We start from the raw sequence: 110,723 nt of genomic DNA on the forward strand, positions 1-110,723 counted from the left end.
GACGCATCTTCTTCTCCACCAGCGCCTTTTGCGCCGGCGTTTTCACCATGGACATAGCGAGATCGCCCTGGTGGTCGAACGGCAAACCGTCCTGTTCGAAGGCATGGGTCAAGCCTTCGCCGTGACAGGTCGCGAAGGCTCGCGACCTGTCGAGTTTGAGTTTCGGTCCAGTCAATGCCGGCTCCCTACTTGACGTCCTGAACGGCGGACGCGCCGGAAAGGGAGTGCGCGAGGTTGTTCACGCCGCCCTTCGCTTCCTTGGCCTTGGGGACGCTCATGCTCGAGTCGTCCCGGCCGTGGCCGGTAACGATCGTGCCGCGCGCCACCTTCGACCGCTCGATGGTGGAGTTGCTTTCGTTCTTCATCGTCGGATCAGTCCTCGACGTAGCGGGGCCAGGCGGTGGCCTGCTCCCCAACGGGTGGGCGATAGCCGGTCTCGCGATCGGCGGTGGAAAGCCGCGTAAAGCCGTCGATGCCGGCATTGCCGGTCGTGTCGTCCTTGACGCGGTCGACGGGACGCAGCGGTTTAAGCTGCGTCGGGTACTTGTTGCCGTACATGCGGTCCTCCTGTGAAAAGGGCCCCGAGCGATCGGGGCCCTTTCTGGCTAGAACCAGTCGATCTCGACCGCGACCATGCCCGCACCGGTCTCAGACCCGCCGGAGCCGGGGACGAGGCTGATGAAGAACGCGGTGTCGGCCGGGATGAACGCCTTCTCCAGGGCAACGTGCTCGGAGTAGCGGGTGCTCTGCTTGCCGGGGTTGGTGGCAGCACCAACCTCGTTGACGCTCTGCACCAGCGAAGAGGCGCGGATGATCGGCGTGCCAGTTGCGGTGTAGCCGGTGCCGACGGCCGAACCGAGCCGGAAGCGGCCGTACTCGTTGTCGAGCGAACCGAGATCGCTCGCAGCGTCACCGACGCCGACCTCCGGGACGGTGGTGGTGCCCACCATGTCCTCGGTGATGCGGACCTCGATGTCGCGGACGAGGCCCTTCTTACCCTTCGGACCGATGAAGGTGTAGGACTTGGCCTCGCCGTCGGCGCCGAACTGGATCGCCGTGTCGTTGCCGACCACGTAGCGGATGCGCTCCGCGTTATCGTAGGCTTTGTGCATGTGTCCCTCCGTTAAGCCGCCGAGTCCCACATGACGATGCGCGAGTTGGTCGCGTCGTCATGCACGATCCCGAAGCCGCCGAGGTAGTACCAGGCGATCGCCTTCGAACGACCGAAGTCGCTCGGGATGCTCGCGCGGATTTCCTCGGGGATGCACTGCGCTTCCGCGACGCGATCGGCGCCGAAGAAGAACGCCCAGCTCGACAGGCCGTTGTTCCAGGCGTCAGCGGTGCTGCTCCACGGATCGAAGGTCGTCGAGTCGGCAGCACCACCCTTCGGGATGAAGTTCTGCTCGATGAACCGGGTGCCTTCATAGCGCCCGACCTCGCCGGAGTAGATGTGGCTCAAGCCAGTCTCGGTGTACTGGTTGATCGACTCCAGCGAGTTCTTGAAGGTGCGCAGCGTGGTGACGTGGGTGATGCACCCGTAGTCATCGCCCCGAGCGGTGGGGATGTTGCGCTCCTTCATGGTGTCCACGATCGCCTTCACGTGGCCGGTACCGAGCGCGACGTTGTTGGTCGTCGAGCAGGTGCCGTTGGTGTCCAGCGTGATCGCGGTGGTGGAGTTGCCGCTCTGCGGGCCGGCGCGGAGCATGGTGTTCTTGAACTGCAAGAACGCCTCGATGTCGAAATACTTCTTCGCATCGTCCTTCAGCGTCTTGTCGATGATCGACACGACGTCGTGCTTGGCCATCGCCTTCAGGAGGCCGGTGTACGGGACGGAGTTCAGTGTCCCTCTAACGATTTCTCGCTAGGCTGGACTGTCACTTGCATTCCATCCGCAAAGATGCGGCGGCGAATGCCGTGGTCTTCAGTCTCTGACGTTCCTCTGAGGTTGAGTGCGCGAATCCGTTCTAGGAGAGACAATTCGTACTCTCCGTATGGCTTTCCTTTAGCCTGCTGCGGATCGCCGCGAACTTCGATGAAGTCCAGCAGTATCCGAGCCTGCTCCGCCTTCCCGATCAGATGCGGGAACACAGGGGCCAAAATTCGCTTCGATTTCGCAAGGCCGGCACAGACCGCCCAATACATCGTCCTTCGTCGCGTCACTGCCCGCGAACCGTCAGCAAGCTTCCGGCTGTAACCAGCGGCCTGCGTCTTGATGTGCGGATTAACGCCAAGGAGCTGCATCAGATTTACTGTGCGCTGGATGATCGCCTCGTTTGAGTTGGCGACGATGACCTTCGGGGATAGCCCCATAATTCCGGCCATTCGTCTTGTACCATTTCTTTCGAGTGTGATCGTCCCCTCGCCGTCAATGATGCCGGCGAGCCAAGCTAACTCAACTTCTCGAACATGCGGGTTGCCCATTGTACATCCTTGCTGCTGTTCCAACTGTCGGGGAACAAGGCTTTAGGGTTTTCCTGCAACTACCACGTTATTGGGCAGAGCGCTGTCAATGAAGAATAGCGCTACCCGCTTCCGTGACCGTGAGGCTCTTCTGCGAGACGGTGAACCCGGTCTGCGGGATCGGACCGGTTTCAGAGAGTCGGCGGCCCTGAGTGGAGACGTTCGAGAACACGTCCCAATAGAACCGGGAACCGCGATGCAGTCCCTTGTCGACCGCGTCCTGTGCGTCGCACAGTTGGCGGAATTTGCAGAGCGGCTGAAGCTGCTGGCGGATCGTGTCCGACAATTCGTCGGAGTACAGATAGCCACCTTCAGCAGCAACGCTCCAAAGCTGACCAGCCATGGTCTTGCGTCCTTCTAAGAGGGCGCGCGTTCAGTGTTCCTTTGCTTCAGCGGGTTGCGGAAAGGGGAGGTGGATAAGGTCACACTTGCCCGCGTGCCGCTTTGGCACGCTCGACCGCGGCCTTCCGGCTGTCCATCTGGGACGCCGGAGCGGAGTTGGTCTGAGCAGGCTGCACGTTGGCGCGCTGGGGTTGTTGAGGAATTGCCCGCCGCCGATCGTCACGGTTCAGGTTGACCTGAACGCGCTCCGGGTTGGTGGGCTTTTGGGGTGCGGTCTCCTGGCGAGGAGCCCCGATCTTGGCGAACTCGCGCACGCTGTTGCCGGCGTCTTCCAGCAACTTCGAGACCGAGCGAACCTGTGCGCCGCGCAGCTTGTGCCCCCGATGAAGGTTGGCGAGCTGGGTGGCATCGGTGGGGATCTTGTCGTCAGGCACTCCGATCTTGCGAAGGTCCTCGGCGTAGCCGTCGAGGAGCTCGGCTCGGATGAGCTTCGCTGCACGAGGGTCTTTGGCAAGATCCTCGTTTTTCTTCACAAAGTCGTCGTGGGCTCGCAGGTCAGATGCAACGTCCGCTTGGACGCGATCCTCCCAGCTCACCTGTTTGACTGCAGCCGTGGCTACCTCGGCGATGGTTTTGCCGAGAACTTCCTTGGCCTTGTCGGGGTCGCCATACTGAATCTGCTCGATGGCTTCCTTGAGCGGATCAGCGGGGTTTTGCTGTCCGTCGGTGCCGTCGTCGGCATCAGTGGCGGTGGGTGCGGGGTTGTCGGCGGGGTTTTGCCGGGAGACGTGGACCCGCGTCGTCTCCAAAACTCGTTTGCTCTCCGCGAGGCGTTCCTTCGCCTGCTCGAGGATGTCGTTGGCGGCGGCAGCCTTCTGCGCCAGCGCGATCACTTCCTCTTCGGTGTATTCCTGCTCCTGGCCGTTCACCTTCAGCTTGCGCTTGGACGGTTGGGCCGGGGGCGGCTCGGGAGCTGGCGCCGGCGGCTCCTCTTCGACCTTGCCGGCCTGGCCGTAGACTTGCGAGGGATCGACGAAGTCGCCCGTGGTCTCGACCGGCGGCTCTTTGTCCTCGCGCAGTTTCTTGAACCGCGCCGCGATCGCCGCGCGCGGATCCTGATCGAGGATTTCGGGCTTTGGCGGCTCGGACGGGCGGGGATTGTCGTCGACGGGCGCCGGGTTGAGCGAATGATCAGCGCCGGTCGCTTCGGTGTCCTGATTGATGACCTCGATCTGATCTTCGGGCTTCGAGGTCTGTCCTTGCGTCTCAGTCGTCATCGGTTGCACCGTTGGTTGGGAGTCCAAGTTGGGCAGCGGTCTGTTCGTCGATCACGAGACCGCGGGCTTCCTGCATCTGCAGGTCGTTCAACTGCCGCTCGGCCTCGGGGCCGGCGATCAGCAATTCGTGGAGCCACTTCACGAGATCGTCGAAGCGACGGACCTCGTTCTGCAGCCGGCGGACCTCAGCATGGTCGGCAGCGTCCACCCAGACGAGGGCCGCGAGCGCTTCAGCTGCGCTCTCCTTGGCGGCGTTCAGCACCACCAGAAGCGGCTCGCTGCGCAGCCTCGACGTCAGCTCGACCTCGACCTTCGCGGAAAGCTCGACGTCCCGCCGCAGACCGAGCTTGTAGATGGCGGTCTGATCCATCAGCGGACCTCGACGCGGGCGATACCACCCATGCCCAGCGCGCGGGCGGCGCCCTGGGCGAGATCGATGCACCGGCCCTTGATGAACGGGCCGCGATCGTTGATCCGGCACTGGATTGAGCGTCCGGTCCCGAGATGCGTCACCGTCACCACCTGGCCGAAGGGGCGGCTCTTGTGCGCGCAGGTCATGCCATCGGGGTTGAAGCGCTCGCCGGAGGCGGTGCGCGGCCCGCTCTCGCGGCCGTACCACGAGGCGATGCAGGTCTCGGCATAGGCGGTCGAAACGGAGGCGCAGAGCAGCGCCGCCGCCAGAAGCAGGCGATACATGTAGGTCCTTGGATTACGGGTTAGTGAGAAGCCGCAGCGCGCGCGCTGGCTTCGAGAAATCGATCGAGGCGCTCGCCGAGCCGGTCTATCGCCGCGGTCAAGCGGTCCTCAACCTCGCGCATGGCCTCGCGATGGATGTATTCCTTCGCGATCTGCTCCCGGTAGAGACCGAACGATGCCGACAGGATTGCGACCTTGTCGGACGCATCTTTGGCCGCCAGTTCGGCGTTGGCGGCTTTGCTCTCGGCGGTGGCGATCCTGCTGCCGAAGGTAAGCCAGAATGTTGCGAAGGCGAGACCGAAGCCGGCGACGCCGGCCACGGCGCTGATTGCGGCGAACTCGATATTCACTTCGCCGATCCCTTGCCGACGCGCACGCGCTGTCCCTGCTGGCAAGTGCGGGTCGCCGTGAGATTGTCGTTGGCGGTGCCGAGCGCGACGCGGTACTCGCCGACGGCGAGCTTCGGGTCGGTGCGTTGCGTGATCCTGCCCTCGTCGAGCGGATCAGCCACGTTCGCGGCCAAGTGCTCGCACTCCCGCGACAATTGGAACCCGTTGCTCTTAGCGGGTGGGGCTGCGAAGTGCCCGCAGCCACTCAAGATCATCAGGAGTAAAGGCGCAGATAGCAGCCGGATTCTCCCCATACTTGCCGCGGAATTCATCGAGCTTCCCCTTCGCCTCTGCTGCCTTTTGCTCTGCCTCGGCCTTGAGCCGCTGTGCGTGCTCTGCGGTGGCCTCGGCCGTTTCGATTTGCGAGTTCTTCCAGGCGAGTTCGTTCTTCATCGCCTCGCGCTCGGCGCGCTCGTCGGCGACGCGGAAGCCAATCAGGAAGAAGAGGAGACCGGCGGCGATCGCCTGCACCAGCGCAGCCGCCTTGGCATAGGCGTAAGCCTGGGGCCAGATGCGCTCGATGAACTTCAACGGCCGCGAGACCACGAACGCTGAGACCGCAATCCACGCGATCACGCCGAGCGCCGGGCCCGACGTGGCGATGTCCCAGAAGAGGTCTGTCACGCGATATTCCTCGCGACCCAATCGGCGACGTTCTGCTTGCCGAACAGCCACAGCGCCACACAGAAGGCGACGCCAACGCAGAGCAGGGCGAAGCCGAGCAACAGGGCGGCGAACTGCCAATCTGTCAGCATACCGAGACCGCCAAGCCCAAAGGTGGAGGCAGCGCCCGTCACCCAATTGCGCACGCGACGAAAGAAGCCGGGGCTCGCCGGGGCGGTCGCGGGCGGCGAGACCGGCTCCTCCGCTGGAGGCGGCTCCTGCTCGCCGCCGGCGTGCGGCGGATCAATCGGCTCGGCCTTTGGCGGCTGCTGCTTGGGCTTCACGGGCGGCGGCACCGGCTGCGCGGCGCCGTCGCGTGAGCAGAACTCGAAATGCATCGGATCGGTGCGGCCCTTGTAGTCGCCACCCCAGAGCGCGCCCTGGCGCTTGAAGGCATCGATCACGGACTGAGGCATCGTGCCACGGCCGGTGCCGAAACCATTGTGCGCAGCATCGAAGTCGATCGCCGCGCCATAGGCATGGTTCGACCAACGCGGCGTGCGGCCCTGCGGGTTGCCCGGCTCATAGCCGCGGACGTAGCGCGGGTTGTAGGCGCCTGAATAGTGCGAGATGCGCAGGCGGTCGACCGTGGCTTGGTCTCGGCCGCAAGCCTCCCAGATCTCGTCGAGAGCGGCCTTCAGGGCGTCTGCGGCCTTCCGATGGAACCGGATCGATTTGATGGGCTTGCCGGCATAGTACATCTGGAACGGCGGGACGACGGGCACGAGCTGATTGCCAGGTTCACCCTTTTCCGGATCGCCATAGAACGCGGCGAGCGAGGCCGGATCATCGTGCGGCCATCGAGCCATTGTTCGCTCCGTAGCGCTGAAGCAGCGCGGTCAATTCAGAGATGAGATCGCCGGACGGCTTCTCGGCGGGCTTGTTCTTGAGCTCGGTTTCCCGCTGGCGCATCTCGCGGTCGGCCTCGGTGTTGTGCTGCTGTCGATCGTCGTTGACGCGGTCGCGCTGCATGTTCTCGCGCTCGCTGCGGACCTGATGGACGAGTTGGGCGCGGTCCATCTGCTGCCCATGCACCAGCTCGGCGAAGTCCATCTTCAGGCGCGTGTCGATTTCCTGCGCCTTGGCCTGGTTGACTACAGCCGTGGATCGGTTCTTCTCCGCCTCCGACTTCAGCTTGTCGGCCTGCGCGGCTACGGCAGGGTTCGGCTGCTGCGGCGCGCCGTCCTTGATGAAGCGCTTGCCGCCATCGCGGTAGCCGGACAGGCTGAACGCCTCGTTTGTCAGCTCCTCGAGGTTCGGCACCTTGCGGCCCGCGACCACGTCGGGGTGGTTCTGCCACACCGGGGCAATGACCTTGAGCGCGGTCGCGAAGTTGCCGAGCTTGGTCTGAGGGTTCGAGGCGCCCATGCCGGCGTCGATGCGCAGCGTGACCTGCTCCATCAGAAGCTCGTCGGTGATCTCGGTGATCCCGTGCTTCTGGAACAGCTGGGCCTTGTCGGCGCACAGGCCGAGAATGGTCTTGTCGGACTCGTAATACTGTTCGAGCCGCACGAGCTGGCCCATGACGGGCTCCACCCACGTCTCCACCCAGGTCCGCAGGTCGAACTCCTGCACCGAGTTGGCCGAGGCGGAGATCAGGTTCATGCCGCCGACGGTTTCGTTCAGGCTGCGGTTGGTCTGCACCGTACCCGAATTGAACTGCCCCGCCTGGTCGTCGAAGTCGACGTTCAGCCGCTCCATCTCCGCATAGGCGGAGGAGGGCACCTCCGGGGTCTGTGCGAACTCGATGTCGTCGGCGTCGGTGCGCAGGATGACGCTGTTGGGCCCGCGCCGCTGCAGCGCGCTCAGATCGACCTGCCGGCCGCGCTTGACGAACGTGATCGGCGAGACGTTCTGCTTGACCTGATCGAGGCGCAGGTTGGCGAGGTCGTTGATCTCCTGCTGCAGGGGCTGCCAAGCCTCCACATGCGACATCGGGAAGATGCGATGGGATTTGGACAGGCACGCCGACATGATGAGCGTGTCCTGATGCGCGCCGATCGCAATCCGGAACCACGGGATCGCCGCCTTGCCGGACGTGCGGTCGGTCCGGTAGTTGATCAGCTGCTGCATCAGGTCCGCGTTGGCCTTCTGCACCGGATCGTTCTCGTTGCCCGCCGAGCAGTTGATCGTGTTGACGGTCGAGAACAGCGCGGCCGCGGCGGCAGCGTTGGCCTTGCGGACGGCACCGCGCGTCTTGGGCCGGAACAGCTTCGAGCGGCCCTTGTAGCTGGCCGAGAGGTATTTCGAACCGCTGAAGTGCTGGTTGTGGAACGCCTTGTAGGAGCGGTCCCACGCATCCTTGATCTGGTTGAGCATGAACTGGCCGCCCTGCGTCTCGGCCTGCGAGACGAGATTGAGCCAGTCGATGTCCTTATTCTGCTCCTCCTGAGCGGCGGGAGCGCCGCCGGCCGGTGACAGGGCCGCCTTCTCCGCGCGCGCGAACAGGTTGTCCGGCTTCTCGAAGCCGTCTTCGCCTGGCGGCGTCTCGATGACAGTGGTCATGCCGGCGGCGTGCCCCCATTCTTTACCGCCATCTTCCGCGCTGCGATGAAGGAGGCGACGTCGAGGTTGGAGCGGGGGAGGTTGAACCGCTCAAGGATCTCGCCGCCGGCGCGGATGATCATGGCCGGCGTGATGTCCTCTGAAAGATGGAAGACGTACTTCCATTGGCCGAGCAGCACCGGGATCGAAATCCACGCAATGCCCTGGGCGCTGTCGCATTCGACCACCCAGAAGTGGCCCCGATATTGCGAGAGCAGGACGCGCGTGATCGCCTTGGCCACCATCATGTCCCACTGCGCGCGGGTGTCCTCCTCCTCCGGGAGCAGGCCCTTGCGCTCGTAGCGCGCCTGCAGCTCGACATTGTGCTGTCCGTGAGTGCGATCGGCGATCTCACGGCGAAGGAGGATGTTGTCGGTGTCCATGGTCCTGTTCAGGCCGCCAGCTTCAGGCAGACGCAAGCGATCATGCCCCACATCGCGAGGCTGATTTCGAGATTGAGGCGGTTCACGGGCTCAGTAACCGGCAACGATGTCGGTCGCGGTGGTGCCGGACTTGATGATCTTCTGGACCTGAATCGGGTGCCAGACGCCCGCCACGAGGTTCTTCAGCGTCACTGTGGCGCTGTCGGCATCGTCGGAGAACTGAACCACGACGTTGCCGGAGACGCCGACATAGAGCCCGCGCGTGATGTTCGTGAGCGTCGCATCGGTGGAGGAAATGTCGACGGCAGCTGCGGAGCGGATGCCGGTCGTATCGCCGCGGAGCGCAGCGCCGGGACGGGGTGCCATGGGGTTCTCCTTACAGCGTGGTCGGGATCGTGCGGTAATAGACCCGCAGCTTCAGGTCGGAATCGCCGGTGGCGATCTCGCCCGAGAGGAGGTGCATCACCAAAGGGGTGTTGGACGGGGTGAACGAGTTGACGCCGGAGGCGGCCCGGTACGCCTCGACCGCGCGCGTCTGGGCGGTCGTCTGATCGAGGAAGCCGGTCGTCTCGATGGTGGCGAGGGTGGTGCCGGAGGAATCCGTGTACTTGATCGCCAGATCCTCTCCGGAGGCGATGCCGTCATAGGCGGTTCCGGCTGCCTTGTAGGCGACGGCACCGACCAGCACCAGGGCGAGCCCAGCGCCGGGAGCCGCCACGATGGTCTTGGGCGTCGCGTTGAGCGCAAGTAGTTCGGCCGAGCTGATCGTGACGTCCACGAACTTGATCTGCGATTCAACCGCCTCGACCGCGACGCGCGCGGTTTCGTAGCCGTAGAGCTCGGTGAACATCTCGTTGATGGAGTCCACGATGCGCTTGAAGCTCCAGCCGGCTTCGGCGTTCTCGTCCCGGGTGGTCGGCAGCTTGGTGTGGCTGTCGGGCGTGATCAGAGTGGTCTGCGACATGGTGTGCTCCTCAGCCCTGATCGCCGGCGCGCTCGTTGCCGAGCACGGCGTTCAATTCGTCCATCGCCTCCTGATGAATCGCGTCCATCTTCCGGAGCGCGAGGGCGCCGTTGGTCTCGATGTCGGCGCGCATCTGCTCGGCCTTGGCGAGCGCCTGGCTGCGCACGGTGTCGGCCGCGGCCGTGATGGCCTGCATCGCCTCGCGGAGGCTGGTCGGTTTGCCGTCGGGCATCTTCTTCGCTCCAAGATCGTCGATCGCCTCGGTGAGGAAGCGGTCGAGCTTTTGACCGGCCGCGGCGGGCGGCCTGTAGGGATAGGGGCGTCCGGATCGCGGGGCGCCGGCGGTCATGGTTCAGTCCTCGGCGTAGGGGCCGCGGTTCGCCGGGTTATGGCAAAACTCACGGCCGTTCGAGAACCGGAACTCAACCTGATCGCGCGCCTCGCGCTCGTAGTCGGGATCGCGCTTCAGGATCGCGACCTTCCACGGCACGTTGATGTTGGTCGGCGGAGAGTAGCGGGTCATGGTCAAGCGTCCGGGTAAGCCACTGGCTCAAGCGAAGCGGTCTCGTATTGAATCGCAGGCTTGGGCGAGAGGTCGTAGATGCGCGACGCCGCGTCGATCAGGTCGTCCTTCGGCGAGAACGGGAAGAACATCGCCTCTTCCATGAAGGCGCGCGTCAGGTCGTAGATGTTGCGGTCCTCATCGATCAGCTTGATCGGTTGCACGATGCGGTAGTTCTGGCCCGTCGCTTCCATGGCGCGGTGCTCGCGGAGCGCGCCGAGCAGGGGCCGGTAGACGATCTGGCCGATGTTGTAGCCGGGCGTCTCGCCCTTGGCCTCGGCCTTCTTGGCGTCCTCCTCGGTCCACACGGACCAGAGGGCCTTGCCGTCGATGCCGCCGATCTCCGGGTGGTAGACGATCCCCGGAAGATAGAAGCGGCCGATACGCATGTCGGGCTCGAGCCGCTCGACGCGATCGCGCTTGGAGTGGCCGCCTTCGCGGGGCCAGTTCAGTTCGACGAGCTCGAACGCGACGCCGTCACGCTCCTGCCAATCCTTGATCACCTCGTCCTCGGTCTGGGCGCCGTAGCGCTCATAGCCGACGATGATCACCTGGGTGCCGATGGCGTCGCGCCATTTCGTGTAGAGCTTCTTCAGCGTCGCCCAGCGCTCGGACAGGTTCATGCGGTGCCGCACGCCGTCGAGCAGATATTTGTTGCCGGCGACGTCCACGCCGATCACCGCCATAGCGGTGCGGTCCGATGTCTTGGTCCGCCCCTTCGAGGGGTCCACCATGATGTAGATGTTCATGATGGTCGGCCGGACAGTGTAGGGCCGGAACATCTCGGACTTGAACATCGCTTCGTTGCCCGCGACCGGGTTCTGAAGCATCTGCGCCGACACGGTCGAGCGCTGGGTGTTCTTGATCTCCTCCCAGCGGGCCTGGGAGAGGAACACCGGCTGCCCCTTCAGCGTGCCGTCGATCGTGGCCGGATGCTTGCGGGCCTTGAGCACGCGGCGCTCGAGCACGACGCCATAGGTGTCGGCGAACGAATAGCGCGTGCCTGGCATCCATTTCCGGACGCCTTCGTGGCTGCCCAGATTGTCCGCCAGTTCCCACGCCTCGGTGGTCTTGCGGATCATCTCCGGGTTCGTCACGCTCTCGCGCGTCACCATGTCGTCGTAGATGTGCAGGTCGTAGTGGCGCGAGGTCGGCTGGCCGTCCACGAGGCCATGCGCCTCGATGGTCGACTCCTTCGGGTTTGACCGGCGCTTGACGACGATGCCGCGGTCGAGACCCCAGATCGGGGCTTCCTTGCGCGGCTCGTCCCAGAGCACGTCCGGATAGACCTGCTTCAGGTAGTCGTTGCGCTCGAACTCCTGCATGACCTGCGAGAGAAAGGCCCGCGCGATCGGCTTGGAGTGCGAGAAGATCGCAATCTTGATGTTCGGGTCGGTCAGGATCTCCTGAATTGACCCGGCAAAGGTGATGATCGTGGACTTGTAGTGGAAGCGAGCCCACAGATCGATATGGCCATCCGGCTCTGCCTCGACCTCACGGCAGCGCTCGAACAGCCACGGGTGCAAGCTATCCACCCGTCGACACAATCCGGTGAGAAGAAAATAGCGATCATTAATGCCGAGTAGTGCTCGGCCCTTTAGATCGAGCCCCGGTACGACCTCGCTATAGAATGCGAGGGTCTGATCGTAGTCCATGAACGGAAGGTCGTTGACGATGAAGCGCGCGAGCGCATCATTCGCAGCGGTGAGATACCGCGTTCCCCTCAGTTCCCTTTTCTTCATCACGCCGCACGCGAGAACTCGCCGAAATATGTCTGCGCTGCCTTGCAGTAAGCTGCATGCGCGTCTTCCGCAGTCGCGAAATGGCCTAAGAAAATGCGCTTACGCTTCACCTTAATCTGGGCCACGAATGGCCTAGCGTGGTGAGCCCTCCGTCGCATGAACGTAACGCCCTTAAAGCCCGTACTGTTATTCCGGTTTTCCTTCCGGTTCGCGCCGTTCTGAGAGTCGTCAGCCAGCCGAAAGTTGTTCCAGCGATTTTGCCTTCGGTCTGTGTCGCGATGGTCTATGTGCGCCGATGGCCACTTGCCATTCATGTAGAACCACGCGAGGCGGTGCCCGAGATAGCGCTTCCCATCGACATTGATGCGGACGTAGTCGTCGTTCGACTTCGTGCCAGCGATCGAGCCGGCCTGGACACGATTACTCAGTGTGATGCGCCAGCGGAACACGCCAGTCTCTTGATCGTAGGAGAGAACCTCCTTCAGGCGCTCAAGCGTCAGGCTCATGCAGCGTTCCGCCTCTTGAACGCTGCCAGCGCGTCGGCCAGCGGATCGGCGCTGCCCTGCGGCGAGATCACCTCAGCCTGCCGTCCGTCCGGGCTGATCGTCTTCATGGCGAGCTCGCGCGCGCGACCGATGCGGTCATAGGGCTCGCCGGCGGCCGCAAGGCTCTCAGCGACGGCGAGCTGCAGCTTGCCGACGGCTTCGGGGGCCTGCGCGATCAGCGCCGGCGCCATCTCTCCCAGGACCGCCTCGATGATGATCGCGGTCTTGAGCGTCTGCTTGGCCGCCATCGAAAGCAGCATCTCGTCGGTCGGATCGCCTTCGATCGCATCGCGGATCGCCTTCAGACGCGCGCGGGCGGCATTCGCTTCAGGGTCCGGCTGCTCTCCCTCGGCGCGCGGCGCCTCCTGCTCGGGCGGCGGCAGGGCCTTGAACGCGGCGTTGACCACATCCTCGGCTTTGGAGCGCGGATCACCGGTCAGGGCCGGCGTGGCGTCATCGAGCGCTTTGCGGACCCTCTTCAGATTGTCCTTGGCGGAGCCGGCGGCCTTCTGCGTCTTCCACGGCGCGCCTTTCGCCTGGGCCTCCTGCTGCCACTTGTTGATAGTGCGATAGCTCGGCGTGGCGTAGCCCGCCGCCTTCAGCTTCTGCTCGACCCTCCGAACGGAGGGGTCAACCATCTCCTCCCAGGTCGCTCGCGCGATCTCCGGGGTCGCGATCTTCTTCTCGGTCACGTCAGCGGCCCCGGCATAAAACAGTACGTCACTCGGCCGTATGCCGTGTCGACGTACCACCAGACGGCGGAGCCGACGGGGTTGGGGCCTTTGAGAACCTTGTAGCTCTCGATGGTGTGCCCCTCGACGACAACCGATCCGTCTTCCTTGATCACGTAGTCGCCGTAGAAGCGGTGCCCGTCGGACTCGTCGCAGCAAGACATGCCGACGGAATTGCGCTGCTGCGAGAACCATTCCTTGTGGGGCGAATTGGCGTAGCGGCCATCAAGATCGCGGGCGGGTGCAGGTCCGACCGTGATCGCGAGTAGCAGCAAGACGGCGGAGGCAACACCCATGAAAATCATCACGGCTTTGCCGAATGGGCTCATGGTCGTCTCCAAAAGGATTGGGCCCGCAAGGCCGATCCGGGGGCGGATGTTGATGCCTTGCGGGCCCGGGACAGCGTGGGGACGCTGAACTAAAGGGCGTTGCTGATGCGGGCGAGCTCGCGGCCGAACCCGTTATTGATCTCGCTCAGTTGATCCAGGCGCACGCGCAGTTTGCCCAGCAAGCCATCTGGATCGCTTTGCACGGCCGTCAGCCCGAGAGCATTGGCGGGAGCTGGCGGAGGTGCACCGTGCAGGCGGTCGGCAATGCCGCTGGCCCGCTCGAGATGCTGGTCGAGGACTTTCAGTTCGTTGCTGATCTGCTCGATCAACTCCGGCAAGCTGTCGCTCAGACGCGCGTTGTTGATGCTCGCGTCGGCGTTGGCGAATTTGCTCACTTCAAGGCTCCTAGCACCTGCGGCGGGGGCGGCCTCAGAGAGACCTTGATCTCACCGGCGCAAACCCGCAGGCCAACCTTGCGCGAGATGAGGGTGTTGGCGGTGTCCATGTCGCCGGCGCGCAGCGCAGCCTTGATGCCGACGTTCGCCACCGCGATCTCGCGGGCGATGCGCTCCGGCGTCCAGGCGCGGATCAACACGCCGCCGGCCGGGAAGGGGAACGGCTTGCGCAGCATCAAGCGTCGCGGGTCTGCGGCGCGGTGGCAGCGCGGGCAGCAGCCTCGGCGGCTTCCGTCTTCGCGGCTTGTCCGAGCTGGTAGGGCATCCAGTGCCACTGGCCTTCGCCGTCGCCACGATTGCGCGACGTCGCCCAGAGCGTGTCCTCGCCGTCGAGCATGACCTTCAGGTTCACGCAGGCGTCGGGCGTGGAGCCCCATACAGCAACGATCATTGCCGGCAACACGGCGCCAGCCCTGGGTTCGTTCCCCGCGAAGGCGCGGCCGCGCTGCTTGTGGATGCTGATGACGTCGTTGTCACACAGGCGATACAGGACGATGCGACCGATCGTTGGCACGATCTCGGACATGGTAGGCTCCGGGTTGGTGGTGAAAATGGTGCCGGGCCCTGGAATCGAACCAAGACCCTCAGCTTACAAAGCCGCCGCTCGACCTTCGAGCTAGCCCGGCTATTCGAACTCGAACGGCTCGCCCTCTCGACCGCCAGCGCGGGAGAAGGCGAGCAGGAACAGGCCGAAGCCCATCAGGATCAACGCGACGCCGACGATCTCCTCGAGGGTCGGCATGGTGCTACTCGCCCACCGGGCGAAGCTCGATCTCCTCCCACTCGGTCACGTGGTAGGGTCGCATCGTAACCGTCTGCCCGTTGACGGCAGACATGGACTGCGGCGCACCGGCCTTCCAAGCCTTCGGGAAGAGCGCGACGATGCGCGTCTTGCCGTCCTCGCTGGTGATCCGGTGGATCTTGCCCTCGGTCAGATCGAAGGTGGCATGGCCGGTGTAATTGTGGGTCGGCTTCATGCCGCTTGCTCGACGGCCACGTGCAGCTCTTCGAACGCGAGCTGGGGCTGCGCCGCCTGCAGCGTGTTCAGCATGCTGGAAACCGCCATCAGCACGGCCGCGTAGTCAGCGCCCTGCGGAACGGTCTGGGTGGTCGTGTGCTCCTGGCCGCCAGCCTTCGCAACGATCGTGAGCTTCTTCATGTTGACCTCTGGTGGTCGGACCGGCCGCGTTGCCGCTGCAGCCGGCCCTGAGTGTCGCGCCTGTCGGCAACCGCGCTCGGGTATTGGTGGGCCCGCTCCCTACCGGGCAGGTGGATGAGCGGGCCCTGGCGATCCCGACTCCAGCCCCCCAGGGCGTTCGGGACCAATGAAAAACCCGGCGCGCTGGTGCGGCCGGGTTTCCAATTTCGGGCGAATCGCGCCGCCCTGACAAAATCGACTATCTGCATTTTACGAAAATCTACAATCCCCATGATCTGCAAGGGGTTAGTTCTTCACAGCCGATTTCACAAAATCGCGGCACTCGGAATCAGTCCGCGAACAAAATCCCGAACCTTTCGTAGGCCCACAAGAACCCGAACCACACGACCAGCGCGATCGCGATCATGCCGATGAACTCCCTCCGCATCCCTCGTCTCCGCCCCTGCAGCAGTCCGCTCAACCAGTGCGAATAAATTGTCACTGGAATACTAAGCAGATAGAACCAGATCACCCACTGAGAATTCGCCATCTCGCCCCCAAGTTGTCAAGCTATTCGAACATTCTTGGACGGCGGCGTCAATTGATCCGGACGCAATCCCTACCCTACCCAGAGCCACGCCTTGCCGCTCCATCGGTACTCGCCGAACTCGATCTCCGGGTCGTCGGTGTCGACGAGGGCCGGCAGCGGGCGGCCGCTGTTCGTGTAGAACGCGATGCGCCGAACATCGCCGTGGTGGGCGATGTTCCTCTTGTCGTAGGGGCCGCCGTGGCATGGGCCGTAGCGCAGGCTCATCCCCGCTTCCATCCTTTCGGGATGGTGATGAACGGACGGCGCTGGTGCTCGCCGCAGCCGGGCTTGTCGAGCCCGATGATCGGGTACGTCGAGCGCAGCGTATCGCCCTCCGATCTATCGACCGGAGGGACGCGGTGACACCAGCCGCTTGCGGGGTCGCCCTCATAGGGCAAGGCGAAGCGGCAGGTCCTGCAGGTCGGCAGCGTCATGCGATCTCTCCCGTCTCTGCGTCCGCGATCTCAAGCATTCCCGCCACGGCGCAGGCAAGGCGGAGCTTGGCATCCATCTGCTCGGCGGTGAGGCCGCGCAGCGGGACGACGATGGTGTGGTGATAGCGGCCGTCCGAGCCGGTGATGCCGCGCGATGCCTTCCAGTCCGGGTTGTTGACCAGGCTGAAATGCGTCGGCTTCGACACCACGTTGACGGTGAACCAGTTGACCAGCGCCTCGACCGCGGCCTCGGCGAGCAGCGCGCCGTCGTCCTTGGTCGGCGCCTTCGGCTTCGGCGCGGCTTTGGTCTCGCTGATTAGGCCCATCTGGATCGCGACGTTGTGCAGCACGGCCGCCAGCATACCCTTGTGGATCGGGCCCGGCTCCTCGTTGAGCACGCACACGCGCTCGATCAGAGCCTGCTGGTTGCCGATCCAGTTCTGGACCTGATCGAACGCCTTCTCCGCACGGCGCACGGACTTGTTGTGCCGCTTGAGCTCGTCCGGTGAGAGCCGATCGAGCAGGATGTCCTTGGCGCCAAAGCCGCGCTCGTATGACGGCGAGGCCGCGGTGCGGCGAGGAATCCCCTTCAGGCCCTCGTAGCGGCCGTAGACCTCGGCGATGCGGAAACCCGCATCCACCTCGGCCTCGGACAGCTCCTTGAACATGCCCATGCGGCCGATCACGGTTGCGAGCCGTGGATCGACACCCAGGCGAACGCCATGTTCGCGGATACGGTAGAACACTGCCGGCGCCACGCCCTGCGGCTTGGCCCCGTTAGCCTTGCGCTCCTCCGTACGGCGCGCGCTCGGGTCGTGTGGTTTCTTCAGTCGTGCCAACATTCCCTGTCCCTTTAATCCGCCCCCGGATCGTTGGGTTGGTCGCTTGTGATGCTTACTCGCGTACGATCCGATAGCCTCCGAGAATGAGGGCATGGATCGCGATATTTGCGAGTTCTGCTTCCTCAAGCCGATGGTGGTTATCCGCATCGTGCAAGAGATGCGATTTCCCATCATCGATCGGGACAGCGCTCCCAATCTGACGGTGTTTCGCGACACGATGTGGCCCCTTCCCAACGTCTGGCTCGGCGTCTCGACCGAGCGGCAGAAGGAAGCCGACGCGCGCATTCCAGATCTGCTGGCGACGCCGGCAGCGGTGCGGTTTGTCTCGTTGGAGCCGCTACTGGGCCCGATCGATCTGAAATACGTCGATGAGGGCATCAACGCGCTTTCGAGCAGCACGGGGCCCAATTTGGATTGGGTGATCGCCGGAGGCGAGAGCGGCGACGGCGCGCGCCCGATGCACCCGGATTGGGCGCGCTCGCTGCGCGACCAGTGCGCTGCGGCCGGCGTTCCGTTCTTCTTCAAGCAATGGGGTGCGTGGAGCGAGTTCTACGATCGCGACCGCGATGATCCAGATTGGCGCAACGTCCCGCAGGTCGACCACCAGATGGGCCGCGGAGCCACCCGCTGGCACAATCTCGCTGGCGGCATCGGATTCCACGGTGAGCGCCTGGTTGCCATGCGCAACGTCGGCAAGGGCGCCGCTGGGCGTCTCCTCGACGGCCTCGAGCACAACGGCATGCCGGAGCGTGCCTGATGGCTGTGGAGCTGCTCGTCCGTCCCGACTATCTCAGGCTCGTGCCGGTGACTGCCGGCGACGAAGAGCTGATCGGCACGCTCTCGCAAAAGACGTTCCTGGCGAAGCTGACGCGCACCAGCCCGCGCTCAGTGCTGCAGAACAAATTTTATTGGAAGGTGCTCGCCGAGGTGATCGAGCACCAAGAGGTCTACCACAACCCGATGGAGCTGCACATCGCGCTCAAGGCGCGGCTCGGCTACGTCGAAGAGATCCACCTGATCGGCGGCCGGATGATGACGGTGGTGAAGTCCACCTCGTTCGACCGCATGGATGCCGACGACTTCCGCCAATTCATGGACTCCGCGCTGGCGGTTCTGTGTGAGGAGGTCATCCCTGGCACGCATCAATCCGCGCTCCTCCGCCGTGTCGAGGAGACGTCCGGCATTTCCTACAACGCGCTGTGGCAGGGGGCTAAGGCAGCATGACCTTCGTCGTTCAGTTCATCGACTCCGGCCGCGAACCGACCGTGGCACCCAACCCCGCCTATCCGAACGGGATGGATGTCGATCTGCGGCCTGAGGACAAGCGGACCGTCCTGCACGCGAAGTGCTGCTACGGCGTTCCGTATCCGGCGCCGCGCTGCGGTGCCTACGTCGTGACGTGTGAATCCTGCGGCCTCCGCGTCGCGCTCACGGTCGCCGGTCGGCCGGACGATCCGCGCACCGTCACGTTGCCGTGCAAGGGGAATTGACGGATGGGCGAGAGGGCTCCGGACCGGCTGTTGACGCCAAAGGAGGCTGCGGAGCGCCTCCGCATCACCGTTGAGCAGCTGTCCGGGCTGGTTCACGACGGGGAGATTTCGTACATTTTTGTGGGGCGCGGCTCGAAGCGCCCCCGGCGTCGGTTCACCGATGCTGACATTGACACCTTCATCGAGCGACGCCGAAGGCGAGAAGCATGTCCGTCTATAAGCCCAAAAAGTCGCCGTTCTACCACTACGACTTCCAGCTCGGCGGTCGTCGGTTTTGCGGCTCTACAGAAAGCACGACTCGAAAAGAAGCAAAGGAATTTGAGGCCGCCGAGCGTGAGAGAGCCAAGGGTCTGATCAAGGCAACGAAGCGCGCGCAGACGTCGCTTCTAATCGGGGATGTGGTCGTGCGGCTGTGGAACGATGAGGCTCAATACGATGCCGATCCGGACGCGACGTGGAAGAACCTCGAGCGGCTTGTCGGCTATTTCGGAGAGGCGATGCCGCTGACTGACATCGATCATCCTGCCGCTAAGAAGCTGGTGGCGTGGCGGCGAGGCCATCGCGTTTCGCGCCGTGGCAAGCGCACGAAGGAGCAAGAGCAGGCGTTGCCGCTGGTCTCCAACGGGACGGTCAATCGCTCGACGATCGCTGTGCTGCAGCGTCTTTTCACCTTCGCCAAGGCGGAGCGAGCCACCTTCGAGCACGAGCCGAATTGGGGCGAGCTCTACCTGCCGGAACCCGTGGAGCGCGTGCGCGAATTGATGGACGAGGAAGCGGCCTCGATCGACGCCGCGATGCGCGATGACTATGAACCGTTCTTCGCCCTGGTGCGGGCCAGCGGCATGCGCCTGAAGGAATGCGTGACGCTTCGCTGGTCCGAGGTGAACTTCGGGACGAAGCAGATTGTCCGAACGGGGAAGGGCGGCCGGCGCGTCGTGTTTCCGATCACGGAGGCTATTCGGGAGATCCTGTGGCCCTTGCAGGGCCATCATGCCGAGTTCGTGTTCACCTATGTTGCGATCTACGGCAACAGGCGAATGGGGATCGTGCGGGGCCAGCGCTACCCGATCACTTACAGCGGCACCAAGGCGGCCTGGCAGACGCTGCGCCGCCGCGCCAAGCTCTCAGATTTCCGCTTCCACGACTATCGCCATGACTTCGGCACGAAGCTCCTGCGGGACAGCGGCAACCTCAAGCTGGTGCAGAAGGCGCTCAATCACCGCGACATCAAATCGACGCTGCGCTACGCGCACGTGCTCGACGAAGACGTCGCGGATGCGGTCGAACGGCTTGCAAAAGCCAGATCAATCAGGGTGGATTCGCCCCAAAAGAAGGTCGTTCAGAAGTGACCGTCTACAAGTCGAAAAATTCGCCCTATTATCAGTTTGATTTTCAGCGCGGCGGTCGCCGATATAACGGCTCCACGAAGCGCACCGATCGGACTGAAGCGGAAGCCGTGGAGCGCGCGCTGATAGAAAGGGCTGAACGCGAAGCCGAGGTTGCTTTCAGAGCAGCAACATCGCCTGAGTTGATCGCCGTGTTGCCGCGCCACGTAACTCGATCTCCGTTCAAAACTGGATGGAGATACTCGTTCTCCGTCCCGGCCAAGGCGCAACGGGCTGGATGTCCGCTGCGGAGCGAGGTTCTAGGAACTGACTACGATACTGCTGTTGCTCGCGCCGAAGGTGTTCTTTTGCCGGCGCTGGATAAGTGGTGGTCGGACTACCATGAGCGTGAGCTCATGTCGGAGATTCCTGGAAAGCCTCCGATCGACCTGAAGTCATCACCGCCATGGGTTGGCGTCTATCTTCTAATGCTAAAAGGGAAGGTTGTTTACGTGGGGTCGAGCCGACGGATGCCTAGGCGAGTAGAGACCCATCGCCTGAACGGACGTCCATTCGATGATGTGTTTTATATTGCAACTGATGAACATCAACGCCTTAAGCTCGAGGCTACCCTGATCAAATCTCTAAACCCAATTCAGAATAGGCAATGGACGAATGTCAATTCTGACGACGTCCGCTCCCGAACAGACTCCCGAGCAGCCCAGCGCAAGGCAAGCTAAGGCACGGCACACATTATGGATTTCGCAACAGCTATCCGAGCTTCCAGATGTCGTTTGCTGCAACGCTCGGGCTGGTGGCGCTGGTGCAGATCGGCATGCCGAACCTGCTGGCCGCGCCCGATCATTCGGCGACCGCACGCGTGGCGCTGTGGGGCGGCCGCGAGATCGCGATGCTGTTCCTGGCCTCGCTGATCGCGGGGCTTGCGACCACGCCCTATGCCGCCTTCCACTTCCATCGCGTCACGCCCTATGGCGTGCTCGCCAATCTCGGGGCGATGCCGGTGGTCTCAGTGCTGGTGATGCCGGCGGGGCTGTTGGGATTGCTCGCAGCGCCGTTCGGGCTCGATGGCGTGTTCTGGTGGTTGATGGGACTGGGTATCGACTGGATGGTCGCGGTCTCGCGCTGGGTGGCGGCGCTGCCGGGCGCGGTCGGCCGCATTCCGGCGTTCGGCATCGCGCCGCTGATCGCCGCGAGCCTCGGCATCATCCTGATGGGCCTGTTGCGCACGCCCCTGCGCTGGTGCGGTGCCGTGGTGCTGCTGGCTTCCATCGCCTGGGGCCTGTCCGCGCGGCAGCCTGATGTCCTGATTGCCGGGGACGGCGCCAGCGTCGCGGTGCGGGGCAGGGATGGGCGTCTGCACCTGATCAGGGCGGGCAAGGACGGTTTCCTGCTGAAGGAGTGGCTGGCGGCCGACGCCGATCCGCGCGATGCCGGCAGCAGCGCGTTGGCCGAGGGAGTGTCGTGCGACGAATCCGGCTGCGTGACACCGCTCGCCGACGGACGCCTGGTCGCGCTGGCCTCGCGGATCGATGCGCTGGCGGACGATTGCAGCCGCGCCGCGCTGGTGGTGACGGCGCGGCCCGCGCCGCCCGATTGCGCGGCGATGGTGGTGGATCGGCAGCGGCTCGCGCGCCAGGGCGCGCTGGCGCTGACACGGCATGGCGACGGATTTGCGGTTCAGGCGGTCAAGGCGAGAGGTGCAGACCGCCCCTGGTCGCCGGCGGCCGCCGGCGAGGGAGATTTCGAAGGAGCCCTCATGCCGAGGCCGGCTCCGCGCGTCCGCGACGCTACGCCGTCGGAGGCCGATCTTCAGGCCGAGGACTGAGCTTTGATCAGCCGATCGGTTGGCGCGTGACCGCCGCTCGACTGTCGGCGATGATCTCAGGCTTGTGCTCGCGCTCGCCGACCGGCTGCGTCACCGGCAGCTGCAGCACGGTTGCGCGCTGGCCTTCGACCAGCTGCGTCACCAGCACGTATTTGCCGTCAGGAAATTCGATCGCGTCGTGATGGCGATCGGGAATGTGCGGATCGATCTTGCCGAACTTGCCGACGCGGGAGTTGACGGTGCGCGTCCAGATCCAGCGGTTGTCGTAACGGACGTTGTCGGCGAAGGCGAGCTCCGTCCCCGGCAGCAGGCAGACCGCAACGGACAGATCGGCTTCGGAGGCGAAGCCGCGCGTCGAGGTGCCGCGGAAGGTTGTCGTGACGATCGTCTCTCCGACCTCAGCGGGACGCGTCGCGACGGCATGCAGGCTGTAGTCACACATCGGGTGCTCCTCATGCGAAGATGGCGACCCGCGTCTCGTCGAGGCGCAGGCCTCAATCAGAGTGGAAGCCTGCAACGCTCTGCTTGGTTATGGGCAAATCTGCGGCTCGCGTCCGCAGCGCGCGATCACATTATCTTTCCCGGATTCGATAGGAACAAACATCGCATCCTTGCATTTGGCCGGCGTATCAGCACTGCCGGCACGCGCAGGGCTATCGCATGTGGCGATGGTCACCAGCTGCCTCCGCAGCGTCATGGCCGGGCTTGTCCCGGCCATCCACGCCTTCCACGCAGCACAATGAACGTGGATGCCCGGGACAAGCCCGGGCATGACGACCTCTGCAAAATTCAAATGCGATTGCCCTGCACTCTGGCGGCGGAGCGAAATGGCCGCGCGCCTGCGCTTGCGAACCGGATGTCGCGCGGAAGAGGAGCCGGACGGTCAGCGCAGAACCAGAGGGACCATCCAGCCGGAGCGGACCAAGCGTTCGCTCCAATCTTGGATCGACGGTGCCGATCGAAAGCGCGCGCGGCGCTTGAAGCTCCGGGTATCAGTACTTCCGGTAAAGCCCGATCAGCTTGCCCTGAATCTTCACGCGGTTCGGCGGCAGGATGCGCACCTCATAAGCGGCATTGGCCGGCTCGAGTGCGATCGAGGCCCCGCGGCGGCGGAAACGCTTGAGCGTGGCCTCCTCGTCGTCGATCAGCGCCACCACGATGTCGCCGGTATCGGCGCTCTCGTTGCGCTGGATCAGCGCCATGTCGCCGTCGAGGATACCGGCCTCCACCATGGAATCGCCGCGCACTTCGAGCGCATAGTGCTCGCCCGTGCCGAGCATGTCGGGCGGGACGCTGATGGTGTGGCTGCGGGTCTGCAACGCCTCGATCGGCGTGCCGGCCGCGATACGGCCCATCACGGGCACCGCAACGGGCCGCTCGCCCTCGTCCATGGAGGGGCTGGAGCTGGCGCGGACCTTGCCGAGATTGCCCTCGATGACGCTCGGCGTGAAGCCGCGACGGGCGCCGGCGGCAGCCTGGAGCTCCGGCAGCTTAATCACTTCGATGGCGCGTGCGCGGTTGGGCAGGCGGCGGATGAAGCCGCGCTCCTCGAGCGCGGTGATCAGGCGGTGGATGCCCGACTTCGAGCGCAGGTCGAGCGCATCCTTCATCTCGTCGAAGGAGGGCGGCACACCGCTTTCCTTCAAACGTTCGCTGATGAACCTCAGAAGCTCGTATTGTTTGCGCGTTAACATCTCGACCAAAGTCCCCCGGTTGATGTCGTTCGATTCCGAGACGATGAGTTCAGCGATAAGCCGCTACATGCTCGAAACAAATCATGAACGGACACTATATGTTCGATACATGTTCCGCAACTGCTTAATTTACCGTGAACGGCGGCGAGCTCGCGGAATGTGTGTGGCCGTGCACTCAGACGGGGAGCCGCAGCACCTCGCAAGGGCTGCCGGCCTCGGCCTTCGGCGCGAACGGTGCGCGCACGAGAAGTACCTGTGCCGCAGCAAGATTCGCAAGCAGAGAGGAATCCTGATGGCTGACGGGAACGGCGACTTGCGCACCGTCGTCGCGCAGTTCCAGGCGCGCGCGCAGGTAATCCTCGCGCTGGTCGTTGGCGCCGAGATCCTTGCCCAGCACGGCGCGCTCGCGGCGATGATGAATCACTGAACGGCCCGACAAGGCGCGAATCAACGGCACCATGAACAGGAACGCGCACACGTAGGACGACACGGGATTGCCGGGCAGGCCGATCACGCGCATTGCGCCGAGCCGTCCGTGCATCATCGGCTTGCCGGGCCGGATCGCGATCTTCCAGAACGCCATCGAGATGCCTTCGCCCCGCAGCGCCTGCTGGACCAGATCATGGTCGCCGACCGACGCGCCGCCGGTCGTGACCAGGATGTCAGCACCGCTCTCGCGGGCGCGGCGGATTCCGGCGGAGGTGGCCTCCAGCGTGTCGGCGGCGACACCGAGGTCGATGGTCTCGGCGCCCTCGCTGCGGGCGAGCGCATGCAGGGCGTAGCCGTTGGAATAGACGATCTGGCCGTGCCCGGGCGTGGTGCCCGGCCTCACCAGTTCGTCGCCGGTGGCGAGGATCGCAACCTTGGGACGGCGGCAGACGGCGAGATCCGGGTGATTCATCGCCGCGGCAAGCGCGAGATCGCGCTCCGTCAGGCGGGTTCCCTTGCGCAGGAGCACGTCACCCTCGCGGAAATCGACCCCGGCCGGGCGGACGTGCCGTCCGGCGATCGCGGCTTCCTTGATGGTGACGCTGTTGCCGTCCGCGACAGTGTCCTCCTGGATCACGACCGCGTCCGCTCCGTCCGGGATGACGCCGCCGGTAAAGATCCGCACGGCTTCGCCGGCGCCAACTGCTCTCGCGAAAGGACGGCCGGCTGCGATCTCGCCAATCACCGTCAGCCGGGAATCGACCGTTGCCGCATCGGCCGCGCGCACGGCGTAGCCGTCCATCGCCGACATCGCCTGCGGCGGCTGCGTGCGGCGCGCCGCGACGTCATGCGCGAGCACGCGGTGATAGGCCTCGTCGAGCGAAACCATCTGTTCAGGCAGCGGCTCTGCACCTGCCAGCACCGCAGCAAGGGCGTCGGAAACCGGCATCAGGGCCACGGGCGAAACTCCTGCTCGCACATCGTTCAATAGGGCGGCGAGAGTTCTAGCTGACTGCAGACGCGAGGCAAAGCAGCACGCAGGATGATCTATCCTGCGTGCTCTCCGTGATCGAGCAAGTGCAAGTCCGCACACGTGATTCTAAAGGCGAAACGCCGGCATGAGCCTGGCCGACACTGAGCTGGCCAGCGCCACCCGGTGATGTGATCAAGGTGCCGTCGGATCGTCCGGACTGACGTCCCATGCGACGTCGGGAGGTTTGGGGCCCTGGTCCCTGTCGGGGAGCGGATCGGCCTGCGATTTCAGGTCCGCAGCCTTGCTGATCAGCTTGGCGGAAAGCTCGGAATCCGAGGTGTTTTTTGCGAATTCAAGCAGCAGAGAAGCTTGCTTGGTGAGATAGGTTTTGCCCAGCACGTCGATCAGTCCGATGTAGAAGTCCCAACAGACTCATGAGTCCGAAGGGTGGTATTCCGTTCCGGGAACTCCGTATAAAAATGCACAAAGGGATCAGGTTCCACAGTTTTTGTAAATTTGGTTCCGAACGCGGCTTGCAATTGGGCTGCTTCTAGCGACGGGCCGGGGTCAAATGCCCAACGCCTTCAATGCGTTCCCGACGTCGCGCGGCGATGTCACGTGCACGGCCGTCAATCCGCGCGCCCGCGCGCCCTCGATGTTCTCTTCGAGATCGTCGAAGAACACGATGCGCTCGGCCGGCACGCCGATCGCCGCGACGACATGGTCGAAAGCGTCTGCGTCCGGTTTGCGCAGGCCGATGCTGGATGACAGGTACAGCTCGCGGAAATGGCCGAGCAGACCGGCATATTCCTTCGAGAAGTAATCGACATGCGGCCGATTGGTGTTGGAGAAGGCGTAGAGCGGCACCTGCTTTGCCGCACGCGGCAACAGCTCGGCGATCTCAGGCATCTCGCCGGCGAAGATCGCGTTCCAGCCCTCCAGGAACTGGGCGTCCGAGATGCCGATCCCCAGTGAAGCGCGTAACGAGGCGAAATAGTCGGCGTCGCTGATCTTGCCGACCTCGTGCAGCCGGTAGGCCTCGTCGCGCACATAGCGCGCGAGGATGCTTTCGGGTTGGCAGCCGGCGTGCCCCGCCCAGCAGGCGATCGCCTTGGAGAAGTCGATGTCGAGGACCACGCGCCCGAGATCGAACAGAAGCGCATCCGCGCTGCCGGGAGAGAGCGATGTCATGGCGTCCTTTTCACCTCAGCGTCGGAGTCCGCAGGTCAGTACCGATAAGGCTCGTGGTCGAACAGCGGGAACGCGCTGACCACGCTCGGCGCGTTGGTGGCGGTCGCCGGATGCAGGCAGGATTTGTCGATCTCGGCAAACGATGTGGCGCCCAACAGGCCGAGGCAGCGCAGCACCTCGTCTTCCAACAGCTCCAGCATCCGCGTGATGCCGGCTTCGCCTGAGGCCGCCAGCGCCCAGCATTGCAGCCGGCCGATGCCGACGAGATCTGCGCCTGCCGCAATCGCCTTGACGATGTCGGTGCCGCGACAGATGCCGCCGTCGACCATGATCTTGGCGCGGCCCTTCACGGCCTCGACGATCTCGGGCAGCACGTGCATGGCACCGCGGCCGTGGTCGAGCTGGCGGCCGCCATGGTTGGAGACGTAGATCCATTCGACGCCGTGATCGACCGCGATCAGGGCGTCCTCGGCGGTGGCGATGCCCTTCAGGATCAGCGGGATCTTGTACCTGTCCTTGATCATCTTCACGGTCCGCCACTCCAGCCCCTTCTGGTAATCGCCACCGGTGGCGCGCAGGCGGCTCTCGCGAACATAGCGCTTGGCGATGTCACGTTCGCGACGGCTGTAATGGGCGGTGTCCACGGTCAGGCAGAACGCGGCGTAGCCGTTCTTCTCGCTCCGGCTGACGACATCGGCGACGAAAGCATCGTCGCCGCGGACATAAAGCTGGTACAGCCGGAGCGCATCGGGCGCCGCCTCGGCGGTCTTCTCCAGGCCGGGCTCGGACACCGAGCTCAGCATGTGCGCCGCACCGAAGGTGCCGGCACCGCGCGCGACGCTCGCCGCACCATTCGGATCGAAGATTTCGAGCGCTCCGACGGGCGCGAGCACCACCGGCAGGCGCATCCTGCGGCCGAACTGCTGAACCGAGCCATCCACCTTGCGGACGTCGCGCAGCACGCGGGGGCGAAAGGCGATCTCGTCCAGCGCCATGCGGTTGCGGCGCATCGTGGTCTCGGTCTCGGCGGCGCCGACGATGTAATCCCAGGCGTTCTGGTTGAGGTTGGCCCGCGCTTTCCGGATGAATTCGTGCAGGTTCTGGAACGGCTCGTTGCTGGCGCCGAGTTCGACGTTCCGTTCTGCCCGGATGCCGGGTGCTTCGTTCATTGTTATCCTCCCGAGAATTTGAACCCTTATCTCATCGCCTAACCCGTCCAGCCCTGCAAAACTATCCTAGATTTGCATGGCTGCGAGGCGCGGACCGGCCTACGATTCCGCTTGCAGGTAGGCCAGTCCCGCAACGTTGCCAAAAGTTTAGGTCCGGGCGAAGCGATTTCTGCGGCGTACCCGTCGGCGTGGTATCCCGGCCTTGAAGAAACCAGAATGGTATTGTGAGAAGCGGGCTGGATCGCCAATTGCATGGCGTCTCCCATGTCTCACGAGACAAGTTCGAAGCGAACCGCCAAGCAAGAAGGCAAGCCCATCCATGCGGAAATCCCTGCTGTTCCCTCTGGGCGCGCTCACCGGAGCGTGTCTCACCCTTCTTGTGGCCAGTCCGCACGGCGGTGTCTGGGCGGCACGGGCGGCGGCGAGCGCGGACGACGCCTATTCCCAGCTCAATTTGTTCGGCTCGGTGTTCGAGCGCGTGAAGGCGAGCTATGTCGAGAAGCCCGACAATGCCAAGCTGATCGAGGGCGCGATCACCGGCATGGTGACCTCGCTCGATCCGCATTCGCGCTACATGAATGCAAAGGCCTGGACCGAGATGCAGGAGACCACCTCCGGCGAGTTCGGCGGCCTCGGCATCGAGGTCACGATGGAAGACGGCCTCGTCAAGGTGGTCTCGCCGATCGACGATACGCCCGCCTCGAAGGCCGGCCTGATGTCCGGTGACCTCATCAGCAAGATCGACGGCGAGGCGGTGCAGGGCATGACGCTCGAGCAGGCCGTCAACAAGATGAAGGGCCCGGTCGATACCAAGACCAAGCTCACCATCATGCGCAAGGGCGCGGACGCGCCGCTCGAAGTGGCGATCACGCGCGAGATCATCCATGTGCGCCCGGTGCGCTTCCGGGTCGAGAACGGCGACATCGGTTATATCCGCATCACCTCGTTCAACGAGCAGACCACCGACGGCCTGAAGAAGGCGATCGCGTCGATCTCCAAGCAGGTGTCGCCGGAGAAGCTCACTGGCTACGTCGTGGACCTGCGCAACAATCCGGGCGGTCTGCTCGACCAGGCGGTGTCGGTGTCGAGCGCGTTCCTGCAACGCGGCGAGGTCGTTTCGACCCGCGGCCGCAGTCCGGAGGAGACGCAGCGCTTCACCGCCCATGGCGGCGACCTCACCAAGGGCAAGCCGCTGGTGGTGCTGATCAATGGCGGCTCGGCCTCGGCCTCGGAGATCGTGGCCGGCGCCCTGCATGACCACAAGCGCGCCACGATCATCGGCACGCGCTCGTTCGGAAAGGGCTCGGTGCAGACGATCATTCCGCTCGGGTCCGGCAATGGCGCGCTGGCGCTGACGACGGCGCGCTATTACACGCCGTCGGGCCGCTCGATCCAGGCCCAGGGTATCGCCCCCGACATCGAGATTCTGCAGGACGTGCCGCCCGAGCTGAAGGGCCGCATGGACACCATGGCGGAGTCCCAGATGCGCGGACATCTGTCGGCCGGCGAGGGTGGCGAGCAGACGGGGTCACAGTCTTACGTTCCGCCGGAAGAGAAGGACGACAAGGCGCTGCACGCGGCCTACGACTTCCTGCACGGCGTCACCGCGAACGCGGTTGCGGCGAAACGCGCATCGAAGGGCGCGGTGCCGAACTAGGTTTTGCGACTTTCAGAGCTTGATATCGCCCGGGAGTGCATCGGCACTTCCGGGCGATTTCGTTTGGGCGGTCTCGGTGACCGGTAGGCTGCAGGGCTGCATCGGCGCTAACCCGTCCCGCGGCGGCGGCTGCCGCTGCCTTCGCGCTGGGCCAGCCGGCTGCGATGCAGCGCGAACAGCTCCAGCATCTTGTCGGCGGGCCTGGCGGCGCTGAACAGATAGCCCTGCATCTCGGAGCAGCCGAGCGCACGCAGCAGGCGCTGCTGCTCCTCGGTCTCGACGCCCTCGGCCGTGGTGGTCATGCGGCGCGCGGCCGCCAGGTTGACGACGGCCTGGACGATGCTGGCGGAGCCATCGGGGCGGGCGATGTCCTCGACGAAGCAGCGGTCGATCTTGATCTTGTCGAACGGGAAGCGGTGCAGGTAGCTCAGCGACGAGTAACCGGTGCCGAAATCGTCGAGCGCGATGCGGACGCCGATGGCGCGGAGCTGGTGCAGGATCGCGAGCGCGGCATCGTCGTCGCGGATCAGGACCGCCTCGGTGATCTCGAGCTCGAGCCGGCTCGCCGGCAGGTTCGAGGCGGCGAGCGCCGCCATGATCTTCAGGGCCAGGGTGCCGCTCTTGAATTGCACCGGCGAGACGTTGACCGCGAGGCGGATGTCGTCGGGCCAGCTCACGGCGTCCCGGCAGGCCGTCGCCAGCACCCATTCGCCGATCTCGTTGATCAGGCCGGTATCTTCGGCGATCGGGATGAACTCCGCCGGCGAGACCATGCCGCGCTCGGGATGGCGCCAGCGCACCAGGGCCTCGCAGCCGGTGATGCGGTCGTCCTTCAGGCTGAGGCAGGGCTGGTAATAGACTTCGAGGCCTCCTTCGCGGCCTCCTTGGGCGATGGCGTGGCGCAGGTCGCCTTCGAGCTGCCGGCGCTCGCGCACCTTGGCATCCATCTCCGGCTCGAAGAAGCGATAGGTGCGGCGTCCGGCGGACTTGGCGGCGTACATCGCCATGTCCGCATTCTTGAGGATCTGGTCGAGCACCGTGCCGTGTTCCGGCGCGAGCGCGATGCCGATGCTGGCGTCGGTGGTGAGATGATGGCCCATGCAGTCGAACGGCGTGCGGATGGCCGCGAACACCCGCGCGACGAGTTCGTCGACCTGGTCTCGTGAGGCCACCGCGCTCTGGACCACGGCGAATTCGTCGCCGCCGAGCCGCGCCACGAAATCCGCCGGGCCCGCACAGCGGCGCAGGCTTGCGGCAACCGATTTCAACAATTCGTCGCCGACGAGGTGGCCGAGTGCGTCGTTGACGCCCTTGAACTCGTCGATGTCGATATAGTGCACCGCGATCTCTTCGCCATTGCCGGCCGCGGCCAGCTCGTTGCGCAGATGCTCGTGGAACATGGCGCGGTTGGGCAAATCGGTCAGCGCGTCGTAAAGGGCGAGGTGCGTGATGCGCTCCTCGATGCGGCGGCGCTCGGTGATGTCCTCATGGGTCGCCACCCAGCCGCCGTCCGCGAGCGGCTCGTTGAGGATGTGGATCGAGCGGCCGTCGGAGGTCTCGACCACCATGGAGTTGCGCGTGTGGATGTCCTTCAGCACGCGTGCGACGTAGGCGCCGACGTCGCCCGTGAACGAGCCGGTTGCCTTGCGATGGGCGATGATGTCGTGAAAACTGCAGCCGGGCTTCACGATCTTGCGCGACAATCCGTACATTTCGATGTAGCGCTGGTTGCAGACCACCAGCCGTTGCTCGGCGTCGAACAGCAGCAGACCCTGCGTCATGTTGTTGACGGCGCGGTCGAGCCGCTGCTTCTCCAGAGTCAGCCGCTCGCGCGAGGCGCGATGCTGCTCCAGCAGCTTGCGCACGACCGCGATCAGCACGCCTGCGATGGCGAGTGCGGAGGCGGCGGCGACCGAGACCAGCATGCCGATCTGCTCGCGCCAGTCGGTCAGGGCCGCGGCACGCGTCGTGGTGGCCATCATCAGGATCGGGAAATTGGGCAATGCGCGCGAGGAGATCAGTCGATCTTCGCCGTCGATGGGGCTGGTGAAACGGCCGGCGAAATGATCGAGCCCGAAAACCCGCTGCTGTTCGAACTCACCGGTCTTGAAGTTTCGTCCCATCAATTCGCTGGAATGGGGATAACGGGCGAGCAGCGTGCCGTCCCGATGCAGCATCGAGATCGTCGCGCCTTCGCCGAGCGCGACGGAAGCGAAGAACCTTTCGAAATTGGCGGGCTCGATACCGCGTCCGACGACACCTAGGAATTCGCCGTTGGGCCCGACGATCCTCCGTGCCACCAAGACGGTCCAGGCACCGGAGATGCGGCTGTGCAATGGCTCGATCAAGACGTCGGGCGAATTGGGGTCGTACCTGAAGGTGCGAAAATAGGCGCGGTCGGCCACGTTGACCTTGGGAGCCGGCCACGTCGTCGATGAATTGATCAGGTTGCCTTCGGCATCGATGATGTTGACGCCGCCGATATAGGGCAGCGCCTCGATCTTCGAACGCAGCATCCGGTGCACGTCCTGACCGGAGAGGCGCGCACGGAAGTCCGCGACGCTCGATACGCCGATCGAACGCGCGTGATCGACGAAGTCTTTCTGGATGACCGCGAAATCCTGCAATTGCTGGTCGAAGTGATGCGCAAGCATCAGCACGGTGTTTTCCAGCTCGCGGCTGGAGTTGCGCAGCGCCCGGTCGCGGAAATTCTGCGCCATCAGGACGGAGCCTATGGCGATGGCCGCGATCAGCAGCGTGCCGCCCACCACCAGCCAGCGGATCGGTCCGCTGCGCACGAAGGCCTGGTCAAAGAAGCGACTGCCGAATCCTGTCTTCATGCCGATCATTGCCGCGCACACCTCAGGATCAACTTCTGGCCCTGAGAACACCCGTCGGTTTACGGGGACGGTATGGAGGCGAAGTTAGGAAGCGAGGTTAACGAAGCATGAATTGTCGCAGGCAAAAGCAAGCGATGCGCGTCGCGCGAGCCGGGTCGCTGAAACGAGCGCGGTTCAGGCGCGGTAATGGCCGGACTTGCCGCCGAGCTTCTCGACCAGATGGATGCCTTCGATGCGCACCCCGCGGTCGACCGCCTTGATCATGTCGTAGATGGTGAGGCAGGCGACCGACACCGCGGTGAGCGCCTCCATCTCCACGCCGGTCGGTCCGGTCACCTTGACGCTGGCGCGGACGAGGCAGCCCGGCAGCTTTGCGTCGGGCTCGACGTCGACGATGACCTTCGACAGCGCGAGCGGATGGCACAGCGGGATCAGCTCCGAGGTGCGCTTGGCGGCCATGATCCCCGCGATGCGCGCGGTGCCGAGCACGTCGCCCTTCTTGGCGTTGCCTGACACGATCAGGTCGAGCGTCGCCTTGGTCATGACGACGCGGCCTTCCGCGACCGCGAGCCGCTCGGTGGCCGGCTTGTCCGACACGTCGACCATGCGCGCCTCGCCGGAGGCGCCGATATGGGTGAGGGCGGGGCCGGTCTTGGTCCGTTGGGTCTTGGCCGGTTTGGCCTTCGAAGCCTTGCGCGCCATCTCAGCGCGTGCCCGTCGCGCGGGCCGCACTCTCGCGCGCCAGCAGCGTGCGCGTCGCCGCGGTGACGTCGGCCTGCCGCATCAGGCTCTCCCCGACCAGGAAGGTCGTCATGCCGACGCGCTCGAGCCGGGCGAGATCGGCGGGCGTGAAGATGCCGCTCTCGCCGACCATCAGACGGTCCGCCGGGATCAGCGGCGCCAAGGCCTCGCTGGTCGCGAGCGTGGTCTCGAAGGTGCGAAGATTGCGGTTGTTGACCCCGATCATCGGCGAACGAAGTTTCAGCGCCCGGTCGAGCTCGGCGCGGTCGTGGATCTCGATCAGCACGTCCATGCCATAGGCAATCGCTGCATCCTCGAGATCGCGGGCGGCGGCATCGTCGAGCGCCGCCATGATGATCAGGATGCAATCGGCGCCGTGCGCGCGAGCCTCGACCACCTGATAGGTGTCGAACATGAAATCCTTGCGCAGCACCGGCAGGGCGGTCGCGGCACGCGCAGCGACCATGAAGTCGAGATGGCCCTGGAACGAGGGCGTGTCGGTCAGCACCGACAGGCAGGCCGCGCCGCCCGCTTCATAGGCCCTGGCGAGCTGCGGCGGATCGAAATCGGCGCGGATCAGGCCTTTCGAGGGCGAAGCCTTCTTCACCTCCGCGATCAGCGCGTAATCGCCGCTCGCGTGCTTGGCCTTGATCGCGCGCACGAAGCCGCGCGGCGCCTCTTGCGCCTTGGCCTTTGCCTCGACCGAAGACAGCGGCTGCGCGCGCTTGGCGGCGGCGATCTCCTCGCGCTTGTAGGCTTCGATCTTGGTCAGGATATCCGACATGTCAGGCTCAGCCGTTCGAGACCGCGATCAGGTGCTTCAGGCGCATGTTCGCCGCGCCGCTGTCGAGTGACTTGGTGCCGATCGCAACGCCCTCCTTGAGGTCCTTGGCGCGCCCGGCCACGATCAGCGCGGCGGCGGCATTCATCAAGGCTACGTCGCGGTAGGCACTCGGCTTGCCATTGAGCACGCTTTGCAGCGCGATCGCATTGGCGTCGGCATCGCCACCCCTGAGCGCGCCGGGCTCGCAGCGCGGCAGGCCGGCGTCTTCCGGCGTCACCTCGAAACTCCGGATCTCGCCGTTGTGGAGCGCGGAGACGAAGGTCGGGCCGGTGAGGGTGATCTCGTCGAGACCATCGGAGCCGTGCACCACCCAGACGGATTCGGAGCCGAGGTTCTTCAGCACCTGCGCCAGCGGCTGCACCCACTGCCTGGAGAAGACCCCGACCATCTGCCGCTTCACGCCAGCCGGATTGGACAGGGGGCCGAGCAGATTGAAGATCGTGCGCGTCGCGAGCTCGACCCGGGTCGGGCCGACGTTCTTCATGGCGGGATGGTGGGCGGGCGCGAACATGAAGCCGATGCCGCATTCGCGCACGCAGCGGCCGACTTGTTCCGGCTTCAGATCGATCTTGACCCCGAGCGAGGCCAGCACGTCGGCGGCGCCCGAGCGCGACGACAGCGCGCGGTTGCCGTGCTTGGCCACCGGCACGCCGGCGCCCGCGACGATGAAGGAGGCGCAGGTCGAGACGTTGACCGAGCCGGAGCCATCGCCGCCGGTGCCGACGATGTCGACGGCGTCCGGCGGTGCCGCGACGGTCAGCATCTTGGAGCGCATCGCCGCGACCGCGCCGGTGATCTCGTCCACGGTTTCGCCGCGCACCCTGAGCGCCATCAACAGACCGCCCATCTGCGAGGGCGTGGCCTCGCCGCTCATCATGGCGTCGAAGGCGGCTGCGGCTTCGTCACGCGACAGGCTGGCGCCGGTCGCCACTTTTCCAATGATCGATTTCAGGTCGTCCATCGCGTGCTTTCAACTCACTGGTTCGCGCCGGTCACCTGCGCGAAGGCGGCCTGATTAATGGTGGTCCCGATGTCGGTTTCAAGCTTGTTGACGTAGGAGGCGACCTGCTCCTCGGTCTGGGCCCGGTCGAGGGTCTCCTTCAGCTTCTTGACCGCGTCGGAGGCAGCGTCGACCGCGGGATCGACGATATCGGTGACGCGGAAGACGATGACCTCGGTGCCGCCGGTCACCGGCGTCTGGCCGACGCCATCCTTGGCGGCGCGGAAGGCGGCCGCCACCACTGCTGCAGGCACGCTGGCGGGCGTATCGTCGCGCTTGAAGCCGGTCGCGGTCTCGACCTTGGCGCCGATGGCGGCGGCTTCGTCGGCCAGCTTGCCGCCCGCTTCGAGCTTCTTCACCATCTCGCTCGCCTTGGCCTTGAGCTTGGTCGCGATCTGGTCCTGGCGCCAGCGCGCCTCGACCTGGTCGCGGACCTCGTCGAGATTGCGGTCGCGCGAGGGCGTGATGGCGAGCACGTCGTACCAGACATATCCGCCCTTGTACGAGATCGAGTCGTTGTCGACGCCGACATCGGTGCTGAAGGCCTGCGACACCACGTCGAGGCCCTGCGGGATGTTGGCGACCGGCTGGCCGTTCGGGGCGCGGCCGGAGCGGTCGACGGCGTCGATGGTGACGGCGCTGAGCCCGAGCTTCTGCGCCGCCTCGATCACGCTGGCGCCGCCGCCGCGCTCGTCTTCCATCTTGTCGCGGAGATCATTGACCTTGACGCGCGCGCGCTCGATCGCGATCTCGCGCTTGATGTCGCCGCCCGCGCTGGCGTAGTCGGCCTCCTTGCCCGGCTCGATCTTGTCGACCTTGACGATGGACGTGCCGAGCGCGCCCTGGATCGGCTGGCTGATCTCGCCGGCGGGAAGCGCGAAGGCGGCTTCGCCGACCGCCGTATCCAGCGAAGATTTGCTGACGAGGCCAAGGTCGATATCGGAGGCGCTCAGCCCGCGTTCCTTGCCGAGGTCCTCGAACGACATGCCGCCGACGAGGCGCTCCCGGGCCGCCTGCGCTTCCGCGGCGTTGGGGAAGACGATCTGCTGGATCTGGCGCTTCTCCGGCGTGCCGAGCCGGTCCTTGCGCTGCTCGAACACCTTCCTGGCGTCCTCGTCCGATACCTCGCTCCACTTGCCGATCTCTTCCGGCGAGACCACCACGAAGGCGATCTTGCGATATTCGGGCGCGCGGAACTGGACCTTGTGATCCTCGAAATAGGCCGCGAGCGCCTCGGGCGAGGGCGCGTCGATCTGGCCTGCCTGGGCGGCATCGAGCCTGACGAATTCAATGGCGCGCTGCTCGTTCTGGTATCGCGTCAGCACGTCGATCATGGCCTTCGGCGGCTCGAGGCCGGCCCCGATCGTGCCGGTGATCTGCCGGCGCAGCGACACCTTGCGCTGCTCGGACACGTAGCGCTGCTCGGTATAGCCGAAATTGCGGATCAGGGCCTGGAAGCGGCTCGCATCGAAATTGCCGCCGACACCCTTGAAGTTGGGGTCGTTCATGATGAGCTGGCGGATCTGGTCATCGGACTGACCGAGCCCGAGCCGGCGCGCCTCCTCGTCGAGGGCAGCTTCCGCGATGGTCTGCTGCAGCACCTGGCGGTCGAGGCCGAAGGCGCGGGCCTGGTCGGGCGTCAGCGGCCGGCCGACCTGGCGGCCGATCTGCTGCAGGCGGTCGGTGTAGATCTGGCGGAACTCGTTGAGCGAAATCTCGGTGCCGCCGACCTTGGCCACCGTGGACTGCCCGAAGCCCTTGAAGATGTCGGCAATGCCCCAAACGCCGAAACTGATGATCAACACGCCCATCACCACGGCCATAATGATCTTGCCGAGCCAGTTTGATGAGGCCTTGCGCATTCCTCGAAGCATTTGGTCCAACTTGTCTGAGCAGGAGGGGAACGGGAGCGCGTCTTAATGCAGATTCCGCAAAAGCGCGTCACCAAATTGATCCATCATCATAAAGTGGCGGCTTTCCCCCCGCAACCTCGGGTCCTCGGACTGCTTGCGGCTGCGGTGAAAAGCCCCAAAGCGTTTTCGAGCGAAGTGGACCCGGTTCGGGTCTGGAAAACGCGTCAAAACAAGAATCTGGAACTGCGGCAGGTCCTCTGCTAGCGCATGCACAAACCTCATTTTGCTGGGAATTGACATGACCGACGCCATCCGCCCCCTGATCGCCGGCAATTGGAAAATGAACGGCCTGAAGCCACAGGCCGCCGAGTTCGAGGCCATGCTCGACGGCGCGGCCGGGGTGACCGGCAAGGCCGATCTGCTGGTCTGCCCGCCCGCGACCCTGATTGCGGCCTTCGCCGAGAAGGCGCGCGGCAAGAACGTCGCGGTGGGGGCCCAGGATTGCCATCCCAAGGCCTCCGGCGCGCATACCGGCGATATTGCCGCGGAAATGCTGGTGGATGCGGGGGCGAGCGCCATCATCGTCGGCCATTCCGAGCGCCGCGCCGATCACGGCGAGGGTGATGCCCTGATCCGCCAAAAGGCCGAGGCGGCCTGGCGCGCCGGCGCGACAGCGATCGTCTGCGTCGGCGAGACGCAGGGGCAGCGCGACGCCGGCCAGACCCTGGAGATTCTGCGCGGGCAGCTCGGGGGCTCGCTTCCCGATGGCTCGACCGCCGCGAATCTCGTCGTGGCCTATGAGCCGGTCTGGGCCATCGGCACCGGCCTGACCCCCACGGCCAAGGATGTCGAGCAGATTCATGAGTTTATCCGGGAACTCCTGACCACCAGGTTCAAGGCCGAAGGTAGCGGGATGCGCATCCTCTACGGCGGCTCGGTGAAGCCCTCGAATGCGGCCGAGCTGATGGCGGTGAGCAACGTCAACGGAGCTCTGGTCGGCGGTGCCAGCCTGAAGGCGGCCGATTTCCTTGCGATTGCCAAGGGCTGCCCCTAGCTAAATCCAAAGCGCTAATCCGGACCCGATCGGGGGTGGCAATGCCCCCTCCGATCGTGTAACACCGCGCAACTTCAGGAAAACCCGCGAAGCGCGATCGGCCGACGTCAGGCGCCGCCCGCTTGTGACGGAAGGGCACTATGCAGACCGTTGTCATCGTCATCCATCTCATGATCGTCGCCGTGATGATCGGCGCCGTCCTGCTCCAGAAGTCGGAAGGCGGCGGCCTTGGCATGGGCGGCGGCGCGGGCTTCATGTCGAGCCGCGGCACTGCGAACCTGTTGACGCGAACCACCGCGATTCTGGCCGCCGGGTTCTTCCTCACCAGCATGTTCCTGTCCTGGCACGCCGGCTACAGCCGCGCTCCGTCGTCGATCATCGGCACGCCGGCGTCGCAGGGCCAGCCGGCCGGCGGATCGCCGATCGCGCCGCCGACCTCCGGGGGCATCCTGGATTCGCTTAAGAAGGCGGACGAGCAGCAGCAGGCGCCGGCTCCGACCGGCCCACAGGTGCCGCGCTCGCAATAAAGCAGGGGGGCCATGCAGGGCGGCTGCTACCGTCCTGCATCAACAATCCCCATCAAGGCACTGTCACCACTCTTAGTTTTGGCTCACCCACAGGCCCGCAGAATCTTTGGGGCGGAATACGAATCGCTTTGGCGAATCGAATGTAGGGGATTAGAGGTTAAGTCCCATGGCGCGGTACATATTCATCACCGGCGGCGTGGTTTCTTCGCTCGGCAAGGGTCTGGCTTCGGCGGCACTCGGTGCGCTGTTGCAGGCCCGGGGCTACAAGGTCCGCCTCCGCAAGCTCGATCCCTATCTCAATCTCGATCCCGGAACGATGTCGCCGTACCAGCACGGCGAAGTGTTCGTGACCGATGACGGCGCGGAGACCGATCTCGATCTCGGTCACTACGAGCGCTTCACCGGGCGGCCGGCGACCAAGGCCGACAACATCACGACCGGGCGCATCTACCAGGACATCATCTCCAAGGAGCGTCGCGGCGATTATCTCGGCGCGACCATCCAGGTGGTTCCGCACGTCACCAACGCGATCAAGGAATTCGTCCTCGACGGCAACGACGACTACGACTTCGTCCTAGTCGAGATTGGCGGCACGGTCGGCGACATCGAGGGCCTGCCGTTCTTCGAGGCGATCCGCCAGCTCAAGAACGAGCTGCCGCGCGATCACGCCGTCTATATCCATCTGACGCTGCTGCCCTACATTCCGAGCGCCGGCGAATTGAAGACCAAGCCGACGCAGCACTCGGTGAAGGAGCTGCGCTCGATCGGCATCCAGCCGGACATCCTGCTCTGCCGCACCGACCGCGAGATTCCGAAGGAGGAGCGGCGCAAGCTCGGGCTGTTCTGCAACGTGCGCGAAAGCGCCGTGATCGAGGCGCGCGACGTCGACAACATCTATGCGGTGCCCGAGGCCTATCACAATGCGGGCCTCGATGACGAGGTGCTCGCCGCCTTCGGCATCGCCTCGCGGATTCCGCCGGAGCTGCGCAGCTGGCAGGAGATCAACGAGCGCGTGCGCAACCCCGAGGGCAACGTCACCATCGCCATCGTCGGCAAATACACCGGCATGAAGGATGCGTATAAGTCGCTGATCGAGGCGCTCTCGCATGGCGGCATCGCCAACAAGGTCAAAGTCAATCTGGACTGGATCGAGAGCGAGATCTTCGAGAAGGAAGATCCCGCGCCGTTCCTCGAGCACGTCAACGGCATCCTCGTCCCTGGTGGATTCGGCCAGCGCGGCGCGGAAGGCAAGATCAAGGCGGCGCAGTTCGCGCGCGAGCGCGACGTGCCGTATTTCGGCATCTGCTTCGGCATGCAGATGGCGGTGATCGAGGCGGCGCGAAACCTGGTCGGCATCGAGGACGCCAATTCCACCGAGTTCGGCCCGACCAAGGAGCCGCTGGTCGGCCTGATGACGGAATGGCTGCGCGGCAACGAGCTCGAGAAACGCTCACAGGCCGGCGATCTCGGCGGCACGATGCGGCTTGGCGCATACCCTGCGGCGCTGAGCCGTGGCAGCCGCGTCTCGCAGGTCTATGGCGGCGCCACCGAGATCTCCGAGCGCCACCGCCATCGCTACGAGGTCAACACCGCCTACAAGGACCGCCTCGAGCAGCACGGCCTGAAATTCTCAGGCCTGTCGCCCGACGGGGTGCTGCCTGAAATCGTCGAGTACGAGGACCATCCCTGGTTCATCGGCGTTCAGTTCCATCCCGAGCTGAAGTCGCGCCCGTTCGAGCCGCATCCGCTGTTCGCCTCGTTCATTCAGGCGGCGATGGTGCAGAGCCGATTGGTGTAGCCGGCTCGCCCGTCTTTGACGCGCATGCAATTTGTTGCGACAACTCCGCCCCGCAAGAACAACAAGGGGAGTGAACTGCAATGATCTACGAAATGCGCGTCTATCGCTGCGTGCCCGGCCGGCTGCCGGCGCTCTTGAAGCGGTTCGAGACCGCCACGCTGAAGATCTGGGAGAAGCACGGCATCAAGCAGGCCGGATTCTTCACGACGCTGATTGGTGAATCGAACCAGGAGCTGACCTATTTCCTGGCCTGGGACTCGCTCGCCGAGCGCGAGAAGAAGTGGGGCGCGTTCATGACCGATCCGGACTGGATGAAAGCCCGCGCCGAGAGCGAAGCCGACGGCCAGATCGTCGGCAACATCGTCAGCCAGATCCTGACGCCGACCGCATTCTCGGCGGTGAAGTAGCGATCCTTGCCGCGCTCAGGGCTGTCGCAATTGGACCGTCACAATCGGTCGTCATGCCCGGGCTTGTCCCGCCTGCGCGGCCGAAGCCGCTTCGGCGCGGCGAGGGCCCGGGCATCCACGTTCTTAGTGCTGTGTCGCGAGGCGTGGATGGCCGGGACGAGCCCGGCCATGACGAAGGGGAGGCTCTCTCGCTCCGTTGCGATAGTTCTGGCCGCGGCGCGGAACTCTGGCGCAACCCTGATATTCGAACGGTCCGGGCCGAATAGGGTTGATCCGACCCTCATCGCGGCTATGGTCGCGCCGAAACGAGGGATTTGCCTTGAGCTCTTCGCATTCAGCGGCGCCGGTCGTCAGCATCGGAAAGGTCAAATTCGGCAATGATCTGCCGATCTCGATCATTGCCGGACCCTGCCAGCTCGAAAGCCGTCAGCATGCGCTGGAGGTCGCCTCCGCGCTGAAGGAGATCGCTGCGCGGCTGAACATCGGCCTCGTCTACAAGACCTCGTTCGACAAGGCCAACCGCACCAGCGCCTCGGCTGCGCGCGGCCTCGGCCTTTCGCAGTCGCTGCCGATCTTCGCCGAAATCCGCGCCTCGCTCGGCCTGCCGGTCCTGACCGACGTGCATGAGGCCACGCAATGCGCCGAGGTGGCGCAGGCCGTGGACATCCTGCAGATCCCCGCCTTCCTGTGCCGGCAGACCGATCTGCTGCTGGCTGCGGCCGCGACCGGCAAGGTCGTGAACGTCAAGAAGGGCCAGTTCCTGGCGCCGTGGGACATGGCGAACGTCGTCACCAAGATCACGAGTGCTGATAATCCCAACGTGCTCGTCACCGAGCGCGGGGTGTCGTTCGGCTACAACACTCTGGTCTCCGACATGCGCGCGCTGCCGATCCTCGCGCGCACCACCGGCGCGCCCGTGATCTTCGATGCCACCCATTCGGTGCAGCAGCCGGGCGGGAAGGGGACCTCGTCAGGCGGCGAGCGCGAATTCGTGCCGGTGCTCGCCCGTGCTGCGGTCGCGGTCGGCGTTGCCGGCGTCTTCATCGAGACCCATCCCGATCCTGATCGCGCGCCCTCCGACGGGCCCAACATGGTACCGCTGCGCGAGTTCGAGGGGCTGATCGCCAGACTGATGGCGTTCGACGCGCTGGCAAAGAACCCGCGCTGATGCAGCAAGGCGAGGCGCGGGCGCAGGATCACGGCTTGCCGGCAGCGCTCTACGTCATCTCGGGCGCTAGCTTCGCCGCGGCCTTGTCGGCGCGCGCGCTCGATCCGGTGCTGCCGCACGTCGCCGAGGATTTCAACGTCAGTATCGCCACCGCCGCGGGCTTTGCCGCGGTGTTCGCCTTCACCTTCTCGATCATCCAGCCGATCATCGGCGCTGCCGCCGACCTGTTCGGCAAGACGCGGCTGATGATCTTCTGCCTCGCGCTGCTCGGCCTCGCCAACATCCTGGGCGCATTCGCGACCTCGTTCTCGGTTCTGTTCGCGACTCGCATCCTCGCCGGCATCGGCTCGGGCGGCGTGTTTCCGGTCGCACTCAGCCTGACCAGCGATCTCGTCGGGCCCGAAAAGCGCCAGGTTGCGATCAGCCGCACGCTCGCCGGCGCCATGACCGGCAATCTGCTCGGCGCCTCGGCCTCCGGCCTGATCGGTGATTTCCTCGGCTGGCGCGGCGTGCTCGCGGTGCTCGGCGGGCTCGTGATCGTGGCGTCGATCGCGGTCGCGGCCGGCTTTCGCGGCGCCAAGGTCCAGCCTCCGCCGCAGACGAGCCTGTCGGCGCTGAAGGCCGGCTATCGCACCATCTTCACCAACCCGAATGCCTATGTCTGCTATTCGGCGGTGTTCATCGAAGGCTGCTGCGTGCTCGGCCTGTTTCCCTACATCGCCTCGTTCCTGTTCGAGCTCGGCCAGACCTCGCTGTCGATCGCCGGCATCGTCATCGCCGGCTTTGCGGTCGGCGGCCTTTTCTACACACTGACGGTGTCGCGCCTGCTGCCGTGGCTGGGGGTGAAGGGCATGATGATATCAGGCATGGCGCTGGTGGCCTCGCAGCTCGTCGCCGTCGCGTTCGGTCCGCGCTGGGAAGTGCAGGCACTGAATCTCATCGTGATGGGATGGGGCTTCTACATCGCCCATGGCTGTCTGCAGGTCTTCGCCAGCGAGCTCTCGGTCGAGGCGCGCGCCACCGCGCTGTCGCTGCATTCGTTCTTCTTCTTCATGGGGCAGACCGTGGGCCCGCTCGCCTATGGTTTCGGGCTGCAGCACGCCGGCAAGGTCCCGACCCTGTTCGCGAGCGCAGGGATCATGGTGGTGCTGGGCGTTGTCTGTGCCCGGCTGCTCAAGCCGCGGGCGCCGTCGGATGCGCGCACCTGACGAAAGGGTACCGGAACCCAACTAAATCGGACGTCGCGCCGCCGGCGTGCTACAGCCGGGCATGACAAAGTTCCTGATCGCCGCGCTGCTCGCCATGGCTCCGGTCGCCGCGCAGACGTCTCAAGCCCAGCCCAAGCCGCCGGTGACCGATCGCGAGCAGGTGCAGGCTGACCGCGCGAAAGCGGCTGCCGAGGAAAAGAACGCCCCGACCACGCGTCCTTGGGACAGAGATGCCAACGGCAAACGTCCCTGGGAAAGGTCATCCGTCTCCAAGTAGCATGCACGACGGCAGTTTCGGGAAGCGCGATATTCGGACCGGAAAAGGTCGAGCGAACGAAGTCTGTTACATCCTCGACCGGATCACGCCAGACAGCACAGGTCGGCGCTTCGTCGTCGGCAAATTGCTGTTTCAGACATTCCTCGGCCTTTTCGACCAGAGGGTCATCGCCAAGCAGCGGCTTCTGGCAAACGCTTTCACTGAGCGAGATAAGGCGCATCATCGCCAGTACGTCGAGCGCGAATCTGGTCGTGCGTTTTGTCGTCTGTCTCGGCCTTCTGGAAGACGTTCGCCTCGGATCAACGTGGCTGAAATCTTGAGTTGTTGCATGGGCTTATGGGCTCGGAAAGCCGGCCAGTGCGCTGCAACTTAGTGGATTTTCAGGGCTCGGCATACTATATTGGAGGCAGGGAGAATCCATGTCCGCCCAACGTTCCGCGACCAAGCCCCACTACACTGCTGGCGTCATCCAGCGGTTGGCGACCGCCAACAACGTAGCAGTGGTCGTGACGCCGAACGATGTCTTTGCCCATCACGTTACACGGCTCTCCGGCGACGACGTGAATTTCGATCCCATCGAGAATACCATCGTGGCGCTTCAGCGCGCCGGGATTTTGGATCGTGTCCAGGCCGTGCGCCTTCAGGCGCGCTATCTTCGCGAAAGGCGTCCGTGACGTTTGATCCATTCGGGGATTTCGCGACGCGCGGCTATTTGCGCAACGTTGCAAAGGCCAAGGACCCCGAAATCGTTCAACGTCTTCTGCACAATTCTTTCCTGACCGGCATCGATGCGGCCTTGGATCACCTCGAGGCGCGGCCTTCTTTGAACTATGACGACGTTCTAAGAACGCACGAAACGCTCTTCGGGGCCGTATTTCCATGGGCTGGAGAAGATCGACACACCAACGCGCCCCACATCCACGTGAAGAAGGGTGCAATCTTCTTCGCTCATCCCGACGACATTCGCAGATCGATCGACTACGCGCTGGATAAGGGACAAGACAAAGCCTTCATGGCGGAGAAGCCTGGCGAAGTGATGGGTTATCTCGCCTACGGTCATCCTTTCCTCGATGGTAATGGCCGCACCATCATGCTGATCCATGCCGAGCTTGCGCGCCGCGCGGGGATCGGCATCGACTGGTCGGCGACGGATAAGGACGAATACCTCGCCGCTTTGACGGAAGAACTCGAAGAGCCCGGTAAAGGCAAGCTGGATGCGTATCTGAAGTCATTCATCCGCAAGGGTTCGCAAATGAAAGACATTGCGGGTGCGATCAAGTCCGCGCCGGGTTTGGATGGCGATGAAGCCGATACCGTCGCGGGCGACACAACAGATCCTACGGTCAAGGCGCAATACGAAGAGCAGGAAGTCAAGCGCAAGGGCGGTCAAGGCTCGGCACAGAAAAGCTAAGCCTTGACGAATGGTCGGCGGACATTCCGTGCGGCTGCAAGATCTGAGCGTCGCTTACATCGCGGGCGCCTAAAATGCCCAAGTCTACGGAGGAATTGGTCTACGGTGCTCTGACGAGAGGGGCGCTTAGCCGCTCACCTCGTTCTCAACCCCGTCCGCGATAGGGCGCGACGCCTTGCTCGGGCACCCACAGGCCCCTGGGCACGCGGCCGGTCTGCCAGAACACGTCGATCGGAATGCCGCCGCGCGGATACCAATAGCCGCCGATGCGCAAGAATTTCGGCTTGATCTCGCTCGCGATGCGCTTGCCGATCATCACGGTGCAGTCCTCGTGAAAGGCGCCGTGGTTGCGGAAGCTTGCGATGTAGAGCTTGAGCGATTTCGACTCCAGCAGCCAGGCACCCGGCGCGTAGTCGATCATCAGATGCGCGAAATCCGGCTGGCCCGTGACCGGACAGAGCGAGGTGAATTCCGGCACGGTGAAGCGCACCAGATAGTCGGTGCCCTTTTGCGGATTGGGCACGCGGTCGAGCTTTGCCCTTTCGGGCGCATCCGGCCATTCCACGGCGTGGCCAAGCTGCAAGGCAGCCGGGTCAAGGCTTGAGTACTTCGATTTGCTGGGCTTTTTCGACATCAGTCCGCCTCCGAGCGGCCCTCTTACCCAATCATCCGGCGGCCGTCACCCGGCCTTTTCCACGTCGATGCATTGCGGTAGAAGCACCGCCAACTGCCACCCTTTGTTTCTCGAAATGAGGCTCTCATGACCGCCATCATCGACATCATCGGCCGCGAAATCCTGGACAGCCGGGGCAATCCCACCGTCGAGGTCGATGTCGTGCTGGAGGATGGCGCGCTCGGCCGCGCTGCCGTGCCCTCCGGCGCCTCGACGGGCGCCCATGAGGCGGTGGAACTGCGCGACGGCGACAAGGCCCGCTATCTCGGCAAGGGCGTCAGCAAGGCGGTCGGCGCCGTCAACGGCGAGATCTTCGAGGCCCTCAGCGGCCTCGATGTCGAGCAGCAGGCCCAGATCGACCAGATCATGATCGACCTCGACGGCACGGCGAACAAGAGCCGGCTGGGCGCCAACGCCATTCTCGGCGTCTCGCTGGCCTGCGCCAAGGCGGCCGCGAACTCGCTCGACATGCCGCTCTACCGCTACGTCGGCGGCACCTCGGCGCGCCTGTTGCCGGTGCCGATGATGAACATCATCAATGGCGGCGTGCATGCCGACAACCCGATCGACTTCCAGGAATTCATGATCCTGCCGGTCGGCGCCGCGTCCTTTGCCGAGGGCCTGCGCTACGGCGCGGAAGTCTTCCACACGCTGAAGTCCGAATTGAAGAAGGCCGGCCACAACACCAATGTCGGCGACGAGGGCGGCTTTGCGCCGAACCTGCCGTCGGCCGACGCCGCGCTCGACTTCGTCATGAACGCGATCGGCAAGGCCGGCTTCAAGGCCGGGAGCGACATCGTGCTCGGCCTCGACTGCGCCTCGACCGAGTTCTTCAAGGACGGCAAGTACGTCTATGAAGGCGAGGGCAAGACCCGCTCGATCTCCGAGCAGGCCAAGTACCTGGCTGACCTCGTCTCGCGCTATCCGATCGTCACCATCGAGGACGGCATGTCGGAAGACGACATGGACGGCTGGAAGGAGCTCACGGACCTCGTCGGCAAGAAGTGCCAGCTGGTCGGCGACGACCTGTTCGTCACCAACGTCAAGCGCCTCGCCGACGGCATCAAGGCCGGCCGCGCCAACTCGATCCTGATCAAGGTCAACCAGATCGGCACGTTGACCGAGACGCTCGCCGCCGTCGAGATGGCGCACAAGGCCGGCTACACCTCGGTGATGTCGCACCGCTCCGGCGAGACCGAGGATTCCACCATCGCCGACCTTGCGGTCGCCACCAATTGCGGTCAGATCAAGACCGGCTCCCTTGCGCGTTCCGACCGCACCGCCAAATACAATCAGCTCCTGCGCATCGAGCAGCAGCTCGGCAAGCAGGCGCTCTACGGCGGCAAGGCGGCACTGAAGGCGCTGGCATAAGCCGGCGCTTGACCAAACACAGGGGAGGACCGACATGAGCGACGGCAAGACCGGACTGCAGCTGCGTTCGCTGCTCAAGAAGAGCGGCGAGCTGGAATTGTCCCTCGTGAACGTCCCGACGCCGGAGCCGGCCGACGACGAGGTCGTCGTCCGCGTCGAGGCAACGCCGATCAACCCCTCCGATCTCGGTCTCCTGATCGGGCCGGCCGACATGTCGGCCGCCAAAGCCTCCGGCACCAAGGAGATGCCGGTCATCACCGCGACGATGCCGGAGGCGGCGATGCGGATGATGGGAGGCCGGCTCGACCAGTCGCTGCCGGTCGGCAACGAGGGCGCCGGCACGGTGATCCGGACCGGCTCGTCGGACGCGGCGAAAGCCCTGATGGGCAAGACAGTGTCGATGATCGGCGGCGCGATGTACACGCAGTACCGCGTGCTGAAGGTCCGCGACGTCATGGAGCTGCCGGCGGGCACCACGGCCGCCGACGGCGCGTCCTGGTTCGTCAATCCGCTGACCGCGCTCGGCATGACCGAGACGATGCGGCGCGAGAACCACAAGGCGCTCGTGCATACCGCGGCTGCGTCCAATCTCGGCCAGATGCTCAACAAGATCTGCATCAAGGACGGCATCGGCCTCGTCAACATCGTCAGGAGCAAGGAGCAGGCCGATATCCTGCGCAAGATCGGCGCCAAGTACATCGTGGATTCCAGCGCGCCAAGCTTCACGGACGATCTCACCAATGCGCTGGTCGAGACCGGCGCCACCATCGCGTTCGATGCCATCGGCGGCGGCAAGCTGGCCAGCCAGATCCTGACCGCCATGGAAGTCGCCGCCAACAAGACCGCGAAGGAATACAGCCGCTACGGCTCCAACGTGTACAAACAGGTCTATATCTACGGCAGCCTCGACAATCGGCCGACCGAATTGAGCCGGTCGTTCGGTCTGACCTGGGGCGTCGGCGGCTGGCTGCTGACGCCGTTCCTCCAGAAGATCGGTCCGGCCGAGATCGGCCGCCTGCGCCAGCGCGTGGCGTCCGAGCTCAAGACCACATTCGCCAGTCACTACACCAAGGTGATCTCGCTGGCCGAGGCGCTCGATCCCGCCAACATCGCCGTGTACGCCAAACGCGCCACCGGCGAAAAATTCCTCATCAACCCGAATAAATAATCGTGATCTAGGGCGGCAGGTCACCGAAGGATAAGGTCTTGCCTTCTGCGCGCAGCGCGAGATTAAATTCCGCCGCCATTGCAGGCGGAAAAATCGCAAAGCGCTCAGAAGGGGACCTTCCATGACCGATCTCAATCGCCGTCATCTGCTCGCAGGCGCCGCCGCCCTCGGTGCAGCGGCCGCGGCCGGGCTTGGACCGACCGCCGCCAAGGCCGCAGCGCCGCAGGCGGGGACGCAGGCGCCGGGCTTTTATCGCTACAAGGTCGGCAGCTTCGAGTGCACCTCGATCAACGACGGCGCGCGCACCTTTCCGATGCCGGACAGGTTCGTCGCCAATATTCCGAAGGAGGAAGCGCTGGCCGCAGGAGAGGCGGCCTACATGCCGAAAGGCATGGTCACGATCCCGTTCAACCCGCAGCTCATCAATACCGGCTCCAAGCTGGTGCTGATCGATACCGGCAACGGCGTTGCGAATCTAGAGGCGAGCAAGGGCGCCGTCGGCCGCACGCTGCAGAACCTTGCTGCCGCCGGTGTGGATCCCAAGGCCATCGACGTCGTGCTGCTGTCGCATTTCCACGGCGACCACATCAACGGCGTTCGCCTCGCCGACGGCGCGCTTGCCTTTCCGAACGCGGAGATCATGGTGCCGGGCAAGGAATGGGAGTTCTGGACCAGTGAGGACAACGCCGCCAAGGCCGAGTCCAATCAGGGGCTGAAGGCCAATTTCGCCAACGTGAAGAAAATCTTCGCCGGCATCGAGTCCAAGGTGACCAAGTACGAATGGGGCAAGGAGGTCACGCCGGGCATCACCTCGATCGCAACGCCGGGCCATACGCCCGGCCACACCTCGTTCGCGGTTGCCTCGGGCGATGCCAAGGTGCTGATCCAGTCCGACGTCACCAACATCCCGGAATTCTTCCTGCGCAATCCGGACTGGCACGTCATGTTCGACATGGACGCAGCGATGGCGCAGCAGACGCGTCACAAGTTTTACGATATGGCGGCAGCGGAGAAGGCGACGGTGGTCGGCTTCCACTTCACCTTCCCCTCGGTTGGTCATGTCGTGAAGGACGGCGCCAAATATCGCCTGATCCCGTCGGCCTGGAATCCGACGATCTGAGCTGGGTCAGCATCGGCGCGCAAGAACCGGGCCGCCGCTTGGCGGCCCGATTGTTTGGACCAGCATCTGCTTTCGCGAAACGCAGCGTTTCCAATTCGGGCCGGTTCATGCACTTGCATCCATCTGGCCGGATCGCTTAAGTGCTGTCGGCACCCTCCCTCAAGGTTCAAGGACATCTCATGGCCTACAATATCGTCACGATCGCCGGCAGCCTGCGCAAGGAAAGCTTTTCGCTGAAGATCGCCAACGCGCTTGCCAAGCTCGCGCCCGACTCGCTGAAGCTCGAGGTCATCACGCCGGCCGGCATCTCGTTCTTCAATCAGGATCTCGAGGGTGCGCCGCCCGCGGACTGGCTGGCCTTCCGCGACAAGCTTCAGAAGTCGAACGGCGTCCTGTTCGTCACCCCCGAATACAATCGCTCGATCCCGGGCGTCCTCAAGAACGCCATCGACGTCGCCTCGCGCCCCTATGGCAAGAGCTCGCTGCTCGGCAAGCCGGTCGGCATCATCTCAAACTCGCCGGGACCGCTCGGCGGCGTCAGCGCGGCCAAGCATCTGCAGAACATCCTGCCGGGCATCTCCGGTCCGCTGCTGCAGCAGCCGGAAATCTACCTCAACGGCGTCGGCGATGCCTTCGGCGCGGACGGCAGCCTGACCAAGGACTCCCTGAAGACGGTGCTGCAGCAATACATCGACGCCTTCGCCGCGCACGTGGCGAAGAATCAGGGCTGAGCCTGAATGACCCGCGGCCACGCTTGAGGTCCTCATCCTGAGGAGACCGCGAAGCGGTCGTCTCGAAGGATGGCCGCGGGCGCGATCTGGGCCTTCATGGTTCGAGACGGCGCTCCCCGCCTCCTCACCATGAGGGGCTGGTAGCGTGGCGCGGGCAGGGTGCTTTTAGCACTCCCTTAACCAACCTGTCCCATCTTCCCAGCATGGTCTCCCGCGCGCGCCTGAAATCGATCCTGACCGGACTTGCCCTCTACGCGATGGCGGCCGCCATCGTCGGCTATTTCGGCGTCAACGCCTATACCGGCAAATACGGCCTCAACGCCCGCCAGGAGCTCGACCAGGAGATCATCGCGCTGACCAGCGAACTGGCCCAGCTCAAGCGCGAACGCGTCAGGAGCGAGCAGCGGGTGTCGCTGCTGCGGTCCGAGCGGATCGATCCCGATATGCTGGACGAGCGGGCGCGCTTCCAGCTCGATTATGTCAATCCACGCGATCTCGTTCGGATGATCCCGGCGAAGTAGCGTTTTTCGCGCATTGCGAAACCGGCGCGAAAGCCGCTGCCGAAATCCGGCCTCCTTGCGCCATGCTCCTTCGAAGGTCGTAAGTCTGGAACCGGCTGGCTGCCTTGACGACGGCACCGCGGCGGGCTCATGGCTTGTGCAGCGCTCGCCGAAGTTGACGCAGATCAAACGGGTGGCGCCGGCACGTTCTAGTCTGTCATCCGGAGGAAACTGTGATGAATGGGTCAATGCCCCGGCATCACGCGGCCCGTGTCGAGGCCGCCATCGCGTCAGGCCAGGCGGCACGATCCGCGCTCGTGGCTTCGTGGCGCCGTTCGTCCAGATTGCACCATCTCGATCCCGGCGGCCGCACCTCGCCGATGCGGCTGACCGAAGCCGAACTGTACCGGGCGCGCGAGCGCGTCGCGCCGCTGTTGGCAGCCGCGCAAGGCGCGATGGACCGGCTCTATCAGGCCGTCGGCGCCAGCGGTTGCTGCGTGCTGCTCGCTGATGGCGAGGGCGTGCCGGTCGACCGTCGCGGCATGCCGGCGGACGACGCCACGTTTCAGTCCTGGGGCCTGTGGACCGGTGCGCTCTGGAGCGAGGAGCATGAAGGCACCAACGGCATTGGCACCTGCCTCGTCGAGCAGCGTGCGCTGACGATCGACCGCGACCAGCATTTCTTCGCCCGCAACACGCTGCTGAGCTGCACCGCCGTTCCGATCTACGACCATGAGGCCGCGCTCGCCGGCGTGCTCGACGTCTCCTCCTGCCGCGCCGACCGCACCGACGCGTTCTCCAGCCTGATCGCGCTTGCGGCGGGCGAGGCGGCCAAGCGGATCGAGGCCGATCTGTTCCGCAAGGCGTTCGCCCATGCCCGCATCGTGCTGACGCAAGCCGGGGACGGCCAAGGCGGCGGCCTCGTCGCGGTCGATGCGGACGATCTCGTGATCGGTGCGACCCGCTCTGCCCGGGCGGCGCTCGGAATCGCCCCCGGCCGGCCCTTGCGGCCGATGCCCGCAGCCGATCTGCTCGGCGGCGACACCGCGCACGATCATCTTGCCGGCGGTCAGCGCGCGGTGGTGCAACGGGCATTGCTCCGCGCCGGCGGCAATGTCTCGGCGGCCGCCAAGGCCCTCGGCATCAGCCGCGCCACGTTGCATCGAAAGCTGAAGCGGTTCGAGCTGAACCACTGAGCCGCGGTTTACGCAAACTCCGATCTCGTGCCCCGGACGCAGCGCAGCGCGTCGCCCTTGCGACGTGGTGCGCTGCTGAGCCGGGGCCCATGTCTCCGCATACCTCCCGTGCCGCCTCTGGTCCCGGCTCTGCGCAGCAACGCGAAGAGCGTTGCAGCGCGTCCGGGACACGATCACTGTCGCAGAACTGCGACAGGTCCGCTCCGCCATCGCTTCCCGCCGGGCTGACAGAGATCACCTCCCGCGACATCGTCGGCGCAAGTCGTGAACACGCGACGAATTGCGCAAACAGCAATCAACGGGAGTGATCAATGAACAAGGTGGAATTCCTCAGCGTCACCAAAGTTCCCTTCGCCGAACGCTATGACAACTTCATCGGCGGCAAGTTCGTCGCGCCGATCTCCGGCAGATATTTCGACAACGCCTCGCCGGTGACCGGTCAGGTCGTCTGCAAGATCGCGCGCTCCGACGCGCAGGACGTCGAGGCGGCCCTCGATGCGGCGCATGCCGCCAAGGCGGCCTGGGGCCGCACCAGCGTCGCCGAGCGCGCCGCGGTCCTGAACCGGATCGCCGATCGCATGGAAGACAATCTGGAGCGTCTGGCCATCGCCGAGACCTGGGACAACGGCAAGCCGATTCGTGAGACCCGCGCCGCCGACCTGCCGCTGGCGATCGACCATTTCCGCTATTTCGCCGGTGTGGTGCGCGCCCAGGAAGGCTCGATCGGCGAGATCGACCACGACACCATCGCCTATCATTTCCACGAGCCGCTCGGCGTGGTCGGCCAGATCATCCCCTGGAACTTCCCGCTGCTGATGGCCTGCTGGAAGCTCGCGCCCGCGCTCGCTGCCGGCAATTGCGTGGTGCTGAAGCCGGCCGAGCAGACCCCGGCCTCGATCATGGTCTGGGCCGAGATCATCGCCGACATCCTGCCGCCGGGCGTGCTCAACATCGTCAACGGCTTTGGCCTCGAGGCCGGCAAGCCGCTGGCTTCGAGCCCGCGCATCGCCAAGATCGCCTTCACCGGCGAGACCACGACGGGCCGGCTGATCATGCAGTACGCCAGCCAGAACCTCATCCCCGTCACGCTGGAGCTTGGCGGCAAGTCGCCCAACATCTTCTTCAAGGACGTCACCGCCGAGGACGACGATTTCTTCGACAAGGCGATCGAGGGCTTCGTCATGTTCGCGCTGAACCAGGGCGAGGTCTGCACCTGTCCGAGCCGCGCGCTGGTCCATGCCGACATCTATGACCGCTTCATGGAGCGGGCCTTGAAGCGCGTTGCCGCGATCACGCAGGGCGACCCGCGCGATGCGACCACCATGATCGGCGCGCAGGCCTCCGGCGAGCAGCTGGCGAAGATCCTGTCCTACATCGACATCGGCAAGCAGGAGGGCGCCAAGGTGCTCGCAGGCGGCGGACGGGCCGAGCTAGGCGGCGATCTCGCCGGCGGCTTCTACGTCAAGCCGACCGTGTTCGAGGGCCACAACAAGATGCGGATCTTCCAGGAAGAGATCTTCGGCCCCGTGGTCTCGGTCACGACCTTCAAGACCGACGACGAGGCGCTCGAGATCGCCAACGACACGCTCTACGGCCTCGGGGCCGGCGTCTGGAGCCGCGATGCCAACCGCTGCTACCGCTTCGGCCGGGCGATCCAGGCCGGCCGGGTCTGGACCAATTGCTACCACGCCTATCCCGCCCACGCAGCGTTCGGCGGCTACAAGCAGTCGGGCGTCGGTCGCGAGACCCACAAGATGATGCTCGATCATTATCAGCAGACCAAGAACCTCCTGGTCAGCTACAGCCCGAAGAAGCTCGGCTTCTTCTGATCGGGAATGCGGAGAGGGCGGCGCCATGTCCGGCGCCGTCCACTTCGACGACTGGGATCGGCATGGTGCATCGTTCTTGAGCTGGTCATATCGCCGCATCGTGACGCGTAGATTTGTTGCCCGATCGGCGCCAAAGATTTTCCAATATTTCGACCACGTTGCAGTGCGGCATAATGAAAGTCGTGGCATGCTGCCGCGGTGCTTTCCAAGGGCGTTTGAGTTGGGTTAGAGAGGGCACAAGTTTTCTCTGACCCGGAATTCCTATGGCCGCACCCAAGAAAGCCGCCGCAAGCCCTCCACAGGACAAGACCGACGGCGGTTCGCCTCCGGAATTCACGAGGGAGCAGGAGCTCAAGGCGCTCCGCGACATGCTCCTGATCCGCAGGTTCGAGGAAAAGGCCGGCCAGCTCTACGGCATGGGCGCGATCGGCGGCTTCTGCCACCTCTATATCGGCCAGGAGGCCGTAGTGGTCGGCATGCAGATGGCCCTGAAGGAGGGCGATCAGGTCATCACCGGCTATCGCGATCACGGCCACATGCTTGCCACCGGCATGGATGCCAACGGCGTCATGGCCGAGCTCACGGGCCGCCGCGGCGGTTATTCCAAGGGCAAGGGCGGCTCCATGCACATGTTCAGCAAGGAGAAGCACTTCTACGGCGGCCACGGCATCGTCGGCGCCCAGGTCTCGCTCGGCACAGGCCTCGCCTTCGCCAATCATTATCGCGGCAACGACAATGTCAGCGTCACCTATTTCGGCGACGGCGCGGCCAACCAGGGCCAGGTCTACGAGAGCTTCAACATGGCGGAGCTCTGGAAGCTGCCGGTGATCTACGTCATCGAGAACAACCGCTACGCCATGGGCACCTCGGTCTCGCGCGCCTCGGCGCAGCAGGATTTCTCCAAGCGCGGCGCGTCCTTCAACATCCCCGGCAAGCAGATCGACGGGATGGACGTCCGCGCCGTCAAGGCTGCGGGCGAGGAGGCGGCGGCCTGGTGCCGCGCCGGCAAGGGGCCCTTCATCCTGGAGATGCAGACCTATCGCTACCGCGGGCACTCGATGTCCGATCCTGCAAAATATCGCACACGCGAGGAGGTCGAGAAGGTCCGTCACGATCAGGACCCGATCGAGCAGGTGCGCAACCGCCTGTTGGCCGCGAAGGTCAGCGAGGCCGACCTCAAGGCGATCGACGCCGAGGTGCGCGACATCGTCAACGCCTCCGCCGATTTCGCCCAGCATGATCCCGAGCCGGATGCCGCCGAGCTCTGGACCGACGTCTACCGCTGAACGCGCGCAAGCTTTCCTTGGAGAAGATATGCCAATTCAAGTGCTGATGCCCGCGTTGTCGCCCACGATGGAGAAGGGCAACCTCGCCAAATGGCTGAAGAAAGAGGGCGAAGCGATCAAGTCGGGTGACGTGATCGCGGAGATCGAGACCGACAAGGCGACCATGGAGGTCGAGGCGACCGACGAGGGCACGCTCGGCAAGATCCTGATCCCCGAGGGCACCGCCGACGTCGCGGTGAACACGCCGATCGCGACCATTCTCGCCGACGGCGAGAGCGCGGCCGATCTCGCCAAGGCGTCCGCGCCGGCGAAGCAGGAGAAAGCGGCGGAGTCCGCACCGCCCGCCGCCGCCAAGTCCGAGGCGCCTCAGCCCAAGGAGCCTCAGCCCAAGGCTGCGCCGGCGCCGCAGGCCGTTGCCGAACCCGATCCGGAGGTGCCCGCGGGCACCGAGATGATCACGCAGACCATCCGCGAAGCTTTGCGCGATGCCATGGCCGAAGAGATGCGCCGCGATGCCGACGTCTTCGTGATGGGCGAGGAGGTCGCCGAATATCAGGGCGCCTACAAGGTCACGCAGGGCCTGCTCCAGGAATTCGGGGCCAAGCGCGTGATCGATACGCCGATCACCGAGCACGGCTTTGCCGGCGTCGGCGTCGGTGCCGCGATGGCCGGCCTCAAGCCCATCGTCGAGTTCATGACCTTCAACTTCGCCATGCAGGCGATCGACCAGATCATCAACTCCGCCGCCAAGACGCTCTACATGTCCGGCGGCCAGATGGGCTGCTCGATCGTGTTCCGCGGCCCCAACGGTGCGGCTGCGCGCGTCGCCGCCCAGCACAGCCAGGATTACTCGGCCTGGTACTCCCACGTTCCCGGGCTCAAGGTCGTCGCGCCGTATTCGGCCGCCGATGCCAAGGGCCTGCTCAAGGCCGCGATCCGCGATCCCAATCCGGTGATCTTCCTCGAGAACGAGGTGCTCTACGGCCACAGCGGCGAAGTCCCCAAGCTGGATGATTTCATCATCCCGATCGGCAAGGCCCGCATCGTGCGCGCCGGCAGCCATGTCACGATCATCTCCTGGTCGAACGGCATGACCTATGCGCTGAAGGCCGCCGACGAACTCGCCAAGGACGGCATCGAGGCCGAGGTGATCGACCTGCGTACGCTGCGCCCGATGGACACCGAGACCATCATCAACTCGGTGAAGAAGACCGGGCGTGCGGTGACGGTGGAGGAGGGCTGGGCCCAGAGCGGCGTCGGCGCCGAGATCGCCGCGCGCATCATGGAGAACGCCTTCGATTATCTGGACGCGCCGGTGACGCGCGTCTCCGGCAAGGACGTGCCGATGCCGTATGCGGCGAACCTGGAGAAGCTTGCGCTGCCGTCGGCTGCGGAAGTCGTCGAGGCCGCCAAAGCCGTCTGCTACAGGTAGACCATGGCGGGCCCCAAGGAGCAGCCACTGCCGCCCGACGTCATGGCCCGCGACGACGCGGTCGAGATCCTGCGCGTGTTCGTGCTGGACGGCGGGCTGTCGATGGCGTTCCAACGCGCCTTCGAGGAGCCCGACATGTGGGGGCTCCTGCTCGTCGATCTCGCCCGCCATGCCGCGCGCGCCTATGCGCGCGAGAGCGAATATACCGAAGAGGACGCGCTGAACCGGATCCTCGAGATGTTCCAGGCCGAGATCGAGCGTCCCACCGACACCGGCACGACGACGCCGCGCGGCAAGGGACACTGACCATGGCGATCGAGCCCTATCATTACGATTTCATGCTGGAGGCGATCCGCGAGGCGGAGGCTTCGATCGCGCAGGGCGGCCTGCCGATCGGCGCGGTGCTGACGCGCGACAACAAGATCATCGCCCGCGGCCACAACAACCGCGTGCAGGAGAACAATCCGATCCTGCACGGCGAGATGAGCTGCCTGCGCGAAGCCGGCGCGATCTCGTTCCACGACACCGTCATGTACACCACATTGTCGCCATGCTCGATGTGCGCGGGTGCGCTCGGGCTGTTCAAGGTCAAGCTGGTGGTGATCGGCGAATCCGTCACCTTCGAAGGCTCCAAGGACATCCTCGACAAGTTCGGTATCCCCTGGATCGACCTTGCCGACGACCGCTCCATCACCATGATGAAGAATTGGCGTTCCATCCCTGCCAATGAGCGCCTGTGGCAGGGCGACATCGGCAACTAAACCTGGTCGTCTTCGCTGTCGAAAGACGACGTTTTGCAAAGTTCTTCTTGAGGTCAGCATGCCCATCAACATCCTGATGCCCGCTCTCTCGCCGACGATGGAGAAGGGCAACCTCGCCAAGTGGCTGAAGAAGGAAGGCGACAAGGTCAAGAGCGGCGACGTCATCGCCGAGATCGAGACCGACAAGGCGACCATGGAGGTCGAGGCGATCGACGAGGGCACGATCGCGAAGATCCTGGTGCCCGAGGGCACGCAGGACGTCCCGGTCAACGACGTGATCGCGGTGCTTGCCGGCGAGGGCGAGGACGTGAAGGCGGCGGGGAGCGCCAAGCCGAGCGCTTCGGCCGCGCCGCCGAAAGCAGAGAAGCCCGCTGAAGCTCCTGCTGCTGAGCCGGCTCCCGCGCCCGCACCTGCCGCGCCCAAGGCCGCTCCGCCGCCTGCCGCGGCACCCGCGCCGCAGGCCGCAGCTCCGGCCGCGCAGGCGAACGGCCATGGCGGCCGCGTGTTCTCATCGCCGTTGGCGCGTCGCCTCGCCAAGGAAGCCGGCATCGATGTCGGCATGGTCACCGGCACCGGGCCGCATGGCCGGGTCGTCGCGCGCGACGTCGAGCAGGCCAAGTCGGGCAAGGGCCTCAAGGCACCGGCGGCTGCTCCCTCGTCCGCGCCCGCGATCGCGCCGACCATGTCGGACAAGCAGATCCTGTCGTTGTTCGAGCCAGGCTCCTACGAGATCGTCCCGCATGACGGGATGCGCCGCACCATCGCGCAGCGCCTGACCGCCTCGATCCAGAACGTCCCGCACTTCTACCTCACCATCGACTGCGACATCGGCAAGCTGCTCGCTGCCCGCGAGGAGATCAATGCTGCCGCGCCGAAGGACAAGGAGAAGAAGCCGCTCTACAAGATTTCGGTCAACGACTTCGTCATCAAGGCGATGGCGGTGGCGCTGCAGAAGATCCCGAACTGCAACGTCAGCTGGACCGAAAGCGGCATGGTCAAGCACCATCATTCCGACGTCGGCGTTGCCGTGGCGATGCCCGGCGGCCTGATCACGCCGATCATCCGCAAGGCGGAGACCAAGACGCTCTCGACCATCTCCAACGAGATGAAGGATTTTGCCGCGCGCGCACGCTCGCGCAAATTGAAGCCCGAGGAATACCAGGGCGGCACCACCGCCGTCTCCAACCTCGGCATGTACGGCATCAGCCACTTCACCGCCGTGATCAACCCGCCGCATGCGACCATCCTGGCGGTCGGCACCAGCGAGGAGCGTCCCGTGGTGCGCGGCGGCAAGATCGAGATCGCGCACATGATGAGCGTGACCTTGTCCTGCGATCACCGCGCCATCGACGGCGCGCTCGGCGCCGAGCTGATCGGCGCCTTCAAGCAGCTGATCGAAAACCCTGTGATGATGATGGTTTGACGCGGCGACAGAGGGGGCAACCTTGCATGTCCGAACCCGCTGGCCATGGATATCGCTGCTGCTCGGCGCGGTCGTCGCGCTCAACCCGGTTGGGCTCGATTTTCTTCGGTCGGCCTTCTTCTCGGGGGAGCAGCTGTCGCGGAACATCGCTCAACCGATCGTGTTCAGCGCGCTGGCCATTCTGGTCCTGATCGGGATCATTGAATGGCTGGTCAGATCTATTGTCTTCAAGCGCCGCGCCCGCGGCGCCTCTTGAGTTGAACGGGAGCCGCCATGGCCGACACATCCTTCGACGTCATCATCATCGGCTCCGGTCCCGGCGGCTACGTCACCGCGATCCGCGCCGCGCAGCTCGGCTTCAAGACCGCGATCGTCGAAAAGTCCTATCTCGGCGGCATCTGCCTGAACTGGGGCTGCATCCCGACCAAGGCGCTGCTGCGCTCGGCCGAGATCTACCACTACATGCAGCATGCGAAAGACTACGGCCTCTCGGCGGAGAAGATCTCGTTCGATCCCAAGGCCGTGGTGCAGCGCTCGCGCGGCGTCTCCAAACGCCTCAACGACGGCGTCGGCTTCCTGATGAAGAAGAATAAGGTCAGCGTGATCTGGGGCGCGGCCGCGATCGACGCACCCGGCAAGATCACCGTGAAGAAGTCCGACGTCGAGGCGCCGAAGGGCGCGCTGGGCGAGGGGAGCTATCAGGCCAAGCACATCATCGTCGCCACCGGCGCACGGCCGCGCGTGCTGCCGGGACTCGAGCCCGACAAGAAGCTGGTCTGGACCTATTTCGAAGCGATGGTGCCGGAGCGCATGCCGAAATCGCTGCTGGTGGTCGGCTCCGGCGCGATCGGCATCGAGTTCGCCTCGTTCTTCCATACCATGGGAAGTGACGTGACGGTGGTCGAGGTGCTGCCGCAGATCCTGCCCGTCGAGGACGCCGAGATCGCAGGCCTCGCCCGCAAGCGCCTTGAGAAGCAGGGCATCAAGATCATGTCCTCGACCAAGGTGACCAAGCTGGAGAAGAAGGCCGACAGCGTCGTCGCCACCATCGACGACGGCAAGGGCAAGCCGGTCACGACCGAGTTCGAGCGCGTGATCTCGGCAGTCGGCGTGGTCGGCAACATCGAGAATCTCGGCCTGGAAAAGCTCGGCGTGAAGACCGACCGCGGCATCGTCGTGGTCGACGGCTACGGCAAGACCAACGTTCCCGGCATCTACGCCATCGGCGACGTCGCGGGTCCGCCCATGCTGGCGCACAAGGCCGAGCATGAGGGCGTGATCTGCGTCGAGGCGATCAAGGGGCTCAACCCGCATCCCATGGACAAGAATCTGATCCCGGGCTGCACCTATTGCCACCCGCAGGTGGCGTCCGTCGGCTTGACGGAAGCCAAGGCCAAGGAGAATGGCCGCGAGATCCGCGTCGGCCGCTTCCCCTTCGTCGGCAACGGCAAGGCCATCGCGCTCGGCGAGGATCAGGGCCTCGTCAAGGTCATCTTCGACAAGAAGACCGGCCAGCTGTTAGGGGCCCACATGGTCGGCGCGGAAGTGACCGAACTGATCCAGGGCTACGTCGTCGCCATGAATTTGGAGACGACGGAAGAGGAGCTGATGCACACCGTGTTCCCGCATCCGACCCTATCGGAGATGATGAAGGAAGCCGTGCTGGATGCGTATGGACGGGTGTTGAACATATGACGACTGCCGTCATTGCGAGCGAAGCGAAGCAATCCAGACTGCCTCCGCGGAAAGAGTCTGGATTGCTTCGTCGCATCTGCGCAAAATTGCTCCGCAATTTTGTCGCGGGCTCCTCACAATGACGCGTGGAAAGAGCGGTTTGAACAAGCAAGAAGAAAGAAGCAGCATGCACGACAACGACAACCTCACCATCGAACGCCCGACCTTCGTCACCCATCTCGAATGCGCGATGGAGGGCGATCATTACGCCGCCGACCAGGTCCACAATCTCTCCAAGGCCGGCAAGCCGCTGCTGGTGCGCTACGATCTTGCAGGCGTGAAGAAGGCGCTGACCAAGGACGCCCTCGCGCAGCGGCCGGGCGACATGTGGCGCTACCGCGAGCTCTTGCCGGTGCGCAAATGCCAGGACATCGTCTCGCTCGGCGAGGTCACCACGCCGCTGATCCGGCTGCCCAAGCTCGGCAAGAAGCTCGGCGGCGGCGAGATCATCGTCAAGGACGAGGGCCGCTTGCCGACCGGCTCGTTCAAGGCGCGCGGCCTCGTCATGGCGGTGTCGATGGGCAAGGCGCTCGGCATCAAGCACATGGCGATGCCGACCAACGGCAATGCCGGCGCGGCGCTGGCGGCCTACGCCACGAGCTGCGGCATCAAGACCACGATCTTCTGCCCGGCCGACACGCCCGAGGTGAACGTCAGCGAGATCGAGCTGCAGGGCGCCACCGTCTACCGCGTCAACGGCTATATCGACGATTGCGGCAAGATCGTCGGCGAGGGCAAGGCCAAGGTCGGCTGGTTCGACACCTCGACGCTGAAGGAGCCGTACCGCATCGAAGGCAAGAAGACGATGGGCCTCGAGCTCGCCGAGCAGCTCGGCTGGGACGTGCCCGACGTGATCTTCTATCCGACCGGCGGCGGCACCGGCCTGATCGGGATGTGGAAGGCTTTCGACGAACTCGAGAGAATTGGCTTCATCGGTTCGAAGCGCCCGCGCATGGTCGCGGTGCAGGCCTCCGGTTGCGCGCCGATGGTGCGGGCCTTTGAGGCCGGGACCGAGCACGCCACGCGCTGGGAGGACGCTCACACCATTGCCTCGGGCATCCGCGTGCCGCAGGCGATCGGCGATTTCCTGATCCTGCGGGCGGTGCGCGAGAGCAAGGGCTTTGCCATCGCGGTCGACGACGACAAGATCTCGACGGCGCTGAACGAGGTCGCGCGCGAGGAGGGGCTGCTGCTCTGCCCCGAGGGCGCCGCAACCTACGCCGCCTACAAGGAGAGCCTTGCCGACGGCCGCGTCTCGAAGAGTGATCGCGTGATGCTGTTCAACTGCGCCACCGGCCTGAAATATCCGCTGCCGCCGGTCACCCGCACGCTCGACCGCCACAAGCCGATCGATTACGCGCAGTTCTAGCGCGGGATAGGCTACGCACGATCCCTCTTCCCGTACGCGGGCAGAGGCCAAACAACAACAAAGACATCGCTGGGGAGAAGACAATGACGAAGGCCGTCTGGGCTGCGCTGTTTGCTGTTCTCGCTGCTGTCGGCGCCGCGCGCGCCGACGACTATCCCACCCGTCCGATCACCATCATCGTGCCATTCGCGGCGGGCGGACCGTCCGATGCGATGGCGCGCGTGCTGGCCGAGCGCATGCGGGTGCCGCTCGGCCAGCCCGTCGTGATCGAGAACGTCACCGGCGCCGGCGGCTCGATCGGCGTCGGCCGCGCCGTGCAATCGCCGCCGGACGGCTACACCATCTCGTTCGGCCATCTCGGCACCCACGTCGCCAACGGCGCCGTCTACAAGCTCAAATACGACCTCGTTGCCGACCTCGAGCCGGTGGTGCTGCTGCCGAGCAATCCGATGATGGTCGTCAGCAAGAACGCGGTGCCCGCGACGTCGCTGAAGGAGCTGATCGAATGGCTGAAATCGCGCAGCTCGGCGCCGACGGCGGGCACCGCCGGCGCCGGCTCCGGCAGCCACATCGCCGGCGTCTATTTGGAAAGCATCTCCGGCATCAAGCTGCAATACGTGCCGTATCGCGGCACCGCGCCCGCGCTGAACGACCTGATCGCCGGCCAGATCGACATCATGGTCGACCAGGCCTCCAACTCGATCGGTCAGGTCCGCGCCGGCACCATCCGCGCCTACGGCATCACCGACAGCAAGCGCCTGGCCTCGGCGCCGGAGATCCCGACCGTGGAGGAGGCGGGCCTGAAGGGCTTCAACATGACGCTGTGGTCGGGCATGTGGGTTCCGAAGGGCACGCCGAAGGAGATCGTGGCAAAGCTCAACGCCGCGGCCGTGGAAGCGCTGAACGATCCCGCCGTGCGGAAGCAGCTCGAAAACCAGGGTCTGGAGATGACGCCGAAGGACCAGCTCGCCCCCGAAGCGCTCGGCACAAGGCAGAAGGCCGAGATCGCAAAATGGTGGCCGATCATCAAGGCGGCGAACATCAAGGTGGATTGAGGGGGCTTGTAGCTGGTGCGGTCATTGCCCCGATGGATGCGCAAGCGCATCCACTCATCTGGCCTCGGTCCGCTTCGACGCTGGGTCACTTGGGCGGCTCCCGCAGGTCGCGCAATTGAGGCGAAGGATTGGCCCGGCGGCCTTCCAGCAAATCGCGCTCGTCGCCGAGGACACGGGCCATAAACTCGGTAAACGCGCGCACCCGTGCCGTCCGGCTCAAGTCCTCATGGGTTAGCAGCCAAAGCTCGGATTTGGCATCCGGCAGGACCTCTCCCACCCGTATTAGCCCGCCAGCCGCCTCGCCGAGGTAGCACGGCAGGACGGTCCGCCCCAGTCCCGCGGACGCAAGGTCGCGCAGCGCCAGTAGACTGTCCGCGCGAGCCGCGATTTCGACGCCGGGCACGTTTGCCCGCGTCCAGCGGCCGACGACAGTCCCGGACAGGCTGTCATCGGGAACGAGCCATGGGCCTGCATGGGCACCCGGGGCCGCATAGATGCCGAACGCGAGTCCGCACACTCGCCTGCCGCGGAGCACTTCGGGAGGACCGGTCATAGGGCGCACCGCGACGTCAGCCTCGCGGCGGGTCAGATTCGCGGGGATATTGCCGACCACCAATTCGATGATCACGGCGGGGTGGCGGACTCGAAAGGCTGCCAAGTGCTGGGGCAGGGTGGCCGCGGCCAGCGTATCGGTCGTGGCCACCCGCAGCGTGCCATGCATCTGCAGATCCCGTCCGGCCAAACGACGCTCCAGGTCGGCGACCGCGTCGGAGACGTGCCTTGCTGTCGCGAGCAATTGCTCGCCACCGGCGGTGAGCCCGTACCCCGTGTGAAGCCGCTCGAATAGCCGGCATTGGTGCGTTCGCTCGAAGGCCTTCACGCGTCGCAGCACGGTGGTTCGGTTCACTCCTAACGCGCGCGCAGCGCCAGCGAGCCCGCCCTGCTCGGCAACTGCAAGCATAAAACGCAGATCATTCCATTCGATGCGACGGGGTATGTGGGCCATTGCAGCCGAGCTCCGATGTTCGAGGAAAGGGCGCCGCAAACGCATGGGCTCCGAATTCTGCGCATCGGCCGTTTCAGCGAAAAAGGGTGTGCAATGGTGCACATCGCGACTGCAGGTTCGCATCATGGCCCCCTAACGCAAGCCGCGTTATCTGCAGCATCGGGGCTGACTTCACGAAGGAGACGTCAATATGGGTTCCCCGGCGCCTGAACTCAGCAATCTGTGGCTCGCGCGCGCCTTCAACGCGCAAGATGTCGACGCTGCAGCGGCCCTCTATCATCCGGAAGCTTCGATCGTGCAGGTCGACGCGGTGCACGGAGGAACCAAGATCGCGCGCGGCGCGGACGCGATCCGGGCCACCATGGCGTCCTATATCGCCCTCAAGCCCCACATGGACGTCGTGACCCACCACACGACCATCTCGGGCGATTTCGCGATGACGCGTTCGCAATGGCTCATTACTGGCCAGGCGGAGGACGGGAGGCCGATCGAGGTGCATCATCACGGGATGGAGGTTCACCGTAGGGGCGACGACGGCACGTGGTATTTCTTTCTGGATCACCCATTCGGCGCGGATCCGTCCTGGGCGGTCCCTCGTCCGCCTGAGACGGATTGACAGGACACACGAGAAAAGGCGTTCAATCCACCGGCATTGCCGTGGCGCTGGCGTCCTTCGTCACGACGCGTTCGTCGCTCTTGCCGGCGACCATGCTGCTATCCTCGAACCGCGCGCGATAGACCAGCACGTTCTCGATCACGCGCTGGACGTAGTTGCGCGTCTCCGACAGCGGGATGCGCTCGACCCAGTCCACCGGGTCGACCTTGGGATCCCGGGGGTCGCCGCGCGCCTGCACCCAATCGCGCACGCGGCCGCGGCCGGCATTGTAGCCGGCGAAGGTCATGATCTGATTGCCGCGATATTCCGAGAACAGCGCGCTGAGCTCGGCGGCGCCCATCTGCGTGTTGTAGACGGGATCGGAGACCATCCTGTCCCAATCGTAAGTCAGGCCGAAGCGCTTCGCGGTGTCGCGTCCCGCTACCGGCGTCACCTGCATCAGCCCGACCGCGTTGGCATGCGACTTGTCGCGCTGCTCGAACGAGCTCTCGGTGCGCGCCACCGAATAGATCACGCTGGTCTCGATCGCGGGCGCGACCTGCTTGTGCTCGGGGATACCGATGGTGGGAAAGGCGTAATGGTCGAGCGCGAGCCCGCGCGCCAGCGCCGTCTTGCCGACCTCCAGCATCACGCGGGCATCGTTGCGACGCCGGGCGAGCTCGCCCAGCGCTTCGAGCGCGGCGACGTCGGTGCTCTCCTTGGCAAAGTCCTCGGCGTAATAGAACACCAGGTCGCGCTCGCCGATGCCGTAGAGCATGTCGGCGGCGCGCACGCGCTCGTCCGCGGGTGGCGTATCTGCCGCGGCCAGGACATGCGAGGGCGCTCGCAGCTCGACGCGGTCGAGGCCGAGCTTGGCGCGCGCCAGCTGACCGTAATAGGCGGTCGGATAGCGCGAGGCCGCCCGATAGCTCATGCGCGCATCGGCCATGGCACCCATCGCCTCGGCGGCGCGGCCGCGCCAATAATGGGCGCGCGACAGCGCGATCGGATTGGCCGAGCCCTCGTCGACGGCCACGAAGTGCACCATCGCCGTCCTGGGATCGTCGAGAAAGCGCAACGCGATCCAGCCGCACATGAAATGATAGTCGACGCGATAGACTTCCTTGTCCGGCACCGCGGCCGAGCGCACCACGTCATAGGCGGTTTTGAACTTGCCCTGGTCGAGCAGCTTGCGCGCAAGCATGCGCCGCTCGCGCCACCAGGCGTCGGTATCCTGCGCCGCCATGGTCTCGGGCGCGGCGGCCAGGATCACCTCGGCGGCATCGTCGATGCGATCGTTCTGGAGGTGCCATTGGGCGCGGCAGAGCACATAGCCGAGATCGCGCCGCGCTTCGCCCGGCACGTCCTCGAGATAATCCTTGGCCTTGCTCGACTTGCCGGTCACGGCGGCGCAGGCCTTGACGATCGCGAGCGCGTCCTCCCCGAGCCGTTTCGCAGCGCGCCGCGCAGCCGCGTAGTCCTTGGCACCGAGCCGCTTGTCCATGCGGGCGCGATGATCGTCCGCGGTGAGGAGGTCTCCGAACGCGTCGTAGGAATCCTGCTCGCTGCGTTCGGACAATTCGTCCGCGCGCCAGGCCTCGCGCACCAGCTGCGCGGCCCGGTCGGTCTCGCCTTCAGCGCGCAGCGCGCGGGCGAGCGCGAACTTGCCCTTGGCGCTGATCGGCCGGTCCATGGTGAATTTGTGCACGGTGGCAGCATCGCTCTTCTCCTGCCACAGCCGCGCCTCGGCACGGCGGCGCAGCAGCGTGCGGCTCGGCCAGTCCGGATTGGCGGCGAGGAACGCGGCGTAGCGCTTGAAATTCGCCGTGCTGTCGGAATGGCGCAGCATGAACCAGTCCGCGAGCTTCTGTCCGGCGGGATCGGCAATGCGCTCGCGCGCCGCGCTGGCATCCTCGCCCTTGCCCTTGCGCGTGAGGTCGATCACGTCCTTCAGCGCGGCGAGGTCGCCGGTCAGCGGCGGCAACGCCGGTTTGCTGGAAGGCTCGTCGATGGTCTTCGACTTGCGCTTGGCCTCGGCGTGCTTGCCGTGGCGCGACTTCGCCGCGGACTTCGCCGCGGCGTGACGCTGCTTGCCGGCTTTCGCCTCATGCGTCTTCTTCGGCGTGGAGGATTTGTGACTGCTTTTTGCCGCCAGCCCGGTGGGAACGAGAGCCAATGCGGCCACGGCAACGGCACACGCGAGCGAGCGTAGGCACTGGTTCATTCCATGGTCCCCCTGCGAAACCACCACAAACCAAGGTCCGCGACGACATGCGGCTTGAGAATCACGATACCGGATACGATGCCACGGCATCGTCCCGCATTCCTCACGCTGTCGCAACAATGCGGCGAAATACCGATGTGATGCGGGAACTCCGGGGAAATGAGGTGTTGGCTGTCCTTTAACCTTTATTAACGATCCGGACGTGCTCGACGGCGAGGACGGTTCAAGGCGCCTGAAGGAACCAGATTGCGCGTGTTCCCGCAGCTGGACTCGGTGTATGGAGTTCCCTCCCTGCATCCTTTTGGCCTTTGCCCGCACCTATGCCGATTTTCAACCAGTCGATCCGGCACAAGATCGTCGGCATCGCCCTCGGACTGATCGTCCTGATGCTGGTCACCTCGATCCTGTCGATGGTGATGTCGAGCCAGGTCGGCGTCCTCCTGGACGAGCTGACCAATCGCTACATCCCGGCCTACAGCCATCTGGCTCGCGCCAACATCCATTCGCTGGAGCGGGCGCTGGCGCTGCGGCGGGTGGTGATGACCAGGATGGAGGCGCCATCGGACGAGCAGGCCTATGCGGCGCGCCTTCGCGACTTCGAGGAATCCGACCGCAAGATCGAGGAGGACGCCGAGGCCGCACGCAAGCTCATCAACATGATCATCGACGACCCCAGGACCTATTCCGACAATGCCGCCCTGGGGCGGATCGATATCCGCATCGAGACCGCCGTCACCGAGCTGCGCCGCGACCTGAGCGAGGACCATGCGAAGCTGCTCAAGCAGGCCGACGCCAGGCAGATGACGGAGGCCCGCGGCACGCTGGAACACATCGACGTGGTGCGCGACCAGTTCAACCGGAAGGTCGATGCGATCCGCGCCGACATGCTGACGCAGGTCTTCTTCTCGACGACGCAGGTGATCGGCCGCCAGCATCAGGCGATCGTCGTCTCGGGCGTCGTGACGCTGCTCGCGGCGATCGTCGGCTTCGTCTTTGCGCTGATGGTGTCCAGCGGCATCACCCGCCCGGTGCGGCTGCTGCTCGCCGGAACCCGGGAGGTCGAGGCAGGCCGCTTCGACAAGACCATCACCGTCTCCACCCAGGACGAGATCGGCGAGCTCGCCGCGGCCTTCAACCGCATGACCGAGCAGCTCCGGCACAACGAGCGCATCCGCGAGACCTTCGGCCGCTACATCGATCCCAAGGTGGTGCAGGGGCTGATCGACCGGCCGGAGATCGCGATCGACGGCGAGCGCCGGGTCATGACCATCATGTTCTGCGACATGAGCGGCTTCACCTCGATGAGCGAGGGCATGACGCCGCGCGGCCTCGTCAAGGTGATGAACCACTATTTCACGGTGATGTCCGCACCCGTCAGGAACAATCGCGGCATCATCGACAAGTATATCGGCGATGCCATCATGTCCTATTGGGGGCCGCCCTTCATCGAGGACGGCGAGCAGGCGCTTCTTGCCGGCATCGCGGCGATCGAGATGGCCGATCAGGTGCCCGCGCTCCAGCGGCAGCTGCCCGACCTGCTCGGCATCCGCGCTATGCCCGCGCCGTGCGATTTGCGGATCGGCATCGCCACCGGCGAGGTGCTGACCGGCAGCATCGGCTCCGAGCTGATGATGAGCTTCACCGTGATGGGCGATGCCGTGAACCTGGCCTCGCGGCTGGAAGCGGTCAACAAGGTCTACGGCACCCGCATCCTGATCTCGCAGGCCACCGCCGAGGCGATCGGGACGCGGCTCGAGCTGCGCGAGATCGATCGTCTGGCGGTCGCCGGCCAGAGCGCGCCGCAGCCGATCTTCGAGGTGATGGCGAGGGCGGGCGGGCTCACCGATGCGCAAGCCAGCCTGCGCACGCACTATGCCGAGGCGCTTGCCGCCTATCGTATCAGGCGCTTCGATGCGGCGCGCGCTGCCTTCAACGCGGCCCTCGAAGCCGTTCCCGGTGACGGGCCCTCGCGCACGATGCTCGGCCGCATCGCGCAGCTCAAGGCGAGCCCGCCTGACGAGGCATGGGACGGCGCCTGGCGCCTCGACAGCAAATAGGGCCGCCGCACCGGAAAAATTGCTTCTGCTCGATAACGATGTTTGCCGTGACCTATTTCCCGGGCTTAGGTTGGATGTCCTTGAGGCGTTTGATGGGGACACGCCGATGCCAGAACTTCAGGACAGGCTGGAACGGTTTGAGACGCTCACCGCCGAATGCGAGCTGATCGCCAAGCTCGCCACCGATGGCAGCAAGCGCGAGTTCTATCTGAAGCTTTCGGAGCAGTACCGTCAGTTGGCGGTCGACATGCGGCAGGCGATCGCGACCGAGGCCGCGGCCTGAGGCCGGCTGCAATCCGTTCTTAAGGTTTGGCGCGCATCCTGATGGCATGCGGGCGTCGCTGATAGGTGATGCCCGTGGTGGGAAGGCCGGGGTTCGCTGCAATGCAGCGCGCACCGGAACGTCATTGTCGTGCTAGACAGGGCATCCCATGCGCCTCGTTGCCGTGATCATGTTCGCGCTCATGACGGCGGCCTGCGACCAGGAGCAGGACATCACCGGCTCGACGACGCCGGCCTGCCCCTTGCGGGCCTACAGCTACAATCCCCGCGACCTGAACCAGTGCGTCGCCGCCTGCAAAGCATGCGATCGCGGCACCACCGTCACCTGCTCGACCTCCTGCACCCTCAAGGGCGCGCGCTGAGCGCGTTGGCGGCCGCCTCCGGAGCTGCCTCTCGCAATTGGCGGTGCTTAGGCACCGGAACGATTCACTTGGGTTAATCATTGAAGAGGCGGCAGGACGTGGAGTCCGATGGAAATGGGTATGCTCGATCCCGGTCGATTTCTGGTGTCGTGCTCGCATTGCGAGGCCTGGCCGATGGCCGCCAATGTGAAGCGGTCGAGCTGGTCGGCGTCTCCGCATGAGGTCCGCTTTGTCTGCACGCGCTGCCGCCGCGAGGAAACCGCGATCGTCTCGGCCTCCGGCGAACTGACCCCGATCAAACGCATCGATGTTCCGCCGCGCGACGTCACGGCCGCCTGGGCCCTGGCGCAACGTCCGCGCGGACGGACCTGAGTGCCGCCCAACGGTCGATTGACACGCTGCCGGAGCGACACGTAAATGGCCGGCGACGGTTCTCCCCAGGGAGATCAAAAGGGAATGTGGTGCGGGACGTCCCAATGCCGGGATCTGTCCCAACGCCACGGCTGCCCCCGCAACTGTAAGCGGTGAATCTTTCGTCCTGTGCCACTGGGAACCTCGGTCCTGGGAAGGCGACGCAAGGTAACGACCCGCGAGCCAGGAGACCTGCCGTCAGCCGTGGTCACACGCGAAGATGTCGGTCGGGGAGTACAGACATTGGCTTCATCGGAGCAGTCCGCCGCTCTGCCGTGAAACCTCGTTCGCTGTGACGTGCCACTGACGTCATACCGAGGTGACAACAATGTCCCGTCTCGTTTCTGCCGCCCGGCGCCTCAGCGCCGGCCTGCTCGCATCCGTCTCGTTCCATTCGCTGGATCTGTCCTCCGCCTTCGCCCAGCAGGGGCTTGCCGAGCAATTGCCGCCGATCGAGGTGAGCAAGCCCGCCGATCAGAACCGCACGCGGGCGAGGGCGACAGGTGAGGGCGAGGCGACGCGGCCGCGGCGAGCCGCGAGCGTCGCGCCAGCAATCGACGGCACTGGCTCGTCCGGCTCGGGCTCGGAGGCTGTCGCCGGCGGCGGCGGTATCGTCGGAGCCGCCACGACCGTGATCACGGCCGCGGATATCGCGCATTCGCCGTCGCAGACGCTTGCCGAGATCATCGCCACGCAGGTGCCGGGGGCCCAGATCACGACGTTCTATGGCGGCCAGATCGGCGCCAAGACCAGCGTGGACCTGCGCGGCTTCGGCGCCTTTGCCACCGCCAACACGCTGGTGCTGGTCAACGGCCGGCGGCTCAACGACGTCGACATGGCGCAGGTGGACCTCTCCACCATCCCGCTCAATTCCATCGAGCGCATCGAGATCACGCGCGGCAATTCCGGCGCGGTGCTTTACGGCGACAACGCGGTCGGCGGCGTGATCAACATCGTCACCAGGACCGGCGCCGGCGGACCGCCCGTGACTGCGCGCATCGAGGCCGGATTCGGCTCGTTCAACACCAGGCTCGGCAACGTCTCGACCTCGCTCAATTCCGGTCCATGGTCGACCTCGTTCTACGGCAATGCCGTCAGGACCGACGGCTATCGCGACAACAATCGCTATTCCCAGCAGAACGGTGTCGGCAATCTCAACTACACCACGCCGGGCCTGAGCGCGTTTCTCACCATCACCGGCGATAATCAGGAGCTGCGGCTGCCGGGCGGCCGCACCGTCGATCCCTCGATCGGCCTCGACGAGCTCAGGACCAACCGCCGAGGCACCAGCACGCCCTTCAATGCCGCCAACCAGCAGGGCTTCAGCGCAACGGCCGGGTTCACCAAGACTTTGGTCAACGGCGTCGATCTCATCGTCGACGGCGGTGTGCGCGACAAGCAGCAGCAGAGTACGTTCTTCTCCAGCCCGACGCCGGTTCCGGCCTTCTTCACCTCGACTTATGTCGAGTCCCAACTGACGAACTGGTCGATTACGCCGCGGCTCAGCGTGAAGAGCCTGCTGCTCGGCCTGCCGTCGCAGCTCCTGACCGGCATCGATTATTACGATGCGAGCTTTGCGCAGAACCGCGGCGCCGGGCAGGGGCTCGCCGCCTGGCACAATTACGACCTCCGGCAGCAGACGGTCGCGGGTTATTTCCAGCACACATTGGGCGTGCTGCCCACGACCGACATCTCCTACGGCGCGCGGGTGCAGAACGTCCGTCTTGCGGCACGCGACAATTTCGACGCGGCGGCGCCGTTCAATGCCGATATCGGTGCGCTGCCGCTGACGAGCGACGAGACCCAATATGCGCTGCATCTCGGGGCCGAGCATCGTCTCAACGACGTGGTCTCGCTGTTCGCTCGCGCCGCGCGCGCGTTCCGCACGCCTGACGTCGACGAGCGCCTGTCCTCGGGGCCGTCCTTCGATCCCCTGACTTTCGCCGCGATCCCGCAAACGTTCCAGCTCAAGACCCAGACCTCGCAGGACATCGAGGGCGGTCTGCGCATCAGGGGCGGCGGTCTGCAGCTGCAGAGCAGTCTCTATCTGATGGACCTCACCAACGAGGTCCATTTCAACCCGGTCCTGTTCTACAACACCAATCTCGATCCGACCCGGCGCTACGGCTCGGAGACCAGTCTGTCCTATCGCGTCAACGACACCCTGCTGCTGCGCTCCGGCATGGCCTATACCCGCGCGGTCTTCCGCGAAGGCATCTGGGCCGGCAACGACGTGCCGCTGGTGTCGCGCTATACGGCGAGTGCGGGTGTCAGCTGGAACATCTGGCAGAACTACGTGGTGCTCGATGCCACTGCGCGCTTCTGGAGCGAGCGGCGCATGGACAACGACCAGGCGGGCACCCAGAAGCCGATCCCGGCCGGCGGCACGATCGACCTCAAACTCAGCGGCCAGTACGAGCGCTACTTCTGGTCCCTCGGCGTCAACAATGTGCTGAATGCGCTCTACTACGACTACGCCATCGCCAGCACCTTCACGGACGGCCGCTTCAGTGCCTATCCGCTGCCCGGCCGTACCTATCTGCTCAAGGCCGGCGCCTCGTTTTGATCTCAAATGGAACGGCATCCGAAACAGAAGGAATTCACCCATGCTTCCTGACGTCATGGCTGGCAGCATCCAGCTGCCTCACGACGGCCGTCTCCGGCTTCAGCCGGTCGCGCCGCGCCTTGCGCCCATTTTCTGCTTTGCGCTGCTGACGGCGTCATGCGCGCTGGCCAGCTTTGCGTTCGCCTGCGCAACGCCGTTCGCGGCCTTCGCCGTCGTGGCCGCGGCGATGCTGCCGCTGCGTCCGGCGCTGCTCGTCGTCACCGGCGCCTGGCTCGTGAACCAGACCATCGGTTTCGGCGTGCTGCATTATCCCGTTGACGCCGGCACGATCGCCTGGGGTTTGGTCATCGGTGTGGCTGCGTTGCTGTCGACCGCGGCCTCGTCGACGGTGCTCGGCCTGCTGCCCCAGCACCGCACGCCGCTGCTGCTCGCGATCATGCTCGTCGTCGCCTATGGGATTTACGAGCTCGCGCTGCTCGCCCCAACGCCGTTCCTCGGCGGCGAGGGCGCCTTCACTGCCGCGATCGTGATGCGCATCGGCCTGACCAGCGCCGCCTGGCTCGCCGGCCTCGTCGCCGTCTGCGAGATCGTCCGTATGGTCGATCCGTTCGGCCGCAAGGGCGCGACGTCGGCGTGAGTGCTTCTTGTAGCCCGGTGGAGCGCAGCGCAATCCGGGGCCGCTCGCCCGGCATCTCGCATCGTCCCGGATTACGCTTGCGCTCGATCCGGGCTACGGCACCGTGCCTGTGTCGGTCTCTGTCAATCCATCAGCGCGAAAATATTCTACTTTACCGAAATTCGGAAAGGGCGTATGTGTCGCCCATCCCGGCTCAACCAGGAGGGGCGATCTCGAGGTCGTCTTGATCGCGAGCCGGGCTTGCGGTGGACGCGGCAGCGTCGGCACGAGAGGGGACGGGCAGGGCGGGTAGTCCCTGTGAGCCCGAACCCCGCGTGTGACGAACGGCGCTGCTAGGCTTCGTCTCGTCTGTAAGTTTCCGGTTCCGTGTACAAGGGCCGGGAATACTGCGGCGACATGGCGGGCCGTGCGTACGGCAAAACCGTGTGGTCCCGGCCGTCGTTGCTACGGTCAAGCCTACCGCGGAGGTGCGAGCGAGCCCAACCGGGCAGACTGCATCATCCAATCCGCGGGGCGAGGGAGGCCAGAAGGACATTCGGCTCCCGGGAGAGCGCGGCATAAGCCGTCCGACCATCGCGCAGGGAAGGCCGAGTGATCGGCACCACCTGTATGCTGCTGTGCGGTTCTTCTGCGTGTGCATTTTGCGCAGCAGACCGCGGGTGCGTTGTCAGCACCCGGCCTTCCCTGCGCCCTCTTGGATTTGAGGGTGGAGACGCAAGCAAAGCTCGGGCGAATTTGAGCCGCGAGAGCGAAAAGGCATGCCCGTCGCCACACACGCGATGTCATCGCCCGCGAAAGCGGGCGATCCAGTATTCCAGAGACGCCAGAGGTCAATCCGACAAGCCGCGGCGTACTGGATTGCCCGCCGGAGCCTGTCATCGGGCTCGCCGAAGGCGAGACCCGGTGGCGGGGAATGACAGGGGTGATTGGAGGACCAGCTCGCTCGCGTGCCCCGGACGCAGCGCAGCGTCCCCGGCGATGCGAAGCATCGTCCGGTACGGTGCGCTGCAGAGCCGGGGCCCATGTCGCGGCATTGGACCGTGTCGCCCTGGGTCCCGGCTCTGCGCCGCAACGCTCGCGCGTTGCGGCTTGTCCGGGACACGGCGGAGCGATCGAGGCGACTCACTTTGTGTCTGTTTCTGTCATTCAGCGCCACGCTGGAGCGCTTCCGAGTTTTGAAATCAGAGGTTGTGTATTGCCTTCCTTGCGGGGTATCCAAGTATGCCAACCCGTGTCTTCCCGGTAACGAATGTGCTGTCTACGCAACACTCATTCCGGATTTAACCGTCATCGCCGGTGGTTCGCATCACCGCCGCTTTTTGGCCACACCCGAACATGAATAAAATCACTCTAAGTTTTTGAAGGGCAGCGGCGGTCCCAGGCGGCGCCGGAAAATCCCAAGGTCGATACAAATCTTGGCTCTGATTTTTCGGGTCTGAAAGGGTCGACCGGGGAAGCTGGTTTGCGATGGGCGCGAAGTTTGACAAGCAGAGGCTGCCGAGCCGTCACGTGACGGAAGGCCCTGCGCGCGCGCCGCATCGGTCCTATTTCTACGCCATGGGTCTGACCACCGAGCAGATCCACCAGCCCTTCGTCGGCGTCGCTTCGTGCTGGAACGAAGCTGCGCCCTGCAACATTGCGCTGATGCGCCAGGCTCAGGCGGTGAAGAAGGGCGTGGCGTCGGCCGGCGGCACCCCGCGCGAGTTCTGCACCATCACCGTGACCGACGGCATCGCCATGGGGCACGACGGCATGCGCTCGTCGCTGCCGTCGCGCGAATGCATCGCCGATTCCGTCGAGCTCACCGTTCGCGGCCACGCCTATGACGCCCTGGTCGGCCTCGCCGGCTGCGACAAGTCGCTGCCCGGCATGATGATGGCGATGGTCCGCCTCAACGTGCCCTCGATCTTCATCTATGGCGGCTCGATCCTGCCCGGCACGTTCCGTGGGCAGCAGGTCACCGTGCAGGACATGTTCGAGGCCGTCGGCAAGCACTCGGTCGGGGCCATGTCGGACGAGGACCTCGACGAGATCGAGCGCGTGGCGTGCCCCTCGGCAGGCGCCTGCGGCGCGCAGTTCACCGCCAACACCATGGCGACCGTCTCCGAGGCGATCGGCCTCGCCCTGCCTTACTCGGCCGGTGCCCCGGCACCGTATGAAATCCGCGACGCCTTCTGCATGACCGCGGGCGAGAAAATCATGGACCTGATCGCGTCCAACATCCGGCCGCGCGACATCGTCACCCGCAAGGCCCTGGAGAACGCGGCTGCCGTGGTCGCGGCCTCCGGCGGCTCGACCAATGCTGCGCTGCACCTGCCGGCGATCGCGCATGAATGCGGCATCAAGTTTGACTTATTCGACGTCGCCGAAATCTTCAAAAAGACACCATATGTCGCGGATTTGAAGCCGGGCGGCCGTTATGTCGCCAAAGACATGTTTGAAGTAGGTGGCATACCGCTTCTGATGAAGACGCTGCTCGACAACGGCTTCCTGCACGGTGATTGCCTTACCGTCACGGGCCGCACGATCGCCGAAAACCTCAAGAGCGTGAAGTGGAATCCGCACCAGGACGTGGTGCACCCGGCAGACAAGCCCATCACCGTGACAGGCGGTGTGGTCGGTCTGAAGGGCAATTTGGCGCCAGAAGGTGCGATCGTGAAAGTCGCGGGAATGTCCAGCCTCAGGTTCACCGGTCCGGCCAGGTGCTTCGACCGTGAGGAGGATGCGTTCGAGGCGGTCCAGAACCGCACCTACCGCGAAGGCGAAGTCATCGTGATCCGCTACGAGGGGCCGAAGGGCGGCCCCGGCATGCGGGAAATGCTCCAGACCACCGCGGCGCTGACCGGCCAGGGCATGGGCGGCAAGATCGCGCTCATCACCGACGGCCGCTTCTCCGGCGCCACCCGCGGCTTCTGCATCGGCCATGTCGGCCCGGAAGCCGCCATCGGCGGCCCGATCGGGCTGCTCGAGGACGGCGACATCATCGAGATCGACGCGGTCAATGGGACCCTTAACGTAAAATTGAGCGACGCCGAGCTCGCCCAGCGCAAGACCAAATGGAGCGCTCGCGCGACTAACCACACGTCGGGTGCGCTCTGGAAGTATGCTCAGCAGGTTGGACCAGCGGTCGGGGGGGCAGTGACCCATCCGGGCGGCGCGCACGAGAAACAGTGCTATGCGGACATCTAGGCGTGCCATAGTTGCGTTTGTGTTGGGGGCTAGTGCGCTGGCCGCGCCGGCGCTCGCCTTTGACGGCGCGCCCGTCAACCCCAAGGACGCGACCATCCCGGTCGTGACCACCCTGCCGGGGACCGCGGCGACCGCGCGCGGCAAGGTCGCGCCGGCGGCCGTGCCGCAGGAGACCTCGCTCAGTGCGCTGCAATATGCAGCCGAGGGCGGCCACCCCATCGCGCAGTGGAAGCTCGGCCGGATGTACGCCAATGGCGACGGCGTCGCCCAGGACGATCTGCGCGCCTTCGAGTATTTCAGCCGGATCGCCAACGCGCATGCCGAGGACAGCCCGTCGGCGCCGCAGGCGCAGATCGTGGCCAACGCCTTCGTCGCGCTCGGCCGGTACTATCTCAGCGGCATCCCGAACTCGAAGATCAAGTCGGATCCGGAGCGGGCGCGGGAGATGTTCTCCTATGCGGCGTCCTATTTCGGCAATGCCGACGCGCAATACGATCTCGCCCGGCTCTACCTGAAGACGCCGGACGCCTCGCGCGAGGATTTCCGCTATGGCGCGCGCTGGCTCGGTCTCGCTGCCCAGAAGGGCCAGCACCAGGCGCAGGCGCTGCTTGGCCAGATGCTGTTCAACGGCGACCGTCTGCCGCGACAGGCCGCCCGTGGCCTGATGTGGCTGACCCTGGCCCGTGACAGCGCGGGGACGGAAGAGACCTGGATCAAGGAAAGCTACAACCGCGCCTTCGCCAAGGCCTCCGACGACGACCGCGCCATGGCCCTGCAAATGCTGGAGCAGTGGGTGCAGGGGCGCAGGGATTAGTCACCTTGCGCTGTCATTCCGGGGCGGCTCGAGGAGCCGAACCCGCACGGCGCTAGTGACTAAGCCGCCTCCAGATCCAGATCCGCCCATACCGGCACGTGATCCGACGGCTTCTCCCAGCCGCGCACATAGCTGTCGATCCCGACATTGGCGAGCTTGTCGCTGGCCTGCGGCGACAGCAGCAGATGGTCGATCCGCAGGCCCTGGTTCTTCTGCCAGGCCCCGGCCTGGTAGTCCCAGAAGGTGTACAGCCCGCCCTCGTCGGTGACCGCCCGCAAGGCATCGGTCAGGCCGAGGCCGAGCAGGGACTGGAAGCTCTCCCGCGTCTCGGTCTTGAACAGGGCGTCCTCGGTCCAGGCGGCCGGATTGTGCACGTCGCGGGCATGCGGGATGACGTTGAAGTCGCCGGCGAGGATCAGCGGCTCCTCGGTCTTGAGGCGCTCCTTCGAATAGTCAAGAAGCCGCGACATCCATTTGAGCTTGTAAGGATATTTCTCGGTCCCGACCGGGTTGCCGTTGGGCAGATAGAGGCAGGCGATGCGCAGCACACCCGATTTGAGCGTCACCACGCCTTCGAGGAAGCGGGCATGGGCGTCCTCGTCGTCGCCGGCAAGCCCCGACTTGGTCTCGTCGAAGCGGAGCTTGGAGAGCAGGGCGACGCCGTTGAAAGTCTTCTGCCCGTGCGTGACCACGTTGTAGCCGAGCGCCTCGATCTCCAGCCGCGGAAAGGCCTCGTCGACGCATTTGATCTCCTGGAGGCAGACGATGTCCGGCTGGCACTCCCTCAGCCAGGTCAGCAGCAGGTCGATCCGCTGCCGGACCGAGTTCACGTTCCAGGTGGCTACTCTGATGGTCATGTCGGGGGCTCCGGGCAGGGGCCATGGTTAGAACAAACTGCAAACGCGGCCGTCAAGGACGCCGCAAAATCTCCCACAAAATTAACCCGGCTTAAGCGGGCGGCAGGCCATTGATCGTCAAAAGGTTCCTCGGATGGGCTGGCCGGACGAAGTCGATGAAGCGAGCTGCGCTGCGTGACGGCCTGATCGGCGCCTTCCTGTATTGGCTGGGCGGCTTCGAGATCGAGGACGGGCTGACCGCCGGTCTCAGCGAGCGCGAGATCGGCCGCATCCGCGCCAAGCAGATCGATGCCGTGACGCGGCTGATCCCGGTGACGATGGCGGTGACGATGTTGAACGTCGCCATCGTGCTGATCCTGTTCTGGGGCCGCGGCTGGAACGATTTCCTCGCAATCTGGGGCCTGACGCTCGCCACAACCGCCTCGCTCGCGGTGCGCTCGTGGCGGAAATCGCATCAGAACCCGCCGCAGGAGGCCTCGCCCCGTGCCGCGCGGCAGATGCTGCGGCAGGCCTTTTTCCTCGCCGCGGTCTGGGGCGCGCTGCCGCTCGCTCTGTTCAGCCACATCGAACCGACCGGCCAGTTGATCCTGGCCTGCCTGATGGTCGGGATGATGTCCGGCGGCGCCTTCACGCTCTCGACCTTCCCGCGCGCCGGCCTCGTCTATCTCGCCACCATGACGGTCGCCTGCGCCGGCGCGCTGCTGCTGTGCGGCACCGGGCCCTATCTGGTGACGGCGGTGTTCCTGCTGCTGTTCGCATTCTTCATGGCGCGCAACATCGTCTCGCAGGGCAATCTCTTCCTCGGCAATCTCAAGGCCCAGCTCGAGCTGGAGCGGCAGACCGAGATCATCTCGCTGCTGCTGAAGGATTTTCAGGCGAACGCCAGCGACTGGCTGTGGCAGACCGATGCCGAAGGGCGCCTGGTCGACGTGCCCGACCGCTTTGCCGACGTCGCGCAGGTGCCGCTGCCGCTGCTGAAGGGATCGTATTTCGCCGACGTGCTCGACATGCTCTGCCCCGAGGACAAGAGCGCGGCCTACAACGTCGTCGGCCTGATGGAGCAGAACGAGCCGCTGCACGAGATGAACCTCAAGGTCGTCGCCGGCGGCGAGGCGCGGCTGTGGTCGCTGACGGCAAAGCCGGCCTATGACCGCGAGGGCCAGTTCCTCGGCTATCGCGGCTTCGGACGCGACGTGACCGAGCGCTGGCGCGCGGAAAAGGCCGAGGCCGAGAGCCGTGCCAAGTCCGATTTCCTCGCGGTGATGAGCCACGAGATCCGCACCCCCATGAACGGCGTGCTCGGGCTCGCCAGCATGCTGCTGGAGACCAAGCTCGATCCGGAGCAGCGCGAGGCCGTCACCACGATCCGCGAATCCGGCGACAATCTCCAGCGCATCCTCAACGACATCCTCGACCTGTCCAAGCTCGAGGCCGGGCGCTTCCAGTTTGAGGCGATCGATTTCACCCCGCAGGCGCTGATGGAGACTGTCGCCAACGTCGCGCGCGCAAGTGTCAAGAGCAACGGCAAGAGCAAGGATTTGGCAATCAAGCTCGAGCTCGATCCGAACCTGCCGCCGACGCTGCGCGGCGACGTCGCGCGCATTCGCCAGGTGCTGCTCAACCTCGCATCGAACGCGGTGAAGTTCACCGACGAAGGCGAGGTGACGATCTCTGCGACCTGTCAGGCGCGCCGCGACCTGCTGGCGACCGTGGAATGGGCAGTGACCGACAGCGGCATCGGCATCGCCCCCGAAAAGCTCGGCCAGCTCTTCAGCGACTTCGCGCAGGCCGATGCCTCGATCAGCCGCCGCTTCGGCGGCACCGGCCTTGGCTTGGCGATCAGCAGGCGCATCATCGAGCAAATGGGCGGCACCATCGGCGTCACCTCGACGCCGGGGCAGGGCTCGACCTTCCGTTTCACGCTGGTGCTGCCCTGGAGCCAGGCGCAGGCATCTGGCCACGCGTCGGAACGCGACGAGGCCGACGTGCTCAAGGCCCGCATCGCCGGCCTCGATCGGCCGCTAAAGGTGCTGGTCGCTGAGGACGATGCCGTCAATCGCATGGTGGTGAGCAAGATGCTGGGGGCCTTCGACGTCGAGCTGCGGGTCGTCACCGATGGCGCCGAGGCCGTCGCGGCGGCATCGGAGGGCAATTACGACGTCGTGCTGATGGATGTGCGCATGCCGGACATGGACGGGCTTGCCGCCACCCGTGCGATCCGCGCGCAGGGCGGGCGCTTCGCAAGCCTTCCGATCGTCGCGCTGACCGCGAACGCTTTCTCCGAGGATGTCAGGATCTGCCGTGAGGCCGGCATGTCGGACTTCCTCGCCAAGCCGCTGCGCAAGCCGGCGCTGGTCGCAGCCTTGTTGCGCGCGCTGGACGGCTACACGATGTCGGACGACGCGCCGCTCCAGCCGGACCTGATGCCGGTCGAAATGGAATGGACGGACGAGGAGAGGCAGGCGACCGGCGCGTAGCCAATCAGACCGAGAAGCTGGTGCCGCAGCCGCAGGACGCGGTGGCGTTTGGATTGTTGACGCGGAACGAGGCGCCGATCAGGTCGTCGACGAAATCGACCTGCGATCCCGCCAGGAACGGCTGCGAGGCGGAATCGACCAGCACCACCGCATTGTCCTGCTCGATCACGAGATCGTCGTCGGTCCTGCTACGGTCGATGTCGAACTTGTACTGGAAGCCCGAGCAGCCGCCGCCCTCGACCGAGATGCGCAGCATCGCGCCAGAGCCTTCGCCCTTGAGGATCTCTCCGATCCGGCGTGCGGCGCGGTCGCTGATGGTCACGGCAGTGGTCATTGTCGGTCTCCGATCGTCCGGTCGTCCCGCGTCATATCCATTTCATTTGGTATCCCGCGTCCGGCATAGTTAAGTGCAAGGATACGCAGAATCAAATGGATAGGGACTAAATTCGTCGTGTCCGTCGGAATGGCAGCTCCCCGCGCGCCCTATGCCTGCGATCCCGACCGCAGCCGTGGCCGGCTGGTCGCGGAGCCGCCGAGCCGGACCCGCAGCCCGTTCCGGCGGGATTGCGACCGGGTGATCCATTCCACTGCATTCCGCCGCCTGAAGTACAAGACCCAGGTGTTCGTGTTCCACGAGGGGGACCATTATCGCACGAGGCTGACCCACTCGCTGGAGGTGGCGCAGATCGCCCGCGCGCTAGCCCGGCAGCTTGGCCTCGACGAGGACCTCACCGAAACCCTGGCCCTTGCTCACGATCTCGGTCATCCCCCGTTCGGCCATGCCGGGGAGCGGGCGCTGGATGCCTGCCTGAAAGAGTTCGGCGGCTTCGACCACAATGCCCAGACGCTCCGCGTCGTCGCTTCGCTGGAGCACCGCTATCCCGAGTTCGACGGGCTCAACCTGACCTGGGAATCGCTGGAGGGCATCGTCAAGCACAACGGCCCACTGACCGATCGCAGCGGCGCGCCGGTGGGGCGCTATCGCGAGCACGGCATTCCCGTCGGCATCGCCGACTACGTCAGGACCTACGATCTCGAATTGTGGAGCTTCGCCTCGCTGGAGGCGCAGGTCGCCGCCATCGCCGACGACATCGCCTATGACGCCCACGACATCGACGATGGCCTGCGCGCCGGGCTGTTCCATCTCGACGATCTCAAGGTGATGCCGCTCACGGCCGAGATCATCGCCGAGACCTCCGCGCATTATCCCGACCTCGAAGACTTCAGGCGCGGCGCCGAGCTGGTGCGCGAGCTGATCTCGCATCTGATCGGCGCGGTGTTCGCGCAAGCGCAGAACAACCTCGCCGCGGTGAAGCCGCAATCGGCCCAGGACGTACGCCAGCAGAGCCGGGCCCTGGTCGCGTTCCCACCCGAGGTCGCGGAGGAAGAGGCCGCCATCAAGGCCTTCCTCTACCAGCACATGTACCGCCACAAGCGGGTGATGCGGGTGATGGGGGAGGCCGAGCAGATCCTGTTCGACCTGTTCGCGAAATACCTGCAATCCCCTGGCGAGCTGCCGCCGGAATGGCTGCTCGGGGCCGAGGCGGACAATGAGGGCGACCGGGCGCGCCGGATCGGCAATTTCATTGCCGGAATGACCGACCGTTTCGCCCTGACCGAGCACCAGCGGCTCTTTGACTCGACCCCGGATTTGCGTTAGGCGGCGGCCATGCCCGACACATCCTCAGCCCTGCATCTGTTCACCGACGTGCTCGCACGCGTGCACGCCGCCTGCCGCGCGCTTGCGAAGGAAGCAGGCTGGCCGGAGGGCATCGATTTCGCGCGCGTGGTGGTCGAGCCGCCGCGCGATGCCTCCCATGGCGACATGGCCACCAACGCCGCGATGGTGCTGGCGAAGGAGGCCAAGGCCAAGCCGCGCGAACTCGCCGAGCGGATCGCCGAGCGGCTGCGCGCCGACGCGCTGATCGCCAAGGTCGACGTCGCCGGTCCGGGCTTCATCAACCTGACCTTGAAGCCCGCCGCCTGGGCCGAGGCGCTGCGGACGGTGCTGCGCGAGGCCGCCGATTACGGCCGCGTCCGCGGCGGCTCCAAGGTGAACGTCGAATACGTCTCGGCCAATCCGACGGGGCCGATGCATGTCGGCCATTGCCGCGGCGCCGTGTTCGGCGACGCGCTGGCGAGCCTGCTCCAGTTCGCTGGCCACGATGTCACCCGCGAATATTATATCAACGACGCCGGCGCCCAGGTCGACGTGCTCGCGCGCTCCGCCTTCCTGCGCTATCGCGAGGCGCTCGGCGAGGACATCGGCGCGATCCCGGAAGGGCTCTATCCCGGCGACTACCTCAAGCCGGTCGGACAGGCGCTTGCGACGGAGCACGGCGACAAGCTCCTCGCGATGAGCGAGGCCGGGTGGCTGCCGACGGTCCGCGCCAAGGCGATCGCGATGATGATGGACGAGATCAAGGACGATCTCGCCGCCCTCAACATCCGCCACGACGTGTTCTTCTCGGAGCGCTCGCTGATCGAGGGCGGCAACAACAGGGTTGCCGAGACCATCGATTTCCTCAAGGCCAAGGGCGACATCTACGAAGGCCGCTTGCCGCCGCCGAAGGGCGCCCCGGTCGAGGACTGGGAAGACCGCGAGCAGCTGCTGTTCAGGGCGACCGCTTACGGCGACGACGTCGATCGTCCGCTGATCAAGTCGGACAATTCCTACACTTATTTCGCCTCCGACATCGCCTACCACAAAAACAAGTTCGACCGTGGTTTTGGGGAGATGATCGACGTCTGGGGCGCCGATCATGGCGGCTACATCAAGCGCATGCAGGCGGCGGTGAAGGCGGCGACGTCGGGCAAGGGCTCGCTCGACGTCAAGATCGTCCAGCTCGTCAAGCTGCTGCGCAATGGCGAGCCGGTCAAAATGTCGAAGCGGAGCGGGGACTTCGTCACCTTGCGTGAGGTGGTGGATGAAGTCGGTCAGGACGCCGTCCGTTTCATGATGCTCTATCGCAAGAACGACGCGGTGCTCGACTTTGACCTTGCCAAGGTCATGGAACAGTCGCGCGACAACCCGGTGTTCTACGTGCAGTACGGTCACGCCCGCGGCCACTCGATCTTCCGCAACGCGCGGGCCGAAATGTTCCCGGAGCTTCCCGAGGCGACCGACGAACGAATCGCCTGGCTCAGTGAGTCGGCGGTGGAACGGTTATCGGATCCGGTCGAGCTTGAACTTCTCAAGCGCCTCGCAATATATCCTCGTATGCTCGAAGCCGCCGCAGCGGCCCATGAGCCGCACCGAATTGCCTTTTATCTCTATGATTTAGCCAGCGAATTTCATGCACTTTGGACGAAGGGGCGCGATTTGCCCTATTTACGCTTCATTATCAATAATGATGCAGTTCTAACAAAGGCGCGGCTGGCCATGGTCCAGGGCGTCGTCTCGGTTCTGGCATCGGGCCTCGCCATCCTCGGCGTCCATGCTCCGAACGAGATGCGGTAGTTTGGGGCGAACTACTTAAGGGGAATTCGGGGGTAACCGGCAGAAGCCGGATCGCTTAGACTTGGTTGAAAGCCTTGTGGGTCGAAAGCCGTGCCTTGGTCGAGGGGCGCGCGGCTTTCCCGAAGGGACGCATCATCACGATGGCCGAACGATATCAGGACAGACCGTTTCCTTCCGATGACTATGGTCGCGGTGGCGATCAGCATGGGAAGGCGGACAGCGATCCCTTGGCTGAACTCGCCCGCCTGATCGGACAGACCGATCCTTTCGCCGCGCAGGCGCGGCCCGGTGCGCGTCCGCCAGCAGTATCTTTGCCCGCACAGAACTATCAGGACGACGACTACCGGCAGGACGATGATCAGCAGGACTATGCCGAGCCTGCACCGCCCGGACCGCCCTCATGGATGCGGCGCGCCAATGTTCAGCCGCAGCCGGCACCCGCAGAGCCCGACTATCCGGTCACCGTCAATCCGGTTCATCCGTTGCATCGCTATTCGGCCCCGCCTGCGGTGCCGGAGCCTGAACTTCGTCAGCCGCAAGCCTATCAGGATCGCGCCTATCAGGATCACGCCCATCAGGGGCAGGCTTACCAGCCGCAGGATCAGGCCTACGAGGAGCAAGCGTATCAGCAGCCCGATCCGTCGCGCTACGACGATGCGCTCTATGGCCGGCTCGAGGCGGGCGAGCAGGACTACCAGCGTGAGCCGGCCTATCCGGACGATCCTTACGCGTACCAGAGCGAGTATCCGGAGGAGGAGCTCGACGAGCCGAAGAAGCAGCGCGGCGGCATGATGACGGTCGCGGCCATCCTGGCGCTGGCCGTGGTCGGCACCGGCGCGGCCTTCGCCTACAAGACCTATATCGGCTCGTCCCGCAGCGGCGAGCCGCCGATCATCAAGGCGGACAACACCCCGACCAAGATCGTGCCTGCTCCGACGGATTCCTCGGCCAAGGTGCCGGATCGCATGGCGATTGGCGATGGCACCGAGAAGATCGTGCCGCGCGAAGAGGCGCCGGTGGACGTCAACGCCAAGGCAGGCGGTCCCCGCGTCGTGTTCCCGCCGCTGAACCAGAATGCGAACCCGCCATCGGTCGCGAGCGTGTCGCCGTCGGCGGTGCCGCCGCCGGGCGCAAGCAACGGCACGCTGCCGAACAATTCGCCGCGTCCGATCAGGACCGTCGCCGTGAAGGGTGACCAGACCGACAGCGCCACGCCGCAATCGGCCGCGGCCAAGCCCGCGGCTGCGCCGAAGCCTGTTGCGGCGCCCGCACCGGTCGCGCCGCGCAATCCGCCGACCTCGGCCAATGCCAGCGCCAACCAGCCGATGTCGCTGGCCCCGCAATCGGCTCCGGCCGCCGAGCCGCCGCAGCGGATGGCGGCGACCACTCCGACCCAGATCGCGCCCGCCGGCAGCGGCGGTGGCTACATCGTGCAGGTCTCCTCGCAGCAGAGCGAGGAAAGCGCCGCCGCGTCCTACCGTGTGCTGCAGAGCAAGTATGGCAGCGTGCTCGGCTCGCGCTCGCCGGTGATCAAGCGCGTCGACCTGACCGACAAGGGCAAGGGCATCGTCTACCGCGCCTTCGCTGGTCCCTATGCCTCGGCGGAGGAGGCGACGCATGCCTGCAACAGCTTGAAGTCCGCCGGCCTGTCCGCCTGCTTCGTCCAGAGGAATTAACGGCCGTTTCCTTGACCCCCTCGCGGGTCAGGGTTAATCGGCCGTTATGAGCACGCGGGCCTTCATTACCGGCGTATCCGGAACGGAACTGACCGCCGTCGAGCGGGAGTTTATCCGCGAGCAGAGCCCATGGGGCTTCATCCTGTTCAAGCGCAATGTCGCCACCCCAGCTCAAGTTGCTGCATTGGTTGCAGAATTGCGCGATGCTGTCGGGGTTGCCGACGCGCCCGTCCTGATTGACCAGGAGGGCGGACGGGTGCAGCGGCTCGGTCCGCCGCACTGGCCGGTCTATCCGCCGGGCGCCGTGTTCTCGACCTTGTACGACACTGATTCGGCGCTCGGGCTCACGGCCGCGCGCCTCAGCGCCCGCCTGATCGCGGCTGATCTGGCCGATCTCGGCATTACCGTGGATTGCCTGCCGCTGGCCGACGTGCCGGTCGCGGGCGCTGATGCGGTCATCGGGAACCGGGCCTATGGCACCGAGCCGGCCAAGGTCGCGGCGATCGCGCGCGCCGTCACCGAAGGACTGGAGCAGGGCGGCGTGCTGCCGGTCCTCAAGCACATTCCCGGCCATGGCCGCGCCACTGCGGACACCCATTTCAAGCTGCCGGCGGTGGATACGCCGAGGGACGAGCTGGAACGGACCGACTTCGCGGCGTTCAAGCCGCTGTCGGACCTGCCGATGGCCATGACTGCACATGTTGTGTTTAGCGCGGTCGACCCCGCCCATCCGGCGACGACATCTGCGACAATGATTGCTGACGTGATTCGCGGCGCAATCGGGTTCCAGGGTTTGTTGATGAGTGATGACGTGTCGATGAACGCGCTGTCGGGGACTATCGCCGAACGGACCCGCGCCATCTTCGCGGCCGGCTGCGATGTGGCGCTGCATTGCAACGGCAATATCGATGAGATGCGTGCGGTTGCCGGTCAGACGCCAGTGCTGTCCGGCCGGGCGCTGGAGCGGGCGAATGCCGCCCTCGGCGCGCGCAAGGCGCCGCAGCCGCTCGACCGCGAGGCCGCACGCGCTGAGCTGGACGCATTGATCGCACGGACAACCACGGCATCCGCATGACCGCAGAAATTCTATCCTTCGAGACCGGGCGGCCCGCAGAGCTTGCTGAGGGTGAGCCGGCGTTGGTGGTGGACGTCGAGGGCTATGAGGGCCCGCTCGACCTGCTGCTCGCGCTGGCGCGGCAGCAGAAGGTCGACCTCGCCAAGATCTCGATCCTGGCGCTGGCCGATCAATATCTCCACTTCATCGAAGCCGCGCGAAAGATCCGGCTCGAGCTTGCCGCCGATTATCTCGTCATGGCCGCGTGGCTCGCCTTCCTGAAGTCGCGCCTGCTGCTGCCGGAGCCGCCGAGCGCGGAGGGCCCGAGCGCCGAGCAGATGGCGACCGCGCTCGCCAACCGCCTGCGCCGGCTGGAGGCCATTCGCGAAGCCGCCAACCGGCTGATGAACAGGCCGCAATTGCAGCGCGACATCTTCCCGCGCGGCGAGCCCGAGCAGATCGCCGAGATCAAGCATCCGAAATACACCGCGACGCTATACGATCTGCTTACCGCCTATGCCTCGCAGCGCCAATCGCGCGTGCTGGCGAGCGTGCATCTGGCCAAGCGCACGGTGTGGTCGCTCGCCGAAGCGCGCGCCACGCTGGAGCGGCTGGTCGGCAGCCTCAACGAACAGGACGATTGGGGCGTGCTGGACGATTTTCTGATCCGGCATGTCGCCGATCCCACCCAGCGCGCGACGGTGTTCGCCTCGAGCTTTGCCGCCGCGCTGGAACTGGTGCGCGAAGGTCAGCTGGAACTGAATCAGAAAGAGGCGTTTGCGCCCATCTATTTCCGGAAGGGGCGCCCGAAACCGGTCCCGGACGCAGCTCCTGCGCCTGATGCGCCGGTCGCTTAAGTGCAAGAAGGAGAATCTGCCATGGCAAGCCTGGCTGAAGTGCGGGTAGAAGAGGCCGAGCCGATGGAGAACGAATCCCAGGCACGTCCCGAGGAATTGCGGCTGCTGGAAGCGCTGCTGTTCGCTTCGAGTGAACCGCTGGACACTGCGACGCTGGCCAAGCGCATGCCCGAGGGCGTCGACGTCAAGGCCGCGCTGGAACAGCTCCAGGCCGACTATTCCTTGCGCGGGGTGAATCTCGTCCGCGTCGCCAACAAATGGACCTTCCGCACGGCCGGCGATCTCGCCTGGCTGATGACGCGGGAGAGCACCGAGACCCGGCGCCTGTCGCGCGCGGCGATCGAGGTGCTGGCGATCATCGCCTATCACCAACCTGTGACGCGCGCCGAGATCGAGGAGATCCGCGGCGTCGTCACCTCGAAGGGCACGCTCGACGTGCTGCTGGAGACCGGCTGGATCAAGCCGCGCGGCCGGCGCAAGACGCCCGGTCGTCCGCTGACCTTTGGAACCACCGAGGACTTCCTATCGCAGTTCACCCTGGAACAGCTCGGCGACCTGCCGGGCCTGGAGGAGCTGAAAGGCACGGGCCTGCTGGATTCGCGCCTGCCGACCGGATTCAGCGTGCCGACACCGTCCGACGATCCGACGCTGCGCGAGGACGAGGATCCGCTGGAACCGGGCGACGAGCTCGATCTGGCGCTGGCGCCGGCGGTCGAGCCCGAGCCTGCGGAAACGACGGCGGAAGCCGGCAATGAGGAACACGGCGAGGGCGGCAGCAAAGGCGGCAGCGAGGACTGACGTACCGTCCGCTGACGGGCCCCTGCGACCGGTTAACATTAGCAAGATTACGTAGCGCTCACAGCGAATTGGCGCTGCCTAGGTCCTTGTTTTTGCGACCTGCCGAGCCTAGGTTTCGGTGAAGATCGGCCGGGTCCCCGGCCATGCGCGTTTGGAGGGTTGCAGGATGGGTTCACTCAGCATTTGGCACTGGATCCTGGTGATTGCGGTGGTCCTGCTGCTGTTCGGCCGCGGGAAGATTTCGGACCTGATGGGCGACGTGGCGCAGGGCATCAAAGCCTTCAAGAAGGGCATGCAGGACGACGACAAGTCCGCCGAGAAGCCCGAGCCGGCCAAGTCCATCGAGCACAATGGTGCACCGACCGCGGCGCGGACCGACGTCGGCAGCAAGGCCGTCTGAGCCGGAAGCAGCACGCGAGACGCGGGTAGCGGCCCCGATCCTGCGCGCGAGGGATTGGGCCGGCTCCGGCTGGCGTGAACGGAAGACCTCATGTTCGACATCGGGTGGAGTGAACTGGTCTTGGTCGGGGTCGTAGCCCTGATCGCCATCGGCCCGAAAGAGTTGCCGGGCGTGCTGCGCATGGTCGGACAATGGATGGGCAAGGCGCGCAAGATGGCCGCCGAATTCCAGGGCCAGTTTCAGGAAGCGATGCGCGAGGCCGAGATGGCCGACCTCAAGAAGAGCTTCGACGAGGTCAAGGAAGCCGCCACCGGATTCAATCCGCTGACCTCGCTCCAGAAGGACGTCAGCGACGCACTGCGCGTCGATGCACTGGACAAGCCGGCCGAGACATCCACGACGAATACTGCCGAACTGCCGGCAACTTCAAGTGAAGCGCCGGCGACTTCAAGTGAAGCGCCGGCAATGCCGACCACGCCGGAAGCGCCGACGCCCGCGACCTTCATGGAAGCCGAGGCGCATGCAGCAGCCAACGAGCCGCTTGTGATCACCCGTGAGGTCGAGCAGGAAAAGGTGGCGCAGGACACAGCGCCTTCCGAAGCGATCAAGGACGCCAAAGCGTCATGACCGACGCCGATATCGAGGCCAGCAAAGCCCCGCTGATGGACCATCTGATCGAGCTGCGCTCGCGGCTGATCAAGGCGCTGCTCGGATTCGGCATAGCATTCATCTTCTGCTTCTTCTTCGCCAAGCAGATCTACAACGTGCTGGTCTGGCCGTTCGTGTGGATCGCGGGCCCCGAGAACTCCAAGTTCATCTACACGGCGCTGCTGGAATATTTCATCACCCAGCTCAAGCTGGCGCTGTTCGGGGCCGGCTTCATCTCGTTCCCGATCATCGCGACCCAGATCTACAAATTCGTCGCGCCCGGCCTCTATAAGCACGAGAAGCAGGCCTTCCTGCCGTATCTGGTCGCGACCCCGTTCTTCTTCGTGCTCGGCGCCGCGCTGGTCTATTTCGTGGTGCTGCCGATGCTGGTCCGCTTCTCGCTCGGCATGCAGCAGGCCGGCGGCGACGAGACCGCCCAGATCCAGCTCCTGCCCAAGGTCGGCGAATATCTGTCGCTGATGATGTCGCTGATCTTCGCCTTCGGTATCGCTTTCCAGCTTCCGGTGATCCTGACTCTGCTCGGCCGGATCGGCATCGTCAGCTCGAAAATGCTGCGCGAGAAGCGCCGCTATTTCATCGTCATCGCCTTCGTGATCGCCGCCGTGCTGACGCCGCCCGACGTGCTCAGCCAGTGCTCCCTGGCGTTTCCGCTGATGGCGCTCTACGAGGGCTCGATCATCGCGGTCGGCATGGTGGAGAGAAAGGCCGCGGCCTCGCAAGCGGCCACCGGCACCGACGTGTCTACGCCGGCCAATCCGGCGGAGTAGGGCGCTTGCACTCTATCATCACGCTGCGCAGCCCATGATTCGTCATGCCCGGGCTTGACCCGGGCATCCACGACTTGATCTAAGGCTGCAGATACGTGGATGGCCGGGATAAACCCGGCCATGACGGGAAGACAGCCATGCACGACATCAAATCGATCCGCGACAATCCGCAAGCCTTCGACGCCGGCCTCGCACGGCGGGGTTTGAAGCCGATGTCGGGCTCGCTGCTGGCGATCGACGAGAAGCGCCGTGCGGCGATCCTCGCCTCCGAGCAGGCGCAGGCGCGGCGCAACGCGGCGTCCAAGGAGATCGGTGACGCCAAGAAGGCCAAGGACGAGGCGCGCGCCGCCAAGCTGATGGCCGAGGTCGCCGAGCTCAAGACCACGATGCCTGAGCTCGAAGCCGCCGCGAAGGCCGCCGACGACGAGCTGACCAAAGAGCTGTCGGCGATCCCGAACATTCCGTTCGACGAGGTGCCCGATGGCGTCGACGAGCACGGCAACGTGCAGCGCCACGTGTTCGGCAACAAGCGCAACTACAGCTTCACGCCGAAGCTGCATGACGATCTCGGCACCGCGCTCGGCTACATGGATTTCGAGGCGGCGGCCAAGCTCTCCGGCGCGCGCTTCGTCGTGCTGAAGAAGGGCCTCGCGCGGCTCGAACGTGCGATCGGCCAGTTCATGCTCGACCTGCACACCACCGAGCACGGCTACACCGAGATCAATCCGCCGCTGCTGGTGCGCAACGAAGTGATGTTCGGCACCGGACAATTGCCGAAATTCGAGGACGATCAGTTCTGGGCGGTCAAAGGCGAGCTTCTCGTTGCGCCCGACCAGGAGCGGCTGAGGACCGAGCGCCTCGGCCTCATTCCGACCGCCGAGGTCTCGCTCACCAACCTCGCGCGCGAATCCATCCTCGACGAGAAGCAATTGCCGATGCGGCTAACCGCGCTGACGCCGTGCTTCCGCGCCGAGGCCGGGGCTGCCGGACGCGACACGCGCGGCATGATCCGCCAGCACCAGTTCACCAAGGTCGAGCTGGTCTCGATCACGACACCGGAAGTGAGCAGGGACGAGCTGGAGCGGATGCTGTCCTGCGCCGAGCAGGTGCTGCAGAAGCTCGACCTGCATTATCGGGTGATGACGCTGTGCGCGGGGGACATGGGCTTCTCGTCGCAAAAAACCTATGACATCGAGGTCTGGATGCCCGGGCAGGGTGAGGGCGGCATGTTCCGCGAGATCTCCAGCTGCTCGGTCTGCGGCGACTTCCAGGCGCGGCGGATGGATGCGCGCTCGCGCGGGCCCGACGGCAAGCCGCGTTTCGTGCACACGCTGAACGGCTCCGGCACCGCGGTCGGCCGCGCGCTGATCGCCGTGATGGAGACCTATCAGCAGGCGGACGGCTCGATTGCGGTCCCCGACGTGCTCCAGTCTTATATGGGCGGGGTGAAGGTGATCGGGCGCGACTAAAGCGTTTTCGAGCGAAGTGGATTCCGGTTTGCGTCGAGAAACCGCGGCATGACGAGAATCGCGTTGCGAAGACCGGGCGGCCGGTTATCCTGCCGGCCCCTCGACAACGCGAACCCTCCGCTTCATGGCCTTGCACCGCGACATTTTCTGGGTCGGCCGACAATGGGCGGTGACAGGGGCCGGCATCCAGGCCATCGATCAGCGCCTGCGCGGCGTGCTCGATATCGAGGTCGCGCGGCTCTGGGACGATGATCTCGTGCAGAGCCGGCGGGCCAAGCCCGGCGTGAATGCAGCCGATTTCGACAAGGCGCTGACGGTGGCGCGCGAACGCTTTCCGCAGGCGCCGGCGTCGGACCCGCTGGTCGCGCAGCTGAAGGCGCTCGGCGTGATCGAGATCCCCGTCGTGAGCCCGTCCGTACCGGCGATGCAGCTGCGGGCGGAAGGCCGGCTGGCGCGTTTCCTGCCGCAATGGCGCATCCGCCGCTGACGGGCCCCGGCCGGGAACCTGCCGCCGGACCGCAATTGCCCGGTTTGCCTGATCGCCCCCAGCCGGATAAGACGGCTCAGACCCCTTTTTCGGAATCGAACCTTTCGTATGCGCATTCTCTGCACCAATGACGACGGCATCCATGCCCCCGGCCTCAAGATCGTCGAGGAGATCGCGCGCGCGCTGTCCGACGACGTCTGGGTGGTGGCGCCCGAGCTCGACCAGTCCGGCGTGTCGCATTCGCTGTCGTTGAACGATCCGTTGCGCCTGCGCGAGGTCGGACCTCGGCACTTCGCCGTGCGCGGCACGCCGACCGACTGCGTCATCATGGGCGCGCGCCATATCCTTGGACCCAAGCTGCCCGACGTCGTGCTGTCCGGGGTCAACAAGGGCCGCAACGTCGCCGAGGACGTGGTCTATTCCGGCACCATCGCCGGCGCGCTGGAGGGGACTATCCTGGGCCTGCCGTCGTTCGCGCTGTCGCAGGAGTTCAGCCTCGAGACCCGCGAGCGCCCGCCGTGGGACACCGCGCGCAAGTTCGGGCCCGACATCGTGCGCAAGGTGATTGCCGCGGGCGTTCCGAAGGACACCGTCATCAACGTCAACTTCCCGTCCTGCGCGCCGGAGGATGTGCTCGGCATCCGCGTCACCCGCCAGGGCAAGCGCAATCTCGGTTTCCTGCGGGTCGACGAGCGCAAGGACGGCCGCGGCAATCCCTATTTCTGGATCGGCTTCGAGCGCGCCGCGATGATGGACACACCGGCCGACGGCACCGATCTGGCGGCGCTGCGTGAGCGCTACGTCTCGGTCACGCCGCTGAGGCTCGATCGCACCAATGAGGCGTTTTCGGAAGAGCTCAGCGCGATGCTGAAATAGCGCCTATTCGCCGCGGAGCGCGGCTTCGATGGTCTTGCCGAGCGCGTCGAGCTGAAACGGCTTCTGGAGCGCCGGCCGGTCGCGGTATTGCTCGGGCAGGCCGGAGGAGCCGTAGCCGGTGGCGAAGATGAACGGGCAGCCCTTGGCCTGGATCACGTCGGCGACCGGCGAGATGACCTTGCCGTTGACGTTGACGTCGAGAATGGCGATGTCGAACTCGGTCGCCTGGGCGAGCCGCATGGCCTCGGTGATGTCGCCCGCCTCGGCCGCGACCTTGTAGCCGAGCTCCTCGAGCATGTCCGCCACCATCATCCTGATCATCACCTCGTCCTCGACGAGGAATACAGAGCGGCCGGAAAGCCCTGTCGCGGTCATGGTTGAGTCCTTGCCCATTGCCAAAAACGTTCGCAGATAACGCGAATTGACGCAATGCGCGTTTCGACCAACGGATACCTGAAAATGGTCATCGCAGCTCGTCCGCGGCAGGCCAATCTGTGTTAGATGCTCCCGACGAAGGCTATCATGAGTTCCTGAGCAGGAACATGGATTCTCCTGCCCGGGCTCGAGCCCGCCGGGCCGGCCAAGACAGCCAAGACAGTACAAGCAGGCAATGACCTCCCATCAGCACCCGCCGGAAAAGATGATGTTTCAGCTCACGCTGAGGCGTCGGGGCATCAGCGATCAGGCGGTGTTGCGAACCATGGAGGAGGTGCCGCGCGAGCAATTCGTCGACGAGGCCGATCGCGACGGCGCCTACCGGGACAGCGCGCTGCCGATCGCCTGCGGCCAGACCATCAGCCAGCCTTTCGTCGTGGCCTACATGACCGAGCAGCTGCAGCTCCAGAAGCAGCACCGGGTGCTAGAGATCGGCACCGGTTCCGGCTATCAGGCCGCCGTGCTGTCGCGGCTCGCCGGCCAGGTCCTGACGGTCGAGCGCTATCGCAGGCTTGCGGACACGGCGCGCGCCCGGCTCGAAAAGCTCGGCTGTCACAATGTCGAGGTGATGCTTGGCGACGGCCTCAACCTGCCGCCCAATATCGGCCCGTTCGATCGCATCATCGTCACCGCCGCGATGGAGCAGATCCCGGAGAATCTGGTCGAGCGGCTGGAGGTTGGCGGCATCCTGATCGCGCCGGTCGGCCCGCATCAGGGCTTGCAGACGCTGATCCGCCTGACCCGCAGCGCGGCCGGGATCGAGCGCAAGGAACTCGTCGACGTCCGCTTCGTGCCGGCGCTGCCCGGGGTGGCGCGGGAGCTGTAGATTTCCGGATCGGCTGTGCGGCCAACATCTTATTGGGAGGGTTAAGCCGTTATTTACTCGGCGCGTGTTTACTTAAAACACCAGTTCTGTTGCGTACGAGTGAGTAACCATGTCCGCTGTCGCCGAGTTGCTTTACTCGCGCCGCGTACCGCAGGTCGCGGTGCTGGCGCTGATCTCCTTCAGCTTCGCAGGGTGCAGCGCCGACATGTCGTCGCGACTGTCCCAGTCGAATTTCTCCAATCCCTTCTCCTCCGAAGCGACCGGTACGGTGCAGCAGGCCCCGCCGCCGCAGCGCGAGCTGCCGCAATATGCGCGGCCGCAGACCCAGCCCGGCGCCTATCAGTCGCAGCCCTTGCCGCCGCCGGCGGTCTCCGCCCCGCAATCCTATCCTGTCGCGGCAGGTGGCGGGGTGTCCGGAGGCGGGCGTGGCGTCAGCTCCTACGCGCCGCCGGCGCAGCCGCATCTGGAGACCACGGCCACCGTGCCGCCGCGCTCGGTCGCGGCTGCCCAGCCGGCCGGCGGGACCAAGATCATCGTCGGCACCAGCGATACGCTCGAGGTGCTCGCCAAGCGCTATCGCGTCACGCCGCAGGCGATCCTGGCCGCCAACGGCTATAAGGGCCCGCGCGCGCTGTCGCCCGGCCAGCAACTGATCATTCCGCATCCGGCGACGGCCGCTGCGCCGGCGCCTGCGTCGACTCCGGTCGCGGTAGTCCCTGCTGCGAAGCCGGTCGCCGTCATGGCTGCGCCGCCGAGCACTCATTTCGTCAATCGCGGCGACACGCTCGCCAGCATTGCCCGCAAGAACCATATCTCGTCGGCTGAGCTTGCCCGTGCCAACGGTCTCGATCCGTCGGCCAAGCTGAAGCTCGGCACCAAGCTGACCGTGCCCGGCGCAAAGACCGCGGCCCTCGCTGCGCCGGTTGCCGCAGCTCCTGTCACGGCCGCTCCGGTTGCGGGGACGCTGCAGCCCGTTGCAGCCGCTCCGGCGCCCGCCACCAAGATGGCCGCGGCCGGCGCACCCGTGCAGAGCGCGCGCCTCGCCCAGGCCACCACCAATGTCGAAGAGAAGCCCGCCGAGACCCCGGCGAAGGCTGCGGAGACCACCAGCGCGCTGCCGACCTTCCGCTGGCCGGTGCGCGGCAAGGTGGTCACGAGCTACGGCGCCAAGACCAACGGCAAGTCCAACGACGGAATCAATGTCGCGGTGCCCGAGGGGACGCCGGTCAAGGCGGCCGAAGACGGCGTCGTCGCCTATTCCGGCAACGAGCTGAAAGGTTACGGCAATCTGGTCCTGGTTCGGCACTCCAACGGCTACGTCACCGCATATGCCCATGCGAGTGAGCTGTTGGTGAAGCGCGGCGACACCATCAAGCGCGGTCAGGTCATTGCCAAGTCGGGTCAATCCGGGGAGGTGGCGTCGCCGCAGCTCCACTTTGAGATCCGCAAGGGATCGAGCCCGGTTGACCCGCTTCAATTCCTGAACGGGGCGTGAGGCCTACGCAGAGTAGGGCACGCAATCACAACAAGCGCACTGTCATCGCCCGGCTTGGACCGGGCGATCCAGTATTCCAGAGACAGTCATTGTTGAGCCGATAAGCCGCGGCGTACTGGATTCCCCGCCGGAGCCTGTCATCGGGCTCGCCGAAGGCGAGACCCGGTGGCGGGGAATCACAGAGCCAGGCACGGCGACGGCTTCCGCTACTTCGCCGTCAGCTTCACGCCGAGCCGGCCCGCCAGCTCCTGCACGAATTGCCAGGCGACGCGGCCCGAGCGTGAGCCGCGGGTGGTCGACCATTCCAGCGCCTCGCGCTCCAGCGCCTCATCGTCGACCTTGACGCCGAAATGGCTGCAATAGCCGCGCACCATGGCGAGGTATTCGTCCTGGCTGCAACGGTGGAAGCCGAGCCAGAGGCCGAAGCGATCGGACAGCGACACCTTCTCCTCGACGGCTTCGCCGGGATTGATCGCGGTCGAGCGCTCGTTCTCGATCATGTCGCGCGCCAGCAGATGACGGCGGTTGGAGGTGGCGTAGAGGATGACGTTCTCGGGTCGGCCCTCGATGCCGCCTTCGAGCACGGCCTTGAGCGATTTGTAGGACGCGTCATTGCCGTCGAAGGAGAGATCGTCGATGAACACGATGAAGCGGAAGCTGGCGTCGCGGAGCTTCTCCATCAGCATCGGCAGCGTTTCGATGTCCTCGCGGTGAATTTCGATCAGCTTCAGCCGGTCAGCCAGCTTGCGGTCCGCGTTGATGCTGGCATGCGCGGCCTTCACCAGCGACGATTTGCCCATGCCGCGCGCGCCCCAGAGCAGGGCGTTGTTGGCGGGCAGGCCCCCCGCGAACCGCTCGGTGTTCTCCATCAGGATGTCGCGCATCCGGTCGATGCCCTTGAGCAGGAACAGCTCGACGCGGCTGACCCGCGGCACGGGCGCGAGGCGGCCGTCGGGGTGCCAGACATAGGCATCCGCCCGTTCGAACGACTCGGCGGAGACGGCCGGCTTGGCCTGGGCGGAGAGGTGCGCCGCAATGGTCTCCAGCGCGCGGACGATGCGCTCCTGGGCGAGGCTGGGCGCGGCCGCGCGAGGCGCTTTGACGGTCCTCTTGATCGTCCCCTTGATGGTCCCCTTGGGGCGATTTGCCGCGACGCGGGCCGGCTTTCCGGCAGGGGTGCGGGGGCCTTTGCCGGCCGGGCTTTTGCTAAGGTTTTTGGGCATGTCCGAAGTTCCTGAGAACGCAGCCTTATCGGGCCTGAGGGGCCGCCGCAAGGTGGCTAAAAGGGCGGTCTGGCAGCGTTGCAATTGGGGCAATGGCCGCTATAGTCCGCGCGAATTTGACCGAACCGGTTGCCTTTGAAGGCCTGACCGGTTTTCCCCCGTTTCTCACGAGGATCGTCCGAATGCTGATTACCCCTGCGTATGCCCAGGCCGCGGGCGCCGGTGACACCAACAGCATGTTGATGTCGCTGCTGCCGTTCGCCCTGATCTTCGTGATCATGTACTTCCTGATTCTGCGTCCGCAGCAGAAGAAGGTCCGCGAGCACGCCGACCTCGTGAAGAACATCCGCCGCGGCGACACCGTCGTGACCTCGGGCGGCCTCGTCGGCAAGGTCACCAAGGTCGTCGACGACGACCAGATCGAGTTCGAGATTTCCGACGGCGTGCGGGTGCGGCAGATGCGCCAGATGATCTCCGGCGTGCGCGCCAAGGGCGAGCCGGCGAAGGAATCCAAGGACAGCGCGAAGGACGCCGCCAAGGATAGTGCCAAGGACGACGCAGCGTCGAAGTGAACGCGTTCGCGAGCATCTCAAGTCTCCTGATCTGACAGGTCCAGTCGATGTTGTATTTCACGCGGTGGAGGGCGCTCGGGATCATCCTGACGGCGCTGATCGTGTGCCTCTGCGCGGTCCCGAACTTCTTCCCCGAGGCCCAGGTCAAGACCTGGCCGGCCTGGGCGCAGCGCCGGCTCGTGCTCGGCCTCGACCTCCAGGGCGGCTCCTACCTGTTGCTCGAGGTCGACTCCAATTACGTGAAGAAGGAACGGCTCGACCAGGTCCGCGACGACGTCCGCCGGACGCTGCGCGATGCCAAGATCGGGTTCACCGGCGGCGTCACCGTGCGCAACGACGCGGCCGAAGTTCGCATCACCAAGGAATCCGACGTGCAGGCGGCGCTCGCCAAGCTGCGCGAATTATCTCAGCCGCTGGGCGGCCTGATGGGATCGAGCGGTCAGCGCGACCTCGAGGTGAGCGATGCCGGCGGCGGGGTGATCCGCCTCAGCGTCCCGCAGGCCGCCATGCTCGATCGACTGCGCAAGACCATCGAGCAGTCGATCCAGATCGTCGAACGCCGCGTCAACGAACTCGGCACCGTCGAGCCCGTGATTCAGCGCCAGGGCAATGACCGCATCCTGGTTCAGGTCCCCGGCCTGCAGGATCCGACCCGCCTGAAGAAGCTGCTCGGCGAGACCGCCAAGATGGAATTCCGCATGGTCGACACCACCGTGTCGCCGGACCAGGCGCAGCAGGGCAGGTTGCCGCCGGATTCCGAGCTGCTGATGAGCGCGTCGCCGCCGCCGACGCCCTACGTGGTCAAGAAGCAGGTCCTGGTCGCCGGCGGCGATTTGATCGATGCCCAGGCGACCTTCGACCAGCGTACCAGCGAGCCGGTCGTCAGCTTCAAGTTCAATACTTCGGGCGCGCGCAAGTTCGGGCAGGCCACGCAAGAGAATGTCGGGCTGCCTTTCGCGATCGTGCTCGACAACAAGGTGATCTCCGCGCCCCGGATCAACGAGCCGATCACCGGCGGTCAGGGCCAGATCTCCGGCAGCTTCACGGTCCAGTCCGCCAACGATCTCGCGATCCTGATGCGCGCCGGCGCGCTGCCGGCGCCGCTCACGGTGGTCGAGGAGCGCACCGTCGGTCCGGGCCTCGGCCAGGACTCGATCGAGAAGGGCGAGCTGGCGGCTTACGTCGGCTCGATCCTCGTCGTCATCTTCATGCTGCTGACCTACCGGCTGTTCGGGGTGTTCGCCAACATCGCGGTGGCCATCAACGTCGCCATGATCTTCGGCCTGCTGTCGCTGCTCAACGCCACGCTGACGCTGCCCGGTATCGCCGGCATCGTGCTCACCGTCGGCATCGCGGTGGACTCCAACGTGCTGATCTACGAGCGCATCCGTGAGGAGCTGCGTGGCGGCCGCAACGCGATCTCGGCGATCGATGCCGGCTTCAAGCGGGCGCTCGCGACCATCCTCGATTCCAACATCACCACCTTCATTGCCGCCGCGGTGCTGTTCTACATCGGCACCGGCCCGGTGCGCGGATTCGCCGTGACGCTCGGCATCGGCATCATCACCACGGTGTTCACCGCCTTCACCCTGACCCGGCTGATCGTCGCCTGGTGGGTGCGGTGGAAGCGGCCGCAGAGCGTGCCGATCTAGGAGCTAAGACCGTGACATACTACGTTCTCATCGGGCTTGGCATTCTGATTGCCGTCCTCACCGTGGTCGCCGCGCTCGGCGTGCTGCCGTCGCTGCGTATCGTCCCCGACGACACGCATTTCGATTTCACGCGCTTCCGCCGCATCAGCTTCCCGATCTCGGCGGCGCTGTCGATCGTCGCCATTACGCTGTTCTTCACCCACGGGCTGAACCTCGGCATCGACTTCAAGGGCGGCACGCTGCTGGAGGTTCGGGCCAAGTCCGGTGCCGCCGACATCGCGGCGATGCGCACGACGCTGGATGGCTTGCGTCTCGGCGAAATCCAGCTGCAGCAGTTCGGGGGGCCCGAGAACGTCTTGATCCGCGTTGCCGAACAGCCCGGCGGCGACAAGGCGCAGCAGGATGCCGTGCAGAAGGTCCGCACCGCGCTCGGTGATTCCATCGAGTATCGCCGCGTCGAGGTGCTCGGTCCGCGTGTCGCCGGCGAGCTCCTGGCCTACGGCATGCTCGGCCTGATGCTCGCGATCGTCTCGATCCTGATCTATCTCTGGTTCCGGTTCGAGTGGCAGTTCGCGCTCGGCGCCATGATCGCCAACGTGCACGACATCGTGCTGACGATCGGCTTCATGTCGATCAGCCAGGTCGATTTCGACCTCACCAGCATCGCCGCGCTTCTGACCATCCTCGGCTATTCGCTCAACGACACCGTCGTCATCTACGACCGCATCCGCGAAATGCTGCGTCGGTACAAGAAGATGCCGATGCCGCAGCTACTCAACGAGTCGATCAACTCGACGCTGTCCCGCTCGATCATCACCCACTTCACGGTGACGCTGGCGCTGCTGGCTTTGCTGCTGTTCGGCGGCCATGCCATTCACAGCTTCACCGCGGTGATGATGTTCGGCGTGGTGCTGGTCGGTACCTATACCTCGATCTTCATTGCGGCCCCGATCCTGATCTATCTCGGCGTCGGCGAGCATCGCGAGGATGCGAAAGACGAGGCTCCGCCGGCGAAGAAAAGCAAGGCGTGATCCGAACCGCATGCCCTCGCAGGCGTTTGCGAGGGCAATAGGCTCATTCGGACGAAGCACATGGCCGGCGATCCCAACGCACCGCATTTCCCGCGCTCGGCGCCGATCGATGCCTATGGCAAGGGCGGCTTCGCCTTCGCCGGCATGTCACACCGGGGCTCGCTGCTGTGCCTGCCCGAGGCGATCTGGGCCTGGGACGTGACGGATCCCCAGAAGATCGACCGCTATTCGCTGGACAGGGTGTTCGCAGCCGCGGGCGGCATCGACACGCTCCTGATCGGCACCGGAACCGGGCTCTGGCTGCCGCCGCCGGAGCTGCGCCAGGCCTTGAAGGCGGTGAGGGTGGTGCTGGACACGATGCAGACCGGCCCCGCCGTGCGCACCTACAACATCATGATCGGCGAGCGGCGGCGGGTCGCGGCTGCGCTGATCGCGGTGCCATGAGCAGCGGCGCGCCGCCGCCCGATTCCGTCGCCGTCTGCGCCGATCTCGTGCGCCGCCACGACTTTCCGCGCTATGCCGCGACGCTGTTCGTGCCCGCCCCCGAGCGCCGCGCACTGCTTGCGCTCTACGCCTTCAACGTCGAGATCGTCCGCGTCCGCGACCAGGTCAGCCAGCCCTTGCCCGGCGAGATTCGCTTTCAATGGTGGACCGACCTGTTCTCAGGCCTCGTCCACGGCAGCGCCGAGGGCAATCCGGTTGCTGCCGAATTGCTGCGTGCGATCCGTGATTTTAACCTGCCGGTCGAGCCGCTGTCGCTGCTCGTCGAGGAGCATCAGTTCGACCTCTACAACGATCCGATGCCGACCATGGCGGCGCTGGAGGGCTATCTGGCCGCGACCTGTTCGGCGTTGTTTGGTCTGGCGGCGCGGATTCTGGCGCCGACGTCCGAGGCGGTCGAACATCTCGCCCGGCATGCCGGGCTGGCGCAGGGCATCGCGCAGGTCATCGTGAACCTGCCGCGCGATGCCTCGCACCGGCAGCTGTTCCTGCCGCAGCAGGTGCTGGAGAGCCATGGCTGCCGGATGGAAGACGTGTTTGCGGGCAAGGAGACGCCGAACCTGCGGGCCGTGCTGGAGCAGCTCGCCGGCGAGGCGCAGCAGCATTTGACCACGGCCTTGTCGCTGCTGGCGGACGTGCCGAAAGCGGCGCGCCCGGCGTTTCTGCCGCTGAGCCAGGTCAGGACGGATATCAAGCGCCTGTCGCAGCCCGGCCGCAATCCGTTCGCACTGCAGCCGACGTCGCGGCTGCGCACGCTCTGGACGCTGTGGCGGGCTTCACGTTCCCGGGAATTTACCAAATAGCGGCTGGCTTATCGCCTCGAACCGCCCGATGCTCTATGCTGTCCCATGGCTGAGTTGTCCCAAATCACATCGTCCGATCTCGGCGGCTTTCCGGTCGCACCTCGTGACGTTCATGCCGCCGCCGATATCATTCGCGGCGCCGTCGTTGAGACGCCCTGCAGCTACAGCCGCACGCTGAGCAACATCTGCGGTTGCGAGATCTGGCTCAAGTTCGAGAACCTCCAGTTCACCTCGTCGTTCAAGGAGCGCGGCGCGCTCAACCGTCTCACCGCGCTGACGCCGGAGGAGCGTGCGCGCGGCGTCATCGCCATGTCCGCCGGCAACCACGCCCAGGGCGTCGCCTATCACGCCAGGCGGCTCGGCATTCCCGCCACCATCGTCATGCCAATCGGCACGCCGATGGTGAAGGTCGAGAACACCAGGCATCACGGCGCGGAAGTGGTCGTCACCGGCGCGACGCTGGAGGAGGCCGCCGCGTTCGCGCGCCAGCACGGCGAATCCCGTGGCATGATCTTCGTCCATCCCTACGACGATCCGCTCGTGATCGCGGGGCAGGGCACTGTCGGGCTGGAGATGATGCGAGCGGTACCCGAGCTCGATACGCTGGTCGTGCCGATCGGCGGCGGCGGCCTGATCAGCGGCATTGCCATCGCCGCGAGAGCGATCAAGCCGTCATTGCGAATTCTGGGCGTCGAGGCCTGGCTCTATCCTTCGATGTACAACGCCATTCACGGCGGCAATCTGCCGGCGCGCGGCGATACGCTGGCCGAAGGCATCGCGGTGAAATCGCCGGGCAAGATCACCACCGAAATCGTCCGCCGCCTCGTCGACGACATTGCGCTGGTGAACGAAGCCGAACTCGAGCGCGCGGTAGCGACCCTGATCTCGATCGAGAAGACGGTCGTCGAGGGCGCCGGCGCCGCCGGCCTCGCCGCGCTGATGTCCGATCCGGCCCGCTTTGCCGGCCAGAAGGTCGGTCTCGTCCTGAGCGGCGGCAATATCGACACGCGGCTGATCGCATCCGTGCTCACGCGCGAGCTCGCGCGCGAAGGGCGGCTGACCCAGCTCTCGCTCGATATTCCTGACAGACCCGGGCAATTGGCCGCGGTGGCCGCGCTGCTCGCCGAAGCCGGTGCCAACATCATCGAGGTCTCGCACCAGCGCACCTTCTCCGAGCTACCGGCCAAAGCGACGCTGCTGCAGCTCGTCATCGAGACCCGCGATGCCGCGCATCTCGACGAGGTGATGGCCAGGCTCAGTGCATCTGGATTGAGCGCGCGCTGCACGTGAGCGGCACGCTTCTCCTATCGAGGGGCCAAACCCGCCAGATGCGCGATCAGCCGGTCGATCTCGGCTTCAATGTTGTAATAATGCGGTGACGCCCGCACCACATGCGGCAATGCGCGAAGCTCGGCATCGATGCGCGTGCTCGACGGGTCCGAGGCGCCGATCGTGATGCCGGCAGCAGCGGCGCTGGCGACAATGGCGTCCGCCTCGTGCCCGTCCATGGTGAAGCTGACGATGGCACCCGGCGCGCGGCCGAGGTCGCGAATGGTGATGCCGGGAACATTCGCAAGGCCGCTGCGAAGGCGGCCGGCAAGCAGGCGGCAGCGTTGTGCGATCGGGGCGATGCCGATCTCGAGGGCGTAGTCGACAGCCGCGCCCAAGCCAAGCCGGGCTGCGTAATTGTTCTCCCAGGTCTCGAAGCGGCGGGCATCGTCCCGCAGTTGATAGGCGTCCCGGGAAACCCAGGGGGCGGCAAAGTGATCGATCATCGGCGGCTCCAGCCGCTGCAGCATGGCGCGGCGGACATAGAGAAAGCCGGTGCCGCGCGGACCGCGCAGGAATTTGCGTCCCGTGGCGGACAGCATGTCACAACCGATGGCATCGACATCGACCTCCATCTGGCCGACCGCCTGACAGGCGTCGAGCAGATGGGCGATGCCGTGCGCCCGGGCGATCCTGCCGACCGCGGCTGCCGGATTGACCAGCCCGCCATTGGTCGGAACCCAAGTGATCGCGATCAGCTTCACCCGCTCGTCGATCATCCGTTCGAGCGCGTCGACATCGAGCTCGCCGCTGGCATCGCTCGGCACCACGTCGATGACCGCGCCGGTGCGCTTGGCGACCTGGAGGAAGGCAACATAATTGGCGGCGTATTCCGCTTCGGCGGTCAGGATGCGATCCCCTTTCCGAAACGGCAGTGAATAGAACGCCATCTGCCAGGCCACCGTCGCGTTCTCCACCAGCGCGATCTCGTCGGGTGCGGCATTCAGCAGACGCGCCACCGAGCCGTAGACCGCGTCGAGCCGGTCGGCTTCGCGGTCGGCGGCGGCATAACCTCCGATCTCGCTTTCCAGATCGATGTGGTTCTTGATGGCCGCGACCACCGGCACCGGCATCAGGGCGGCGCCTGCGTTGTGGAGATATGCGCGCCGCGAGGCGGCCGGTGTGTCGGCGCGTATTCGGTCGAGGTCGATCAAGTGCTGGCCTCCGCGTCTTGCGATCTCGTGCCTGGATTAGGCGCGTTGCCGAGCCTGAGCAAGATAGCCCGGCTCGCCTCAGATGCAGAGGCTGAGCAGCTTGATGTGACAGCTGCTGGACTTTGGCTTGCTCGCGGGCGCAGCCTCGCGCTTCACGGCAACGACGGGCTCCTTGTCCTTCTTCTTGCCCTTGCCCTTGGGCTCGTAGTCGCCCGCGATCACCATGGCCCAGTAGGTGCGCTTGCCGCTGGCGTTCTTGGCGCTGGCGATGCCGACGCGGGAGGCGTTGTGCAGCAACAGGTTCTTGCGATGCCCGGACGAGTCGATCCACTGTCCCAGCGTCTTCTCGAAATTGTCGTAGCCGTAGGCGATGTTCTCGGCGGCGCGGCCCGCGCCGGCCGGCGCGACACGGCGGTTGAACGGCCCGAGGGCGTCGTGGCTGAGATTGTCCTTGGCGGCCATCGCGCGGGCCTGGTCCATGGCGATGCGGTCGAGAATGGCATCGCGGACGACACGGACTTCGCCGTGCTTGAGGCGGAAGCTGGAGATCAGCTCGGCGGGCGAGTCCGCCATTGCGGGCGCGGCCATGAGCAGCAGGAAGCCCGCGATCAGGCCGCCAACGACACGACGCATCACCGTCCCCTTAATGCCCATGATCCCGCCACGCCCCGAATGATCCGACCCACTTCTCTATCGCCAATGTGGACGCTTCAAGGCGCGGGGAGCCCGGTCAGCTCGTTGGCAGGTCCGCCTCGAAGTTGAAGCGGTCGCGCAGGTTTTTCCGCTGTTCCAGGATGTCCTTGAGGAAGGCGCGGTCCTGGTCGTTCTTCATCATCGGCTCGATCAGGTCGAGCTGGTTCATGGCAACCAGCTGCAGGATCTCGGTGCGGGGCTTGCCGCTGGTGTCGCGCGGCAGCGCGTGCACGACCTGGATGTGTTCCGGCGGCTTCGGGCCCTTGGCGGCGGCGAGCTCGCTCCGCAACTGGCCTTCGAGTGCGGTCTGATCGGCCTCGACGAAGGCATAGAGCCCGACGCCGGAGCGACGGTCGGCGAAGGCGACGATGGCGGTATCGCGCACGGCCGGATTCTTGCGGATCAACGCAGTCAGCACCGGTGCATCATTGACCAGCCGGCGGCCGCCGCCTTCGCGGTCGGTGAAGTTGAACAGGCCGCGCGTGATGGCACGGTAGACCTTCTTGCCGGTGGCGAGCCACAGGCTCGCCGCGAACGACTTCTTGGCGAGGATCTTGCGCTCGCGCGGTGTCAGCGCTTCCGGAGCATAGGTGCGCTTGTGCTTGAGCAGATGCCGGAGGTCTTCATAGGCGAGGATGCGGTAGAGCCGGCCGCGGCGCTCAAAGCAGGCCGCGAGCTGGAAGTCGGTCACATAGGCGCGTCCGTCGCGCCCGACCAGCCAGTTCTGCTCCTTGGCGAGATCGTTGTGGCAGATCCCGGCACGGCGCAGCCGGCGCAGCGCCGCCTTGGCCGAACGGAAATAGGCGAGGTCGCCATGGGGCTTTGCCAGATGCAATGCGGCGCCGTCGACGAAGCCGCGCACCAGGGCGCGCTGTCCGGCCCAGAGCAGCTCGGGGCCGACATCGAGGCCCTTGGCGCGCGCCAGAGCATGCTTCTCGCGGGCGAACAGGTGCCGCGCCAGCAGGAACGACCACCACGGCACTTCGTCGAGCCGGCGCAGTACGGCGTCGACCTCGCCGCTCTCGCCGCGGAAGCGGCCGCGCTCGACGGTCGAGAACACGTCGCGCTTGAGCAGCACGCCCTCGGTCCAGCGCGCCGAAAGCGCTGCGGCGTCGTCTTTGAGGAGGCTCATCGACAACTCACGCGGCGGCGGCCATGCGCAGATGATCGGCGATCCAGCGATCGAGATCGGCGAGCGCCCGCGCACTCAGCGCCTGCTTCTTGGCCACCGTCTTCTCGTTGCCGCGCAGCCGCGTGCCGTCGGGCTTCCTGGTCGGCACGGTCGCGAGCGGCGGGAACAGGCCGAAATTGATGTTCATCGGCTGGAACGAGCGCGTGCCCGGCTCGATGGTTTCGATATGGCCGCCGGTGATGTGGCCGAGCAACGAGCCGAGCGCGGTCGTTCCGGGCGGGCTGACAAGCGCCTCGCCGCGCGCGTCCGCAGCCGCATAGAGACCGGCGATCAGGCCGACGCTAGCCGATTCCACATAGCCCTCGCAGCCCGTCATCTGGCCGGCAAAGCGCAGCCGCGGTTGCGCACGCAGGCGCAACTGAGTGTCGAGCAGTTTGGGCGAGTTCAGGAAGGTGTTGCGATGCAGGCCGCCGAGGCGGGCGAATTCGGCGTTCTCCAGCCCCGGAATGGTGCGGAAGATGCGCTGCTGCTCGCCGTATTTCAGCTTCGTCTGGAAGCCGACGATGTTGTAGAGCGTGCCGAGCTTGTTGTCCTGGCGCAGCTGCACGATCGCGTAGGCCTTGGTGGCGGGATCGTGCGGGTTGGTGAGACCGACCGGCTTCATCGGGCCGTGGCGCAGCGTCTCGGGGCCGCGCTCCGCCATCACCTCGATCGGCAGGCAGCCGTCGAAATAGGGCGTGTTGGTCTCCCACTCCTTGAACTCGGTCTTCTCGCCCGCGATCAGTGCAGCGACGAAGCCGTCATACTGCTCCTTGGTCATCGGGCAGTTGATGTAGTCGGCGCCGTTGCCGCCGGGACCGACCTTGTCGTAGCGCGACTGGAACCAGGCCACCGACATGTCGATGGACTCGCGGTGCACGATCGGCGCGATCGCGTCGAAGAAGGCGAGCGCGTTCTCGTCGGTCAGCGCGCGGATGGCCTCGGCCAAGGGAGCGGAGGTGAGCGGACCGGTGGCAACGATGACATTGCTCCAATCGGCCGGCGGCAGGCCGGAAATCTCGCCGCGGGCAATCTCGATCAGGGGATGGTCGTTGAGAGCCTTGGTCACCGCAGCCGAGAAGCCATCGCGGTCGACCGCCAGCGCGCCGCCGGCCGGCACCTGGTTGGCGTCGGCCGCGCGCATGATCAGCGAGCCGAGCCGGCGCATCTCTGCGTGCAGCAGGCCGACGGCGTTGTTGGCGGCATCGTCCGAGCGGAACGAATTGGAGCAGACGAGCTCGGCGAGCCCGTCGGTGCGGTGCGCCTCGGTCATGCGGGTCGGCCGCATCTCGTGCAACACCACGGGCACGCCGGCCTTCGCGACCTGCCAGGCGGCTTCAGAGCCGGCGAGGCCGGCGCCGATCACGTGCACGGGGTTGGATAGGGGTCCTGTCATGGGGCGGACAGGTAGCGCTTTTCGGTGGCCAGTGGAATCGCCGAGATCGAGTTTTCTGCCTCCAGACACGACAACGCCCGCACGAGGCGGGCGCTATCGGTTCGTCCGGTTGAGGGCTGAACGATTTCAGCCCTGATACTGACCGGCGGCAACGCGCGGGATGTCCGAGCGATCAAGGCCGATATCGGCCAATTCGCGATCGCTGAGCTGGGACAGCTCGGCAACATTGCGCTGATAGTCCCGGAAGGCCTGGATCATGCGGATGAGCGAGAGCAGCATTGGTAGTCTCCTGTAGTTCGATTCAGCCCTTGCCCGGGCCTCATCGTTGAAATGAATATAGAGGAGAGTGGTGCAGTGCGAAAGTTCCGATGTTGCGATGCAGCTAGGCGGTGGATGCATAGCGAAGGTAACGGACGATTAACCGGACGGCGCTCCTGCACAAAGCTTGCTCGCAGGCATCAAGGTGCATGAAGAAAACTCCGTGGAATCACGGAGTTAAGTGCACACCATTGATCTGGATCATTGTAGAAATAAGTTGCGTGCGAAGGCTAGGCAAGCCGATCGCATAGCTTCCTGACCCAAGTCCTTCCTGCGCGATTCGCATAGGTATAGTGAATATATATTCAGTTTATGAGATCGATCTGCTTGAGCACCTCGAAATTCGGACTGCCCGGCTGCCAGTCCTTGCCCTTCTGCCAGCCATAGCCGGCGAGGTAATTGGCGGTGGAGGCGAGCACGTCGGGCGCATTGTGCAGCAGATCGCGCTTGCCATTGCCGTCGAAATCGACCGCGTATTTCATCCAGGACGACGGCATGAACTGGGTCTGGCCGAGCTCGCCGGCCCAGGCGCCTTTCATCTCAGCTGGCGCCAGATCGCCGCGCTGGACGATGCGCAGCGCGTCCATCAGTTCGGCACGAAATTGCTCGGACCGGCGGCAGTCATGGGCCAGCGTTGCGAGCGAGCGGATCGTGGCGAACTTGCCGGTGTTGACGCCGAAGTCGGTCTCCAGGCCCCAGATCGCGACCAGGACTTCGCCGGGAACGCCATAGGCCTGCTCGATGCGCGACAGCACCGAGCCGTATTGCTTCATCCTGTTGGAGCCGCGCTCCAATCGCGGCGGCACCATGCGGCCGGAGAATTCCTCGAAGCTCTGGGCGAAGACCTTTTGCGAGCGGTCGCGGTTGAGCACGTTCTGATCCGGCGTCACGCCGGCGAGACCCGAGGCAATGGCCTGTTGCGAGATGCCCTTGGCCGCAGCTTCGGTTTTGAACTCCGCAAGCCAGGCATCGAAATTACCCGAGCCGCAGGCAACCGCGGCGAACGCTGGCTGGGCGGACAGAATTGACGCGGAGAGGGCGAAGGCTGCGAGAGCGAGACGAGAAATCGTCGAGGTCATTCGAGGTAATGAATTCCGTGAAGCGATCTGACCGGCAGCGCAATCTCGGTCGGAACCGCGGCCAAAGCAAGGCGTGGGACAGGGCGCGATCCTGCCCGAGCCGAATTCAAGCTCAAGCTCGGCAGGATCGCATGTCACGATATCGTCAGGCGTCCGGCCTGTTGCGCCAGGGGAAGAGGTTGGCTGGGAAGTCGGCAGCCGGCTTGCGCGGACGATGCGGCGGGGGCGGCACCGGACGTGCACCGGGCTCCGAGACGATCACCTTGCGGTAGAGGTGCCAGGTGGCATGGCCGAGCAGGGGGACCACCACGGCAAGGCCGAGGAACGCCGGAATGGTGCCGAGCGCCAGCAGCGCCGCGACGATCAGGCCCCAAGCCGCCATCGGCACCGGGTTCCTCGCGACGACGCGTAGCGAGGTGCTCATCGCCTCGAACGCACCGGCATGACGATCGAGCATCAAGGGGAATGACACGACGCTGAGGCACAGTGCGGCGAGCGCGAACAGGAAGCCGGTGCCGCAGCCGACCACGATCAGCCACCAGCCCTGCTGCGTCGTCAGCACGCGCGTCATGAAGTCCGAGACGCCGGTGACGCCCTCATAGCCGAACGCTGCGATATAGATCGCTTGCGCGGTTGCAACCCAGGTCACGAACAAAGCGAGCAGAAGCACGCCGAGGCCGAGCATCGCGCCGAACGAGGGCGAGCGCAGCACCTCCATCGCGTCCCAGGCGGTTGCTTCCTCATAGCGTTCGCGCCGGCTGGAAAGCTCATAGAGACCGAGCGCCGCGAAGGGGCCGATGAGCGCGAAGCCGGCGGCAAGCGGAAACAACAACGGCAGCACCGAATAGCCCATCACCACGCGGGCGAGCACGAGGCCCAACACCGGGTAGATCACGCAGAGGATGATGGCATGGCTCGGAACGGCCTTGAAATCCTCCCAGCCGCGCCGGAGCGCGTCGTGTAGATCGGAGAGTTCAATGGTTCGGATCACGGGTCCGGTCGCATCTGCGGTCCGGTCCATCGTGGGGACATTGCCCGGGTAGAGTGTGGCCATGGTCGCTAGCTCCCTTGCCGAGCGGCCGAATTCGGCGCCGGCAAACGGCGCGTGCGGCCGCCATTCTTGAGTTTCGCGAGTCCGACCAGACGCGAATTGCGGACGGCATCGCGAGCTGAGCGCAAAGCGTACGCCTATTTCCGAGTCCTGTCCCTCACGCTTGGGTGAGATTCGATGCCGCAGCGCAACTTTGGCGACGTCATTCGGTCGTCATTTCGCCGCAGATAAGCTGATGCTGCGTATCGGTTCGCAGAACTTCGCGGGCGCCACGCAGTGACTTGGTCTATAAGTGCCACGCAAGCCCTTCCAACGGATCCTTTTCGGGGAGCAGATATGAGCATTTTTGGGAAAATCATGAGCGCGATCTTCGGAAGCCAGCCGGCTTCCGCCGCGCCCGCCGGTGGCACAGCGCCGGGCAGTGCGCCCGCAGGAGCCGCGCCGGGGACATCGGCGCCGGCTGCCACACCGATGGCCGCGGTCGACATCGCGGCGATCGTCGACAAGGCGGCGGCCGCGCACAAGGGCGAGAAGCTCGAATGGCGCACCTCGATCGTCGACCTGATGAAATCGCTCGACATCGATTCCAGCCTGGCGGCACGCAAGGACCTCGCCAAGGAGCTGGGCTATAGCGGCGACATGAACGACTCCGCCAGCATGAACGTCTGGCTGCACAAGCAGGTGATGTCCAAGCTCGCCGCCAATGGCGGCAAGCTACCGCCGGAGATCAAGCACTGACCGAGCGTCGGTCGTGACGGAAGGGCCCGCCAGCGCGCGGGCCCTTCTGCTTTCAGGCGACCAAATCCGCATCCTCGGGATGCCGGTCGAGATAATCGACGACGAAGCCGCAGCCGGCGATCACCTTCCGGCCGTCGCGTCGGATCAGCTCCAGCGCGCCCTTGACCAGCTCGGAACCGATGCCGCGGCCGCGCAGCGCGCGCGGCGTCTCGGTATGGGTGATGATGACCGCCGTCGGGGTCAGCCGGTAATTGGCGAAGGCGACGTCGTTGCCGACATCGAGCTCGAAGCGGCTCCTGTCCTTGTTGTCCCGTACCGATGCGGCCATGCAAAATCCTTCCGACGTGCTGTCTCCGCCTGATCTAGGCGCCTGAACCGGTGCTTGCCAAGGTGCGACCAAGCTAGGTTGCCGCAGGGGAGATATCCGTAAAATGCGTGTCCCGCTCACTCTCATGGCGTTGCTTGCCGTGCTGATCGCAACGGCGCCGGCGGCGGCCGAAGGCGGTCCCGCCTGGGATGCATGCGTCGGGCTGGCCAGCACGCCCGACCAGCGGGTCAAGGCCTGCTCCAGCGTCATCGAGACGAGGAGCGAGAGCGGCAAGCGGCTCGCCGGCGCCTATTGCAACCGCGGCCATGGCCTGACCGAGAAGCGCGAGCTCGATGCCGCGCTGTTCGACCTCGACGAAGCGGTCAGGCTCGCTCCGGACTATGCCTGCGCCTACAACAATCGCGGCCGCGTCTATTCGTTCAAGCGCGACTACGATCGCGCCATTGCCGATTACGACCAGGCCATCAAGCTCGATCCGTCGCTGGCGCTGGCCTACAGCAATCGCGGCGAGTCGCGCTTCAACAAGGGCGACCTCGACGGCGCCTTCGCCGATTTCGACGCTGCGATCAAGCGCGACCCCAACTATGCCATGGCCTACGGCAACCGGGCCCTGGTGTATTACCGCAAGCGCGACATGGCGCATGCCCTTGCCGACTACACGATGCGGATCAAGCTGGCGCCCGATCTGCTCGCCTATATCGACCGCGGCAACGTCTACCGTGACAGCGAGCAGCTCGACCGCGCCGCCGCCGATTATGGCGAGGCTATCCGCCTTGCGCCGACCGACGCGCGCGGCTGGCGCAATCGCGGCATGATCCGACTCTACCAGGGCGACAACAAGGGCGGCCTTTCGGACTACGACAAGGCGCTGCAATACGATCCCTCGGACGTGTTCTCGTGGAATAACCGCGGACAGGCTCGCTTGCGGCTCGGCGACAAGCAGGGCGCGATCGCCGATTTCAGGAAGGCGCTGGAGTTGAAGCCCGGCCTGTCGTCCGCGCAGGAATCGTTGAGGAAGCTCGGCGCGCTATAGAAGCAGTGCGGCGTGAGCGCCGAACGTCGCGCGGTCATCGAAATAATCCTCAACCCCGGTCTTGCGCAGCCGCCGCCGGTTCCCACGTCCTTTGCAGGACATGCGTCCGAATGCGGCCGGCAGGGTCGCGGACATTCGGAAGTCGTGATCGCCGGCCGCCGACGTGTGCCTCTGTCATAGGAGGGTACGATGTCGGACTTCGGTTTCTTGAAGACTCATCGAACTTGGGAAGACTGGTGCGGGATGCTGCTCGGCGCGGCGATCGTGGCC

Annotated in this window: 123 protein-coding genes, 1 tRNA gene, 2 pseudogenes and 1 riboswitch (2 of these 127 running past the window's edge); of the genes and pseudogenes, 67 read left to right on the forward strand and 59 right to left on the reverse strand. The window is 65.2% G+C overall.

The window, feature by feature from the left end; genetic code table 11:
• The 33 genes from K410_RS0117805 to K410_RS36945 all read right to left on the reverse strand — a co-directional run.
• A protein-coding gene (locus tag K410_RS0117805) for a hypothetical protein (protein ID WP_155253460.1) crosses the window boundary here: on the reverse strand, positions 1-175 show its start. The gene continues 287 nt to the left of window position 1, outside the view; the window shows 175 of its 462 coding nt (coding positions 1-175); its start codon is at positions 173-175; its stop codon lies off the left edge, out of view.
• Between the two features lie 10 nt (positions 176-185).
• Positions 186-365 carry a hypothetical protein gene (locus K410_RS0117810; protein WP_028136152.1) on the reverse strand — a complete coding sequence of 60 codons (180 nt, stop codon included), beginning with the start codon at positions 363-365 and terminating at the stop codon, positions 186-188.
• A gap of 7 nt (positions 366-372) precedes the next feature.
• Positions 373-558 (reverse strand): hypothetical protein, encoded by a 186-nt coding sequence (locus K410_RS0117815; RefSeq protein WP_028136153.1) that lies wholly within the window; start codon positions 556-558, stop codon positions 373-375.
• Positions 559-605: 47 nt separating this feature from the next.
• Positions 606-1,112, reverse strand: a complete 507-nt coding sequence (locus tag K410_RS0117820) for a hypothetical protein (RefSeq protein WP_028136154.1) — start codon at positions 1,110-1,112, stop codon at positions 606-608.
• A gap of 11 nt (positions 1,113-1,123) precedes the next feature.
• A complete protein-coding gene (locus tag K410_RS0117825) occupies positions 1,124-1,804 on the reverse strand; it encodes a hypothetical protein (RefSeq protein WP_028136155.1) in 681 nt (226 codons plus the stop codon).
• A 32-nt stretch (positions 1,805-1,836) separates the two neighbouring features.
• Positions 1,837-2,421, reverse strand: a complete 585-nt coding sequence (locus tag K410_RS0117830; protein WP_155253461.1) for an LAGLIDADG family homing endonuclease — start codon at positions 2,419-2,421, stop codon at positions 1,837-1,839.
• Positions 2,422-2,506: 85 nt separating this feature from the next.
• Positions 2,507-2,803 carry a hypothetical protein gene (locus tag K410_RS0117835; protein ID WP_028136157.1) on the reverse strand — a complete coding sequence of 99 codons (297 nt, stop codon included), beginning with the start codon at positions 2,801-2,803 and terminating at the stop codon, positions 2,507-2,509.
• 79 nt (positions 2,804-2,882) lie between these two features.
• Positions 2,883-4,079 carry a hypothetical protein gene (locus tag K410_RS0117840; protein WP_028136158.1) on the reverse strand — a complete coding sequence of 399 codons (1,197 nt, stop codon included), beginning with the start codon at positions 4,077-4,079 and terminating at the stop codon, positions 2,883-2,885.
• A complete protein-coding gene (locus K410_RS0117845; protein ID WP_028136159.1) occupies positions 4,069-4,449 on the reverse strand; it encodes a hypothetical protein in 381 nt (126 codons plus the stop codon). Before K410_RS0117845 ends, K410_RS0117840 begins: the two co-directional genes overlap by 11 nt.
• The gene (locus K410_RS0117850) at positions 4,449-4,775 is read right to left on the reverse strand and encodes a septal ring lytic transglycosylase RlpA family protein (protein ID WP_049820078.1); all 327 of its coding nucleotides are present in this window, start codon (positions 4,773-4,775) and stop codon (positions 4,449-4,451) included. Before K410_RS0117850 ends, K410_RS0117845 begins: the two co-directional genes overlap by 1 nt.
• 20 nt (positions 4,776-4,795) lie before the next feature.
• A complete protein-coding gene (locus K410_RS0117855) occupies positions 4,796-5,095 on the reverse strand; it encodes a hypothetical protein (RefSeq protein ID WP_155253462.1) in 300 nt (99 codons plus the stop codon).
• Positions 5,096-5,121: 26 nt separating this feature from the next.
• The gene (locus K410_RS39585; protein WP_155253463.1) at positions 5,122-5,298 is read right to left on the reverse strand and encodes a hypothetical protein; all 177 of its coding nucleotides are present in this window, start codon (positions 5,296-5,298) and stop codon (positions 5,122-5,124) included.
• A 37-nt stretch (positions 5,299-5,335) separates the two neighbouring features.
• Positions 5,336-5,788, reverse strand: coding sequence for a hypothetical protein (locus K410_RS0117865; protein WP_028136162.1), 453 nt, complete (start codon positions 5,786-5,788; stop codon positions 5,336-5,338).
• Positions 5,785-6,636, reverse strand: a complete 852-nt coding sequence (locus K410_RS0117870; protein ID WP_028136163.1) for a M15 family metallopeptidase — start codon at positions 6,634-6,636, stop codon at positions 5,785-5,787. The genes K410_RS0117865 and K410_RS0117870 overlap by 4 nt, the downstream gene beginning before the upstream one ends.
• Complete coding sequence (locus K410_RS0117875) at positions 6,614-8,332, reverse strand: portal protein (protein ID WP_028136164.1); 1,719 nt, start codon at positions 8,330-8,332, stop codon at positions 6,614-6,616. The genes K410_RS0117870 and K410_RS0117875 overlap by 23 nt, the downstream gene beginning before the upstream one ends.
• Positions 8,329-8,754, reverse strand: coding sequence for a hypothetical protein (locus K410_RS0117880; protein WP_155253464.1), 426 nt, complete (start codon positions 8,752-8,754; stop codon positions 8,329-8,331). Before K410_RS0117880 ends, K410_RS0117875 begins: the two co-directional genes overlap by 4 nt.
• Positions 8,755-8,844: 90 nt before the next feature.
• Positions 8,845-9,120, reverse strand: a complete 276-nt coding sequence (locus K410_RS36920) for a spike base protein, RCAP_Rcc01079 family (RefSeq protein ID WP_049820079.1) — start codon at positions 9,118-9,120, stop codon at positions 8,845-8,847.
• 10 nt (positions 9,121-9,130) lie between these two features.
• Positions 9,131-9,718, reverse strand: a complete 588-nt coding sequence (locus K410_RS0117890; protein ID WP_028136166.1) for a hypothetical protein — start codon at positions 9,716-9,718, stop codon at positions 9,131-9,133.
• A gap of 10 nt (positions 9,719-9,728) precedes the next feature.
• Positions 9,729-10,067 carry a hypothetical protein gene (locus K410_RS36925; protein ID WP_049820080.1) on the reverse strand — a complete coding sequence of 113 codons (339 nt, stop codon included), beginning with the start codon at positions 10,065-10,067 and terminating at the stop codon, positions 9,729-9,731.
• A 3-nt stretch (positions 10,068-10,070) separates the two neighbouring features.
• Positions 10,071-10,241: a hypothetical protein gene (locus tag K410_RS39590; protein ID WP_155253465.1), complete on the reverse strand. Its 171-nt coding sequence runs from the start codon at positions 10,239-10,241 to the stop codon at positions 10,071-10,073.
• 2 nt (positions 10,242-10,243) lie between these two features.
• On the reverse strand, positions 10,244-12,022 hold the full coding sequence (locus K410_RS36930) for a hypothetical protein (protein WP_049820081.1): 1,779 nt from the start codon (positions 12,020-12,022) through the stop codon (positions 10,244-10,246).
• Positions 12,022-12,528 carry an HNH endonuclease gene (locus K410_RS36935; RefSeq protein WP_049820082.1) on the reverse strand — a complete coding sequence of 169 codons (507 nt, stop codon included), beginning with the start codon at positions 12,526-12,528 and terminating at the stop codon, positions 12,022-12,024. The genes K410_RS36930 and K410_RS36935 overlap by 1 nt, the downstream gene beginning before the upstream one ends.
• Positions 12,525-13,259, reverse strand: a complete 735-nt coding sequence (locus K410_RS0117915) for a hypothetical protein (RefSeq protein ID WP_028136167.1) — start codon at positions 13,257-13,259, stop codon at positions 12,525-12,527. The genes K410_RS36935 and K410_RS0117915 overlap by 4 nt, the downstream gene beginning before the upstream one ends.
• On the reverse strand, positions 13,256-13,627 hold the full coding sequence (locus tag K410_RS0117920) for a hypothetical protein (protein ID WP_155253466.1): 372 nt from the start codon (positions 13,625-13,627) through the stop codon (positions 13,256-13,258). Before K410_RS0117920 ends, K410_RS0117915 begins: the two co-directional genes overlap by 4 nt.
• Positions 13,628-13,716: 89 nt before the next feature.
• Positions 13,717-14,022: a hypothetical protein gene (locus K410_RS0117925; RefSeq protein WP_028136169.1), complete on the reverse strand. Its 306-nt coding sequence runs from the start codon at positions 14,020-14,022 to the stop codon at positions 13,717-13,719.
• Positions 14,019-14,258, reverse strand: a complete 240-nt coding sequence (locus K410_RS0117930) for a hypothetical protein (RefSeq protein WP_028136170.1) — start codon at positions 14,256-14,258, stop codon at positions 14,019-14,021. Before K410_RS0117930 ends, K410_RS0117925 begins: the two co-directional genes overlap by 4 nt.
• Positions 14,258-14,608, reverse strand: a complete 351-nt coding sequence (locus K410_RS36940; RefSeq protein ID WP_049820083.1) for a hypothetical protein — start codon at positions 14,606-14,608, stop codon at positions 14,258-14,260. The genes K410_RS0117930 and K410_RS36940 overlap by 1 nt, the downstream gene beginning before the upstream one ends.
• Positions 14,609-14,634: 26 nt before the next feature.
• Positions 14,635-14,708: transfer RNA gene (locus K410_RS0117940), tRNA-Thr, on the reverse strand.
• A 120-nt stretch (positions 14,709-14,828) separates the two neighbouring features.
• Entirely contained in the window at positions 14,829-15,059 is a 231-nt protein-coding gene (locus K410_RS0117950) for a hypothetical protein (protein ID WP_028136171.1), read from the reverse strand.
• The gene (locus K410_RS0117955; protein WP_028136172.1) at positions 15,056-15,241 is read right to left on the reverse strand and encodes a hypothetical protein; all 186 of its coding nucleotides are present in this window, start codon (positions 15,239-15,241) and stop codon (positions 15,056-15,058) included. The genes K410_RS0117950 and K410_RS0117955 overlap by 4 nt, the downstream gene beginning before the upstream one ends.
• 598 nt (positions 15,242-15,839) lie before the next feature.
• The gene (locus K410_RS0117970; RefSeq protein ID WP_028136175.1) at positions 15,840-16,034 is read right to left on the reverse strand and encodes a hypothetical protein; all 195 of its coding nucleotides are present in this window, start codon (positions 16,032-16,034) and stop codon (positions 15,840-15,842) included.
• Positions 16,031-16,243, reverse strand: a complete 213-nt coding sequence (locus K410_RS0117975; protein ID WP_028136176.1) for a hypothetical protein — start codon at positions 16,241-16,243, stop codon at positions 16,031-16,033. The genes K410_RS0117970 and K410_RS0117975 overlap by 4 nt, the downstream gene beginning before the upstream one ends.
• Entirely contained in the window at positions 16,240-17,085 is an 846-nt protein-coding gene (locus K410_RS36945) for a hypothetical protein (RefSeq protein ID WP_049820084.1), read from the reverse strand. The genes K410_RS0117975 and K410_RS36945 overlap by 4 nt, the downstream gene beginning before the upstream one ends.
• A gap of 91 nt (positions 17,086-17,176) precedes the next feature.
• Here K410_RS36945 and K410_RS36950 point away from each other — a divergent pair, with 91 nt between their 5' ends.
• From K410_RS36950 to K410_RS36955, 7 genes and pseudogenes are all read left to right on the forward strand, one after another.
• Complete coding sequence (locus K410_RS36950) at positions 17,177-17,842, forward strand: DUF5131 family protein (RefSeq protein WP_049820085.1); 666 nt, start codon at positions 17,177-17,179, stop codon at positions 17,840-17,842.
• A complete protein-coding gene (locus tag K410_RS0117990) occupies positions 17,842-18,309 on the forward strand; it encodes a hypothetical protein (RefSeq protein ID WP_028136177.1) in 468 nt (155 codons plus the stop codon). Before K410_RS36950 ends, K410_RS0117990 begins: the two co-directional genes overlap by 1 nt.
• On the forward strand, positions 18,306-18,575 hold the full coding sequence (locus K410_RS0117995; RefSeq protein ID WP_028136178.1) for a hypothetical protein: 270 nt from the start codon (positions 18,306-18,308) through the stop codon (positions 18,573-18,575). Before K410_RS0117990 ends, K410_RS0117995 begins: the two co-directional genes overlap by 4 nt.
• 3 nt (positions 18,576-18,578) lie before the next feature.
• Positions 18,579-18,758 (forward strand): annotated as a pseudogene (locus K410_RS41535) (excisionase family DNA-binding protein); the annotation flags it as partial.
• Between the two features lie 23 nt (positions 18,759-18,781).
• Complete coding sequence (locus K410_RS0118000; RefSeq protein WP_028136179.1) at positions 18,782-19,924, forward strand: tyrosine-type recombinase/integrase; 1,143 nt, start codon at positions 18,782-18,784, stop codon at positions 19,922-19,924.
• Positions 19,921-20,640 (forward strand): GIY-YIG nuclease family protein, encoded by a 720-nt coding sequence (locus tag K410_RS39600; RefSeq protein ID WP_155253468.1) that lies wholly within the window; start codon positions 19,921-19,923, stop codon positions 20,638-20,640. The genes K410_RS0118000 and K410_RS39600 overlap by 4 nt, the downstream gene beginning before the upstream one ends.
• A 32-nt stretch (positions 20,641-20,672) precedes the next feature.
• Positions 20,673-21,746 (forward strand): annotated as a pseudogene (locus tag K410_RS36955) (ComEC/Rec2 family competence protein); the annotation flags it as partial.
• 7 nt (positions 21,747-21,753) lie between these two features.
• Here K410_RS36955 and K410_RS40395 read toward each other — a convergent pair.
• From K410_RS40395 to K410_RS0118035, 6 genes are all read right to left on the reverse strand, one after another.
• A complete protein-coding gene (locus K410_RS40395; RefSeq protein WP_028136180.1) occupies positions 21,754-22,188 on the reverse strand; it encodes a hypothetical protein in 435 nt (144 codons plus the stop codon).
• Between the two features lie 550 nt (positions 22,189-22,738).
• A complete protein-coding gene (lexA, locus tag K410_RS0118015) occupies positions 22,739-23,440 on the reverse strand; it encodes a transcriptional repressor LexA (RefSeq protein ID WP_028136181.1) in 702 nt (233 codons plus the stop codon).
• Positions 23,441-23,615: 175 nt separating this feature from the next.
• Positions 23,616-24,827, reverse strand: a complete 1,212-nt coding sequence (locus K410_RS0118020; RefSeq protein ID WP_028136182.1) for a molybdopterin molybdotransferase MoeA — start codon at positions 24,825-24,827, stop codon at positions 23,616-23,618.
• 207 nt (positions 24,828-25,034) lie between these two features.
• Positions 25,035-25,241 carry a hypothetical protein gene (locus K410_RS0118025; RefSeq protein ID WP_028136183.1) on the reverse strand — a complete coding sequence of 69 codons (207 nt, stop codon included), beginning with the start codon at positions 25,239-25,241 and terminating at the stop codon, positions 25,035-25,037.
• 168 nt (positions 25,242-25,409) lie between these two features.
• On the reverse strand, positions 25,410-26,033 hold the full coding sequence (locus tag K410_RS0118030) for an HAD family hydrolase (protein ID WP_028136184.1): 624 nt from the start codon (positions 26,031-26,033) through the stop codon (positions 25,410-25,412).
• Between the two features lie 35 nt (positions 26,034-26,068).
• The gene (locus K410_RS0118035) at positions 26,069-27,202 is read right to left on the reverse strand and encodes an alpha-hydroxy acid oxidase (RefSeq protein WP_028136185.1); all 1,134 of its coding nucleotides are present in this window, start codon (positions 27,200-27,202) and stop codon (positions 26,069-26,071) included.
• A gap of 319 nt (positions 27,203-27,521) precedes the next feature.
• Between K410_RS0118035 and K410_RS0118040 the strand changes: the two genes are divergently transcribed.
• Positions 27,522-28,859 (forward strand): S41 family peptidase, encoded by a 1,338-nt coding sequence (locus K410_RS0118040; RefSeq protein WP_028136186.1) that lies wholly within the window; start codon positions 27,522-27,524, stop codon positions 28,857-28,859.
• A 107-nt stretch (positions 28,860-28,966) separates the two neighbouring features.
• On the opposite strand, the gene K410_RS0118045 is transcribed toward K410_RS0118040, so the two are convergent.
• The 5 genes from K410_RS0118045 to K410_RS0118065 form a co-directional block, all read right to left on the reverse strand.
• The gene (locus K410_RS0118045) at positions 28,967-31,699 is read right to left on the reverse strand and encodes a bifunctional diguanylate cyclase/phosphodiesterase (protein WP_028136187.1); all 2,733 of its coding nucleotides are present in this window, start codon (positions 31,697-31,699) and stop codon (positions 28,967-28,969) included.
• Positions 31,700-31,873: 174 nt separating this feature from the next.
• Positions 31,874-32,401: a cyclic pyranopterin monophosphate synthase MoaC gene (gene moaC / locus K410_RS0118050; protein WP_028136188.1), complete on the reverse strand. Its 528-nt coding sequence runs from the start codon at positions 32,399-32,401 to the stop codon at positions 31,874-31,876.
• A gap of 1 nt (position 32,402) precedes the next feature.
• Positions 32,403-33,224, reverse strand: coding sequence for an indole-3-glycerol phosphate synthase TrpC (gene trpC, locus K410_RS0118055; RefSeq protein WP_028136189.1), 822 nt, complete (start codon positions 33,222-33,224; stop codon positions 32,403-32,405).
• A 7-nt stretch (positions 33,225-33,231) separates the two neighbouring features.
• Positions 33,232-34,245: an anthranilate phosphoribosyltransferase gene (gene trpD / locus K410_RS0118060; protein WP_028136190.1), complete on the reverse strand. Its 1,014-nt coding sequence runs from the start codon at positions 34,243-34,245 to the stop codon at positions 33,232-33,234.
• Positions 34,246-34,259: 14 nt separating this feature from the next.
• Positions 34,260-36,158 carry a peptidylprolyl isomerase gene (locus K410_RS0118065; RefSeq protein ID WP_028136191.1) on the reverse strand — a complete coding sequence of 633 codons (1,899 nt, stop codon included), beginning with the start codon at positions 36,156-36,158 and terminating at the stop codon, positions 34,260-34,262.
• Positions 36,159-36,203: 45 nt separating this feature from the next.
• Between K410_RS0118065 and K410_RS39610 the strand changes: the two genes are divergently transcribed.
• The 10 genes from K410_RS39610 to K410_RS0118120 all read left to right on the forward strand — a co-directional run bounded on the left by K410_RS39610 (position 36,204) and on the right by K410_RS0118120 (position 43,987).
• Positions 36,204-36,401, forward strand: a complete 198-nt coding sequence (locus tag K410_RS39610) for a hypothetical protein (protein WP_155253470.1) — start codon at positions 36,204-36,206, stop codon at positions 36,399-36,401.
• A gap of 34 nt (positions 36,402-36,435) precedes the next feature.
• Positions 36,436-37,191, forward strand: a complete 756-nt coding sequence (gene tpiA / locus K410_RS0118075) for a triose-phosphate isomerase (protein WP_028136193.1) — start codon at positions 36,436-36,438, stop codon at positions 37,189-37,191.
• 140 nt (positions 37,192-37,331) lie between these two features.
• The gene (gene secG / locus K410_RS0118080) at positions 37,332-37,718 is read left to right on the forward strand and encodes a preprotein translocase subunit SecG (protein WP_028136194.1); all 387 of its coding nucleotides are present in this window, start codon (positions 37,332-37,334) and stop codon (positions 37,716-37,718) included.
• 166 nt (positions 37,719-37,884) lie between these two features.
• Positions 37,885-39,516: a CTP synthase gene (gene pyrG, locus K410_RS0118085; RefSeq protein WP_028136195.1), complete on the forward strand. Its 1,632-nt coding sequence runs from the start codon at positions 37,885-37,887 to the stop codon at positions 39,514-39,516.
• Between the two features lie 80 nt (positions 39,517-39,596).
• Positions 39,597-39,923, forward strand: coding sequence for an NIPSNAP family protein (locus K410_RS0118090; protein ID WP_028136196.1), 327 nt, complete (start codon positions 39,597-39,599; stop codon positions 39,921-39,923).
• A 319-nt stretch (positions 39,924-40,242) separates the two neighbouring features.
• The gene (gene kdsA, locus K410_RS0118100; RefSeq protein ID WP_028136197.1) at positions 40,243-41,091 is read left to right on the forward strand and encodes a 3-deoxy-8-phosphooctulonate synthase; all 849 of its coding nucleotides are present in this window, start codon (positions 40,243-40,245) and stop codon (positions 41,089-41,091) included.
• Complete coding sequence (locus tag K410_RS0118105) at positions 41,091-42,299, forward strand: MFS transporter (protein ID WP_028136198.1); 1,209 nt, start codon at positions 41,091-41,093, stop codon at positions 42,297-42,299. The genes kdsA and K410_RS0118105 overlap by 1 nt, the downstream gene beginning before the upstream one ends.
• A 61-nt stretch (positions 42,300-42,360) precedes the next feature.
• The gene (locus tag K410_RS0118110; protein ID WP_028136199.1) at positions 42,361-42,576 is read left to right on the forward strand and encodes a hypothetical protein; all 216 of its coding nucleotides are present in this window, start codon (positions 42,361-42,363) and stop codon (positions 42,574-42,576) included.
• Positions 42,577-42,995: 419 nt separating this feature from the next.
• Positions 42,996-43,250 (forward strand): hypothetical protein, encoded by a 255-nt coding sequence (locus tag K410_RS0118115; protein WP_028136200.1) that lies wholly within the window; start codon positions 42,996-42,998, stop codon positions 43,248-43,250.
• The gene (locus tag K410_RS0118120; protein WP_028136201.1) at positions 43,247-43,987 is read left to right on the forward strand and encodes a Fic/DOC family protein; all 741 of its coding nucleotides are present in this window, start codon (positions 43,247-43,249) and stop codon (positions 43,985-43,987) included. Before K410_RS0118115 ends, K410_RS0118120 begins: the two co-directional genes overlap by 4 nt.
• Positions 43,988-44,132: 145 nt before the next feature.
• Here the strand turns inward: K410_RS0118120 and queF are convergent, their stop codons facing one another.
• Positions 44,133-44,621, reverse strand: coding sequence for a preQ(1) synthase (gene queF / locus K410_RS0118125; protein ID WP_028136202.1), 489 nt, complete (start codon positions 44,619-44,621; stop codon positions 44,133-44,135).
• Between the two features lie 126 nt (positions 44,622-44,747).
• On the opposite strand from queF, the gene eno reads away from it, so the two are divergent.
• The 16 genes from eno (at position 44,748) to K410_RS0118205 (ending at position 61,635) form a co-directional block, all read left to right on the forward strand.
• Positions 44,748-46,031 carry a phosphopyruvate hydratase gene (gene eno, locus K410_RS0118130; protein ID WP_028136203.1) on the forward strand — a complete coding sequence of 428 codons (1,284 nt, stop codon included), beginning with the start codon at positions 44,748-44,750 and terminating at the stop codon, positions 46,029-46,031.
• A gap of 34 nt (positions 46,032-46,065) precedes the next feature.
• A complete protein-coding gene (locus K410_RS0118135) occupies positions 46,066-47,199 on the forward strand; it encodes a zinc-binding dehydrogenase (RefSeq protein ID WP_028136204.1) in 1,134 nt (377 codons plus the stop codon).
• 121 nt (positions 47,200-47,320) lie between these two features.
• Positions 47,321-48,319 carry an MBL fold metallo-hydrolase gene (locus K410_RS0118140; RefSeq protein ID WP_028136205.1) on the forward strand — a complete coding sequence of 333 codons (999 nt, stop codon included), beginning with the start codon at positions 47,321-47,323 and terminating at the stop codon, positions 48,317-48,319.
• 179 nt (positions 48,320-48,498) lie between these two features.
• Positions 48,499-49,050: an NADPH-dependent FMN reductase gene (locus K410_RS0118145; protein ID WP_028136206.1), complete on the forward strand. Its 552-nt coding sequence runs from the start codon at positions 48,499-48,501 to the stop codon at positions 49,048-49,050.
• A 203-nt stretch (positions 49,051-49,253) separates the two neighbouring features.
• Positions 49,254-49,571: an FtsB family cell division protein gene (locus K410_RS0118150; protein WP_028136207.1), complete on the forward strand. Its 318-nt coding sequence runs from the start codon at positions 49,254-49,256 to the stop codon at positions 49,569-49,571.
• Between the two features lie 215 nt (positions 49,572-49,786).
• Positions 49,787-50,746, forward strand: coding sequence for a GAF domain-containing protein (locus tag K410_RS0118155; RefSeq protein WP_028136208.1), 960 nt, complete (start codon positions 49,787-49,789; stop codon positions 50,744-50,746).
• Between the two features lie 311 nt (positions 50,747-51,057).
• Complete coding sequence (gene adh / locus K410_RS0118160) at positions 51,058-52,575, forward strand: aldehyde dehydrogenase (RefSeq protein ID WP_028136209.1); 1,518 nt, start codon at positions 51,058-51,060, stop codon at positions 52,573-52,575.
• A gap of 263 nt (positions 52,576-52,838) precedes the next feature.
• The gene (gene pdhA / locus K410_RS0118165; RefSeq protein WP_028136210.1) at positions 52,839-53,861 is read left to right on the forward strand and encodes a pyruvate dehydrogenase (acetyl-transferring) E1 component subunit alpha; all 1,023 of its coding nucleotides are present in this window, start codon (positions 52,839-52,841) and stop codon (positions 53,859-53,861) included.
• Between the two features lie 28 nt (positions 53,862-53,889).
• Complete coding sequence (locus tag K410_RS0118170) at positions 53,890-55,293, forward strand: pyruvate dehydrogenase complex E1 component subunit beta (RefSeq protein ID WP_028136211.1); 1,404 nt, start codon at positions 53,890-53,892, stop codon at positions 55,291-55,293.
• 3 nt (positions 55,294-55,296) lie between these two features.
• Positions 55,297-55,599 (forward strand): DUF5076 domain-containing protein, encoded by a 303-nt coding sequence (locus tag K410_RS0118175; RefSeq protein WP_028136212.1) that lies wholly within the window; start codon positions 55,297-55,299, stop codon positions 55,597-55,599.
• A 2-nt stretch (positions 55,600-55,601) separates the two neighbouring features.
• Positions 55,602-56,054 carry a nucleoside deaminase gene (locus tag K410_RS0118180; protein ID WP_028136213.1) on the forward strand — a complete coding sequence of 151 codons (453 nt, stop codon included), beginning with the start codon at positions 55,602-55,604 and terminating at the stop codon, positions 56,052-56,054.
• Positions 56,055-56,112: 58 nt separating this feature from the next.
• Positions 56,113-57,477, forward strand: coding sequence for a pyruvate dehydrogenase complex dihydrolipoamide acetyltransferase (locus K410_RS0118185; protein WP_028136214.1), 1,365 nt, complete (start codon positions 56,113-56,115; stop codon positions 57,475-57,477).
• Between the two features lie 22 nt (positions 57,478-57,499).
• Positions 57,500-57,733, forward strand: coding sequence for a hypothetical protein (locus K410_RS0118190; RefSeq protein WP_049820087.1), 234 nt, complete (start codon positions 57,500-57,502; stop codon positions 57,731-57,733).
• Between the two features lie 17 nt (positions 57,734-57,750).
• Positions 57,751-59,172, forward strand: a complete 1,422-nt coding sequence (gene lpdA, locus K410_RS0118195; RefSeq protein WP_028136216.1) for a dihydrolipoyl dehydrogenase — start codon at positions 57,751-57,753, stop codon at positions 59,170-59,172.
• Between the two features lie 166 nt (positions 59,173-59,338).
• On the forward strand, positions 59,339-60,580 hold the full coding sequence (locus tag K410_RS0118200; RefSeq protein WP_028136217.1) for a threonine synthase: 1,242 nt from the start codon (positions 59,339-59,341) through the stop codon (positions 60,578-60,580).
• Between the two features lie 83 nt (positions 60,581-60,663).
• A complete protein-coding gene (locus K410_RS0118205) occupies positions 60,664-61,635 on the forward strand; it encodes a tripartite tricarboxylate transporter substrate binding protein BugD (RefSeq protein WP_028136218.1) in 972 nt (323 codons plus the stop codon).
• Between the two features lie 85 nt (positions 61,636-61,720).
• Here K410_RS0118205 and K410_RS0118210 read toward each other — a convergent pair whose 3' ends face one another.
• A complete protein-coding gene (locus K410_RS0118210; RefSeq protein ID WP_028136219.1) occupies positions 61,721-62,641 on the reverse strand; it encodes a LysR family transcriptional regulator in 921 nt (306 codons plus the stop codon).
• 190 nt (positions 62,642-62,831) lie between these two features.
• Between K410_RS0118210 and K410_RS0118215 the strand changes: the two genes are divergently transcribed.
• A complete protein-coding gene (locus tag K410_RS0118215) occupies positions 62,832-63,257 on the forward strand; it encodes a YybH family protein (protein WP_028136220.1) in 426 nt (141 codons plus the stop codon).
• A 22-nt stretch (positions 63,258-63,279) separates the two neighbouring features.
• On the opposite strand, the gene K410_RS0118220 is transcribed toward K410_RS0118215, so the two are convergent.
• Positions 63,280-65,460, reverse strand: coding sequence for a lytic transglycosylase domain-containing protein (locus K410_RS0118220; protein ID WP_028136221.1), 2,181 nt, complete (start codon positions 65,458-65,460; stop codon positions 63,280-63,282).
• 320 nt (positions 65,461-65,780) lie between these two features.
• Between K410_RS0118220 and K410_RS0118225 the strand changes: the two genes are divergently transcribed.
• The 8 genes from K410_RS0118225 (at position 65,781) to K410_RS0118260 (ending at position 75,778) form a co-directional block, all read left to right on the forward strand.
• The gene (locus tag K410_RS0118225) at positions 65,781-67,517 is read left to right on the forward strand and encodes an adenylate/guanylate cyclase domain-containing protein (RefSeq protein WP_028136222.1); all 1,737 of its coding nucleotides are present in this window, start codon (positions 65,781-65,783) and stop codon (positions 67,515-67,517) included.
• Between the two features lie 106 nt (positions 67,518-67,623).
• Positions 67,624-67,800: a hypothetical protein gene (locus tag K410_RS40400; RefSeq protein WP_196236021.1), complete on the forward strand. Its 177-nt coding sequence runs from the start codon at positions 67,624-67,626 to the stop codon at positions 67,798-67,800.
• A gap of 148 nt (positions 67,801-67,948) precedes the next feature.
• Positions 67,949-68,161 (forward strand): hypothetical protein, encoded by a 213-nt coding sequence (locus K410_RS0118235; RefSeq protein ID WP_028136223.1) that lies wholly within the window; start codon positions 67,949-67,951, stop codon positions 68,159-68,161.
• 108 nt (positions 68,162-68,269) lie between these two features.
• On the forward strand, positions 68,270-68,533 hold the full coding sequence (locus K410_RS0118240) for a hypothetical protein (RefSeq protein WP_245269395.1): 264 nt from the start codon (positions 68,270-68,272) through the stop codon (positions 68,531-68,533).
• Positions 68,534-68,572: 39 nt separating this feature from the next.
• A riboswitch (cobalamin riboswitch) is annotated at positions 68,573-68,786 on the forward strand.
• A 114-nt stretch (positions 68,787-68,900) separates the two neighbouring features.
• On the forward strand, positions 68,901-71,138 hold the full coding sequence (locus tag K410_RS0118245) for a TonB-dependent receptor (protein ID WP_028136225.1): 2,238 nt from the start codon (positions 68,901-68,903) through the stop codon (positions 71,136-71,138).
• Between the two features lie 55 nt (positions 71,139-71,193).
• Positions 71,194-71,775, forward strand: coding sequence for a hypothetical protein (locus tag K410_RS0118250; RefSeq protein WP_028136226.1), 582 nt, complete (start codon positions 71,194-71,196; stop codon positions 71,773-71,775).
• Between the two features lie 1,467 nt (positions 71,776-73,242).
• Positions 73,243-74,964, forward strand: coding sequence for a dihydroxy-acid dehydratase (gene ilvD / locus K410_RS0118255; RefSeq protein WP_028136227.1), 1,722 nt, complete (start codon positions 73,243-73,245; stop codon positions 74,962-74,964).
• Positions 74,951-75,778 carry a tetratricopeptide repeat protein gene (locus K410_RS0118260; protein WP_028136228.1) on the forward strand — a complete coding sequence of 276 codons (828 nt, stop codon included), beginning with the start codon at positions 74,951-74,953 and terminating at the stop codon, positions 75,776-75,778. Before ilvD ends, K410_RS0118260 begins: the two co-directional genes overlap by 14 nt.
• Positions 75,779-75,837: 59 nt before the next feature.
• Here the strand turns inward: K410_RS0118260 and xth are convergent, their stop codons facing one another.
• Positions 75,838-76,635: an exodeoxyribonuclease III gene (xth, locus tag K410_RS0118265; protein ID WP_049820088.1), complete on the reverse strand. Its 798-nt coding sequence runs from the start codon at positions 76,633-76,635 to the stop codon at positions 75,838-75,840.
• Positions 76,636-76,790: 155 nt separating this feature from the next.
• Here xth and K410_RS0118270 point away from each other — a divergent pair, with 155 nt between their 5' ends.
• Entirely contained in the window at positions 76,791-79,112 is a 2,322-nt protein-coding gene (locus tag K410_RS0118270) for a hybrid sensor histidine kinase/response regulator (protein ID WP_028136230.1), read from the forward strand.
• Between the two features lie 4 nt (positions 79,113-79,116).
• Here K410_RS0118270 and erpA read toward each other — a convergent pair whose 3' ends face one another.
• Complete coding sequence (gene erpA, locus K410_RS0118275) at positions 79,117-79,446, reverse strand: iron-sulfur cluster insertion protein ErpA (protein ID WP_008547246.1); 330 nt, start codon at positions 79,444-79,446, stop codon at positions 79,117-79,119.
• 129 nt (positions 79,447-79,575) lie between these two features.
• Between erpA and K410_RS0118280 the strand changes: the two genes are divergently transcribed.
• The 12 genes from K410_RS0118280 (at position 79,576) to surE (ending at position 91,625) form a co-directional block, all read left to right on the forward strand.
• Positions 79,576-80,772, forward strand: coding sequence for a deoxyguanosinetriphosphate triphosphohydrolase (locus K410_RS0118280; protein ID WP_049820089.1), 1,197 nt, complete (start codon positions 79,576-79,578; stop codon positions 80,770-80,772).
• A 9-nt stretch (positions 80,773-80,781) separates the two neighbouring features.
• Positions 80,782-82,572: an arginine--tRNA ligase gene (gene argS, locus K410_RS0118285; protein ID WP_028136232.1), complete on the forward strand. Its 1,791-nt coding sequence runs from the start codon at positions 80,782-80,784 to the stop codon at positions 82,570-82,572.
• 140 nt (positions 82,573-82,712) lie between these two features.
• Entirely contained in the window at positions 82,713-84,248 is a 1,536-nt protein-coding gene (locus tag K410_RS0118290) for an SPOR domain-containing protein (protein WP_028136233.1), read from the forward strand.
• A 46-nt stretch (positions 84,249-84,294) separates the two neighbouring features.
• On the forward strand, positions 84,295-85,323 hold the full coding sequence (gene nagZ / locus K410_RS0118295; protein ID WP_028136234.1) for a beta-N-acetylhexosaminidase: 1,029 nt from the start codon (positions 84,295-84,297) through the stop codon (positions 85,321-85,323).
• Positions 85,320-86,159 (forward strand): segregation and condensation protein A, encoded by an 840-nt coding sequence (locus K410_RS0118300; RefSeq protein ID WP_028136235.1) that lies wholly within the window; start codon positions 85,320-85,322, stop codon positions 86,157-86,159. Before nagZ ends, K410_RS0118300 begins: the two co-directional genes overlap by 4 nt.
• A 21-nt stretch (positions 86,160-86,180) precedes the next feature.
• Complete coding sequence (gene scpB, locus K410_RS0118305; protein WP_028136236.1) at positions 86,181-86,957, forward strand: SMC-Scp complex subunit ScpB; 777 nt, start codon at positions 86,181-86,183, stop codon at positions 86,955-86,957.
• A 166-nt stretch (positions 86,958-87,123) separates the two neighbouring features.
• Positions 87,124-87,357: a twin-arginine translocase TatA/TatE family subunit gene (locus K410_RS0118310; protein ID WP_028136237.1), complete on the forward strand. Its 234-nt coding sequence runs from the start codon at positions 87,124-87,126 to the stop codon at positions 87,355-87,357.
• 90 nt (positions 87,358-87,447) lie between these two features.
• Complete coding sequence (tatB, locus tag K410_RS0118315) at positions 87,448-87,984, forward strand: Sec-independent protein translocase protein TatB (protein WP_028136238.1); 537 nt, start codon at positions 87,448-87,450, stop codon at positions 87,982-87,984.
• A complete protein-coding gene (gene tatC / locus K410_RS0118320; RefSeq protein ID WP_028136239.1) occupies positions 87,981-88,793 on the forward strand; it encodes a twin-arginine translocase subunit TatC in 813 nt (270 codons plus the stop codon). The genes tatB and tatC overlap by 4 nt, the downstream gene beginning before the upstream one ends.
• Positions 88,794-88,930: 137 nt before the next feature.
• A complete protein-coding gene (serS, locus tag K410_RS0118325) occupies positions 88,931-90,262 on the forward strand; it encodes a serine--tRNA ligase (RefSeq protein ID WP_028136240.1) in 1,332 nt (443 codons plus the stop codon).
• A 124-nt stretch (positions 90,263-90,386) separates the two neighbouring features.
• On the forward strand, positions 90,387-90,749 hold the full coding sequence (locus tag K410_RS0118330; protein WP_028136241.1) for a hypothetical protein: 363 nt from the start codon (positions 90,387-90,389) through the stop codon (positions 90,747-90,749).
• 108 nt (positions 90,750-90,857) lie between these two features.
• On the forward strand, positions 90,858-91,625 hold the full coding sequence (surE, locus tag K410_RS0118335; RefSeq protein ID WP_028136242.1) for a 5'/3'-nucleotidase SurE: 768 nt from the start codon (positions 90,858-90,860) through the stop codon (positions 91,623-91,625).
• 3 nt (positions 91,626-91,628) lie between these two features.
• Here the strand turns inward: surE and K410_RS0118340 are convergent, their stop codons facing one another.
• Positions 91,629-92,000, reverse strand: coding sequence for a response regulator (locus K410_RS0118340; RefSeq protein WP_028136243.1), 372 nt, complete (start codon positions 91,998-92,000; stop codon positions 91,629-91,631).
• Positions 92,001-92,235: 235 nt separating this feature from the next.
• Here K410_RS0118340 and K410_RS0118345 point away from each other — a divergent pair, with 235 nt between their 5' ends.
• Together K410_RS0118345 and K410_RS0118350 are read left to right on the forward strand one after the other, a co-directional pair.
• A complete protein-coding gene (locus K410_RS0118345; protein ID WP_028136244.1) occupies positions 92,236-92,886 on the forward strand; it encodes a protein-L-isoaspartate(D-aspartate) O-methyltransferase in 651 nt (216 codons plus the stop codon).
• A gap of 109 nt (positions 92,887-92,995) precedes the next feature.
• Positions 92,996-94,381, forward strand: a complete 1,386-nt coding sequence (locus tag K410_RS0118350; protein ID WP_028136245.1) for a peptidoglycan DD-metalloendopeptidase family protein — start codon at positions 92,996-92,998, stop codon at positions 94,379-94,381.
• A gap of 206 nt (positions 94,382-94,587) precedes the next feature.
• Here K410_RS0118350 and K410_RS0118355 read toward each other — a convergent pair whose 3' ends face one another.
• Positions 94,588-95,604, reverse strand: coding sequence for an ATP-binding protein (locus K410_RS0118355; protein ID WP_028136246.1), 1,017 nt, complete (start codon positions 95,602-95,604; stop codon positions 94,588-94,590).
• Positions 95,605-95,786: 182 nt separating this feature from the next.
• Here K410_RS0118355 and yajC point away from each other — a divergent pair, with 182 nt between their 5' ends.
• The 6 genes from yajC to K410_RS0118385 are packed head-to-tail and all read left to right on the forward strand — an operon-like array spanning position 95,787 to position 101,453.
• Positions 95,787-96,176, forward strand: coding sequence for a preprotein translocase subunit YajC (yajC, locus tag K410_RS0118360; protein WP_028136247.1), 390 nt, complete (start codon positions 95,787-95,789; stop codon positions 96,174-96,176).
• 47 nt (positions 96,177-96,223) lie between these two features.
• A complete protein-coding gene (gene secD / locus K410_RS0118365; RefSeq protein ID WP_028136248.1) occupies positions 96,224-97,828 on the forward strand; it encodes a protein translocase subunit SecD in 1,605 nt (534 codons plus the stop codon).
• 11 nt (positions 97,829-97,839) lie between these two features.
• Complete coding sequence (secF, locus tag K410_RS0118370; RefSeq protein WP_028136249.1) at positions 97,840-98,859, forward strand: protein translocase subunit SecF; 1,020 nt, start codon at positions 97,840-97,842, stop codon at positions 98,857-98,859.
• A gap of 60 nt (positions 98,860-98,919) precedes the next feature.
• Positions 98,920-99,303: an Mth938-like domain-containing protein gene (locus tag K410_RS0118375; protein WP_028136250.1), complete on the forward strand. Its 384-nt coding sequence runs from the start codon at positions 98,920-98,922 to the stop codon at positions 99,301-99,303.
• A complete protein-coding gene (locus tag K410_RS0118380) occupies positions 99,300-100,163 on the forward strand; it encodes a phytoene/squalene synthase family protein (protein ID WP_028136251.1) in 864 nt (287 codons plus the stop codon). The genes K410_RS0118375 and K410_RS0118380 overlap by 4 nt, the downstream gene beginning before the upstream one ends.
• A 45-nt stretch (positions 100,164-100,208) precedes the next feature.
• Entirely contained in the window at positions 100,209-101,453 is a 1,245-nt protein-coding gene (locus K410_RS0118385; protein ID WP_028136252.1) for a threonine ammonia-lyase, read from the forward strand.
• Positions 101,454-101,467: 14 nt separating this feature from the next.
• On the opposite strand, the gene K410_RS0118390 is transcribed toward K410_RS0118385, so the two are convergent.
• From K410_RS0118390 to K410_RS0118420, 7 genes are all read right to left on the reverse strand, one after another.
• The gene (locus tag K410_RS0118390) at positions 101,468-102,646 is read right to left on the reverse strand and encodes an aminotransferase class V-fold PLP-dependent enzyme (RefSeq protein ID WP_028136253.1); all 1,179 of its coding nucleotides are present in this window, start codon (positions 102,644-102,646) and stop codon (positions 101,468-101,470) included.
• A gap of 78 nt (positions 102,647-102,724) precedes the next feature.
• Positions 102,725-103,279, reverse strand: coding sequence for a CAP domain-containing protein (locus K410_RS0118395; RefSeq protein WP_028136254.1), 555 nt, complete (start codon positions 103,277-103,279; stop codon positions 102,725-102,727).
• A 97-nt stretch (positions 103,280-103,376) separates the two neighbouring features.
• On the reverse strand, positions 103,377-104,471 hold the full coding sequence (locus K410_RS0118400; protein WP_028136255.1) for a serine/threonine protein kinase: 1,095 nt from the start codon (positions 104,469-104,471) through the stop codon (positions 103,377-103,379).
• 7 nt (positions 104,472-104,478) lie between these two features.
• The gene (trmFO, locus tag K410_RS0118405; protein ID WP_028136256.1) at positions 104,479-105,906 is read right to left on the reverse strand and encodes a methylenetetrahydrofolate--tRNA-(uracil(54)-C(5))-methyltransferase (FADH(2)-oxidizing) TrmFO; all 1,428 of its coding nucleotides are present in this window, start codon (positions 105,904-105,906) and stop codon (positions 104,479-104,481) included.
• Positions 105,907-106,032: 126 nt separating this feature from the next.
• Positions 106,033-106,185 carry a DUF1127 domain-containing protein gene (locus K410_RS38490; protein WP_007590701.1) on the reverse strand — a complete coding sequence of 51 codons (153 nt, stop codon included), beginning with the start codon at positions 106,183-106,185 and terminating at the stop codon, positions 106,033-106,035.
• 344 nt (positions 106,186-106,529) lie between these two features.
• Positions 106,530-107,303 carry a lytic murein transglycosylase gene (locus K410_RS36965; RefSeq protein WP_049820090.1) on the reverse strand — a complete coding sequence of 258 codons (774 nt, stop codon included), beginning with the start codon at positions 107,301-107,303 and terminating at the stop codon, positions 106,530-106,532.
• 145 nt (positions 107,304-107,448) lie between these two features.
• Entirely contained in the window at positions 107,449-108,357 is a 909-nt protein-coding gene (locus K410_RS0118420; protein WP_028136257.1) for a DUF2189 domain-containing protein, read from the reverse strand.
• A 333-nt stretch (positions 108,358-108,690) separates the two neighbouring features.
• On the opposite strand from K410_RS0118420, the gene K410_RS0118430 reads away from it, so the two are divergent.
• Complete coding sequence (locus K410_RS0118430) at positions 108,691-109,092, forward strand: DUF3597 domain-containing protein (RefSeq protein WP_028136258.1); 402 nt, start codon at positions 108,691-108,693, stop codon at positions 109,090-109,092.
• 52 nt (positions 109,093-109,144) lie between these two features.
• Here K410_RS0118430 and K410_RS0118435 read toward each other — a convergent pair whose 3' ends face one another.
• A complete protein-coding gene (locus tag K410_RS0118435; protein ID WP_028136259.1) occupies positions 109,145-109,420 on the reverse strand; it encodes a GNAT family N-acetyltransferase in 276 nt (91 codons plus the stop codon).
• 103 nt (positions 109,421-109,523) lie between these two features.
• Between K410_RS0118435 and K410_RS0118440 the strand changes: the two genes are divergently transcribed.
• Both K410_RS0118440 and K410_RS0118450 read left to right on the forward strand, forming a co-directional pair.
• The gene (locus K410_RS0118440) at positions 109,524-110,453 is read left to right on the forward strand and encodes a tetratricopeptide repeat protein (protein ID WP_028136260.1); all 930 of its coding nucleotides are present in this window, start codon (positions 109,524-109,526) and stop codon (positions 110,451-110,453) included.
• A gap of 189 nt (positions 110,454-110,642) precedes the next feature.
• Positions 110,643-110,723: the 5' portion of an SPW repeat protein gene (locus tag K410_RS0118450; protein WP_028136261.1), read on the forward strand. Its footprint extends 315 nt past the window's final position; only the first 81 of its 396 coding nucleotides appear in the window; its start codon is at positions 110,643-110,645; its stop codon lies off the right edge, out of view.

This window comes from Bradyrhizobium sp. 22 (assembly GCF_000482425.1).
GTDB lineage: Bacteria > Pseudomonadota > Alphaproteobacteria > Rhizobiales > Xanthobacteraceae > Bradyrhizobium > Bradyrhizobium japonicum_B.

Coding starts and splice junctions, on each gene's coding strand:
- K410_RS0118155 (WP_028136208.1), top strand. CDS start 49,787: ATGAATGGGTCAATGCCCCGGCATCACGCGGCCCGTGTCGAGGCCGCC.
- K410_RS0118240 (WP_245269395.1), top strand. CDS start 68,270: ATGGAAATGGGTATGCTCGATCCCGGTCGATTTCTGGTGTCGTGCTCG.
- K410_RS0118175 (WP_028136212.1), top strand. CDS start 55,297: ATGGCGGGCCCCAAGGAGCAGCCACTGCCGCCCGACGTCATGGCCCGC.
- K410_RS0118115 (WP_028136200.1), top strand. CDS start 42,996: ATGTCCGCCCAACGTTCCGCGACCAAGCCCCACTACACTGCTGGCGTC.
- K410_RS36920 (WP_049820079.1), bottom strand. CDS start 9,120: ATGGCACCCCGTCCCGGCGCTGCGCTCCGCGGCGATACGACCGGCATC.
- trpD (WP_028136190.1), bottom strand. CDS start 34,245: ATGGACGACCTGAAATCGATCATTGGAAAAGTGGCGACCGGCGCCAGC.
- lpdA (WP_028136216.1), top strand. CDS start 57,751: ATGGCCGACACATCCTTCGACGTCATCATCATCGGCTCCGGTCCCGGC.
- K410_RS0118245 (WP_028136225.1), top strand. CDS start 68,901: ATGTCCCGTCTCGTTTCTGCCGCCCGGCGCCTCAGCGCCGGCCTGCTC.
- erpA (WP_008547246.1), bottom strand. CDS start 79,446: ATGACCACTGCCGTGACCATCAGCGACCGCGCCGCACGCCGGATCGGA.
- K410_RS36935 (WP_049820082.1), bottom strand. CDS start 12,528: ATGAGCCTGACGCTTGAGCGCCTGAAGGAGGTTCTCTCCTACGATCAA.
- K410_RS0117995 (WP_028136178.1), top strand. CDS start 18,306: ATGACCTTCGTCGTTCAGTTCATCGACTCCGGCCGCGAACCGACCGTG.
- K410_RS0118300 (WP_028136235.1), top strand. CDS start 85,320: ATGACCGCAGAAATTCTATCCTTCGAGACCGGGCGGCCCGCAGAGCTT.
- queF (WP_028136202.1), bottom strand. CDS start 44,621: ATGTCGAAAAAGCCCAGCAAATCGAAGTACTCAAGCCTTGACCCGGCT.
- K410_RS0117820 (WP_028136154.1), bottom strand. CDS start 1,112: ATGCACAAAGCCTACGATAACGCGGAGCGCATCCGCTACGTGGTCGGC.
- K410_RS0118380 (WP_028136251.1), top strand. CDS start 99,300: ATGAGCAGCGGCGCGCCGCCGCCCGATTCCGTCGCCGTCTGCGCCGAT.
- K410_RS0118435 (WP_028136259.1), bottom strand. CDS start 109,420: ATGGCCGCATCGGTACGGGACAACAAGGACAGGAGCCGCTTCGAGCTC.
- K410_RS39590 (WP_155253465.1), bottom strand. CDS start 10,241: ATGACCCGCTACTCTCCGCCGACCAACATCAACGTGCCGTGGAAGGTC.
- K410_RS0118310 (WP_028136237.1), top strand. CDS start 87,124: ATGGGTTCACTCAGCATTTGGCACTGGATCCTGGTGATTGCGGTGGTC.
- K410_RS0118350 (WP_028136245.1), top strand. CDS start 92,996: ATGTCCGCTGTCGCCGAGTTGCTTTACTCGCGCCGCGTACCGCAGGTC.
- K410_RS0118145 (WP_028136206.1), top strand. CDS start 48,499: ATGGCCTACAATATCGTCACGATCGCCGGCAGCCTGCGCAAGGAAAGC.
- K410_RS0118200 (WP_028136217.1), top strand. CDS start 59,339: ATGCACGACAACGACAACCTCACCATCGAACGCCCGACCTTCGTCACC.
- secG (WP_028136194.1), top strand. CDS start 37,332: ATGCAGACCGTTGTCATCGTCATCCATCTCATGATCGTCGCCGTGATG.
- pdhA (WP_028136210.1), top strand. CDS start 52,839: ATGGCCGCACCCAAGAAAGCCGCCGCAAGCCCTCCACAGGACAAGACC.
- K410_RS0118185 (WP_028136214.1), top strand. CDS start 56,113: ATGCCCATCAACATCCTGATGCCCGCTCTCTCGCCGACGATGGAGAAG.
- K410_RS0118150 (WP_028136207.1), top strand. CDS start 49,254: ATGGTCTCCCGCGCGCGCCTGAAATCGATCCTGACCGGACTTGCCCTC.
- pyrG (WP_028136195.1), top strand. CDS start 37,885: ATGGCGCGGTACATATTCATCACCGGCGGCGTGGTTTCTTCGCTCGGC.
- K410_RS0118400 (WP_028136255.1), bottom strand. CDS start 104,471: ATGAGCCTCCTCAAAGACGACGCCGCAGCGCTTTCGGCGCGCTGGACC.
- K410_RS36965 (WP_049820090.1), bottom strand. CDS start 107,303: ATGACCTCGACGATTTCTCGTCTCGCTCTCGCAGCCTTCGCCCTCTCC.
- K410_RS0117990 (WP_028136177.1), top strand. CDS start 17,842: ATGGCTGTGGAGCTGCTCGTCCGTCCCGACTATCTCAGGCTCGTGCCG.
- K410_RS0118355 (WP_028136246.1), bottom strand. CDS start 95,604: ATGCCCAAAAACCTTAGCAAAAGCCCGGCCGGCAAAGGCCCCCGCACC.
- K410_RS0118340 (WP_028136243.1), bottom strand. CDS start 92,000: ATGACCGCGACAGGGCTTTCCGGCCGCTCTGTATTCCTCGTCGAGGAC.
- K410_RS0118035 (WP_028136185.1), bottom strand. CDS start 27,202: ATGAACGAAGCACCCGGCATCCGGGCAGAACGGAACGTCGAACTCGGC.
- K410_RS0118330 (WP_028136241.1), top strand. CDS start 90,387: ATGGCCTTGCACCGCGACATTTTCTGGGTCGGCCGACAATGGGCGGTG.
- K410_RS0118205 (WP_028136218.1), top strand. CDS start 60,664: ATGACGAAGGCCGTCTGGGCTGCGCTGTTTGCTGTTCTCGCTGCTGTC.
- K410_RS0117890 (WP_028136166.1), bottom strand. CDS start 9,718: ATGTCGCAGACCACTCTGATCACGCCCGACAGCCACACCAAGCTGCCG.
- K410_RS0117815 (WP_028136153.1), bottom strand. CDS start 558: ATGTACGGCAACAAGTACCCGACGCAGCTTAAACCGCTGCGTCCCGTC.
- K410_RS0118395 (WP_028136254.1), bottom strand. CDS start 103,279: ATGCGTCGTGTCGTTGGCGGCCTGATCGCGGGCTTCCTGCTGCTCATG.
- argS (WP_028136232.1), top strand. CDS start 80,782: ATGCCCGACACATCCTCAGCCCTGCATCTGTTCACCGACGTGCTCGCA.
- K410_RS0118140 (WP_028136205.1), top strand. CDS start 47,321: ATGACCGATCTCAATCGCCGTCATCTGCTCGCAGGCGCCGCCGCCCTC.
- K410_RS0117870 (WP_028136163.1), bottom strand. CDS start 6,636: ATGGCTCGATGGCCGCACGATGATCCGGCCTCGCTCGCCGCGTTCTAT.
- K410_RS0118290 (WP_028136233.1), top strand. CDS start 82,713: ATGGCCGAACGATATCAGGACAGACCGTTTCCTTCCGATGACTATGGT.
- tatC (WP_028136239.1), top strand. CDS start 87,981: ATGACCGACGCCGATATCGAGGCCAGCAAAGCCCCGCTGATGGACCAT.
- K410_RS0117850 (WP_049820078.1), bottom strand. CDS start 4,775: ATGTATCGCCTGCTTCTGGCGGCGGCGCTGCTCTGCGCCTCCGTTTCG.
- K410_RS0118090 (WP_028136196.1), top strand. CDS start 39,597: ATGATCTACGAAATGCGCGTCTATCGCTGCGTGCCCGGCCGGCTGCCG.
- K410_RS40400 (WP_196236021.1), top strand. CDS start 67,624: ATGCCAGAACTTCAGGACAGGCTGGAACGGTTTGAGACGCTCACCGCC.
- K410_RS38490 (WP_007590701.1), bottom strand. CDS start 106,185: ATGCTGCTCTCGCTCATCCGCATGATCCAGGCCTTCCGGGACTATCAG.
- yajC (WP_028136247.1), top strand. CDS start 95,787: ATGCTGATTACCCCTGCGTATGCCCAGGCCGCGGGCGCCGGTGACACC.
- K410_RS0118375 (WP_028136250.1), top strand. CDS start 98,920: ATGGCCGGCGATCCCAACGCACCGCATTTCCCGCGCTCGGCGCCGATC.
- K410_RS0117955 (WP_028136172.1), bottom strand. CDS start 15,241: ATGAAGAAGCTCACGATCGTTGCGAAGGCTGGCGGCCAGGAGCACACG.
- K410_RS36925 (WP_049820080.1), bottom strand. CDS start 10,067: ATGACCGCCGGCGCCCCGCGATCCGGACGCCCCTATCCCTACAGGCCG.
- K410_RS0118440 (WP_028136260.1), top strand. CDS start 109,524: ATGCGTGTCCCGCTCACTCTCATGGCGTTGCTTGCCGTGCTGATCGCA.
- K410_RS0118110 (WP_028136199.1), top strand. CDS start 42,361: ATGACAAAGTTCCTGATCGCCGCGCTGCTCGCCATGGCTCCGGTCGCC.
- adh (WP_028136209.1), top strand. CDS start 51,058: ATGAACAAGGTGGAATTCCTCAGCGTCACCAAAGTTCCCTTCGCCGAA.
- K410_RS0118000 (WP_028136179.1), top strand. CDS start 18,782: ATGTCCGTCTATAAGCCCAAAAAGTCGCCGTTCTACCACTACGACTTC.
- K410_RS0118270 (WP_028136230.1), top strand. CDS start 76,791: ATGAAGCGAGCTGCGCTGCGTGACGGCCTGATCGGCGCCTTCCTGTAT.
- K410_RS0118220 (WP_028136221.1), bottom strand. CDS start 65,460: ATGAACCAGTGCCTACGCTCGCTCGCGTGTGCCGTTGCCGTGGCCGCA.
- K410_RS0117830 (WP_155253461.1), bottom strand. CDS start 2,421: ATGGGCAACCCGCATGTTCGAGAAGTTGAGTTAGCTTGGCTCGCCGGC.
- K410_RS40395 (WP_028136180.1), bottom strand. CDS start 22,188: ATGTGTGACTACAGCCTGCATGCCGTCGCGACGCGTCCCGCTGAGGTC.
- tatB (WP_028136238.1), top strand. CDS start 87,448: ATGTTCGACATCGGGTGGAGTGAACTGGTCTTGGTCGGGGTCGTAGCC.
- K410_RS0118215 (WP_028136220.1), top strand. CDS start 62,832: ATGGGTTCCCCGGCGCCTGAACTCAGCAATCTGTGGCTCGCGCGCGCC.
- K410_RS0117975 (WP_028136176.1), bottom strand. CDS start 16,243: ATGACGCTGCCGACCTGCAGGACCTGCCGCTTCGCCTTGCCCTATGAG.
- moaC (WP_028136188.1), bottom strand. CDS start 32,401: ATGGCGCGCAAGGCTTCGAAGGCCAAACCGGCCAAGACCCAACGGACC.
- nagZ (WP_028136234.1), top strand. CDS start 84,295: ATGAGCACGCGGGCCTTCATTACCGGCGTATCCGGAACGGAACTGACC.
- serS (WP_028136240.1), top strand. CDS start 88,931: ATGCACGACATCAAATCGATCCGCGACAATCCGCAAGCCTTCGACGCC.
- K410_RS36950 (WP_049820085.1), top strand. CDS start 17,177: ATGGATCGCGATATTTGCGAGTTCTGCTTCCTCAAGCCGATGGTGGTT.
- K410_RS0118135 (WP_028136204.1), top strand. CDS start 46,066: ATGAGCGACGGCAAGACCGGACTGCAGCTGCGTTCGCTGCTCAAGAAG.
- K410_RS0118385 (WP_028136252.1), top strand. CDS start 100,209: ATGGCTGAGTTGTCCCAAATCACATCGTCCGATCTCGGCGGCTTTCCG.
- K410_RS36940 (WP_049820083.1), bottom strand. CDS start 14,608: ATGTCCGAGATCGTGCCAACGATCGGTCGCATCGTCCTGTATCGCCTG.
- K410_RS0118065 (WP_028136191.1), bottom strand. CDS start 36,158: ATGCTTCGAGGAATGCGCAAGGCCTCATCAAACTGGCTCGGCAAGATC.
- K410_RS0118280 (WP_049820089.1), top strand. CDS start 79,576: ATGGCAGCTCCCCGCGCGCCCTATGCCTGCGATCCCGACCGCAGCCGT.
- K410_RS0118235 (WP_028136223.1), top strand. CDS start 67,949: ATGCGCCTCGTTGCCGTGATCATGTTCGCGCTCATGACGGCGGCCTGC.
- eno (WP_028136203.1), top strand. CDS start 44,748: ATGACCGCCATCATCGACATCATCGGCCGCGAAATCCTGGACAGCCGG.
- surE (WP_028136242.1), top strand. CDS start 90,858: ATGCGCATTCTCTGCACCAATGACGACGGCATCCATGCCCCCGGCCTC.
- K410_RS0118040 (WP_028136186.1), top strand. CDS start 27,522: ATGCGGAAATCCCTGCTGTTCCCTCTGGGCGCGCTCACCGGAGCGTGT.
- trmFO (WP_028136256.1), bottom strand. CDS start 105,906: ATGACAGGACCCCTATCCAACCCCGTGCACGTGATCGGCGCCGGCCTC.
- K410_RS0118430 (WP_028136258.1), top strand. CDS start 108,691: ATGAGCATTTTTGGGAAAATCATGAGCGCGATCTTCGGAAGCCAGCCG.
- K410_RS0118170 (WP_028136211.1), top strand. CDS start 53,890: ATGCCAATTCAAGTGCTGATGCCCGCGTTGTCGCCCACGATGGAGAAG.
- K410_RS0117810 (WP_028136152.1), bottom strand. CDS start 365: ATGAAGAACGAAAGCAACTCCACCATCGAGCGGTCGAAGGTGGCGCGC.
- K410_RS0118030 (WP_028136184.1), bottom strand. CDS start 26,033: ATGACATCGCTCTCTCCCGGCAGCGCGGATGCGCTTCTGTTCGATCTC.
- K410_RS0118105 (WP_028136198.1), top strand. CDS start 41,091: ATGCAGCAAGGCGAGGCGCGGGCGCAGGATCACGGCTTGCCGGCAGCG.
- K410_RS0118260 (WP_028136228.1), top strand. CDS start 74,951: ATGCGGACATCTAGGCGTGCCATAGTTGCGTTTGTGTTGGGGGCTAGT.
- K410_RS0117835 (WP_028136157.1), bottom strand. CDS start 2,803: ATGGCTGGTCAGCTTTGGAGCGTTGCTGCTGAAGGTGGCTATCTGTAC.
- xth (WP_049820088.1), bottom strand. CDS start 76,635: ATGACCATCAGAGTAGCCACCTGGAACGTGAACTCGGTCCGGCAGCGG.
- scpB (WP_028136236.1), top strand. CDS start 86,181: ATGGCAAGCCTGGCTGAAGTGCGGGTAGAAGAGGCCGAGCCGATGGAG.
- tpiA (WP_028136193.1), top strand. CDS start 36,436: ATGACCGACGCCATCCGCCCCCTGATCGCCGGCAATTGGAAAATGAAC.
- trpC (WP_028136189.1), bottom strand. CDS start 33,224: ATGTCGGATATCCTGACCAAGATCGAAGCCTACAAGCGCGAGGAGATC.
- ilvD (WP_028136227.1), top strand. CDS start 73,243: ATGGGCGCGAAGTTTGACAAGCAGAGGCTGCCGAGCCGTCACGTGACG.
- K410_RS0117825 (WP_028136155.1), bottom strand. CDS start 1,804: ATGGCCAAGCACGACGTCGTGTCGATCATCGACAAGACGCTGAAGGAC.
- K410_RS0118180 (WP_028136213.1), top strand. CDS start 55,602: ATGGCGATCGAGCCCTATCATTACGATTTCATGCTGGAGGCGATCCGC.
- lexA (WP_028136181.1), bottom strand. CDS start 23,440: ATGTTAACGCGCAAACAATACGAGCTTCTGAGGTTCATCAGCGAACGT.
- K410_RS0117875 (WP_028136164.1), bottom strand. CDS start 8,332: ATGACCACTGTCATCGAGACGCCGCCAGGCGAAGACGGCTTCGAGAAG.
- K410_RS0118225 (WP_028136222.1), top strand. CDS start 65,781: ATGCCGATTTTCAACCAGTCGATCCGGCACAAGATCGTCGGCATCGCC.
- K410_RS0118045 (WP_028136187.1), bottom strand. CDS start 31,699: ATGAAGACAGGATTCGGCAGTCGCTTCTTTGACCAGGCCTTCGTGCGC.
- K410_RS39610 (WP_155253470.1), top strand. CDS start 36,204: ATGCAGATTCCGCAAAAGCGCGTCACCAAATTGATCCATCATCATAAA.
- K410_RS0118345 (WP_028136244.1), top strand. CDS start 92,236: ATGACCTCCCATCAGCACCCGCCGGAAAAGATGATGTTTCAGCTCACG.
- K410_RS0117920 (WP_155253466.1), bottom strand. CDS start 13,627: ATGAGCCCATTCGGCAAAGCCGTGATGATTTTCATGGGTGTTGCCTCC.
- K410_RS36945 (WP_049820084.1), bottom strand. CDS start 17,085: ATGTTGGCACGACTGAAGAAACCACACGACCCGAGCGCGCGCCGTACG.
- K410_RS0117845 (WP_028136159.1), bottom strand. CDS start 4,449: ATGGATCAGACCGCCATCTACAAGCTCGGTCTGCGGCGGGACGTCGAG.
- K410_RS0117930 (WP_028136170.1), bottom strand. CDS start 14,258: ATGCTGCGCAAGCCGTTCCCCTTCCCGGCCGGCGGCGTGTTGATCCGC.
- K410_RS0117880 (WP_155253464.1), bottom strand. CDS start 8,754: ATGGACACCGACAACATCCTCCTTCGCCGTGAGATCGCCGATCGCACT.
- K410_RS0118420 (WP_028136257.1), bottom strand. CDS start 108,357: ATGGCCACACTCTACCCGGGCAATGTCCCCACGATGGACCGGACCGCA.
- K410_RS0118250 (WP_028136226.1), top strand. CDS start 71,194: ATGGCTGGCAGCATCCAGCTGCCTCACGACGGCCGTCTCCGGCTTCAG.
- K410_RS0117840 (WP_028136158.1), bottom strand. CDS start 4,079: ATGACGACTGAGACGCAAGGACAGACCTCGAAGCCCGAAGATCAGATC.
- K410_RS36930 (WP_049820081.1), bottom strand. CDS start 12,022: ATGAAGAAAAGGGAACTGAGGGGAACGCGGTATCTCACCGCTGCGAAT.
- secD (WP_028136248.1), top strand. CDS start 96,224: ATGTTGTATTTCACGCGGTGGAGGGCGCTCGGGATCATCCTGACGGCG.
- K410_RS0117950 (WP_028136171.1), bottom strand. CDS start 15,059: ATGAAGCCGACCCACAATTACACCGGCCATGCCACCTTCGATCTGACC.
- K410_RS0118210 (WP_028136219.1), bottom strand. CDS start 62,641: ATGGCCCACATACCCCGTCGCATCGAATGGAATGATCTGCGTTTTATG.
- K410_RS0117970 (WP_028136175.1), bottom strand. CDS start 16,034: ATGAGCCTGCGCTACGGCCCATGCCACGGCGGCCCCTACGACAAGAGG.